This window comes from Nocardia abscessus (genome assembly GCF_015477775.1).
Lineage (GTDB): Bacteria > Actinomycetota > Actinomycetes > Mycobacteriales > Mycobacteriaceae > Nocardia > Nocardia abscessus_A.
This window is the reverse complement of the sequence record NZ_JADLQO010000006.1, coordinates 226201-341543: the sequence shown is the minus strand read 5'-3', so window position 1 is coordinate 341543 and position 115343 is coordinate 226201. Positions and strand designations below refer to the sequence as shown.

General features: G+C 69.1%; 101 protein-coding genes and 4 tRNA genes (2 of these 105 only partly in view). 44 read left to right on the top strand and 61 right to left on the bottom strand.

What is annotated here, in order from left to right:
• Window positions 1-328: the 3' portion of a TetR/AcrR family transcriptional regulator gene (locus tag IU450_RS18740; RefSeq protein ID WP_228781771.1), read on the top strand. 290 nt of this gene lie to the left of the window's left edge; only the last 328 of its 618 coding nucleotides appear in the window; the start codon falls outside the window, past its left edge; it ends in the stop codon at window positions 326-328.
• 8 nt (window positions 329-336) lie between these two features.
• Here the strand turns inward: IU450_RS18740 and IU450_RS18735 are convergent, their stop codons facing one another.
• Together IU450_RS18735 and IU450_RS18730 are read right to left on the bottom strand one after the other, a co-directional pair.
• Window positions 337-3378 (bottom strand): sacsin N-terminal ATP-binding-like domain-containing protein, encoded by a 3042-nt coding sequence (locus IU450_RS18735; protein ID WP_195151014.1) that lies wholly within the window; start codon window positions 3376-3378, stop codon window positions 337-339.
• Between the two features lie 44 nt (window positions 3379-3422).
• Complete coding sequence (locus IU450_RS18730; RefSeq protein ID WP_324197725.1) at window positions 3423-4850, bottom strand: DUF3027 domain-containing protein; 1428 nt, start codon at window positions 4848-4850, stop codon at window positions 3423-3425.
• Window positions 4851-4867: 17 nt separating this feature from the next.
• On the opposite strand from IU450_RS18730, the gene IU450_RS18725 reads away from it, so the two are divergent.
• The 3 genes from IU450_RS18725 to IU450_RS18715 all read left to right on the top strand — a co-directional run bounded on the left by IU450_RS18725 (window position 4868) and on the right by IU450_RS18715 (window position 8238).
• Window positions 4868-5641, top strand: a complete 774-nt coding sequence (locus IU450_RS18725) for a glutaminyl-peptide cyclotransferase (RefSeq protein WP_195151013.1) — start codon at window positions 4868-4870, stop codon at window positions 5639-5641.
• A 93-nt stretch (window positions 5642-5734) separates the two neighbouring features.
• Window positions 5735-7660, top strand: coding sequence for an MFS transporter (locus tag IU450_RS18720; RefSeq protein WP_195151012.1), 1926 nt, complete (start codon window positions 5735-5737; stop codon window positions 7658-7660).
• Entirely contained in the window at window positions 7657-8238 is a 582-nt protein-coding gene (locus IU450_RS18715) for a DUF2771 domain-containing protein (protein WP_195151011.1), read from the top strand. Before IU450_RS18720 ends, IU450_RS18715 begins: the two co-directional genes overlap by 4 nt.
• 62 nt (window positions 8239-8300) lie before the next feature.
• On the opposite strand, the gene IU450_RS18710 is transcribed toward IU450_RS18715, so the two are convergent.
• Window positions 8301-8897 carry a TetR family transcriptional regulator gene (locus IU450_RS18710; RefSeq protein ID WP_195151010.1) on the bottom strand — a complete coding sequence of 199 codons (597 nt, stop codon included), beginning with the start codon at window positions 8895-8897 and terminating at the stop codon, window positions 8301-8303.
• 111 nt (window positions 8898-9008) lie between these two features.
• Here IU450_RS18710 and IU450_RS18705 point away from each other — a divergent pair, with 111 nt between their 5' ends.
• Entirely contained in the window at window positions 9009-10541 is a 1533-nt protein-coding gene (locus IU450_RS18705; protein WP_195151009.1) for a sulfatase-like hydrolase/transferase, read from the top strand.
• 38 nt (window positions 10542-10579) lie between these two features.
• Here the strand turns inward: IU450_RS18705 and IU450_RS18700 are convergent, their stop codons facing one another.
• Entirely contained in the window at window positions 10580-10999 is a 420-nt protein-coding gene (locus IU450_RS18700; protein WP_195151094.1) for a cold-shock protein, read from the bottom strand.
• A 188-nt stretch (window positions 11000-11187) separates the two neighbouring features.
• Here IU450_RS18700 and IU450_RS18695 point away from each other — a divergent pair, with 188 nt between their 5' ends.
• Together IU450_RS18695 and IU450_RS18690 are read left to right on the top strand one after the other, a co-directional pair.
• Entirely contained in the window at window positions 11188-11430 is a 243-nt protein-coding gene (locus IU450_RS18695; RefSeq protein ID WP_324197724.1) for a hypothetical protein, read from the top strand.
• Between the two features lie 532 nt (window positions 11431-11962).
• A complete protein-coding gene (locus tag IU450_RS18690; RefSeq protein ID WP_195151008.1) occupies window positions 11963-12589 on the top strand; it encodes a resuscitation-promoting factor Rpf1 domain-containing protein in 627 nt (208 codons plus the stop codon).
• Window positions 12590-12672: 83 nt separating this feature from the next.
• Here the strand turns inward: IU450_RS18690 and IU450_RS18685 are convergent, their stop codons facing one another.
• Window positions 12673-12861, bottom strand: coding sequence for a hypothetical protein (locus tag IU450_RS18685; RefSeq protein ID WP_043686720.1), 189 nt, complete (start codon window positions 12859-12861; stop codon window positions 12673-12675).
• A gap of 127 nt (window positions 12862-12988) precedes the next feature.
• On the opposite strand from IU450_RS18685, the gene IU450_RS18680 reads away from it, so the two are divergent.
• Window positions 12989-15283, top strand: coding sequence for a helicase-associated domain-containing protein (locus tag IU450_RS18680; RefSeq protein WP_195151007.1), 2295 nt, complete (start codon window positions 12989-12991; stop codon window positions 15281-15283).
• Here IU450_RS18680 and IU450_RS18675 read toward each other — a convergent pair whose 3' ends face one another.
• Window positions 15284-15814, bottom strand: a complete 531-nt coding sequence (locus IU450_RS18675) for an LppU/SCO3897 family protein (protein ID WP_195151006.1) — start codon at window positions 15812-15814, stop codon at window positions 15284-15286. It lies immediately after the preceding gene.
• A gap of 294 nt (window positions 15815-16108) precedes the next feature.
• Here IU450_RS18675 and IU450_RS18670 point away from each other — a divergent pair, with 294 nt between their 5' ends.
• A complete protein-coding gene (locus tag IU450_RS18670) occupies window positions 16109-16927 on the top strand; it encodes a hypothetical protein (protein ID WP_195151005.1) in 819 nt (272 codons plus the stop codon).
• 4 nt (window positions 16928-16931) lie between these two features.
• Here IU450_RS18670 and IU450_RS18665 read toward each other — a convergent pair whose 3' ends face one another.
• The 5 genes from IU450_RS18665 to IU450_RS18645 form a co-directional block, all read right to left on the bottom strand.
• On the bottom strand, window positions 16932-18341 hold the full coding sequence (locus tag IU450_RS18665; RefSeq protein WP_195151004.1) for a M1 family metallopeptidase: 1410 nt from the start codon (window positions 18339-18341) through the stop codon (window positions 16932-16934).
• A gap of 72 nt (window positions 18342-18413) precedes the next feature.
• Window positions 18414-19052 carry a LysE family translocator gene (locus tag IU450_RS18660; protein ID WP_195151003.1) on the bottom strand — a complete coding sequence of 213 codons (639 nt, stop codon included), beginning with the start codon at window positions 19050-19052 and terminating at the stop codon, window positions 18414-18416.
• Window positions 19053-19104: 52 nt separating this feature from the next.
• Window positions 19105-19773 (bottom strand): DUF3239 domain-containing protein, encoded by a 669-nt coding sequence (locus IU450_RS18655; RefSeq protein ID WP_195151002.1) that lies wholly within the window; start codon window positions 19771-19773, stop codon window positions 19105-19107.
• A gap of 41 nt (window positions 19774-19814) precedes the next feature.
• Window positions 19815-21473, bottom strand: a complete 1659-nt coding sequence (locus IU450_RS18650) for a DNA repair helicase XPB (RefSeq protein WP_195151001.1) — start codon at window positions 21471-21473, stop codon at window positions 19815-19817.
• A gap of 146 nt (window positions 21474-21619) precedes the next feature.
• Window positions 21620-23779 carry an acyltransferase family protein gene (locus IU450_RS18645; RefSeq protein WP_195151000.1) on the bottom strand — a complete coding sequence of 720 codons (2160 nt, stop codon included), beginning with the start codon at window positions 23777-23779 and terminating at the stop codon, window positions 21620-21622.
• Window positions 23780-24246: 467 nt separating this feature from the next.
• On the opposite strand from IU450_RS18645, the gene IU450_RS18640 reads away from it, so the two are divergent.
• Window positions 24247-24891 carry a LysE family translocator gene (locus IU450_RS18640; RefSeq protein WP_195150999.1) on the top strand — a complete coding sequence of 215 codons (645 nt, stop codon included), beginning with the start codon at window positions 24247-24249 and terminating at the stop codon, window positions 24889-24891.
• 33 nt (window positions 24892-24924) lie between these two features.
• Here the strand turns inward: IU450_RS18640 and IU450_RS18635 are convergent, their stop codons facing one another.
• The 3 genes from IU450_RS18635 to IU450_RS18625 all read right to left on the bottom strand — a co-directional run bounded on the left by IU450_RS18635 (window position 24925) and on the right by IU450_RS18625 (window position 27923).
• A complete protein-coding gene (locus IU450_RS18635; RefSeq protein WP_195150998.1) occupies window positions 24925-25476 on the bottom strand; it encodes a dihydrofolate reductase family protein in 552 nt (183 codons plus the stop codon).
• Between the two features lie 51 nt (window positions 25477-25527).
• Window positions 25528-26694, bottom strand: a complete 1167-nt coding sequence (locus IU450_RS18630) for a pyridoxal phosphate-dependent aminotransferase (RefSeq protein WP_195150997.1) — start codon at window positions 26692-26694, stop codon at window positions 25528-25530.
• A 317-nt stretch (window positions 26695-27011) separates the two neighbouring features.
• Complete coding sequence (locus tag IU450_RS18625; RefSeq protein WP_195066723.1) at window positions 27012-27923, bottom strand: sigma-70 family RNA polymerase sigma factor; 912 nt, start codon at window positions 27921-27923, stop codon at window positions 27012-27014.
• A gap of 107 nt (window positions 27924-28030) precedes the next feature.
• On the opposite strand from IU450_RS18625, the gene IU450_RS18620 reads away from it, so the two are divergent.
• Window positions 28031-28642, top strand: coding sequence for a GNAT family N-acetyltransferase (locus IU450_RS18620; RefSeq protein WP_195150996.1), 612 nt, complete (start codon window positions 28031-28033; stop codon window positions 28640-28642).
• Window positions 28643-28651: 9 nt separating this feature from the next.
• Window positions 28652-29191, top strand: a complete 540-nt coding sequence (locus IU450_RS18615) for a class I SAM-dependent methyltransferase (protein ID WP_195150995.1) — start codon at window positions 28652-28654, stop codon at window positions 29189-29191.
• 112 nt (window positions 29192-29303) lie between these two features.
• On the opposite strand, the gene IU450_RS18610 is transcribed toward IU450_RS18615, so the two are convergent.
• From IU450_RS18610 to IU450_RS18600, 3 genes are all read right to left on the bottom strand, one after another.
• Window positions 29304-30395, bottom strand: a complete 1092-nt coding sequence (locus IU450_RS18610) for a 3-deoxy-7-phosphoheptulonate synthase (protein WP_195150994.1) — start codon at window positions 30393-30395, stop codon at window positions 29304-29306.
• Window positions 30396-30669: 274 nt separating this feature from the next.
• On the bottom strand, window positions 30670-31140 hold the full coding sequence (locus IU450_RS18605; RefSeq protein ID WP_181725479.1) for a carboxymuconolactone decarboxylase family protein: 471 nt from the start codon (window positions 31138-31140) through the stop codon (window positions 30670-30672).
• A 132-nt stretch (window positions 31141-31272) separates the two neighbouring features.
• Window positions 31273-32151, bottom strand: coding sequence for an oxidoreductase (locus IU450_RS18600; protein WP_195150993.1), 879 nt, complete (start codon window positions 32149-32151; stop codon window positions 31273-31275).
• A gap of 111 nt (window positions 32152-32262) precedes the next feature.
• Between IU450_RS18600 and IU450_RS18595 the strand changes: the two genes are divergently transcribed.
• Window positions 32263-33879 carry a (2,3-dihydroxybenzoyl)adenylate synthase gene (locus tag IU450_RS18595; RefSeq protein ID WP_195150992.1) on the top strand — a complete coding sequence of 539 codons (1617 nt, stop codon included), beginning with the start codon at window positions 32263-32265 and terminating at the stop codon, window positions 33877-33879.
• A 55-nt stretch (window positions 33880-33934) separates the two neighbouring features.
• Here the strand turns inward: IU450_RS18595 and nbtS are convergent, their stop codons facing one another.
• A complete protein-coding gene (gene nbtS / locus IU450_RS18590; RefSeq protein WP_195150991.1) occupies window positions 33935-35245 on the bottom strand; it encodes a nocobactin biosynthesis salicylate synthase NbtS in 1311 nt (436 codons plus the stop codon).
• 289 nt (window positions 35246-35534) lie between these two features.
• Here nbtS and IU450_RS18585 point away from each other — a divergent pair, with 289 nt between their 5' ends.
• The 3 genes from IU450_RS18585 to IU450_RS18575 all read left to right on the top strand — a co-directional run bounded on the left by IU450_RS18585 (window position 35535) and on the right by IU450_RS18575 (window position 40001).
• A complete protein-coding gene (locus IU450_RS18585) occupies window positions 35535-38024 on the top strand; it encodes a glycerol-3-phosphate 1-O-acyltransferase (RefSeq protein ID WP_195150990.1) in 2490 nt (829 codons plus the stop codon).
• Between the two features lie 39 nt (window positions 38025-38063).
• Window positions 38064-39467: an HAD-IB family hydrolase gene (locus tag IU450_RS18580; RefSeq protein ID WP_195150989.1), complete on the top strand. Its 1404-nt coding sequence runs from the start codon at window positions 38064-38066 to the stop codon at window positions 39465-39467.
• Window positions 39468-39572: 105 nt separating this feature from the next.
• A complete protein-coding gene (locus IU450_RS18575; protein ID WP_195150988.1) occupies window positions 39573-40001 on the top strand; it encodes a DUF6069 family protein in 429 nt (142 codons plus the stop codon).
• Window positions 40002-40052: 51 nt separating this feature from the next.
• Here IU450_RS18575 and IU450_RS18570 read toward each other — a convergent pair whose 3' ends face one another.
• From IU450_RS18570 to IU450_RS18540, 7 genes are all read right to left on the bottom strand, one after another.
• Window positions 40053-40772 (bottom strand): polyprenol monophosphomannose synthase, encoded by a 720-nt coding sequence (locus tag IU450_RS18570; protein ID WP_220136128.1) that lies wholly within the window; start codon window positions 40770-40772, stop codon window positions 40053-40055.
• Window positions 40773-40973: 201 nt separating this feature from the next.
• On the bottom strand, window positions 40974-41156 hold the full coding sequence (locus IU450_RS18565) for a hypothetical protein (RefSeq protein WP_159925130.1): 183 nt from the start codon (window positions 41154-41156) through the stop codon (window positions 40974-40976).
• 85 nt (window positions 41157-41241) lie between these two features.
• Window positions 41242-41919 carry a GAP family protein gene (locus IU450_RS18560; RefSeq protein ID WP_195150987.1) on the bottom strand — a complete coding sequence of 226 codons (678 nt, stop codon included), beginning with the start codon at window positions 41917-41919 and terminating at the stop codon, window positions 41242-41244.
• 213 nt (window positions 41920-42132) lie between these two features.
• Window positions 42133-42206 (bottom strand) — tRNA-Phe (locus IU450_RS18555).
• A 58-nt stretch (window positions 42207-42264) separates the two neighbouring features.
• Window positions 42265-42338 (bottom strand) — tRNA-Asp (locus IU450_RS18550).
• Window positions 42339-42367: 29 nt separating this feature from the next.
• A tRNA-Glu gene (locus IU450_RS18545) sits at window positions 42368-42440 on the bottom strand.
• Window positions 42441-42534: 94 nt separating this feature from the next.
• Window positions 42535-43200, bottom strand: a complete 666-nt coding sequence (locus IU450_RS18540) for a TetR/AcrR family transcriptional regulator (protein WP_043686652.1) — start codon at window positions 43198-43200, stop codon at window positions 42535-42537.
• An 856-nt stretch (window positions 43201-44056) separates the two neighbouring features.
• Between IU450_RS18540 and IU450_RS18535 the strand changes: the two genes are divergently transcribed.
• The 8 genes from IU450_RS18535 to IU450_RS18500 all read left to right on the top strand — a co-directional run bounded on the left by IU450_RS18535 (window position 44057) and on the right by IU450_RS18500 (window position 52894).
• Window positions 44057-44129: transfer RNA gene (locus IU450_RS18535), tRNA-Lys, on the top strand.
• Between the two features lie 763 nt (window positions 44130-44892).
• Entirely contained in the window at window positions 44893-45864 is a 972-nt protein-coding gene (locus tag IU450_RS18530) for an acyl-ACP desaturase (RefSeq protein WP_043686648.1), read from the top strand.
• A gap of 155 nt (window positions 45865-46019) precedes the next feature.
• Window positions 46020-47162, top strand: coding sequence for a tRNA dihydrouridine synthase DusB (gene dusB, locus IU450_RS18525; protein WP_195151092.1), 1143 nt, complete (start codon window positions 46020-46022; stop codon window positions 47160-47162).
• 161 nt (window positions 47163-47323) lie between these two features.
• Window positions 47324-49654, top strand: coding sequence for an LCP family protein (locus IU450_RS18520; protein ID WP_195150986.1), 2331 nt, complete (start codon window positions 47324-47326; stop codon window positions 49652-49654).
• Window positions 49655-49794: 140 nt separating this feature from the next.
• Complete coding sequence (locus IU450_RS18515) at window positions 49795-50022, top strand: hypothetical protein (protein WP_195150985.1); 228 nt, start codon at window positions 49795-49797, stop codon at window positions 50020-50022.
• A gap of 216 nt (window positions 50023-50238) precedes the next feature.
• Complete coding sequence (phoU, locus tag IU450_RS18510; protein WP_195150984.1) at window positions 50239-50901, top strand: phosphate signaling complex protein PhoU; 663 nt, start codon at window positions 50239-50241, stop codon at window positions 50899-50901.
• A gap of 119 nt (window positions 50902-51020) precedes the next feature.
• Window positions 51021-51314, top strand: coding sequence for a type VII secretion target (locus IU450_RS18505; RefSeq protein WP_195150983.1), 294 nt, complete (start codon window positions 51021-51023; stop codon window positions 51312-51314).
• Window positions 51311-52894 (top strand): hypothetical protein, encoded by a 1584-nt coding sequence (locus IU450_RS18500; protein ID WP_195150982.1) that lies wholly within the window; start codon window positions 51311-51313, stop codon window positions 52892-52894. Before IU450_RS18505 ends, IU450_RS18500 begins: the two co-directional genes overlap by 4 nt.
• Window positions 52895-52995: 101 nt before the next feature.
• Here the strand turns inward: IU450_RS18500 and pstB are convergent, their stop codons facing one another.
• The 6 genes from pstB to IU450_RS18470 form a co-directional block, all read right to left on the bottom strand.
• Window positions 52996-53772, bottom strand: coding sequence for a phosphate ABC transporter ATP-binding protein PstB (gene pstB, locus IU450_RS18495; RefSeq protein WP_195044385.1), 777 nt, complete (start codon window positions 53770-53772; stop codon window positions 52996-52998).
• A gap of 21 nt (window positions 53773-53793) precedes the next feature.
• Window positions 53794-54696 carry a phosphate ABC transporter permease PstA gene (gene pstA, locus IU450_RS18490; protein ID WP_195150981.1) on the bottom strand — a complete coding sequence of 301 codons (903 nt, stop codon included), beginning with the start codon at window positions 54694-54696 and terminating at the stop codon, window positions 53794-53796.
• Entirely contained in the window at window positions 54696-55667 is a 972-nt protein-coding gene (gene pstC / locus IU450_RS18485) for a phosphate ABC transporter permease subunit PstC (RefSeq protein ID WP_195150980.1), read from the bottom strand. The genes pstA and pstC overlap by 1 nt, the downstream gene beginning before the upstream one ends.
• 91 nt (window positions 55668-55758) lie before the next feature.
• Complete coding sequence (gene pstS / locus IU450_RS18480; protein WP_195150979.1) at window positions 55759-56871, bottom strand: phosphate ABC transporter substrate-binding protein PstS; 1113 nt, start codon at window positions 56869-56871, stop codon at window positions 55759-55761.
• A 242-nt stretch (window positions 56872-57113) separates the two neighbouring features.
• Window positions 57114-58034 (bottom strand): mycothiol synthase, encoded by a 921-nt coding sequence (gene mshD / locus IU450_RS18475; protein ID WP_195150978.1) that lies wholly within the window; start codon window positions 58032-58034, stop codon window positions 57114-57116.
• Between the two features lie 132 nt (window positions 58035-58166).
• On the bottom strand, window positions 58167-58931 hold the full coding sequence (locus IU450_RS18470) for a winged helix-turn-helix transcriptional regulator (RefSeq protein WP_195150977.1): 765 nt from the start codon (window positions 58929-58931) through the stop codon (window positions 58167-58169).
• Between the two features lie 293 nt (window positions 58932-59224).
• Here IU450_RS18470 and IU450_RS18465 point away from each other — a divergent pair, with 293 nt between their 5' ends.
• The 6 genes from IU450_RS18465 to IU450_RS18440 all read left to right on the top strand — a co-directional run bounded on the left by IU450_RS18465 (window position 59225) and on the right by IU450_RS18440 (window position 63320).
• Window positions 59225-60025: an LmeA family phospholipid-binding protein gene (locus tag IU450_RS18465; protein WP_195150976.1), complete on the top strand. Its 801-nt coding sequence runs from the start codon at window positions 59225-59227 to the stop codon at window positions 60023-60025.
• Entirely contained in the window at window positions 60022-60465 is a 444-nt protein-coding gene (locus IU450_RS18460; RefSeq protein ID WP_195150975.1) for a thioredoxin family protein, read from the top strand. Before IU450_RS18465 ends, IU450_RS18460 begins: the two co-directional genes overlap by 4 nt.
• Before the next feature lie 288 nt (window positions 60466-60753).
• The gene (locus tag IU450_RS18455; RefSeq protein ID WP_195150974.1) at window positions 60754-61248 is read left to right on the top strand and encodes a DUF4395 domain-containing protein; all 495 of its coding nucleotides are present in this window, start codon (window positions 60754-60756) and stop codon (window positions 61246-61248) included.
• 29 nt (window positions 61249-61277) lie between these two features.
• On the top strand, window positions 61278-62111 hold the full coding sequence (locus IU450_RS18450) for a sulfurtransferase (protein WP_043686604.1): 834 nt from the start codon (window positions 61278-61280) through the stop codon (window positions 62109-62111).
• A 5-nt stretch (window positions 62112-62116) separates the two neighbouring features.
• Window positions 62117-62422 (top strand): DUF1416 domain-containing protein, encoded by a 306-nt coding sequence (locus IU450_RS18445; RefSeq protein ID WP_043686601.1) that lies wholly within the window; start codon window positions 62117-62119, stop codon window positions 62420-62422.
• A 190-nt stretch (window positions 62423-62612) separates the two neighbouring features.
• Complete coding sequence (locus IU450_RS18440; RefSeq protein ID WP_195150973.1) at window positions 62613-63320, top strand: FABP family protein; 708 nt, start codon at window positions 62613-62615, stop codon at window positions 63318-63320.
• A gap of 675 nt (window positions 63321-63995) precedes the next feature.
• On the opposite strand, the gene IU450_RS18435 is transcribed toward IU450_RS18440, so the two are convergent.
• The 5 genes from IU450_RS18435 to IU450_RS18415 all read right to left on the bottom strand — a co-directional run bounded on the left by IU450_RS18435 (window position 63996) and on the right by IU450_RS18415 (window position 71892).
• Window positions 63996-65939, bottom strand: a complete 1944-nt coding sequence (locus IU450_RS18435) for an ATP-binding cassette domain-containing protein (RefSeq protein WP_416382885.1) — start codon at window positions 65937-65939, stop codon at window positions 63996-63998.
• Window positions 65940-66132: 193 nt separating this feature from the next.
• Window positions 66133-67941 carry a thiol reductant ABC exporter subunit CydD gene (cydD, locus tag IU450_RS18430; protein WP_195150972.1) on the bottom strand — a complete coding sequence of 603 codons (1809 nt, stop codon included), beginning with the start codon at window positions 67939-67941 and terminating at the stop codon, window positions 66133-66135.
• Between the two features lie 4 nt (window positions 67942-67945).
• Window positions 67946-68977: a cytochrome d ubiquinol oxidase subunit II gene (cydB, locus tag IU450_RS18425; protein WP_195150971.1), complete on the bottom strand. Its 1032-nt coding sequence runs from the start codon at window positions 68975-68977 to the stop codon at window positions 67946-67948.
• 9 nt (window positions 68978-68986) lie between these two features.
• Window positions 68987-70480: a cytochrome ubiquinol oxidase subunit I gene (locus IU450_RS18420; RefSeq protein WP_195150970.1), complete on the bottom strand. Its 1494-nt coding sequence runs from the start codon at window positions 70478-70480 to the stop codon at window positions 68987-68989.
• Window positions 70481-70971: 491 nt separating this feature from the next.
• On the bottom strand, window positions 70972-71892 hold the full coding sequence (locus IU450_RS18415; protein ID WP_195150969.1) for an aminodeoxychorismate lyase: 921 nt from the start codon (window positions 71890-71892) through the stop codon (window positions 70972-70974).
• Window positions 71893-72074: 182 nt separating this feature from the next.
• Here IU450_RS18415 and IU450_RS18410 point away from each other — a divergent pair, with 182 nt between their 5' ends.
• The 4 genes from IU450_RS18410 (at window position 72075) to IU450_RS18395 (ending at window position 75342) form a co-directional block, all read left to right on the top strand.
• Window positions 72075-73190, top strand: a complete 1116-nt coding sequence (locus IU450_RS18410; RefSeq protein WP_416382884.1) for a YgfZ/GcvT domain-containing protein — start codon at window positions 72075-72077, stop codon at window positions 73188-73190.
• 101 nt (window positions 73191-73291) lie between these two features.
• Complete coding sequence (locus IU450_RS18405) at window positions 73292-74008, top strand: MOSC domain-containing protein (RefSeq protein WP_195150967.1); 717 nt, start codon at window positions 73292-73294, stop codon at window positions 74006-74008.
• On the top strand, window positions 74005-74958 hold the full coding sequence (locus IU450_RS18400; RefSeq protein ID WP_195150966.1) for an asparaginase: 954 nt from the start codon (window positions 74005-74007) through the stop codon (window positions 74956-74958). The genes IU450_RS18405 and IU450_RS18400 overlap by 4 nt, the downstream gene beginning before the upstream one ends.
• A 174-nt stretch (window positions 74959-75132) precedes the next feature.
• Window positions 75133-75342, top strand: a complete 210-nt coding sequence (locus tag IU450_RS18395; protein WP_043686525.1) for a DUF3073 domain-containing protein — start codon at window positions 75133-75135, stop codon at window positions 75340-75342.
• Between the two features lie 147 nt (window positions 75343-75489).
• On the opposite strand, the gene purM is transcribed toward IU450_RS18395, so the two are convergent.
• The 6 genes from purM to purF form a co-directional block, all read right to left on the bottom strand.
• On the bottom strand, window positions 75490-76566 hold the full coding sequence (gene purM, locus IU450_RS18390) for a phosphoribosylformylglycinamidine cyclo-ligase (protein ID WP_195150965.1): 1077 nt from the start codon (window positions 76564-76566) through the stop codon (window positions 75490-75492).
• Window positions 76567-76697: 131 nt separating this feature from the next.
• Window positions 76698-78389: an ABC transporter ATP-binding protein gene (locus IU450_RS18385; protein ID WP_195150964.1), complete on the bottom strand. Its 1692-nt coding sequence runs from the start codon at window positions 78387-78389 to the stop codon at window positions 76698-76700.
• Window positions 78382-79425 carry an ABC transporter permease gene (locus IU450_RS18380; protein WP_416382883.1) on the bottom strand — a complete coding sequence of 348 codons (1044 nt, stop codon included), beginning with the start codon at window positions 79423-79425 and terminating at the stop codon, window positions 78382-78384. The genes IU450_RS18385 and IU450_RS18380 overlap by 8 nt, the downstream gene beginning before the upstream one ends.
• Window positions 79425-80435 carry an ABC transporter permease gene (locus IU450_RS18375; protein WP_228834796.1) on the bottom strand — a complete coding sequence of 337 codons (1011 nt, stop codon included), beginning with the start codon at window positions 80433-80435 and terminating at the stop codon, window positions 79425-79427. The genes IU450_RS18380 and IU450_RS18375 overlap by 1 nt, the downstream gene beginning before the upstream one ends.
• 125 nt (window positions 80436-80560) lie before the next feature.
• Entirely contained in the window at window positions 80561-82174 is a 1614-nt protein-coding gene (locus IU450_RS18370) for an ABC transporter substrate-binding protein (RefSeq protein WP_195150963.1), read from the bottom strand.
• Window positions 82175-82439: 265 nt separating this feature from the next.
• Window positions 82440-84029 carry an amidophosphoribosyltransferase gene (purF, locus tag IU450_RS18365; protein ID WP_195150962.1) on the bottom strand — a complete coding sequence of 530 codons (1590 nt, stop codon included), beginning with the start codon at window positions 84027-84029 and terminating at the stop codon, window positions 82440-82442.
• A gap of 215 nt (window positions 84030-84244) precedes the next feature.
• On the opposite strand from purF, the gene IU450_RS18360 reads away from it, so the two are divergent.
• Window positions 84245-85513: a YhgE/Pip domain-containing protein gene (locus IU450_RS18360; RefSeq protein WP_195151089.1), complete on the top strand. Its 1269-nt coding sequence runs from the start codon at window positions 84245-84247 to the stop codon at window positions 85511-85513.
• Window positions 85514-85558: 45 nt separating this feature from the next.
• Here the strand turns inward: IU450_RS18360 and IU450_RS18355 are convergent, their stop codons facing one another.
• From IU450_RS18355 to IU450_RS18340, 4 genes are all read right to left on the bottom strand, one after another.
• Window positions 85559-85954 (bottom strand): sterol carrier family protein, encoded by a 396-nt coding sequence (locus IU450_RS18355; RefSeq protein WP_408638804.1) that lies wholly within the window; start codon window positions 85952-85954, stop codon window positions 85559-85561.
• 107 nt (window positions 85955-86061) lie between these two features.
• Window positions 86062-87516 carry a serine hydrolase domain-containing protein gene (locus tag IU450_RS18350; protein WP_195150960.1) on the bottom strand — a complete coding sequence of 485 codons (1455 nt, stop codon included), beginning with the start codon at window positions 87514-87516 and terminating at the stop codon, window positions 86062-86064.
• A gap of 614 nt (window positions 87517-88130) precedes the next feature.
• The gene (locus IU450_RS18345) at window positions 88131-88811 is read right to left on the bottom strand and encodes a CPBP family intramembrane glutamic endopeptidase (protein WP_195150959.1); all 681 of its coding nucleotides are present in this window, start codon (window positions 88809-88811) and stop codon (window positions 88131-88133) included.
• Window positions 88808-90541, bottom strand: a complete 1734-nt coding sequence (locus IU450_RS18340; protein WP_195150958.1) for an alpha/beta hydrolase — start codon at window positions 90539-90541, stop codon at window positions 88808-88810. The genes IU450_RS18345 and IU450_RS18340 overlap by 4 nt, the downstream gene beginning before the upstream one ends.
• A 191-nt stretch (window positions 90542-90732) precedes the next feature.
• On the opposite strand from IU450_RS18340, the gene IU450_RS18335 reads away from it, so the two are divergent.
• On the top strand, window positions 90733-91023 hold the full coding sequence (locus IU450_RS18335) for a YiaA/YiaB family inner membrane protein (RefSeq protein WP_195150957.1): 291 nt from the start codon (window positions 90733-90735) through the stop codon (window positions 91021-91023).
• Window positions 91024-91085: 62 nt separating this feature from the next.
• Here IU450_RS18335 and purL read toward each other — a convergent pair whose 3' ends face one another.
• Window positions 91086-93374 carry a phosphoribosylformylglycinamidine synthase subunit PurL gene (purL, locus tag IU450_RS18330; protein WP_195150956.1) on the bottom strand — a complete coding sequence of 763 codons (2289 nt, stop codon included), beginning with the start codon at window positions 93372-93374 and terminating at the stop codon, window positions 91086-91088.
• Between the two features lie 127 nt (window positions 93375-93501).
• On the opposite strand from purL, the gene IU450_RS18325 reads away from it, so the two are divergent.
• Complete coding sequence (locus IU450_RS18325) at window positions 93502-94815, top strand: glycosyltransferase 87 family protein (protein ID WP_324197722.1); 1314 nt, start codon at window positions 93502-93504, stop codon at window positions 94813-94815.
• Here the strand turns inward: IU450_RS18325 and IU450_RS18320 are convergent.
• Together IU450_RS18320 and IU450_RS18315 are read right to left on the bottom strand one after the other, a co-directional pair.
• Window positions 94764-96062 carry a M18 family aminopeptidase gene (locus tag IU450_RS18320; protein ID WP_195150955.1) on the bottom strand — a complete coding sequence of 433 codons (1299 nt, stop codon included), beginning with the start codon at window positions 96060-96062 and terminating at the stop codon, window positions 94764-94766. The genes IU450_RS18325 and IU450_RS18320 overlap by 52 nt on opposite strands.
• A gap of 259 nt (window positions 96063-96321) precedes the next feature.
• Window positions 96322-96753 (bottom strand): MarR family winged helix-turn-helix transcriptional regulator, encoded by a 432-nt coding sequence (locus IU450_RS18315; protein ID WP_195150954.1) that lies wholly within the window; start codon window positions 96751-96753, stop codon window positions 96322-96324.
• Between the two features lie 49 nt (window positions 96754-96802).
• On the opposite strand from IU450_RS18315, the gene IU450_RS18310 reads away from it, so the two are divergent.
• The gene (locus IU450_RS18310; protein ID WP_195150953.1) at window positions 96803-97879 is read left to right on the top strand and encodes a substrate-binding domain-containing protein; all 1077 of its coding nucleotides are present in this window, start codon (window positions 96803-96805) and stop codon (window positions 97877-97879) included.
• Between the two features lie 54 nt (window positions 97880-97933).
• Here the strand turns inward: IU450_RS18310 and purQ are convergent, their stop codons facing one another.
• Both purQ and purS read right to left on the bottom strand, forming a co-directional pair.
• The gene (gene purQ / locus IU450_RS18305; protein ID WP_043686488.1) at window positions 97934-98611 is read right to left on the bottom strand and encodes a phosphoribosylformylglycinamidine synthase subunit PurQ; all 678 of its coding nucleotides are present in this window, start codon (window positions 98609-98611) and stop codon (window positions 97934-97936) included.
• Window positions 98608-98844 carry a phosphoribosylformylglycinamidine synthase subunit PurS gene (purS, locus tag IU450_RS18300; RefSeq protein ID WP_043686485.1) on the bottom strand — a complete coding sequence of 79 codons (237 nt, stop codon included), beginning with the start codon at window positions 98842-98844 and terminating at the stop codon, window positions 98608-98610. Before purS ends, purQ begins: the two co-directional genes overlap by 4 nt.
• A 131-nt stretch (window positions 98845-98975) precedes the next feature.
• Between purS and IU450_RS18295 the strand changes: the two genes are divergently transcribed.
• Window positions 98976-99620, top strand: a complete 645-nt coding sequence (locus tag IU450_RS18295; RefSeq protein ID WP_195150952.1) for an MBL fold metallo-hydrolase — start codon at window positions 98976-98978, stop codon at window positions 99618-99620.
• A gap of 17 nt (window positions 99621-99637) precedes the next feature.
• Here the strand turns inward: IU450_RS18295 and IU450_RS18290 are convergent, their stop codons facing one another.
• The gene (locus IU450_RS18290) at window positions 99638-100993 is read right to left on the bottom strand and encodes a dipeptidase (protein ID WP_195150951.1); all 1356 of its coding nucleotides are present in this window, start codon (window positions 100991-100993) and stop codon (window positions 99638-99640) included.
• A gap of 210 nt (window positions 100994-101203) precedes the next feature.
• Between IU450_RS18290 and IU450_RS18285 the strand changes: the two genes are divergently transcribed.
• Window positions 101204-102601 (top strand): glutamate decarboxylase, encoded by a 1398-nt coding sequence (locus tag IU450_RS18285; RefSeq protein WP_195150950.1) that lies wholly within the window; start codon window positions 101204-101206, stop codon window positions 102599-102601.
• A 115-nt stretch (window positions 102602-102716) separates the two neighbouring features.
• Here IU450_RS18285 and IU450_RS18280 read toward each other — a convergent pair whose 3' ends face one another.
• The 3 genes from IU450_RS18280 to IU450_RS18270 all read right to left on the bottom strand — a co-directional run bounded on the left by IU450_RS18280 (window position 102717) and on the right by IU450_RS18270 (window position 106145).
• Window positions 102717-103418 carry a DUF2334 domain-containing protein gene (locus tag IU450_RS18280; RefSeq protein ID WP_195150949.1) on the bottom strand — a complete coding sequence of 234 codons (702 nt, stop codon included), beginning with the start codon at window positions 103416-103418 and terminating at the stop codon, window positions 102717-102719.
• A gap of 154 nt (window positions 103419-103572) precedes the next feature.
• Window positions 103573-105744, bottom strand: a complete 2172-nt coding sequence (locus IU450_RS18275; protein WP_228834737.1) for a S9 family peptidase — start codon at window positions 105742-105744, stop codon at window positions 103573-103575.
• A 29-nt stretch (window positions 105745-105773) separates the two neighbouring features.
• The gene (locus IU450_RS18270) at window positions 105774-106145 is read right to left on the bottom strand and encodes a MerR family transcriptional regulator (RefSeq protein ID WP_195150948.1); all 372 of its coding nucleotides are present in this window, start codon (window positions 106143-106145) and stop codon (window positions 105774-105776) included.
• A 46-nt stretch (window positions 106146-106191) separates the two neighbouring features.
• On the opposite strand from IU450_RS18270, the gene IU450_RS18265 reads away from it, so the two are divergent.
• On the top strand, window positions 106192-107280 hold the full coding sequence (locus IU450_RS18265) for an alkene reductase (RefSeq protein WP_195150947.1): 1089 nt from the start codon (window positions 106192-106194) through the stop codon (window positions 107278-107280).
• A 256-nt stretch (window positions 107281-107536) separates the two neighbouring features.
• Here the strand turns inward: IU450_RS18265 and IU450_RS18260 are convergent, their stop codons facing one another.
• The 4 genes from IU450_RS18260 to IU450_RS18245 form a co-directional block, all read right to left on the bottom strand.
• Entirely contained in the window at window positions 107537-107959 is a 423-nt protein-coding gene (locus tag IU450_RS18260; RefSeq protein WP_195150946.1) for an HIT family protein, read from the bottom strand.
• A gap of 120 nt (window positions 107960-108079) precedes the next feature.
• Window positions 108080-109501: an adenylosuccinate lyase gene (gene purB, locus IU450_RS18255; protein ID WP_195150945.1), complete on the bottom strand. Its 1422-nt coding sequence runs from the start codon at window positions 109499-109501 to the stop codon at window positions 108080-108082.
• Window positions 109502-109507: 6 nt separating this feature from the next.
• Window positions 109508-110206: a TetR family transcriptional regulator gene (locus IU450_RS18250; protein WP_324197721.1), complete on the bottom strand. Its 699-nt coding sequence runs from the start codon at window positions 110204-110206 to the stop codon at window positions 109508-109510.
• Window positions 110207-110334: 128 nt separating this feature from the next.
• Window positions 110335-111504 (bottom strand): pyridoxal phosphate-dependent aminotransferase, encoded by a 1170-nt coding sequence (locus IU450_RS18245; protein WP_195150944.1) that lies wholly within the window; start codon window positions 111502-111504, stop codon window positions 110335-110337.
• 53 nt (window positions 111505-111557) lie between these two features.
• Here IU450_RS18245 and IU450_RS18240 point away from each other — a divergent pair, with 53 nt between their 5' ends.
• A complete protein-coding gene (locus IU450_RS18240; RefSeq protein WP_195150943.1) occupies window positions 111558-112541 on the top strand; it encodes a M23 family metallopeptidase in 984 nt (327 codons plus the stop codon).
• A gap of 101 nt (window positions 112542-112642) precedes the next feature.
• On the opposite strand, the gene purD is transcribed toward IU450_RS18240, so the two are convergent.
• A complete protein-coding gene (purD, locus tag IU450_RS18235; RefSeq protein ID WP_195150942.1) occupies window positions 112643-113914 on the bottom strand; it encodes a phosphoribosylamine--glycine ligase in 1272 nt (423 codons plus the stop codon).
• Between the two features lie 180 nt (window positions 113915-114094).
• Here purD and IU450_RS18230 point away from each other — a divergent pair, with 180 nt between their 5' ends.
• Together IU450_RS18230 and IU450_RS18225 are read left to right on the top strand one after the other, a co-directional pair.
• On the top strand, window positions 114095-114472 hold the full coding sequence (locus tag IU450_RS18230) for a PH domain-containing protein (RefSeq protein WP_043718981.1): 378 nt from the start codon (window positions 114095-114097) through the stop codon (window positions 114470-114472).
• A gap of 50 nt (window positions 114473-114522) precedes the next feature.
• Window positions 114523-114948, top strand: coding sequence for an HIT family protein (locus tag IU450_RS18225; protein ID WP_195066677.1), 426 nt, complete (start codon window positions 114523-114525; stop codon window positions 114946-114948).
• 92 nt (window positions 114949-115040) lie between these two features.
• Here IU450_RS18225 and IU450_RS18220 read toward each other — a convergent pair whose 3' ends face one another.
• Window positions 115041-115343 carry the final stretch of a glycoside hydrolase domain-containing protein gene (locus IU450_RS18220; RefSeq protein WP_195150941.1) on the bottom strand. It continues 1407 nt past the right edge of the window, so only the last 303 of its 1710 coding nucleotides appear in the window; its start codon lies off the right edge, out of view — the gene reads right to left on this strand; its stop codon occupies window positions 115041-115043.

Here is a 115343-nt window from a genome sequence, read left to right as displayed (position 1 = left end):
GCTCAACATTGAAGCCACTCCGGAACGGCAGCTGCTCACTTACGAAACGACCACTTACGCGCTACGGGAAGGCGAACAAACCCCGGCGAAACTGGCGATCGCGCGCGAACAGTACAACTTCAACGACTCCACCGTCGCCGACATCCTGGAGCACGCGCGCGACGCGACCGGCACCAACTGGTCGGTGCCGGTGCAGACGCTGAGCCGGTTCACGCTCAATGTCATCGACGGTGTGGTGCTGCGCTGGCTGGTGGACAACGACAGCGAGAGCGTGCGCGTGCAGCTGGATCTGTTGAGCGAGATGATCACCGGATACGCCGCGCACTAGCCTCGGGCTCAGCTGCGCGGTCGCGGCGCGCGGACGTGTACGGCCGCGCCGGTCCGCCACCAGGGCACCGCCACCGTCGCCTCGATCGCACCGCTCAGCCGCACCGTCAGCTCGTCGTGCACGATCAGCTCGCCCGCTTGCGTGGGCAAGCCGAATACCTGGCGCAGCACGACGCCCAGCGGCTCCGCCGCCCAGGTCGTGCGGCGGCCGGTCTCGACCACCTCGGCGGTGACGGCCTCGGACACCAGCGGCAGATCGAGCAGGGCCGCCAGGGCCGAGGCGGTTTCGGTATCGCCCACCACCACGCGGTCCGGTGGCACCGCCAAACCGAACCACGGTTGATCCAGGACGAACGCGTCGCCCGGATCGACCACGGCGCCGGAGAGCGCGCGCACACGATCGGGTGGTTGCAAGTTTTCGAGATCGAGCAGACCAGCGGCGACGGCGGCCGCCAAACGCGCATGCGTCTGCGAGACGACCTCCGGCGCAGGGGTTCTCGACGGATCGGCGAGCGCGTCCAGCAGCGCGGCGGCCAGCTCGTCGGTGATCGTCCCGGGGTCGGCCAGAACCGCGCGATAGGCGTCCGGGTCCACGCCGGCGACGGTGAACGCCGGTAGCAGCCCGTCGAACTCGGCATCGGCGGGATGACGGAACAGGCCCAGCGCGGTGCTGTCGATCCGCGCGTACGCGCGCAGCCACCACGCGGTGTAGCCGTCGGCGTCGGCGAGCAGGCGGCGGGTGCGCGGCGTCGCGGCCAGCTGCCGCAACGCTTCCGGCCAGGCGTGGTCGTCGACCAGGTCGAGGTCGCGGACGGCGATCAGCTCCGGCGGATCGTCCGCCAGCGTGGACCACCACTGTTCCTCGTCGGCCAGATCATGATCGGGGCCGGTCGGGTCGGCCTCGACGATCACACCGAAATCCCAGCCCACGCCGACCCCGCGCAACGCGTCCGCACCGTAGCGTTCGACCAACTGCGGGTCGAGCGTGCCGAACGGCGCGTCCGGCACGAGCAGTTCGCGCAGCGGGGCGCCGGGCAGCAGCAGTTCGTCGGCGGACCGCGGTTCACCATCGACGTCGGGCAATTCGAGCAGTCCGAGCCAGGACGGCAGCGACTGCGGGTCGGCGTGCGCGGCGAGACGCAGGACGGCGTCGGCGGTGTCGGGATCGCCCGGATGATCCTCCAAGTCGGCCCGCAACCCCGGGTCGTTCAGGAGATCCTCGGCGCCGGCCGACCGTGCGCCGAGCCGCGCCAGCAGCGGGTGCGCGGCTTCGGGGTGCGCCAGCCTGGCCCAGTGCACGGGGATCGCGACCTCGAGCTGATCGTCCAGCACCACGGTGCGCGGCCCGGTGACCAGTCGGCCGTCGGCCAGCGGAACCGCCAGCGCGCCCAGCTCCTCGGCCGTGAGCGGATCCACCACGAACGGTTCCAGCGCGGCGTAGAACTGCCGCCACCAACTCGGCGGACGCTCCAGTCCCCCCGACAATTCCGCGAGCCGGGCCAATCCGAGCCGGTGCACGTCCAGTACGCCCATGGCCTCGGCATGGGCCCGCCCGGAGAGGTCCGGGATCACCATGGGTCCGACCACGTCGTCCAGGAGTGCGGCCAACTCCGCGGTCAGACCGGTGAACACGTACGCGCGGGTGGGGACGGCGACGTCCTCGAGCGGTGGCCGTACGGCGGTGAACGGCGCTTCGGCGGAGGGAGAACCGGCGCCGGGCTCGTCGTACAGCGCGCCGACGGGGATCGATGGAGCGCTGGAATCGGCGGCCCGGACATGGCCTGGCTCAGCGCTGGGCGCGGATACGTGGGCCTCGGCGTCCTCCTGGCTACCGATCGAGGCCGACGCTGCGGCACCTATCCCGCCGAAATCGGCTGCTCTACTTGATGATTCGTCACGCCAAACCTGTTCGACGGGAGCGACGGATACGTCGTTGAAACCGAATTCATGGCCTGGCTCGGCGGCGCCGGAATCTTCCTGCGGAGCGCGCCGGGGGGTGGCCACGACCGGCAGCCACGGATGGGATCGCAGCTCGTGCAGCAGGGCTTCGCGCAGCAGACCGTCGGCCTCGCTGCGAGCGAAACCAGGCGCCGGGACCAGCACGAGACGGTCGCGCGGCGCGAGCGCACGGGCGAAATCGGCATAGCCCGCGGCCAATTCGGCGATCCGGGCGCCGGGCAACAACCTGCGACGATCCGGCTGCATGGGGATGTCGGCGATGAGCAGCGCGGGCAGCGACAGTTCCTCGTCGGAACGGGTGGGCGCTCGCAGCACGTCGGGAGCGGCGGCCACCGGCTTGCCGTCGCGCACCGGCAGCAGCCAGCGTGCGCGCGGTGTGCGGTACTGCCACCAGGTTCGCTGTTCGCTGCCCGGACCGTCGACATAGACCTCGTGCATGCCGCCGCCCATGTCCTCCGCACTGCCGACGAATTCGTCCGCTCCGATGCGGATGCGGTGCAGAGTGGGCAGTTCCAACAGCAGGTCGACGGCTTCGGCGCGCATCGCGGCCAAGAGCGCGTCGGCGTCGACATCCGCGCGCAGGCGCAGCACCACCTCGGTGTCGAGACCATCCGAGGGTCGCGCCCGGGTCGGCCAGGCCAACCGCAGCACCGGAGGGGCGAATTCGCCGGTTTCGACGGTGGGAATCCCGATCTGGTTGCGGCTCAAGTCTTCCAGGGTCCGCTCGCGGGAGAACCGCAGGGATCCGGAGGCGGACCGCAGCTCGATGTCATCGCTCACCGCGAGCACGGCGGTGAAACCGACGCCGAACCGGCCGACGGCGCCGTCGTCGGATTTCGCCGACGCACGCAGGGCGGTGAGCGCGTGCACGCCGGAGACGTCCAGCGGCGCACCGGTATTGCCGATGGACAGGACCCGGCCGTCGAGCCGGACGACGAGATCACCGGGCACGCCCGCCTTGCGCGCGGCGTCGGCGGCGTTCTGCGCCAGCTCGGTCAGCAACCGGTCGCGGTAGCCCGCGCGCACCAAGTCGTGCTCGGTCGCGGCGTCCTCGCGCAACCGCGTCGGCGAATCACGCCATGCGGCGAGCACTCCCGCCCGCAATGCCGCCGTGCCGAACGGATCGGCGGCCTCGGTCAGCTCCGCGGCGATGACTGGAACTCCGGCCGTGCCTCGGACCCCGGCTCGTCACCGACGGTGGAACCGGCCTGCGCACCCGCGTTCTCGGTTCCGGTCTGCTCGGCGACCGGCGTGCTCTCCGGGACGCCGGGCGCGTCGGCGGACGAAGCTTCCGCCTCGGACGCACTCGACCCGGCGCCGGACGGCTGGACGGAATCCGAACCGGCCGAGGGCTGCTCCACGTCGGTCACCGGGTCCGACTGCGTGTTCGCGGAACGCAGGTCACCGGTCACCGGGAGACCTGCGTCCTGTGTCTCGTCCACGCTCGTACCGGACAGGCCCGACGCGGCGGTCCGTGGCTCGGCGGGCTGGGACTCCGACGAGGTCTCGGCGACGTCATCCGCGCTCGGCGCCTCCCCGGCGGACGGCACGCTCGATTCGGCAGCCAAGGCAGCGGAATCGATTTCACCGACCCCGGCGGCACCGGGCTCGGTCACCTCAGCACCCGCAGTCGCCGTGCGGTCAGCGGACTGACGGGCGACCGCAAAGTCCTCCGCAACCGCTGCGTCCGCGCGGACCTCGGTGGTCCCCGTCGTGTCCTCCGGCTGCTCGGCGGCCGCGGGCGCACTGCTCGCCTCGGCCGCACCGCGCCGAGCACCGCCCGCGGGCGTGTCCGCCTCGGCGGCGCGCGCGCCTTCCGTTTCGAGCGGGATGACCTCGATGGCCGCGTCGTCGTAGGCCTCGTAGAGCGGGGAGCCGCCGCCGGTGGGGACCTCGGTGTCGGAGTGCGCGCCGCAGCCGTAGGCGACGTGGACGACGCGCCCGTCGGCGCCCATGGCGTTGCCGCAGACGCCGAACGCGGCGCGCAGGGCTCCGGCCAGTGGCAGGTAGAAGCCGCAGCTGCCGCAGGTGGCGGGCGCGGCCTTGGCCATCTCGGCGTCGGGGCCGTACTCGGCGTACCAGCGTTCGGCGGCCTCCGCGCGGCCTTCCCTGCTCATCACCTTGGTGCGGCCGAAGCCGACCTCATAGGCGACTTCGTCGACCGCCGGATCGCCGCTCGCGACGTAGCCCGGCACCAGGCGCGGGTCGTCGGCAAGTGGGGCGAGCAGGTCGCCGGGCGCGAGGTCCCCGGGGCGAACTCGCTGCTCCCAGGGCACGAACTCGGGCGCGACCAAGGCCTCGGGCCCGGGCAGCAACGCGGACTCGCTGACCGTCGCGTAATCGGCCTCCGGCGGGGCGGCCACCACGACCGCCCACTGCCACCCGCGATAGCCGGGCAGCGTGGCCTCGAATCGATGGGTCGCCGCGCTCTCGTCCTCGGCGATCACGCCGAGGTGCGCGCCGACACCCGACGGTTCCAACTCCAGGAGCGCACGGCGGGCCAAATCGACGGCATCGGCCAGAATCGGCCGCACGCCGGACTCCGAAACAGAAACTGCGCTCACGGCCTACATTTTGCCGTATGGAACGCAATCGGCGTTCGTTGGCCGTCGGTGTGCTGGTCGGTCTGCTCGTCACGAGCGGATGCGGCGCCGCCGAGGACACGACACCCAGGATGAACATCGAGGTGGTCGGCACCCGACCACACGACCCGAAGGCGTTCACCCAGGGCCTGGAAGTCGACGGCGAGGTCCTCTACGAGGGCACCGGTCTGTCGGGCGCGTCGAGCGTGCGCGCGTCCCGGCTGACGACCGGCGAGGAACTGGCCAGGACCGAGTTGCCCGCCCCCTACTTCGGCGAGGGCATCACCGTCGCAGGCGCCACGCTCTGGCAGCTGACCTGGCACGACGGCGTCGCCATCGCGCGGGACCCGGCCACCTTGGCCGAACGCCGCCGGGCGAGTTACGAGGGCGAAGGCTGGGGCCTGTGCGCCGGCGACGGGCGACTGATCATGAGCGACGGCACCGACCGGCTCACCTTCCGCGATCCGGTCACCTTCGCCCCGACCGGCTCGGTCGAGCTGACCAGCCACAACGGCGCGCGCCTCAACGAACTCGAGTGCGCGGCGGACGGGTCGGTCTACGCCAACGACTGGCCGACCGACACGATCCTGCGCATCGACCCCGGCTCCGGCGCCGTGCTGGCGTCCGCCGACGCCGCCGGTCTGCTCCCTGCGACCGCGCGGGCCGGGGCCGACGCCCTCAACGGCATCGCCCAACTGCCCGGCACCGACCGGTTCCTGATCACGGGCAAGAATTGGCCGACCATGTTCGAGGTCCGCTTCGTGCCCGCCTGAGCGGGTCCGGCGATTCGCGAGGATGGTCACTTTCCGCCGCCGCCACGGAGCGTGCGTGAACGCCCAGCACGGGAGTACGCCAGAATTGAGGTCGTGACTACTCCCCGCGAACCTTCCGGTCCCGACCGTGATCGGTGGGAAGGCGAGGAGTCCCCACCGTTCGATCGGCATCCCGGTTTCGACCGATACCCGCCGCCCAACCCGCCGCGACGCCGCGGGCCGCTGCCACCGCTCGGACGCGGACGCGCCCCCGAGCCTTACGATCAGCCGGGGTCACCACCGCCCGGCCCGCGACGCGAAGCGCCACGGCCCTCGCAACCTCCGCCGACCAAACCTTTCCCGCTCGGACCGGACACCGAGCAACCGAGTGCCTCCGACCGTGCGGCACGGCACGTCTTCCCGCACCGCCCGCAACCGCCTCGCCGCAGCGAACCACCAGCCGACGACTATCCCGACACTGCCGTGCAGGATGAGGTGCAATCACCGGGAAGCGCGGCCGCCTCCGGCGCGCAGCGGATGCCCCGCAAACTCACGGTCACCCGCGTGGCCGCCATGCGCGGCAGGCAGCTCACCGAAAAGGGCATCGCGACCTTCCAGCGCGCGGCCAAGGCCGACGGCGCGGACAAGTCGGGTCTGACGGCGCTCACCTACGCGACCATGGCGAATTTCGCCCTCGACGCCGCCATCGCGGTGGCGCTGGCCAACACCTTGTTCTTCGCCAGCGCCACCGCGGAGAGCAAGACGAATGTGGCGCTGTACCTGCTGATCACGATCGCGCCGTTCGCGGTGATCGCCCCGCTGATCGGCCCGATGCTCGATCGCCTGCAGCGTGGGCGCCGACTGGCGCTGGCGACGTCGTTCGCGGTGCGCGTGGTGGTCGCGGTGGTGCTGATCCTCCAGTTCGACACCTGGGCGCTGTATCCGCTCGCGCTGTGCATGATGATCGGCAGCAAATCGTTCTCCGTACTCAAGAGCGCGGTGACGCCCCGGGTGCTGCCGCCGGACATCGATCTGGTCCGCACCAACTCCCGTCTTACGGTGTTCGGCCTGGTCGGCGGCACCATCGGCGCGGGAGCGCTGGCCGGGCTGGCCGCGGCGATCGCGGGCTCCAACGGCGCGCTGATTTTCGCGGCGCTGATCGCCTGTGCCGGGGCCTATCTGAGCCTGCGCATCCCCTCCTGGGTCGAAGTGACCGAGGGCGAAGTGCCCGCGACGCTGAGCTATCACGGCACCGACGCGCACACCGAGGTGCTGGCCTCCGGCAAGGAGTCGTCGGTACCGCCGCGCAAACGCAGGCAGCCGCTCGGCCGCGCCGTGGTGACCGGCCTCTGGGGCAACAGCGCCATCCGGGTGCTGACCGGATTCCTCACCTTCTACGTCGCGTTCGTCGCCAAGGCGACCGAGCACCGGCCGGTGCAGCAGGCCCTCATGCTCGGCGCGGTCGGCGCGGCCGCGGCCATCGGCAACTTCGCGGGCAACGCGACCGGCGCCCGGCTCCAGCTCGGCAGGCCCGCACTGATCGTGCTGGGCTGCACGGCGGCCTGCGCGCTGGTGGCGCTGTTCGCCACGTTCGCGAACAATCTGCTCGGCGCGGCGGCCGCCGCCCTGGTCGCGGCCGCGACGAGCGCGCTGGCCAAGGTGTCGCTGGACGCCTCGATCCAGGACGACCTGCCGCCGGAGTCGATCGCCTCCGGCTTCGGTCGCTCGGAGACCGTGCTGCAGCTCAGCTGGGTCGTCGGCGGCGCGGCGGGCGTGCTGCTGCCGACCGACTACTGGAAGGGCTTCGCGGTGGTCACCGCGATACTCGTGCTCGGCTTGGTGCAGACTTTCCTCAGCTTCCGTGGTCACTCGTTGCTGCCCGGCCTCGGCGGCAACCGTCCGCAGCACGCGGAACAAGAGGTGCCGACACCCCGGCCGCACGGCCACCCGGGAAGCGCCCCCCGCGCGCAGGATCCGGCGGCGCGGCGCGGCGGCGACACCAAACGCATCCAACGAGGGCAAGGAGACCCGATCTGGTGAGCAAGCTCAACGCACGCACGATCGTCGCGCTGGTCGCGGCCGCCCTGCTCGTGCTCACCGTCGCCTTCGCGGGCGTTCTGGCGGTGCTGGTCCGCAACGCCGACGAACCCGACGTCACCCTCACCGCCTACGCGCACGGCAAGACGGTCACCGTGCGGCCGTTCAGTTACTGCGCGGTGACCATGCAGGACTGCCGCATCCTGCCCGAGGACGACGTGGCCGGCACGGTGTTCGAGACGTTGAACTGCGCCCCGGACGCGCCGGACTGCCACCGTGGCCGCACCGTCGAATTGGAAGTTCCCGCCGGTTACCCCCTGCAACTGTCGCTGCCTAAGAAGGTCGCCGACGCGCCCTGGCTCGCCCAGCTCGTCTACCTGCTGCCCAACGGCGAGAAGGTCGACCAGGTGATCAGCCGCAACGACTATCCCGACCGCGCCCTTGCGCTCACCATCGATTCGAAGCCCGAACCCGATCTGCGTCTGATCGGCGTCGAATTCCAGTTGCCGATCCTCGCCCGCGACGAAACGGGCCGGGAGTTCTACGTGCCGCACGCGACCTGGTCGATCAGCACGGCGTAGGCGGCATCGAGCGGCGGTCTCGGCGCTTCCGGCCGGGTCACCACGCCTGACGCGCCGGACGATCATGTCGGGGTGAGCGCGGCCCGCACCAAGCGGCCGACGGCGTCGATACGCTCCGAGCTGCCGCTCCCGCCGACCTGCACCACGGTGATGATCACCGCGGTGAAGACGGCCTCGAGCGCGATCGCGGTGTCCCGCGGATCGAGGTCTTCGGCGATGTCCCCGGACTGCTGACCGGCGCGCAGTCCTGCTTCGAGCACTTGCCGGATGCGCTGCGGCACAACACCGTCGACCAGTCGAACGAGCAGTCCCGGCTCCTGTCCGGCGAGCACTCGACGCACCAGCGGGTAGGCGTCGAGCCTGGTCACGAACCGGCTGACGACCTGCTGCCAGTACACGGCGTCCATCGAACCCGACTGGGGCAGCGCCGCGTCACAGAGCCGTGCGGCGTCGCGGTCGAACGCGGCGACGAACAGAGCCTCTTTGTCCGCGAAGTGGAAATACACCGCCGATGGCGCCAAACCCACCTCGCGGGCCACCGCCGCCACCGAGGTGTTGCGGAAACCTTGGTCGGCGAACCGGCGTGTGGCGACGTCGAGGATTGCCTGCCGCGTCTGCTCACCGCGTGCCGTAGCGGACGTCGTCTCGGTTCCTGACACCAGTGCACAGTATCGCGGCGACTCCACCAGCTAAAAAGTCTTACTGAATGATTTCGTCAATTCATCAGTTACAGTGGGGTGCCCGTTCCACCCGGTAGGAAGGCCTGTCCCGTGTCCGACTCCGATCAGTTCCTCGCGTGCGCCCGCCCGCCTGCACCGAGCCGACGTCAGGTCCTCGCGATGATGGCCGCCGCCTCCGTGCCCGCCCTGAGCGGCGCGCTCGCCGCGCGGGCCGGCGCGGCGCAGGCGGCGCGGCCGAACATCTTGGTGATCATGACCGACCAGGAGCGCGCGGATGTCGTCCTGCCCGCGGGCTTCGCACTGCCCGCCCGCGAGCGGGTGGCGGCCGCCGGGGTCCGGTTCGCCATGCATCATTCGCCGACGGCGCCGTGCTCGCCCGCGCGATCGGCGTTCTTCACCGGATCCCACGCACCGGTCACCGGCATGACCGACAACGTCCGCGGCAACGACCTCATGGGCGCGGTCCTCGGACCGCTGCACGCCTGGAGCCCGAATCTCGACACCACGATCCCGACCATCGGGACGGTGCTGAAGAACGCCGGCTATCGGACGGCCTACATCGGAAAATGGCACCTTTCCGAGCCGGTCGGCACCGAGAGCGCGGCGCTGTCGGCTTATGGATTCGACGAGGCCTACGACATCCTGTCCGGCGGCGGGCCGAACGAGGGCGCCCACGAAGACCCCGGCGTCGTCGAGAACGCCGTCGGCTGGCTGCGACGGCACGGCAGCGACCCTCAGCCATGGCTGTGCGTGGTCAGCATGGTGAACCCGCACGACATGATGTACTGCCCGCGCTTCTACCGGCTGGCGGACGTGCCCGATCACGGCGCCGACGTACCGCCGAACTTCGAGTCCGACCTGTCGACCAAACCGCGGGTACAGACGGTGTGGCGCACCATGAACGAGGCCGTCGGCGGTCTGATGCCGAACGACGTCGATTCGCCTCTCGGGCGCACCCGATGGCGGCAGTGGGGCAACTGGTATCTGGAATTGCTGCGCCGCACCGACGAATTGATGACCGAGGTCCTCGACGCGTTGGACCACAGTGGCGCCGCGGGCAACACCGTCGTGGTCCGGGTCGCCGACCACGGCGAACTCGGCGGCGCGCACGGACTGCGGCAGAAGGGCGCGATGATCTACCGCGAGAACAACCGGGTGCCGTTGGTCATCGCCGACCCCCGCAACCCCGCCACGCAGGGAACCAGCACTGCCGCACTGACTTCACACATCGACCTGGTACCGACCCTGGCCGCACTCGCCGGGATCGATGCCGCGGCAGGCCCACTCGTCGGTAAAGACCTCACGCCTTTGCTGACGCACCCAGCGAACTCCCTGCGCGACGCGCTCCTGCTCACCTCCGACGCCAAATCCAGCGGTGGTCAAGCAGCGGGCGTCGAATACTGCCTGCGGGGCGCGGTGACACCCCGCTACAGCTTCGCCCGCTACTCGACGCCCCGCGAAATCGCGGGGGCCCGCCACGAATTCGACTACGAGCTCTACGACCGGCAGGAGGATCCGCACGAGATGCACAACCTCGCCCACGACGGCGGCGCGGCCCACCTGGTCGAGGAGATGAACGATCTCGTCGACGACCTCGTCGCCCGAGAACTACGCGGTATCTGATGCCGAGCCCGCGGAGTTCGCCGCGGGCACGGCAACGACTATCGGTCCAGTTCGCGCGCGACCGCGCGGACGACCTCCGAGATGCGTTGCGCCGTCTTGCGATCCGGGTACTTGCCCTTGCGCAGATCCGGCTGCACCTTCGCCTCGAGCAGGGTGATCATGTCCTCGACCATGCCGTGCAGCTCGTCGGGGGTGTGGTTGCGCGCGACAGGTTCCTTGCGCGCGTTGCGTTCCTGGCCCTGCCGGACCGACGGCGGCGCCTCGAGCAGCTTGACGCTCAACGCCTGGGGACCGCGGCGACCCGCGGCCATGCCGAACTCGACGCGCTGGCCGGGCTTGAGGCCTTCGACGCCTTGGGGCAACGCGGACGAGCGGACGTAGACGTCCTCACCCTCGTCCTGGGAAAGGAAGCCGAAGCCCTTTTCGACGTCGTACCACTTCACCCTGCCGGTCGGCACTGCGCTCACCCGTTCGTCATCGAAAACTCGGACCCCTACGGCCCGAGCACATCTGTCCACCGGGCCGGTCGCACGACCGGCCCTTTTTCTGTGCGAAAAGAACGCGCCCAGCAGGATTGCAGGACGCGATTGCCATCGAGTCTACCCCGGTGCGAATAACGCAAGCACATCAGTTTTACCGTCGAGCCGTGACGAACCCTTCCGCTCCGAACCCTTCCGGCGGCGCCCCACGGCGGCGCGGCGATTGGTTGCTGCAGCTCGCGCTCTGCCTGTTCGCGCTGGGATTGCTGGCCATCGTCGTCATCTTCGCGATCCCCATCCTCAGCGACGGCGAGCCGGGACTGTGGCTCTACTTCGGCGCGATGCTCGCGCCGCTGGGGTTCGTACTCGCCCTGGTGTTCACGCTGCGCTCGGGCCGCAGATCCCGCTGAACCGGAGCGCGGGGCGGAACCGGAGCGCGGGGCGGAACCGGAGCGCGGGGCGGAACCGGAGCGCGGGGCGGAACCGGAGCGCGGGGCGGAACCGGAGCGCAGGGCTGAACCGGAGCGCAGGGCTGAACCGGAGCGCAGGGCTGCGATCGCCGCGAACTGGTTACCCGACGCGTTCGTTACCCACTCACACGTGTGATCCTCATCACATTACGAGGAGGTCACGGAGTGGTGTCGGCGGTCGAGATGAGCGGCCGTGGCTGCTCTAGCTGCGCGAAGACTTATTCCCCACCTGATATCGCGTCGAGACCCAGTGGTACACGCCGGTTACCAAATAGTGATTTTTCCCGCGGTTCGTCGTACCGTCTTATCCAGCCGGGACACCCCGGCGACCACCGGCCCGCCGCACCGAGCCTCGCCCCGCGGGTACCGGAACCCCAACGGAAACGTAGGGGCGAGGGCGGAACGGACGACCTCTCAGTCCGAACCAGAACCGAAGATGTCGCAGGTGCGTCGAGAGGAAGACGAACCCGATATGAGTGGACGCCATCGCAAGCCAAGCTCGACCGGCCGCACGGTAGCCAAGGTTGCCGTCACCGGGGCCATCATCGGCACCGCCGGTGTGGCATTCGCAGGCAACGCCAGCGCGGCACCCGACTCCGACTGGGATCGACTCGCTCAGTGCGAGGCCGGCGGCAACTGGGGCATCAACACCGGCAACGGTTTCCAAGGCGGGCTGCAGTTCTCGCCCAGCACCTGGCGCGCACACGGCGGCCAGGAGTACGCCGCCTCCGCCAACCAGGCCAGCCGCGAACAGCAGATCGCGGTCGCCGAGAAGGTGCTCGCCTCGCAGGGCTGGGGCGCTTGGCCCTCCTGCTCGTCCAAGCTGGGCCTGAGCAGCGCGCCCACCCCGCGCTCCGCGCCCGCCACCGAAGAGACACCGCGCTGGAACCCCGCGCCGCAGGCCGCCCAGGCCGCGCCGGCGGACACGCAGCAGATCTTCTCCGCTGTGGACCGCGCCCTCGAGGTCGTCCAGAGCCAGGGCGTGCAGGTGCCGAAGGAAGCTCTCGACTTCTTCAGCGCCGCCAAGTCCAGCGGAATCACCCTCGACCCCGCGGTCGTGAACTTCTACGAGGCGAACAAGGGCCTGCTGCCCTCCTGATCGCCACCCAGCTTCAAGAAGGGCCCCGCATCAACGTGGATGCGGGGCCCTTCTTCGTAGCCGAGAACGTTCCGGTCGCGCGCTCAGCGGTTGATCACCGTGTTCGGGTGCATGTAGGGCAACTGCTCGGCGGGAACCGGAAACTCGGTGTCCTCGCCGTAGGGCGACAGACCACCGGAGCGGGCCGAGGACAGTTCGGTGACCGCATGGTCGCCGTCTTCCACCTTCGGCCAGCCGTTGTCGACATAGGATTTCTTCGATTTGTTCACCACGGCCCCATGCTAGCGGTGCCGCCCTTCCGAGTATTCAGGCCGTACCAGTCGGGTGACACAAGGTTTGCGTTCGGGTCCCGCGTGACGGAATCCGATCGACCGGTCCCGGCGTCGTAGGGTGGATGGGATGACCGTGACCGACTCCCTCGCCGGATGGCTCGGTGCCCGCAGTGATGCCCAGCTCGTGACGCTGCTGCAGCTTCGGCCCGACCTGGCCGTGCCGCTGCCCTCCTCGATGGCCGTGCTCGCCGCGCGTACCGAACAGCGTGCGTCGGTGCTGCGCGCCACGGAGGATTTGAACACCCTGGAATTCGCCCTCCTGGAAACCCTTGCGGTGCACGGGGTGACGCGCCCCGACAGTCCTCCGCTCACCCGGGCCGAACTGCATGTGCAACTGAGCGAACGGGTGCAGGCCGCCGCGATCGACGCTGCGCTGGAGCGGCTGACGGCTCGGGCGCTGCTCTGGCTCGACGCCGAGCAGGGATTGCATCTGATTCCGGCGGCCGCCGAGGCGTTGCCGTGGCCGATCGGCACCGCGACCGAGCTCCCCGACGCCCTCACCGAACCCGAGGTGGTCGCGGCGCTCACCGAACTCGATCCCGCCGAACGGGCCCTGCTGGACAAGCTCGCGGCGACGGGCCCGCGTGGCCGCACCAGGGACGCCGCACCGGGCACTGCCCCCGATCGACCGATTCAGCGGCTGCTGGCGCGCAGGCTGCTGCACTGGATCGATGACGAGACCGTCGAGCTTCCGGTCACCGTCGGCCAGGTGTTGCGCCGGGAACCGGTCACCCACCCGCATGCGCTGACGCCGCCGCAACCGGACGCCGCCAAATACCCACCCGCCGAGGTGAACGCGGTCGCGGCGGGCGAGGTCGGCGAGTTGCTGCGGCACTGTGCCGCCGTACTCGAGGTGCTCGGCCAGGCGCCCGCTCCCGCACTGCGCGCGGGTGGCCTCGGCGTGCGGGAGCTGCGCCGCATCGCCAAGCAGGCCGGGGTCGACGAGCCGCGAGCCGGTTTGCTGGTCGAACTGCTGGCGGCCGCGAAATTGATCGAGAAGGGTTTGCCGGACCCGCCGCCGGACTTCGACTCGACCGACGATTTCTGGGCGCCGACGCCGCTGGTGGACGCCTGGCTGGAGTCTCCGCCCGCGCGGCGCTGGGCCGCGCTCGGGCAGACCTGGCTGGAAATGGATCGGACGCCGTGGATGATCGGCATGCGCGATGCCAACGACAAGCCGCTGGCCGCGCTGTCGCTGGAACTGCGCACCCCGAACGCGCCGCGCGAGCGCCACGCCGTCCTGGGCCTGCTCGCGGAGTATCCGTCCGGTACGGCGCCGGCCCCGGCGGACATCGGCCGGGTGCTGGCATGGCGGCAGCCGCGCAGGCGCAGGAACTTCCGTCCGGAGGTGGTCGAGCAGACCCTCGCCGAAGCGGCGGCGCTCGGCTTCGTCGGCCGCGGTGCGCTCGGCTCGGCGGCGCGGGCGCTGCTGCACGCGGCGCCGACCAGCGTGGCCGACGCCGAGGCGGAGATGGAGTCGGCGCTGCCGGAGCCGGTGGATCACGTGCTGGTGCAAGCGGACCTGACGGTGATCGCGCCGGGTCCGCTCACCACCGACCTGCAACACCGCGTCGCCCTGGCCGCCGACGTCGAATCCGCGGGCGCGGCGACGGTGTACCGGATCGGCGAGTCGTCGGTGCGGCGCGCCCTCGACGCCGGGTTGACGGCGGCCGAACTGCACGCCCTGTTCGCCAAGCATTCTCGGACGCCGATTCCGCAGGCGCTGACCTATCTGATCGATGACGTGGCCCGGCGGCACGGCCAGTTGCGCGCGGGCATGGCGCAGTCGTTCATTCGCAGCGACGATCCGGCGCTCCTGGCGCAGGTGCTCGCCGCACCGGTGGCGAGCGCGCTGGCGCTGCGGTCCATCGCCCCGACCGTCGCCATCGCCCAGGCGCCGCTGGGCGAACTGCTCGAGCAATTGCGCGCGGCCGGTTTCGCGCCCGCGGGTGAGGATTCGGCCGGCGCGATCGTGGATCTGCGTCCCCGTGGCGCGCGGATCTCGGTGCGGCCCGCCGCGCGGCAGCCGTATCGCCCGACACCGCCCAGCACCGAACAACTCGAGTTGCTCGTCACCGAGCTACGCGCGAGCGAACGTGCCGCCAGCGCTCGCTCGGGTCAGTCGGTGCGCCTGGACGGCACCAGGACCAACACCGCCGCGACCCTCGCCCTGCTCCAGCTCGCGGCGCGGGTGCGGCGGTCGGTGAACATCGGCTACGTCGACGCCCAAGGGGTCGCCACGCAGCGCGTGGTGGAACCGCTGAAGGTGGGCAACGGGCAGCTCGACGCGCTGGACCCGGTCACCGGCGCGGTCCGGCACTTCACGCTGCACCGGATCGCGTCGGTTGCCCTGCTGGAATGATCAGCCCTTCGGCTTGCCCGTGCAGAAGGTGACCTTGGGATCGGTTTCGATGAGGCGGAAGCCGTCGGCGTTCTCGTCGCACAGCAACTCGTCGGCCTGGCCGTCGATCCGCTTCAGCACCTTGAAGGTGGCGTCCGCGGACGCGCAGTCGACGTGCTTGTAGCCGGTCGTGCTGCTCTCGTTGTAGCAGCTGCCCTCCTTGAAGTTGGGCGCCAGGCACAGGAACGCGGTGGTTCCGCCGCCCAGGGTCTCCTCATAGGAGGTGTAGTCGGCGGCGCAGTCGGTCTTCTTGTCGTAGGACTGCGCGATCTTGTACACGGCCTTGTCCGACGAGCAGTCGACCGGCTCGGTCTTGGAATCGACCGCCGAGCCCTCGATGACGTTGATGCAGTCGCCGACCTCCGCCTTGGCGGTGTCCGACTTGCCCGCGTCCCCGATCATCGAACAGCCGGCCACCGTGACCACCACCGCGGCCACCGCGACGAGGGCGAGCACGACCCGTGCCAGCAGCCTCGCTCCTGGAAACTTCACCTGAAAACCTCTCTCACCGAACACGTTCACGGGGTCGTGAACGCGGTGAGGATACCCGCAGGACCAAGCGGCCGCATCAGCCAACCGGCTGAGCCCGAGCGGGCGGCGCGCTACATGTGCGTGCCGTAGAGCCCCATGAGCGTGTAACCGAGGATGCTGGGGAGCAGACGGCCGAGCAACAGGAACGCAGAGTAATTCACTAGCAACGCCTTTCGCGATTTTCATCCAACTGGACTCTTGTCCGGTATGCGGAGTGTGTCGTCGTCCGAGACCGGGTCGTTACGCTTGGTCGGTATGACGGTCGAGGACGTCGCGCACGACCTGTACGGGCTGGCGCCCGCCGAGTTCGTCGCGGCCCGCGCGGCCGCGGCCGAGCAGGCGGGCGACAAGCAGCTCGCCGCCGCCATCCGCAAGCTGCGCAAACCAACCCTGACCGCGTGGACGGCGAACCTACTGGCCCGCGCGGCGCCAGACGACGTGGCGGATCTGCTCCGGCTGGGCGCGGCCCTGGCCGCGGCTCAGCGCGAGCTCTCGGCCGAGCAGCTGCGCGGCCTCACCGCCCAGCGGCAGCAGCTGGTCAACGTGCTCGCCAAGAAGGCGGGCGCGCTCGCCGCCGAGCAAGGGCATCCGGTCGGCGAAGGTGTCGTGCGTGAGGTCGGCCAGACGTTGACGGCGGCACTCGCCGACCCGGAGGTGGCCGAACGGCTGCGCGCGGGAACCCTCGCCACGGCGGCGACCTACGAAGGCTTCGGTCCGAGCGGACCGAACCTGCTCGCGGTGCCCGAACCGGCCGCGTCGCCCCGGCGCGCGGCGGCGCGGCAGCAGGCGGACACCGCGCGCCGCGAGCTGGCCGACGCCGAGGAGGCGCTCGAATCCGCCCGCGCGGCAAAGGACTCGGCACAATCCGCGCTCGAGGAAGCGACCGAAGAACTGTCCGGTGCCGAAGAACGCGTCGCCGCGCTGCGCGACGAACTCGAGCACGCCGAGCAGCAGCGGCAATTCCGCAAGGCGGCCGAGCGGTCGGCCAAGGACGACCTGCACGCCGCGCAACGCCAGCTGGACCGGGCCGAACGCAGGGTGGCGAAGGCTCGGGAGCACGTCGGGAACGACTGACGATTCAGCTGCGCAGGGCGCCGGGGAACAAATACTCCTCCGGCGGCGGCGCGGTGGTATTCAGCCACGCATGAAAGAAACCGGTCAGATCCATGGGCGTTCTGGACTGCACGAAGGCGCGGAACTCCGGCATCGAGGCGTTGCCGTAGGCGTGCGCGGCCAGGAAGTCCCGGACGGTCGCGAAGAACACCTCCTCGCCGATCTGCTTGCGCAGCGCGTGCAGGAACAGCGGCCCGCGGTAGTAGACGGAGGTGAACTCTTTCCCGGCTCCGGGATTCTCCAGCGGGATGTCCCAGAACTTCTGCCTGTCGCGGTACTTGCTGATCGTCCTGCGGTAGTCGTCGTCGACGTTCTTGCCCTCCACGCGCTCCGGCCACAGGTAGTCGGCGGTGTAGCTGGCGAAGCACTCGTTCAGGCAGATGTCCGACCAGTTCCGCACCGACACCCAGTTGCCCCACCACTGGTGCGCGATCTCGTGGACCACCGTCTGCAGATCGATCCGTGGCGAGTAGATCGGCCGGGTCTGGGTCTCCAGCGAGAACGTGATGTCGGCGTCCAAGTAGATGCCGCCCGCGGCCTGGAACGGGTACGGGCCGTAGAGCTGTTCGGAGAAGTCCAGGATCTCCGGCAGGCGCTGTTCGAGCTCGCGGTGGCGACTGTCCGCATTCGGCGCGAACGCGCTGATCAGCGGAGTGCCGTCGGCCCTGCGCTGCTCGAGGTAGTCGAACTTGTCGATCGCGACGGTGGTCAGGTAGCCGAGCACCGGCTCGGCGCTGGCCCAACGGACCGTCCGCTTGTCGTCGCGCACCACGTTTTCGGTTCGCACACCGTTGGACACCACCTCCCACTCCGCGGGAACGGTGGCGTTCAGCGTGAACGTGGCTTTGTCCAGCGGGGTGTCGTTGAGCGGATACCAGCTGGTCGCCGAGTGCGGCTCGCCCGCGACGAAAGCGCCGCCGCTGGGCGCGAACGTCCATCCCTCGCCTTCGGTGTTCAAGGCCGGGCCCGCGTAGTCGACGGTGACCGTGAACGGCACCCCGGGCAGCAGGGGGAGCATCGGCGTCACCGTCAACTCGTGCTCGCCGTTGCGGTCGAATGCGGCAGGGAGGTGGTTCACGGACACCATCCGCACCTCCGGTCCCGCGAAGTCCAGGTTGAACACGCGCAGAGCCTGGGTGGCGGCGGCGGCGATCGTCGCAGTGCCCGCGAGCCGGCGGCTCGGCGGGTCGTAATCGATGGCGATGTCGTAGTGCCGGACGTCATAGCCGCCGTTGCCGTCCAGCGGGTAGTACGGATCGCCCAGGCCCGGCGCGCCGACGAGCGGGTCCGCGGGCGGTTCGGCGTTCGCGGGTGACCACGGCACCGCGACGAACACACACGCGACCGCGGCGCACATCCGGCCGGACAACCTCATGCGAACGACCACCCCTCTCCACCCCACCTCGTGCCGGTACCGGCGCACCGACCTCGCTGGATGGTAGCGGCTTCAGTCGCCGCTGCCGGTGAGCGCCACCGACGCGCCGACACCGAGGATCATCACCCCGCCCGCACCACCGACCGCCTCCAGCCTGCGCGGCGACTTGGCGAACCAGGACCTCGCCGAGGCGGCCAGCAGCGCCCACGCGCTGTCGGAGACCAGCGCGATCGCGAGGAAGACGGTGCCGAGCACCAGGAACTGCCAGGACAGGGAACCCGCCGCCGGCTCGGCGAAGTGCGGTAGTACCGCGGAGAAGAACACGATCGCTTTGGGGTTGGTGAGCCCAACGATCGCGCTCTGACGCAGCACACGCGCATGGGGCGTCGGCTCGACGGGGGCGCCGAGCGCCTCGCGCAACGCCGAGCGCTGGCGAATAGCTTGAATTCCCAGATACATCAGATACAGCGCGCCCGCGAACTTCACCACGGTGAGCGCCAGCGCCGACGTCGTGAGCAAGGCGCCCAGCCCGATCGCGACCAGGACCAAGGCGGCGTAGACGCCCGCGGCGTGCCCGAGCACCGAGAGCAATGCCGCGCGACGACCGAGGGTGAGCGCACGACCGACGGTGAACAGCACGCCGGGACCGGGCACGACGATGATGACTACCGCGGCTGCGACGAATGCCAGCAGGTTGGACGCTGGAACCATCCTTCGAGTGTAGGCGTGCGCGCGACCGGGAAGCGTGCGTTCGCAGCCGGATTCAGGTGCCGAGTTCGCCGGGCAACTGGTCCGGATCGAGCAGCAACCGCTTCGTGGTGGTGTGCCGCACCTTCTCCGCGAGCGCGAGATTGTCGGTGAGCAACCGCCACTCGGTCTCGCCGATCGCCGCGCGGGCGCGGGCGATGACCGAGCCGTCGGTGGTGCCCCAGGCGATCGGCATGGCACTCACCGATTGCCAGCGTTCGCCCACCGGCCGCGGCGCCCGGTCGGTACGCACCGCGACCGACGGCACTCGCTCCCCCACCTTGGCCTCGTGGACCGGGAGGACACCGACCTTCCGGGTCACCAAGGCATAGCGCCGGTCGCCCTCCTCCGGTGTGGAGACGTCGACCAGGGCGAGCAGCACCACACCGGACGGACGCACCTCCGAGACCACCGCGGGGACAAGCTCTCCGTCCGCGTACAGCTTCTCGATGCTGGAATGCCATGGCGTCCACAGGGCCACCCACAGCGCCGTCACCGCGCCGAGCGCGAAGGCAACCGCGAGCAGATACGCCCAGGTGTGGTTCAGCCAGATCAGGAACGCCGTTCCGGTCGCCGCGACGACCGCGGCGGCGATCGCCATGACACGCAGGCGGCGAAGATCGGCGAAGACTTCGTTCACCGCGTGGGCGTGTTCGCGGTCCACCGCGAATTCGAAGTGTCGCACGCCCTCATTCCTAGCACAGCTTGCGGAGGAAATGCCTCCGCTTATCCGATGGCGGGGCCGAGCAAGTCGTCGGCATCCGTGATGCGGTAGGCATACCCCTGTTCGGCGAGAAAACGCTGGCGATGAGCAGCGTATTCGGCGTCGAGGGTGTCGCGCGCGACCACGGAGTAGAAATGGGCCTGGCCCCCGTCCTGTTTCGGGCGCAGCAGCCGGCCGAGGCGCTGCGCCTCCTCCTGTCGAGAGCCGAAGGTACCCGAAACCTGCACGGCCACGGATGCTTCCGGCAAATCGATGGAGAAATTCGCCACCTTGCTCACCACCAGCACCGGGATCTCGCCGCGCCGAAACGCGTCGAAGAGTTCCTCGCGCTCCTTGGTCTTCGTCGAACCCTGGATCACCGGGGCGTCGAGCGCGGCCCCGAGTTCGTCCAACTGGTCGAGGTAGGCGCCGATGACCAGGGTGGGCGCGTCCTGGTGCTGGGCCAGAATCGACTCGACCACGGCGATTTTGGTGTGCGCGGTGGAACACAGCTTGTAGCGCTCCTCCGGCTCGGCGGTGGCATAGGTCATCCGCTCCGCATCGGTCAGCGTCACCCGGACCTCGATGCATTCGGCAGGGGCGATCCACCCCTGGGCCTCGATGTCCTTCCACGGCGCGTCGTAGCGCTTCGGGCCGATCAGGGAGAACACGTCGCCCTCGCGGCCGTCCTCGCGCACCAGCGTGGCGGTCAGGCCGAGCCTGCGCCGGGACTGCAGATCGGCGGTCATCCGGAAGACCGGGGCGGGCAGCAGGTGCACCTCGTCGTAGATGACCAGCCCCCAGTCGCGGCTGTCGAACAGCTCCAGGTGCTTGTACTCGCCTTTGGTGCGGCGGGTGATCACCTGGTAGGTGGCGATGGTGACCGGGCGGATCTCCTTGCGTTCTCCGGAGTACTCGCCGATCTCGTCTTCGGTGAGCGAGGTGCGCGCGAGCAGTTCGCGCCGCCACTGCCTGCCCGCCACCGTGTTGGTGACCAGGATCAGCGTGGTCGCCTTCGCCTTGGCCATCGCCGCGGCGCCGACCATCGTCTTGCCCGCGCCGCAGGGCAGCACCACCACCCCGGAGCCGCCCGCCCAGAACGAGTCGGCGGCCATCTGCTGGTAGTCGCGCAGATGCCAGCCGTCGGTCGCGTAGTCGAGCTCGATCGAGTGCGCCTCGCCGTCGACGTAGCCCGCGAGGTCCTCGGCCGGCCAGCCGATCTTCAGCAGCATCTGCTTGATCCGGCCGCGCTCGGACGGGTGCACCACCACCGTGTCGTCGTCGATGCGCGCGCCGAGCATCGGGGCGATCTTCTTGTGCCGGAGCACCTCCTCCAGCACCGCGCGATCCAGGCTGACCAGCGTCAACCCGTGCGCGGGATGCTTGACCAGCTGCAACCTGCCGTAGCGGGCCATGGTGTCCACCACGTCGACCAGCAACGGCTGCGGGACCGCGTACCGGGAGAAGCTGACCAGCGCGTCCACCACCTGCTCGGCATCGTGCCCGGCCGCCCGCGCGTTCCACAGCGCCAGCGGGGTCACCCGATAGGTGTGCACATGCTCGGGCGCCCGCTCCAGCTCGGCGAACGGCGCGATCGCCTGCCGCGCCGCGTCGGCCGACTCGTGGTCGACCTCCAGCAACAGCGTTTTGTCACTCTGCACGATCAGCGGACCGTCGTTCACAGTCCCTCCTCCGATAGATTCCCCGCCATTCTCCCCGACCCCTCCGACAACCCGCAGGTTACCGGGCCTTCCCGCAGGGCGCGGGCGCGACCGGGTGCAACGCCACAGGGGCGCGATGTCTTCCCACCGCCCCTGGACGGGCCGGCTCAGCCGTGGCTCAGCGCGCGTTCGGCGAGCGCGCCGATCACCGGCCCGAGGGTCTGCGCGTAACTGATCGTGAGGTGGTTGTCGTCACGGTAGACGAGGTTGTTCCCGACGATGACGGGGCAGCGAGCGGCGGTGCAGAACAGCGCCGTCAAGTCGGCGTACTGCCCGCCGCCTGCCGTCACCGCCGCATGCTCGGCCGCGATGCCCGCGTCGTCCACCGCGACCGAACGCGCGGGAGCGCAGGCCGAGGCGTCGCCGATATGCTCGGCCACGCACGCGGGCACGGTGGCATGGGGGTCGGGGATCCCGCCGAGCACGAGGACAGCCGACCCGGTCGCGCTCAGCTGGGCGACCAAGCGGTGCAGGCTGTCGATCCACGCCTGGTCGTAGGACACGAAGCCGAAGTCTCCGCCGTAGCGCCGCGACATACCCACCACGATCAGGCGGGGGCGCTCGTGCCGCAGCCGGGTCAGGATCTGTCCACGCCACCGCTCGCATTCGGTGTACGCGCGGCCCAGATAGGGACTGGTGATCGGCAGGTCGAACAGTGGACAGGTGACTTTCGCCATGGTCTCCAGCCGCCAGTGGCGCGATACGGCGATCTGCTCGAACGCCGGCTGCCACATCGCCGCGTGCGAATCGCCGACCAAGGCCACCGTGGTGGCCGAGTCCGGATCGCCGGAGGCGCACTCGGCCTGACCCACTTCGTGCCAGGACCGGACGCAACCGTTGTCGAACACCTCCGCCCGGTCGCCACGCGCATGGGCGAGCGAGGGAGTGAGGTTGACGGGAACGTCGCGAACTTCGGCGGAGGCGGCGACGGCCGACCGGGTTTGCGCCGTCAACTGCCGGATCACGTCGTCATAGGGGTCGGTGGCCGGGGTGGCCGGTGCCACCGGTGTGAGTGTGAGCCGCTGCGCCGCCGCGCCGCGGCCGACCGGGGCGGACACCACCGTGAGCAGCGCCAGCGCCACGCAGATCGCGATCGCGGTGCTCGCGCCGCCACAGGTGAGGCTGAGCCGGGCCGAACTTCGCAACCGGACGGCGAAGCGAACCGGATCCTCGACCAGCCGCTGGGTGAGCATGGCGAGTCCGCAGGCCATGGCGACCGCGCCCACTGCGCCGACCGACCCGAGCGGGCGGCCGAGCACGTGTGGCGCCAGCACCAGCACCGGCCAGTGCCAGAGGTACCAGGCGTAGGACACTCTGCCGATCGCCCGCAGCTCGGGCACCGCCAGAACGCGGCCGACACCGAATCGCGCGCGGGCGCAGCCGGATCCGATCACCAGGACCGTGCCCAGCACGGGCAGCAGCGCCGCGGTGCCCGGGTACGGCAGGTTCTCGTCGAAGTGAACGCAGGCCGCGAGGATCGAACCCAGCCCGGCCCATCCCGCGACGGCGGCTACGCCCTCCGGCAGCCGGGACCACACGACGGCGGTCAGCGCGACCACGCCACCTACCGCCAGCTCCCAAGCCCTGGCAGGGAGCGAGAAGAACGCCCACGGCGGCAGCGTCTGCGTCCAGATCAGCGAGACCGCGAAGGAGAGCGCGGCGACCACCCCGAGAACGACCAGGTACGGCAGCGGCCCGGTCGAACCGCCTCGTCGCCGCCGCACCAGCCAGGTCGTCGCGATCACCAGCGCGGGCCACACCAGATAGAACTGCTCCTCCACGCCGAGCGACCAGAAGTGCTGAAACGGCGAGGGCGGCGCATCGGCGGCCAGGTAGTCGGTGCCGTGCAGCGCGAAGCGGTAGTTCCCGGCATACAGCGCGCAGGCGATCCCGTCGACGAGGACTTCGCGAGCCTGCAACGGCGGCAACAACGCGGCCGCGGCGATCGCCGTGGCGACCAGTACGACCCCCGCCGCGGGCAGCAGCCGACGTGCACGCGCTCCGTAGAACCGCACCAGCCCGACGGTGCCGGTGGCCACCGCCGCACGGCAGAGTATTCCGGTGATGAGAAAGCCGGAAATAACGAAAAATACATCGACACCGACGAATCCACCCCCGACCCCCGGCACACCCGCATGAAAAAGCACGACAGCCGCTACGGCAACCGCCCGCATTCCCTCGATATCCGGCCGAAATCCCTCCTGATCCGACGCGCCGCCCACCCCGTCCGCCCGCCGATTTCGCAACCCGCCGACCGTAGCCGTCATAACCCGGCATTGTCATCCGTTTCATCACCCAAGTCCCGCCGACTCGCCGCCCACCACCCACCCTGGCCTGGGCTTTTCTACATCCGCCACGCTCGGGCCACCGAACCCCGCGACCGCCGACACGCCGCCGGAATGGGCGATCGAACAGTTCCCACTCGCGGACTCACGCCAGTAGAGTCACCCATTCGGCGCACCGACAATGATCGCCACATACGAATTTCGCAGTCACCGAGTAGCCGCGGATGTTTTCCCCGGAGACTCAGATATCTCATGTCCGCAGTATCGAATGCGAGCACTGCGACCGAGCACGCTCACCGGCCTCGTCGAGGGGATCGAGTCACGTCTCACGGACAACGACCTCAGCGACGGCACGCGGTAGCTGTCACTCGAGCGGATAGACCGCTCCCCGGCCAGCGGGTGTGAAGTGGACCGCGACAGGGGGCGGTGGGGCGGGTGAGGATCGGGGGGTGATCGAGATGGCGGCGGTGGCGGGGGTTGCGGTGGCGGCGTTGGGGATGGTTCTCACGCCGGGGCCGAACATGATGTATCTGGTGTCGCGGACGGTGTCGCAGGGGCGGCGGGCCGGGTTGGTGTCGCTGGCGGGGGTGGCGGCTGGGTTCGGGGTGTATCTGGCGGCGGCGACGGCGGGGATCACGGCCGTGTTCGCGGTGGTCCCCGGGCTGTATCTGGCGGTGAAGCTGGCGGGCGCCGCGTATCTCGGATGGCTGGCCTGGCAGGCGGTGCGGCCGGGCGGTGTCTCGGTGTTCACGCCCACGGCGCTGTCCGCGGATCCCACACGACGGCTGTTCACGATGGGGCTGGTCACCAATCTGCTGAATCCGAAGATCGCGATCATGTACATGGCGCTGATCCCGCAGTTCGTCACGCCGGAGCACGGCAAGGTCTGGTTGCAGAGTCTGTGCCTGGGCGCGGTGCAGATCGCGGTCGCGCTCACCGTGAACGGCCTGATCGTGCTCGGCGCGGGCGGGCTGGCGACATTGGTCACCGGCCGCCCGCTGTGGCTGCGCGTCCAGCGCTATCTCACCGGCACGATGCTCGGCGCGATCGCCGTCCTGCTGGCCACCGACCGCACCCGCCCCACACCGGCCTGAGCCGATGTGAGGCCGGTGCGGCGGCTGCTCGGCTCAGTGCGGGCCCGCGAGGCGATAGTGCAATTCGGCGAATTGACCGGCCTGCTCGACGCCGACGAGGCGCATCCGGGTGGACAGGATGCGCCGCGGCAGCAGCGGTGCGCCCGCGCCCAGGGTCACCGGCACGATGCTCACCATGACGTCGTCGAGCAACCCGGCGTCGGCGAATTGCCCGGCCAGGTCCCCGCCGCCGACGATCCAGATATTGCGGTCACCGGCCGCGCGCGCCATCTCCTGGTGCACCGACTCGACCGTCCCCGACACGAACCGGAGATTCGCACCGGGTATCGCGGGCAACTCCCGGTGGGTGAACACCCAGCACGGTAGGTCGCCGTAGTAGGTGTGCCAGTTCTCCGGCGAATCGTTGGCCACCATCCACTCGTAGGTGGTCGCCCCCATGCACAGGGCGCCGACCCGGGCGAGGAAGCCCGCCGTGCTCGCCTGCGCCTCGTCCGCGCCGTCCACCTCGAACAGCCAGGTCAGTGAGTTGTCCGGATCGGCGAGGTATCCGTCCAGACTGGTTGCGGTGTAGTACTGGGTAGCCATGCCAGGCAAGGTTGCCACCGAAACCTGACAGTTCACGGCAAGGTTTGCGAATCAGCCGTGACGCAACCGGCGCACGCCCTCGTCCAGCGTCTCGTCCCGCTTGCAGAAGGTGAAACGCACCAGGTGGTTCCACGCGGCGGTGTCGTCGGCGAACACGCTGACCGGCACCGCCGCCACCCCGAGACGCTTCGGCAGTTCCCGGCAGAACGTCAGTCCGTCGGCGGCGCCGAGCGGGGTGATGTCGGCGACGACGAAGTAGCCGCCCGCGCTCGGATACACCCGCAGACCGGTGTCGCTGAGTGCCGCGGAAAGACGGAGCCGCTTCTCGGACAACGCGTTCCGCAGCTCGCCGACCCAGCCCAGCTCGTGGTCGATCGCGTGCGCCACGGCCGGCTGGAACGGCCCGCCCGCCACGAACGTCATGAACTGCTTGGCCGCGAGCACGCCATCGATCAAATTCGCGGGCCCGCAGGCCCACCCGGTCTTCCACCCGGTGACGCTGAACGTCTTCGCGGCACTGGACACCACGATCGTGCGCTCGGCCATGCCGGGCAGGGTAGCCAGACCGATGTGTTCGGCACCGTCGTAGACCAGGTGCTCGTAGACCTCGTCGGTGAGCACCAGAAGATCGTGCTCGCAGGCGATCTCGGCGATCGCCAGCAGGTCCGGGCGCCCCAGCACCGTGCCGGTCGGATTGTGCGGGGAGTTGACGACGAGCATCCGGGTGGCCGGAGTGATCGCGGCGCGCAGGCTGTCCAGGTCCAGCACGAAGCGGTCTCCGTCGGCCACCAGCCGAGCCGTGCGCCGCCGAGCGCCTGCCAGCGCCACCGCCGCGGCATACGAGTCGTAGTACGGCTCGATCAGCACGACCTCCTCGCCGGGCTCGACCAGGCCCAGCACCGCCGCGCTGATCGCCTCGGTCGCCCCCACCGTCACCAGCACCTGTGTGTCCGGGTCGTACTCGGTCCCGTAGCGCCGGGCGCGGTCGGCGGCGACGGCTCGGCGCAGCACCGGCATGCCACGCCCGGGCGGGTACTGGTTGAGACCGTCCGCGATGGCGCGCCGCGCTACTTCGAGCATGCTCGCGGGCCCGTCGGTGTCGGGGAACCCCTGCCCCAAGTTGACCGCGTCGTGCCGGACGGCGAGCTCGGTCATCTCGGCGAAGATCGTGGAGGCGAAGGGACGCAGGCGGGCAACGGTCTGATGTCGCGAGGGCATAACCGGAGACTAGCTCAGCCCACCTTCGCGTGTTCTCCCGCACAAACCCGCTGGTAGCGGGTTCCTCGGCAGGGGCGTTCATAGCCTCCCATCTCGATCCGATCGCGCGAAGCCCCCGCCACATCGGAGGTCGCCGGACACGCATCGAAATGCTGCGGCAGGTGCCGCACGACTCGATCGCAGGCACCCGATTCGACTCCTGGACACCGGAGCGGGGCGTTGGCTCGTCCCCTGGCCGGGAGCCGGGGCGTCCACGGGAACCGGCCGGGTCCGTCAGCGTCCCGGCCGATCCCCACCGGGCGGCGGCCTGGTGCGGCTCAACCCAGACGAATCCCGCCCAGTTTGGCTGGATTCGCGAGATCGTAAGTACCCCAAACCAGTCCGTCACGCACCGTGAAGCCGACTACACGCGCGGGATAACCGCTCCGGCCTTCCTGCGCCGGCCGCGCCTGGACCGCGAGTCCCAATTGCCCGTTGACCGAGACGATTTCGAAGTCCGGCGACGCGTCCTCGAAGCCGTACTTACGCACCAAGCCCAGGTAGAACCGGGCGATGCGATCCGCGCCGTGCAGCACGTTGATCGCGGTGGCGGTGGTGCCGTTGGCATCACCGATCATCACCGCGTCCGGATGCAGCGCCGCCGCGACGGCGGCCACGTCACCGGAACTCAGCGCGGTGAGGAAACGCACGACGGCGGCCTCGTGCTCGGCATCCGGCACCGGCTGCGGCGTCTGCGTGACCGCCTTGCGAGCACGCACCGCCAGCTGTCGCGCCGCGTCGGCCGAAACGCCGAGGATGTCGGCGATCTCGTCGAACGGCACCGACAGCCCGTCGTGCAGTACGAAGGCCACGCGTTGCGGCGGCGTCAGGGTGTCCAGCACGATCAGCGCCGCGAACCGGCACTCCTGCTTGCGCACCACCGCTTCCAGCGGGTCGGGGGCGCTCGACGGCGTGCGCGCGGTGACCACGGGTTCCGGCAGCCACTGACCCACGTAGCTTTCCCGCCGCGCCGCCGCGCTTCGCAGACGGTCCAGGCAGATGCGGGTCACCACGGTGGTGAGCCAAGCCCGCAGATCTTCGATCTCGGACTGGTGGGCGCCCGCCAAGCGCAACCAGCTCTCCTGGACCGCGTCCTCGGCATCGCCGACGCTGCCCGTCAGCCGGTAGGCGACCGAGAGCAGATGCGCCCGATGTGACTCGAACAGGTCGGAAAGCAGCGCGGCAACCATCGAGGGGAAGTCTACGGTCCGGGTCCGGAACGTTCCCGCGCGGCATATACCGGTTTGCGCGAGATAACCGGATGATCCGCCGGACCCTTCCGTGGCAGCATGACCCGATGGACCAGCAAGTGCTGTCGAACGGAACGATCTGGCTGTCGCCCCCGACGACGGACGATATCGACACCATCACCGAGTGCTGCCAGGATCCGGATATCGCCGAGTGGGTGACCATCCCGGTGCCGTACGTGCGAGACAGCGCGGTGACCTTCATCGAGGAGATGGTGGGCCCGGGTTGGGCGGCCCGCAGCCCCACCTGGGCGATCCGGTTGCGCGCCGACGGGCCGGTCGTCGGCATGATCGGTCTCGGCGAACGCGACGAGAGCGCGGCCGAGATCGGCTTCTGGCTCGTCCCGTCGCAGCGGTCACGCGGCCTGATGGCCCAGGCGGTCGATCTGGTGTGCGAGTTCGGGTTCCGTGCCGACGGCCTGGCCCTGGAGCGGGTCGCCTGGCGCGCGTTCGTCGGCAACTACGCCTCGGCCGCGGTCGCGCGCCGCGCCGGATTCCGGTACGAGGGTCTGTCCCGGCTGGGCAGCATCCAGCGCGGACGACGCCGCGACCACTGGTTCGCCGCCCGGCTGCGCACCGACCCGCCCGGCCTGGCGGACGACTGGCCCGCCGAGTTCACTCGTGGCCGGATGCCGATCGCGCAGACGCCCGGCCCGGCGTAGGACACGCCGATGACAGCCGACCCGCGATTCGCCTGGATCGTACGAACCATGGCGGTACGCCCCGCCGATCGAGTGCTGGAAATCGGTCCCGGTTCCAGCGATTCGATCGCCTTCCTCGCCGAGCAGGCGATCGACGGCACGGTCGTCGGCGTGGAACGCTCCGCCACGGCGGTCTCCCGCGCGGGCGAACGGCATGCCGCGCGGCTCGCGTCGGGCCGGGTCCACCTGGTGCACGCCGAGCTCGCGGACCTGGACCCGGACCGGCTGCTGCGCGAGACCGGGCTGGGCGCGGCGGGTTTCGACAAAGTCCTGGCGGTGAACGTCAACCTGTTCTGGACCAAGCGCCCCACCGCCGAACTCGCCCTGATCCGGCAGTTGCTGGCGCCCGGAGGAACGCTGGGCCTCTTCTACGGCTACGGCCGGCCCGACGCTGCGGACCCGACCAGCCCGAAGCCGCCGCTACCCCGGCTGACCGAACACCTGACCGACGCGGGTTTCGATGTCCGCGCCATCTCGTCCGGCGACCTACTGGGTGTGCTCTGCCGCTGACGGTGCTCGACCGACGGCCGTCCGCACGCCGGCGTGAGCGCGTGCGCCTTCGCCGCGACCCATACCGGTCGTGCCGCGCGGCACCGTCGGCTCGAGCGGCCCGTCGGACGGATCAGCGCTCGCGGCGCTGCCCCACCGCTTCGGCCAGACGGTCCAGCTGGCTCGCGGTGGTCTCCCAGTCCAGGCAGGCGTCGGTGATGGACTGTCCGTAGGTGAGCTCGTCGGCACGGCCGAGGGTGAGGTCCTGGCGTCCCGCGACCAGGAAGCTCTCCAGCATGACGCCGACGACTGCCGCCTCGCCCGCCGCCAGCCGCCGCGCGATATCGGTGACCACGTCGACCTGCTTGTTGTGGTCCTTGTTGCTGTTGCCGTGGCTGGCGTCCACCACGATCCGCTGCGGCAGGGACGCTTTCTCCAGCCGCAGGCACGCCTCGGCGACCGACGCCGCGTCGTAGTTCGGGCCGTTGCTGCCGCCGCGCAGGATCACGTGGCAATCCGGATTGCCGGTGGTACGGATGAGCGCGGAGCGGCCGTCGAGGTCGGTGCCGGGGAACACGTGGCTGGCCGCCGCGGCGCGCACACCGTCCACCGCCACCTGGACGTCGCCGTCGGTGCCGTTCTTGATTCCGACCGGCATCGACAGCGCGCTGCTGAGCTGGCGGTGCACCTGGCTGGCCGCGGTGCGCGCGCCGATCGCGCCGTAGGCCACCAGGTCCGCGATGTACTGCGGAGTGATGGGGTCCAGGAACTCACAGGCCACCGGGAGACCGAGCGCGGTGATGTCGACCAGCAGCTTGCGTCCGAAGCCCAGTCCGGTGTTGACGTCGAACGAGCCGTCCAGGTGCGGGTCGTTGATCAGGCCCTTCCAGCCCAGGCTGGTACGCGGCTTCTCGAAGTAGACCCGCATCACCACGTGCAGCCGGTCGTCGAGTTCGGCGGCCTTCGCCGCGAGGCGGCGCGCGTAGTCCAGCGCGGCGGCGGGGTCGTGCACGGAGCACGGGCCGACGATCACCATCAGGCGATCGTCCGCGCCGTTCAGCACGTCGACGGTGGCTTTGCGCCCCGCACGGACAGTGTCGGCGAGTGCATCGGTGATCGGGTGCACGCGACGCACCTCAGCCGGCGAACGCAGCGGGCTGATGTTGAGGGTGCGTTGATCGTCCAGATCGGAATGCCGCGCGTCGACGTCGGCTGCGGTTGTCATGTCGTGGGTTTCCTTTTCTCGAGGCCGACCCACGGAGGAGAAATCCCGTCGAGCCGGTCATCGTCCGGCTCGGGGTGGAAGTCAGTCAGCGCACGCGGTTGCCGCAGACCAGCCCACCCAGGGCCGGCTTGCTAAACCAGAAATACACGCGCTGCACGTCGGGGACAGTACCAGCCCGCAACCGATCGGTGAACGACTCTGTTAGATACGCCACGCCTTGGCGCGGCGTGTCGCGGCTCTCTCGAGGCTCGCGGTCGGGCCTGGAGATTCGGGCTCACCCCCACTGGCCGGGCACGTAACTACCCGCCGGGGTGCGGGCGATGACGTTCATCCGGTTCCAGGCGTTGATCATCGCGATGGCGGCGATGAGGGCAGCGATCTGGTCGTCGTCGTAGTGCTTGCGCACTTCCTGCCACACCGCGTCGCTGACCGCGCGGCCGTCGCCGATCCGGGTGGCCTCCTCGGTGAGCGCCAGCGCGGCGCGCTCGGCCTCGGTGAAGACGGTGGCCTCGTGCCACGCGGCGATCAGGTTGAGCCGCACGGAGGTCTCGCCCGCGTGCGCGGCGTCCTTGGTGTGCATGTCGGTGCAGTAGCCGCAGCCGTTGATCTGGCTGGCGCGGATCTTCACCAATTCATACGTCGCGGCGGGCAGGGTGGAATCGTTGATCACCTTCGAGGCCATCGTCAGTCGCTTGACGAAGCTGCCGCCGACCGGGTTGGTGAAGAGTTCGAAGCGCTGTTCCATGATGTCCGTCCTTTGTCGTTCCCTGTGGGTTCATCAGGAGGACGACGCGGTACGCCGGAGTGTGACAGCGGACCGTGAGACGTGGATCACAGTGCCAGAGAGGTGAAGTGGCGCTTATTTCGTGAAGGCCGCTTATTCGGTGAAGGTGTAAGTGACGCCGGTCAGCTTCTCCGACAGCTCCCACAGATCCGCCGCGACCTTCTCGTCCCTGGACGCTTTCGACGATCCGGACGGCCCGGGGTAGCCGCGCATGCCGCCGAGTCCGGTCGGCCCGTAGTAGCCGCCGGGCTGCACGTCGGCGGTCGCGGCGTACAGCGTCGGCAGCGCACCCATCGCGGCGTTCTGCGCGAACACCCGGTTGCCCAACCACATCACCTGGTCCAGGAAAGACTCGGTGTGCGACTGCAATTCGGTGGACGCGTAACCGGGATGCGCGGCGACCGAGACCTTCGCCGAGCCCGCGGCGGTCAACCGGCGCTGCAACTCACGAGCGAACATCAGGTTGGCCAGCTTGGCCTGCCCATAGGCGGCCCACCGCTGGTACTTGCGCCGCTCCCAGTTCAGATCGTCCAGGTCGATCTTGCCGACCTGGTGCGCACCGCTGGACACGGTGACGATCCGGTCGGAGATCTTGTCCAGCAGCAGCCCGGTGAGCGCGAAGTGACCGAGATGGTTGGTGCCGATCTGTTTTTCGAAGCCGTCGGCGGTGCGCCCCTCCGGCACGGCCATCACGCCCGCGTTGTTGATCAGTACGTCGGCCCCGTCGACGCCCTCGGCGAACGCGCGGACCGAGGCGAGATCGGCCAGATCCAGCTCGCGCACCTGGGCCCGGTCGCCGAGTCCGGCGGCCACCCGCTCCCCTTTGGCCACGTTCCGGCAGGCCAGCACCACCTCGCCTCCCGCCGCGGTCAGCGCGCGCACCGTTTCGGCGCCCAAGCCACTGTTGGCCCCTGTGACGATGAACTTCCGACCGCTCTGGTCGGGAATGTTCGAGGTGTCCCACCTGGTCATGACGAAAAGTCTAGTGCGCTACAGCTCCGGGCGGCAGGTTCGGACACGCCGAACAGTAGGGTTGCCTAACCTATATAAGGCAAACTTGGCTTGACATCTGTGAGGCAGACCGTGACTTCCACACCGACCGAGTCCGCGCATCGCGACGGCTACGTACCTTTCCCCGCGCACACGGCCGCGGAATATCGAGCCGCCGGATATTGGGCCGGGCGCCCGCTGGGAGACCTGCTGCGCGCGACCGCACTCCGGCAGCCCCAGCGCCCCGCGCTGCTCGACACGCAGGGCCCGCGCAGTTACGCCGACATCGACGCCGCCGCGGACCGGATGGCGCACGGGCTGCTCGCGCTGGGCATCGCTCCCGGCGATCGGGTGGTGGTCCAGCTCCCGAACGTGCCCGAGTTCCTGACCGTGCTGTTCGGCCTGTTGCGCGCCGGAATCATTCCCGTATTGAGCCTGCCCGCGCATCGACGGGCCGAAATCGAGCACTTGACCCGGCTTTCCGAAGCGGTCGGCTACATCGTCGCGGACCGGGCGGGCGACTTCGACTATCGCGAAATGGCGGCGACCGTGCGCGACGCGGTGCCTTCGCTGCGCCACGTCCTGGTGCTCGGCGATCCCGGGCCGTTCACCGACCTCACCTCGATCCCGCGTGAGGGTGGTGAACTACCCGAGATCGATCCGGGTGACATCGCCCTGATGCTGGTCTCCGGCGGCACCACCGGCCTGCCGAAACTGATCGCGCGCACGCACGACGACTACGCCTACAACGCCACCGCCAGCGCTGAGGTCTGCGAACTGACCGAGCAGGACGTCTACCTCGCGACATTGCCCGCCGCACACAACTTTCCGCTGGCCTGCCCGGGAATCCTCGGCACCGTCGCGGTGGGCGGGGCGGTCGCCTTCGTGGGCGACCCGAGCCCGGAGAGCGCGTTCGCCGCGATCGAGCGGCACCGGGTGACGGTCACCGCCGTCGTGCCGCCGCTGGCCCAACTCTGGTGCGCGGCCACCGAATGGGAAGAGGCCGACCTGAGTTCGCTGCGTCTGCTCCAGGTCGGCGGCGCGCGACTGGCCGAGGTCAACGCCAAGGAAGTGACCCCGGCGCTCGGGGCCACCCTGCAACAGGTGTTCGGCATGGCCGAGGGCCTGCTCAACTACACCCGGCTCGATGATCCGGCCGACCTGGTGCACACCACCCAGGGCAGGCCGCTCTCGCCCGCCGACGAGGTCCGCGTGGTGGACGCCGACGGCGACGAGGTGGCGCCGGGCGCGGAGGGCGAGCTGCTGACCAGAGGGCCGTACACGATTCGCGGCTACTACCGCGCACCCGAGCACAACTCGCGCGCGTTCACGCCGGACGGCTTCTATCGCAGCGGTGACCTGGTGCGCCGTCTGCCCAGCGGACATCTGGTGGTGTCCGGACGGATCAAGGACGTGATCAACCGCGGCGGCGAGAACGTCTCCTGCGACGAACTCGAGGAACACCTGCTCGCCCACCCCGCCGTCCGGCACGCCGCCGCCGTGGGGCTGCCGGATGCGGCGCTGGGCGAAAAAGTCTGCGCCGTCTTGGTCGTCGACGGCGAGATGCCGACGCTGGCCGAGATCAAGACCTTCCTCGCCGCCCGCGGGCTGGCCACCTACAAGCTGCCGGACGTGCTGCGCCGCAGCGACAAGCTGCCGATCACCGCGGTCGGCAAGATCGACAAGAAAGCGCTGCGCGCCGAGCAGTAGTACGGCCGAATCCGGCGAGCAGCGCATCCTCGGCGCGCTGCCCGCCGGCCTTTCGCTAGGCCTTCACCACATAGGGCGCGATGCTGCCCAATTTCTCGCAGGTCTCCTCGAACTCGCGTTCCGGCCGGGACTGGCCGACGATGCCCGCGCCCGCGCGCAGCCAGGCCCCTTCGGTGTTCTGGTACACCGCGCGCAACACGAGGGTCGCCTCCAGCGCGCCGGTCGGGGAAACGGTCACCACCGCGCCGGAATACAGCCCGCGCGGGTCGTGGTCGAGCCGGAACACCGAGTCGACGCCCGCCCGCTTGGGAATCCCCGAGGCGGTCACCGACGGGAACAGCACCTCCAGCGCGTCCCAGCTGGATCGGTCGGCGGCCAGCCGCCCCCGCACGGTGGACGCCAGATGCTGCACACTGCCACGCTCACGCACGGCCATGAAGTCCGACACCGCGGGTGTGCCGGGATCGGCGACGGCCGCGATCTCCGCGAACGAGGTCTGTACCGAAATCGCGTGTTCCACGATCTCCTTCGGGTCGGTGATCAGGTCGGCCTTGGCGGCGAGATCGGCCGCCGAGCCGCGACCGAAGGCACGGGTGCCCGCCAGCGGCTCGGTGGTCACCACCCGCTCGTCGTCCACGGACGCGACCAGTTCGGGGCTGAAGCCCGCCGCCTCCAAGCCGCCGAGCCGCAGCAGGAACGACCGCGCCGGAGTGTTGTGCGCGCGCCCGAGCCGATAAGTGGCCGGAATGTCCACCGCGAAGGGCAGTTCGACCTTCCTGGACAGGATGACCTTCTGGTAGCGGCCTGCTCGGATCTCCCCGACCGCCTCGGCGACCCGGTCCCGGTACCCGGTGGGGTCGACCCGGATGTCGGCCGGATGTGCCTGCGGCAGTTCGGTGTTCTGCGACTGTGCGATCAGATCGTGGATGTCCCCGGTCTCCGCGGGCGTCGCACCCGCCACCTGAACGCCGAATTCGCTCACCCTGACCTCGATGCGGGGGATCATCAGGTGCGCGAGCGCGGTGCGCGGGTCCACGTGACCGGTGGCGTCGAGGGCCCACGCGCAGAATTCGAATCCGATCCAGCCGTAGGCGTTTCGCCCGTCGAGGAGCAGCGTGCCGAGCGCACGGTCGATCACGCCCGCCGGATTGCCTTCCCATCCGCTGGTCGTGGTCTGTCCCTCCCAGGTGACGCGCAGTTCCCGCGCATCCAGTTCGACACTGCCGATCGGATCGGCGGCGAAGACCCATTCCCCCGGACGCTCGTACATCACGTACTCGCCGAACCGATCCGCCCCTGCCAGCCGGGACATCGCTGCCGCCGGATCGGTCACATACTCAACCCGCAGGCGTTCCGTGGTCGACAACGATCCTCCAAAGGTTACCCTGGCCTAACTTGTGGAGGTAAGGTTAGCATTACCTGCTCTACTGTGCGGGGTGTGCTCGCGGCCACAACGCCGCCGCCGAGCGATCGATCCGAGCGGCAAGCGATCTCCATCCGGCCAGCACTTTCGGCCGCACCCGTGCCGCCACTCCGGTGCAGCGATCGCGCCACCCGTGCCGCCCGAACCGAACTCGCCACGCCGACTGCCTGCGCGGAGGAGACCCGCCGGGATTGAATAGTGGAGAGCGTCACCTGCGGAGGGAAGAACATCGATGATCGATCACCGCGGCGATTCACCCGCGACAGCCCGGCCCGGGACCGCACCGCAATCGGTGGTGGCCCTGATCGACGCCGCATCGGGGGTGGAGCGCGAACTCGTCGGCAAGTGGCTGGCCGACGGCGGGATCAGCACCGAGTTCGGCACCGACGCACCGGTCACCCAGCTGGACCTGGACGCGGGCGCCGTCGCGACCAGGCTGGTCGGCAGGCGCGACGATCCGCTGGTGGTGCCGATCCGCGTGCTGTGGCTGCCGCCGGAACGCGACGGCGTCCGCCGCGTCACCTTCGCCGACCTGGCCCTGATGACCAACCCGCGCAAGCCCAACCGGCTGGCGCAGCGCAGGCTGCTGTCCAAGTCACCGGACCGGCACGTGGTGCTGACCGGCGCGCCCGCTCGGCTCAGCGAGTTGCGTGCGAACAACCCGGAGGCCACGGCGCTGTTCGACAAGGGCACCGCCGAGCCGTTCGCCCGCGCCGTCGTGCGCGCCGCGGTGGTGGCGCTGGAACGCGCCGAACGCACCATCATCGGCGACCGGTACAAGGTGCCCAAGCTGGTCGCCGAGGAGATCCTCGACTCCCCCGACTTCCTGCGCAGGCTGGAGCTGATCGCCGATCAGATCGGGGCGAGCCCGCACGAGGTGTATCGCCGTGCGGAGAAAGGGCTCAACGAACTCGTCGCCGCCCAGAGCAGGCTGGTCTCCGACCTGTTCACCCAGGCCATGCGACCGGTGCACGCCTCCACCTGGAAGGTCGACCCCGACGAGTCCGGCTTGACCGGGTTGCGCGACCTCAACCGCCGCTATCCGCTGGTGTTCCTGCCCTCGCACCGTTCCTACGTCGACGCGTTCGTACTGGGAGACGTGCTGGCCCGCAACGACTTCCCGCCGAACCACGTGATCGGCGGCGCGAACCTCAGCTTCTGGCCGATGGGCCCGATCGCGCGGCGCACCGGAACCGTGTTCATCCGGCGCAGTTTCGGCGACGACGAGGTCTACAAGGCCGCCGTCGAGGAATACTTCGCTTACCTGCTGGCCAAGCGCTTCAACCTGGAGTGGTACTTCGAAGGCGGTCGCACCCGCACCGGGAAGCTGCGGCCGCCGCGCTACGGACTGCTGAACTACCTTGCCGCCGCAGTCCGTTCGAACCGCATCGACGACGTCATGCTGGTTCCGGTCTCGATCACCTACGAGCGGCTCAACGAACTCGGCGCCATCACCACCGAGCAGGAGGGCGGCAAGAAGAAACCCGAGGGGCTGACCTGGCTGGCGCGCTACATCCGCAGCCAGCAGCACTCCGCCGGGCACGTGTACGTCCGCTTCGGCGAGCCGCTGTCGGCCCGTGATCGGCTCGCCGCGCACGGCGATCCGCTGACGACGCCGCCGCTGACCATCCCGTTGCACCATACGGAGCCGCTTCCGCCACCGCGCACCGAAGCCGGGGTCGTCGACAGCGACCCGCCGGAGATCGCCGAGCTGGAACGGAAGGCCGTGCAGCGGCTGGCGTTCGAGGTCGCGGTCGGGATCAACGCGGTGACGCCGATCACGGTCAACGCGCTGGTCACCCTGACGTTGCTGGGTGTCGACGGGCGCGCGCTCACCCTCGGCGAGGTGCGCACGGTGCTGGCGCCGGTGCTCGGCTACATCGACAAGCGCGAGCTGCCGCGCGGCGAACTCGACGCGCTCCGGGACGAGCAGGGCTTGGCCGTCGTGCTGGAACAGCTCTCGCTGGCCAAGGTGGTCACGGTGTATCGCGGCGGGATCGAGCCGGTGTACTCGATCGAGTCCGGCGCCCATCTGGAGGCCGCCTTCTACCGCAACAGCGCCGTGCACTGGTTCGTCAACCGCGCCATCCTCGAGCTGTCCATCCTGGCGGCGGTCGACAACGGCGACGCCGACGCCCTCAAAACCGGCTGGGACGAGGCCTTCCGGCTGCGCGACCTGCTGAAGTTCGACTTCTTCTTTCCCGATCGCGGCGAGTTCGCCGACCAGATGGTCGCGGAAATGCTCTTGGTGGATCCGGACTGGTACACCCACACCCGCCACGACACCCTCGGCTCGGACATCCTGGCGAAGCTCACCGCATCCGGCTTCACGATGGCCCACCGCGTGCTGCGCTCGTTCGTCGACGCGCAGTTGGTGGTGGCCGAGCGGCTGGCCGCCCGCGACGCGGGCGACGAGATCGACCGCAAGGAGCTCATCACCGAATGCGTCGCGGTCGGCAAGCAGATGATGTTGCAGCAACGGTTGCACAGCCCCGAGTCGGTCTCCACTGAGTTGTTCACCAGCGCGCTGAAACTCGCCGACAACTACGGTCTGCTGGAAACGGCGCCCGATGACGATTCGCCCGAGCATCCCACCGAAGCGACCCGGCGCCGCGCGGAGCTGCTGCAACGCAGAACCGAATTCGCCGAGCGCCTGCGCACGATCGGCGCCCGCATCGCGCAGGCCGCCGCGCTCGACCCGTCCAACCGGGAGGCGTGGTGAGCGATCGACGCGCTACCACCTCGGCGCACAGGAGGTCCGATGACCGGCGCACGCGCTGACCTGGACGCCGCGATCGCCGCCATCCGCTCCGGGCCACAAGGCCGCGCGGTCGCGGCTGTCTTCGATTTCGGGGCGGTCGTCGACGGCCCGGTACCGCGCCGTCGCCGCAAGCCCGCCGCCGTGCTGCTCCGCGGCCTCCGCAAGCACATGACCGACGGCGAGTACAGCCGGTGGCTCCGCGAGCTGTCCGAGGCGCTGGCCGGACGGTCCGAACAGGAGCTGACCGAGCTGGGCAGGCGACTGTTCAAGCGCACCCTCTACGGGTACCTGTATCCCGAAGCGTGGCAGCTGATCCGGACCCACCAGGCGGCCGGGCACACCGTCGTGCTGGTCAGTTCGCTGACCGAGTTCCAGGTGGCGCCCGCGGCAGCACAGCTGGGCATCGAGCACGTGCTGTATACGCCCATGGTCACCCGGGACGGTGTGCTCACCGGGTATCCCGACGGGAAGCCGCTGTGGCGCAACGGCAAGGCCGAGGCGGTCGCCGAGTTCGCTGCCGCGCACGAGGTGGATCTCGAACGCGGTTACGCCTACGCCGGCACGAGCGCCGACCTGCCGATGCTGTCGCAGACCGGGCATCCGGTGGCGGTGAACCCCGACGACGCGCTGACCGAGGTCGCCGACCGGCAGCAGTGGGGCAGGCTCACGTTCCGCCCGCGCCGCCCTCCGCGCGCGAGCGATTACGCGCGCACCGCCGCGGGATTCGCCGGGCTGCTCGGCGGCGCGCTGTTCGGTGTCGCGTCGAAGGCGCCCACCAAGGACCGCCAGCAGATGGCCGACGCGCTGATGGCGCACGCGGCGCGCAATACGCTGCGCATCGCGGGAGTGCAGGTGCGGGTCACGGGAGCCGAGAACGCGAAATCACCCCGGCCCGCGGTCTTCCTGTTCAACCACCAGAGCCAGTTCGACATCATCATCGTGCCCGAGGTGCTCGGCGGCGGCGTCACGGCCATCGGCAAGAAAGAGCTCACCAAGAATCCGGTCTTCGGGCCGCTGATGCGCTTCGTCGGCGTGACGTTCATCGATCGGTCGAACAGCGCGCGGGCCAGGGCGGCACTGCGACCGGTGGTCGAGACGCTGCGCGGTGGGTTGTCGGTCGCGGTGTCACCGGAGGGAACTCGCTCCTACACCCCCGAGGTCGGGCTGTTCAAGAAAGGCGCGTTCCACATCGCCATGCAGGCCGGGGTGCCGGTGATCCCGGTGGTCATCCGGAACGCGGGCGAGGTCTGCTGGCGCAACGCGATGGTCGCCCGGCCCGGCACGGTCGACGTGGCGATCCTGGACCCGATCGACGTCAGCAAATGGGACCCCGCCGATCTGGACGAAAATGTGGCGCGGGTGCGCCAGTTGTTCATCGACACGCTCTTGGATTGGCCCCGCTGATCAGCGGGTGTGCGCCGCGTCACCAACACCGAGGTTGACCTCAATAATTCTTGAGGTTCCACGATGGTCTCAGCCGAAGTGAACACTTCAGATGAGGAGACCACCATGTCGACCACCACAGCACCCACCCTGCGCATTCCCGCCGTCAACCGGCCGGTCGCGATACTCGGCAGCGTCGCCGTCTCGGTGACGATCAACCTGGTCGTGTGGCTGGTCGGCCTGGCGGCAGGCGGCTCGTTCGAGACGACCGACGCAGGCAAGACCTCCGAGGTCACGGCGAGCGGCGTGATCGTCTCCGCCGCCGTACCGCTGCTGATCGGCATGACCCTGGCCGCGCTGCTGTCCTACCTGTGGGTCGGCGTGCTGCGGGTGGCCCAGGTGGTCGGCGCGACGCTGGCGGTGGCGACCATCGGCCTGACCGTCGCGGCGGACTTCGACCTCGTCAGCACTATCGCCCTCTCGGCCATGCACGTGGTGCTGGCTCCGGTGCTCGTCGGGGGCCTGGAGATGATGCGCAACCGGCTCCTCCGCTGATCGCCGGCGCGCCGGGTCCGCTTCCCCGGAAGCGAGACCCGGTGGCGTGGCTCAGACCGCGCGGCCGAACAGCAACTTCCACGGCATCAGCGCCGACTCGAGCTGCACCTTGAGGCTCATCTTGGAGGCGCCGAGCGTCCGCTCCTCGAACCGGATCGGCACCTCGGCGATCGAGATCCCCTTCTTGATGGTGCGGTAGTTCATCTCGACCTGGAAGGAATACCCGTTGCTGCGGATCGAGGCCACCTCGATGGCGCGCAGGGTGTCGCCCTTCCATGCCTTGAAGCCCGCGGTGGCGTCCTTGACGCCCAATCGCAGAATCAGGTTCACATAGAAGTTGGCCCAGGCCGACAGCGCCTTGCGGTACCACTTCCACTCGGCGGCGGTCGAGCCGCCCGGGACGTAACGGGAACCGAGCACGACACCCGCGTCGGTGGTCGTCAGCTTCTCCAGCATGGCGGGGATGACTTCGGCCGGGTGCGACAGGTCGGCGTCCATCTGGATCACCACGTCCGCGCCCTCGTCCAGCGCCCGCGTGATGCCCGCGATGTACGCGCGCCCGAGCCCGTCCTTCTCCGTCCGGTGCAGCACACCCACCACGTTCGGCAGCTCGGCGGCGAGTTTGTCGGCCACCTCGCCGGTGCCGTCCGGCGAGCTGTCGTCCACCACGAGGACGTGCAGGTCGGGCACCGGCAGCGCGGTCAGCCGCTCCACCGCAACCGGCAGATTCTCCCGCTCGTTGTAGGTCGGCACAACAACGGTAACCCTCAAGGGTCGCCCTCCCTGCTGATCCTGGTTTTCCGCTCGCAGCCCACGCCAGGACCACCGAGCATTCGTCGAGTTCTGGAGAACCGTACTCGATACGCCTGACCGGGAGCCGAGCGGCCGCACCCGGGGCGACGCCATCCGGGCCCGCGACCTGCGGCTCAAGATCAACTTCACCGCACGGGGGAAGGGCCGCCCCCTACTGTTTCAGTCCCCGTCCCGCCAGGCTCGGTCACGGGCATCTTCCCGCTCGTTGCGCGCATGTGCGATCTCGAGCGCCCGCTCCGCCGTCGCCTTGTCCGGGTACGGTCCCATCCGGTCGCGGAACCAGCACTGCCGCCCTTGCTCGGCCCGATTGTGCTTCAAGCAGTAATACCAGCGCTCAGCCATACCTCCAGCATCCCACCGAACACCGCCGTTCAACCCTCTTTCCCAGCGCCGATGCGGCGCTCCGGCGAACGCAATTCACCGCGGCCTACCAAAGGCTGCGGTAATGAACGAGCGCGTCGCATAGGAGAGCCGCGCCGAAGATCGCAAAGAGTATGCGGACCGAAGTCGGGCCGTGTGTGGTGATAATGCGAACAATGTTTCGATACATCCGTCGCGCGCCGGTCGTGCGCCGCATCGCGAGGGCGAGTATCACCAACGGCGGCAGCAATGCGAGCGCGCAATAGGCGACCACGATCAGCGGCCAGAACGTCGGTAGCGGATTTCGCGCGGAGATCATCGCGAGTCCGGCGAGATACGGGACCGCCGTCGGCGCCTGAGCGATACCGATCGCCACGCCGATGCCTGCGAGCATCCATGGTCGGCGGCGCAATGTGGGCGCGCGCCGCGGGGCCGCAGTTCCGGTCATCCGAATGCTCGCGAGAGCGATCAGCACCACCCCGGCGGCCAGTTCGCCCCAGTACCGCACCGCCGGAGTGATCCGGAAGTCGATCAGTTCGGTCACGAAACCGATCCCCAGGATCGTGCAGATTCCGAAGGCGGTGGTGACGGCGAAGACGCCCGCCAGCAGGCTCAGACCACCCACCAGCGGCGAGCGGCGGCTCAACCTGCTGTCGTAGACCACAGCCGTGGTGACGCCGATCAGCAGCAGGTCGAGCGAGTCGAGGAAGGCGAACCCCGCGAGCGCGAGGAGAAGGGTCGACATGGCCGCGTCAGCCTACCCGCGGCCCGCGAACCGGCCGCGCACCCAGTCGCGAACCACTCTGCACGACTATGGGATTCGCCACATCCACCCGCCGACCGCGGCCACGATCCCAGGGCGCGGCCCGCCGGGCGGGGCGTGGGGTAACACCCCAAAACATGACGAAACGAGAAACGGCCCACGCTCTGCGTGAGCATGGGCCGTCTATGAGTGGAGTGGCCAGGGCCGGGATCGAACCGGCGACCTTCCGCTTTTCAGGCGGACGCTCGTACCAACTGAGCTACCTGGCCGCAGGCACCCGAAGTGAATGCCATACGCGAAACGCCGGATATCTCCGGCGCTTACTTGCGACCCTGACGGGACTCGAACCCGCGACCTCCGCCGTGACAGGGCGGCGCGCTAACCAACTGCGCCACAGGGCCATGCTCTGCTACCAACGATCCGAAGATCGTACCCCCTACGGGATTCGAACCCGCGCTACCGCCTTGAAAGGGCGGCGTCCTAGGCCGCTAGACGAAGGGGGCTCGTCCCGGATTTCTCCGGACCGGCTTTCAACGGCTGTCCGTTGGGAGCTGGGATAGCTTATGACAGACCGGACTCGAATCCCAAACCGGCTGGTCAGAGGCTCAAACCGAGCTCCTCCAAACGAGCCTGCGCGCGCCAGCCGTCGCTGCGGAACTTCTCCAGCCATTCCCCGGTGGCCATCGCCTCGACCACGACCTCGAGCGCCTCCTCGAACCGCGCCCGCAGATCGACCTGGCCGCCGAGCAGGTCCACCATGTACCGCTGACCGGCCAGCGCGGCGGCGAGCGTGCGCGTGAACCGGTCGGGGTCCGCGTTCGCGCGCAGCTGCCCGTGGTCGATGGCGCGGACGGTGAGCACCCTGGTGGTGCGGCCCAGGATGCGGCCGCCACCCGCCTGCACGTCACGGTAGAAGTCCGGTTCGATGATCAGGCGGTACTCGGCCTGCACGATGATGTCGTGCTCCAGCCGTAGCGCGATCTCGTCGACCACGCCGTGCAGGATGTCCAGCGGGCTGAGATCCGTTCGGGCCAGCCAGCGCTCGGCGGAGGCGCGGTAGCGCTCCACCGCGGTCTCCAGCACCGCGCGTGCCAGGTCTTCCTTCGAGTCGAAATGGAAGTACATGGCGCCCTTGGTGGCACGCGACCCTTCCAGTATGCGGTTGAGCGATGCAGCGGCATAGCCGCTCTTCCCGAACTCAACGGCGGCGGACCTGATAATCGCCGCCCGTGTCCGGCGGGCCCGCTCTTGCTGCCGTGCCATGCTCGAAACGCCTCCGAAGCCTACTCGCCGCCAATCAGCCACCCCCAAAGGAACGGACCCTCGGCGCGAATTCATTAGTTTTATCAATACTTCAAACCCGGTTTTCGAGCGATTTCAAACCTTCGGTACGAAAACTCGGGAAAAACCTGAAACACACCAGCTGGTATAGTTTGCCTGCCCGGGTGCGCCGCAGGGGGTGCGCATCCGGGCATTTCTTCGTCTCGAACGTGCCTCCTCCTGCGGCATCGAGTTCCGCCGAGCCGTGGCCGGCCGGACCGACCGCGACCCCTTCGGATACAGCAACGACAATCCGAATTCCGCGGCGCCGACCGAGTCGGCGATTCTTTCGGAATTCACCAAGGCGTCACCGTACCCGGAATCCCGATCCGACACGCGGCAAACTGACGAGTCAGGTAGCCATCCGATTCCGTTTTCTGTTACGGCAAATCTTTGGCAACCCATCCGGCTCATCCCGCGAGTGTATGAATTCACCAGCAGCCCAGCATCGTTCACCCGAGCCGATCGGCAGGCCGGACATCCGGCCGCCGCTCACGCCTCGCCCGCCAACCCATCCCACGAGCCTTCCCCGGCTCGGGCCGTTCACCCCCTGCAAATCCAAACTCATTGTCAGCCAACATGTTTGAATGATATCCAGATCGGGCTGAAATGAACAAAGCTGGGTACCAAATGTTTACCGCCTGCATCGACCCCTGCGCGCACCGTGTTACCTTCCCCCGCGCCGCCACGCGACGCACCCGGGCCGCCACGCCGACACCACCCATCCATCCCTCCCGCCGACACGAACTCCCCCGATTGGGGCATCGGCCGCCGCTCGCACTACACTGTTCCTCCGCGCGCCCCTATAGCTCAGTTGGTAGAGCTACGGACTTTTAATCCGCAGGTCGTAGGTTCGAGCCCTACTGGGGGCACACGCGTCGGGCGCCCGGGTCACTCCGGGCGCCCGTTCTGTTTCCCCGAGTTCTCGAGCGTGGCGATACCGGCGTGGACGTGCCGCCAGTCGGCGGGCAAGCTGTTCGGCGCTCCGTTTCATTGTGCTCGGGCTCAGCGAAGGTGGATATAGAGGCCTGCCGTGATGTGCGCCAGCCGGGACACGGCGCCTTTGCCGACGGATTCCGGCCGAGTCGCGACGGCAGCGCCATAGGCCCGAATGGGCGAGCACCAGAGTGGACACCGGTCGGATTGTGAGGAAGGGCACAAAACGCCCCGCGGGGGCGGATGTCGATCGAGGGAGCGCGACGAAAACGGACTCCCGATGCCGTCGCACTCTCCCCGTGACCCGGTCCGAGCGGAACCCCGAACCACCGTCGCCAGGTCACATCGGCGAGTCGCCGAACGAAACTCCGTCAGCGTGGCTCGAGCTCGGCGCTCCGACACGCTCCAGCGCCGGTCGATCGCCGCATGCCGCCTCGCGAGCGGGGATTGTGCAGCCCAGCACGTTCTGCTAACGCTTCGCACCCCGCGTCGATAGTCCCCTCGCCACGGGTAGAACCCATACACTCGGGTAGATCACCGAACGGCGAAGGCGTCGTATGAGGTGGATCACCAGGGCATCGATCGTCTAACGGATGCGTTTCGCATCACACCTACGGTGCCGTAAGGTATGGCCGCATCAGTATCGGTCTACCTTGGGATGACCTGCACGACCGGAAGCACACACTGAAGGGTTCATACATGGCAAGGGATCTGACTCAACTCGAGCTTCTGACGGAGTTGGAGCCGGTTGCCGAAGAAAACGTCAACCGGCACCTCTCCATGGCAAAGGAATGGCATCCGCACGACTACGTCCCGTGGGACGACGGCCGCAATTTCGCGGCACTCGGCGGGGTGGATTGGGACCCGGAGCAGTCTCGGCTCAATGAGGTCGCGAAGGCGGCCATGATCACGAACCTGCTCACCGAGGACAACCTCCCCTCCTACCACCGGGAAATCGCCGAGAACTTCTCTCAGGACGGCGCATGGGGGACCTGGGTGGGCCGCTGGACCGCCGAGGAGAACCGCCACGGCATCGTCATGCGCGACTACCTGGTCGTCACCCGCGGCGTCGACCCGGTCGCCCTCGAAGAGGCCCGCATGGTCCACATGACCAACGGCTTCGCCTCCCCTGCCGAAGCCGATGCCGGGTTCCTGCATTCCGTCGCGTACGTCACCTTCCAGGAACTCGCCACGCGCGTCAGCCACCGCAACACCGGCAAGGTCTGTGACGACCCGATCGCCGACCGCATGCTTCAGCGCGTCGCCGCCGACGAGAACCTGCACATGATCTTCTACCGCAATATGTGCGGCGCCGCCCTCGACCTGGCTCCCGACCAGGCCATCGAGGCGATCACCCTGATCCTGGAGAACTTCCAGATGCCCGGCGCGGGCATGCCCAACTTCCGCCGCAACGGCGTGCTGATGGCCAAGCACGGCATCTACGACCTGCGCCAGCACCTGGAAGAGGTCGTCCAGCCGGTGCTGAAGAAGTGGAACGTCTTCGAGCGCACCGACTTCACCGCCCGTGGCGAAGCAGTCCGCGAGCGGCTCGGCCTGTTCCTGGACAAGCTGGCCAAGGACGTCATCAAGTTCGAGGATCAGCGCGACCGGATGCTCGCTCGCGAAGCCGCCAAGCGCGACCGCCAGATGGCGGGCAGCTCCGTAGGCTGACCGCTGCGGCTACAGCGCACCGCCGCCGTCCGGAACACGGGCGGCGGCGCGGTATGAACGGATCGGTGTAGCGACCACATGGCGACATGCCTGCTGGGCGAACGACCCGCTCCGGCCGACTCACGTGCGGAAATGAGACACTGGTCGGCGTGACGATGACTACCGAGGCGACGGCCGAGCTGCGGATCGGGCCGTATCCGGTCGATCCGCCGGTCGTGCTCGCGCCGATGGCGGGCATCACGAACCTGGCGTTCCGCAAGTTGTGCCGGGAATTCGGCAGCCCGACCTCGATCTACGTCTGCGAGATGATCACCGCCCGCGCGGTGGTCGAGCGCAACGAGAAGACGCTGCACATGATGGCCTTCGACGCCGACGAGCATCCGCGCTCGATGCAGCTCTACGGCGTGGACCCGGCCACCCTCGGCGAAGCGGTGCGGATCATCGTCGGCGAGGGCTGGGCCGACCACATCGACCTGAATCTCGGTTGCCCCGTCCCCAAGGTCACCCGCCTCGGCGGCGGCGCCGCCCTGCCGTACAAGCGGACGCTGTTCCGGCGCATCGTGCGCGCCATGGTGAGCGCGGCGGAACCTGCGGGCGTGCCGGTCACCGTGAAGTTCCGCATCGGCATCGATGACGACCATCTCACCTATCTGGACGCGGGGCGCATCGCGGAAGCCGAGGGCGCCCGTGCGGTCGCGCTGCACGCGCGTACGGCCGCGCAGCGTTACTCCGGCCAGGCCGACTGGACCGCGATCGCCCGGCTGAAGGAGACCGTCACCTCGATCCCGGTCCTCGGCAACGGCGACATCTTCTCCGCCGACGACGCGGTCCGCATGATGGACGAGACCGGCTGCGACGGCGTCGTCGTCGGTCGCGGTTGCCTGGGCAGGCCGTGGCTGTTCGCCGAGTTGCAGGCGGCCCTGCGCGGCGAGCCGCTGCCCGCCGCTCCCGATCTGGGCCGGGTCGGCGCGGTGCTGTACCGGCACGGCGCGTTGCTGGCCGAGCATCTCGGCGAGGACAAGGCCATGCGTGATCTGCGAAAGCACATGGCCTGGTATCTGATGGGCTTCCCGGTGGGCGCGGACCTGCGGCGCGCGTTCGCCACCGTGGGTAGCCTCGCTCAGCTGGAAGACCTTGTCGGACAGCTCGATCCGACCGCGCCCTTCCCGAAGGACGCGGAGGGCCCGCGCGGTCGCCAGGGCTCACCGGGCAAGGTCGCGCTGCCGCACGGGTGGCTCGACGACCCGGACGATCCAGCGGTGCCGCAGGCCGCCGATGTGATGCACAGCGGCGGGTGATCGGGCAACCGTATAGCGAACGACAGCGCCGAACACTGCTGTGACCTGTTCGATTTCGCCGTGGGGTGGCCTGCTGTGGCGGAATCGTTATCATTGCGGGATCGGTGCCGCCGATCCGGTTCGACCGAGGCGGAAAGCAAGACGAAAAGCGAGGTTCGTTGGTGGGTGACGATCGGCACGGGCGTACGCCACGGCCCGGAGGTCGCGCCCCGTGGGAGCGGTATCCTGCGGAGGACTACCCCGAAGAAGACGCCGCACGCACGTCTCGCCGTTCCCGCCATACCGACGCCACTCCCGACCAGGGTTCCGCGCCCCTGACGGTCCAGGATCTCGTCCAGCGGGTCGACAACGAACGCAGCGGCCGGCGAAGCCGACGCGCCGATCCCCCGCCACCGGATCCGGGCGCCGCGCCGGGCCGAGGACGCCGCGGCGAACCCGCCCCGCCCGACCCCGCCGCCGCGCCGGGCAGAGGACGCCGTGCCGAGCCCGTGCCGCCGGGTGCGGGCGCCCCGCCGAACCGGGCGCGCCGGCCGGAGCCGGGACCGCCGCAGGCAGGCCAACCACCACAACGGGGCAACCGCGCCGAGCCACGGCAGGAAGCTCCCCGGCGCCCTGGCGACCCGGCCGCAAACCGTGCCCCGGAGCCGGCCAACGGCCGCGGCGCCGCGGCAGGTCCCCGGCGCGCACCCGACGCCCCGCCGCTACGCCAGACCGGCAGCTCACCGGTGGTCCAGGACATCACAGGCGCCACACCAGCCGCCCGCGCCGCGAGCCGCCGCACCGCCGAGCGGCCGTCGGCCGCCGCACCGGTAGCGCGTCCGGAGCCGGAGCAGGCGGAAGAGGTCACCGACGTCCTTCCGCCGCTCGAAGAGCAGACGCGCGCCAAGCGCAAGGGGGTGGGCTGGCCGACCAAGGAGGGCAAGGACGCCAAGCCGAAGGCCGTCGGTAGCCCCGCGCAGACCCGGCTGGAAGCCTCCCGGGAGCGCCGCAACAAGCGGCTGCGAGCCACAGGGCGGGCCGGGATGACCGTGTGCGCCGTCCTCGTTCTGCTGACCACCGGCGGCGGCTGGAGCTACATGCAGTCGACCACCAACAACTTCACCCAGGTCTCCGCGCTCGACGAGAACTCCGAAGACGTCATCGATTCCAACGCCCAGCTCGGCGACGAGAACTATCTGCTCGTCGGCACCGACACCCGCGCAGGCGCCAACGGCAAGCTCGGTGCGGGCACTCTGGACGACGCCGAAGGGTCCCGCGCGGACACCACCATGCTCGTGCACCTCCCCAAGGACCGGAGTCGGGTCGTCATCATGTCCTTCCCCCGCGACCTGGACGTGACCAGACCGCAGTGCAACGGATGGGACGGCAACAAGTCCTACACCAAGGAAAAGTTCCCCTCCGCCATCGGCGACAAGCTCAATGCCGTCTACAACCTCGGCGGCCCGATGTGCCTCGTCTCCACGATCCAGCGCCTGACCGGCGCGTCGATCAATCACTTCATCGCCATCGACTTCGCCGGCTTCGAGACAATGGTCGACAAGATCGATGGCGTCGAGGTCTGCGCGACCAAACCGCTGGTCGACGATGTACTCGGCACCATCCTCGAGCGGCCGGGCAAGCAGCGCATCACCGGCGAGACCGCTCTGAACTACGTGCGGGCCAGGCACGTCCACGGTGAGGAGCGCAGCGACTACGACCGCATCAACCGACAGCAGCGCTTCCTCGCTTCGCTGCTGCGCGGTGCCCTGGCGAGCAAGGTGCTCTTCGATCTGGGCAAACTGAACGGTTTCATCAAAGAGTTCACCGAGCACACCTTGGTCGACGAAAAGACCAGGCCCGAGGACCTGCTGAGGCTGGGCCGCTCGCTGCAGAATCTCGACGCGGGCACGGTCACCTTCCTCACCGTCCCGACCGCGGGCACCACCTCCTACGGCAACGAGATTCCCCGCGAATCCGACATCAAGGCGATCTTCAAGGCGATCCGCGACGACCAGCCGCTGCCGGGCGAGAAGCCGTCCGTCCATGACGACGCACCCGCCCCCGCTCCCGCCGCACCGACGCCGTCGAAGTACACGGCGGTGGATCCCTCCACTGTTTCGCTGCTGGTCTCCAACGGCTCCGGATTGGAAGGCCTGGCGCGCACGGCCGCTACCAAGCTCGGCAACCAGGGCTTCACGATCTACAACGCCGATAATTACGCCAACGGCAAATCCGCGACGACGAAGGTGCGCTACGCCGCGGGCCTGGAAGCCGAAGCCGCCACCGTGGCAACGGCGATCCCCGGCGCGACCATCGAGGCCGCCGACGATCTCGGCGGCATCGTCGAAGTCGTCATCGGAACCGATTCGGCGAACGGCGTCACCGTGAAAACCCCGACCCCGGTCGGCGACGAGATCACCAACGTTGTGACGAGCACCCCGACGGACTCGAAGCCGGTCGAACTGCCCTCGGATCTGGAACACGTCAACGCAGCCGACGAGATCTGCAAATAGGCGACCACACGCCGAACCTTCCAGCCGCCCCGACTGATCCACATCGAATCACGTTTGATCACAGCACTTTTCGGTTCGGATCTCATCGGCCCTCTGCTATGGTCGCTTTTGTAGGTGATCACCAAGGGAGGGATTTTTCAGTGGTACGCAAATTGATCCTCGGGGCAACCGCAGCGGCGGCCGCCCTGGCATTGTTCGCAGGTCATGCTCAAGCAGTCGGGACGCAGCAGTTCTCCACGGAACGAGAATGCGAGAAGACCCGGGCGTGGTACATCAAGCAGGGAAGCCGCGTGAGCGGCAAATGTGAGTTCATCCCCAACGGCAGTACATTCGGCGGCGACGCCTGGCGGTTCTACATCTACGGCTAGTTCGCCCGAACTCCGGTGGTGACCGAGCGCTCGCTCGGTCACCATCGGAGTTCATCCGGGTGACTCCGGTCACCCCGCCGTAGGTCAAGAGTAGGTTGCTGCGGCTGTGAACCCGGCCATTTGTCCCCCAGCGGCAACCGGCACGCTAACGGTGCACACCGGCCATTCACTCGGTGTTCGTGACTTGGTCAGCGCGGCGAACTAGTGTCAGCTTTTATGCGTGTCATCTACAACGAGCAAATGGCCGAACTCGCCCACCTGCTGGGTGAGATGGCCGGCCTGGCCGGCTCGGCCATGGAGCGGGCTACCCAGTCGCTGCTCCAAGCGGACCTCGCCCTGGCGGAGCAGGTGATCAGTGAGTCCGACCGGATCGCCGAGCTGATCCAGGACGCCGAGGAGAAGGCCTTCGCTTTGCTCGCGCTGCAGGCGCCGGTGGCCGGCGATTTGCGGCAGGTGGTCAGCACCATCCAGATCGTCGGCGACGTGAACCGTATGGGAGCGCTCGCACTGCACGTGGCCAAGGTCGCCCGCCGACGCCATCCGAACCACGCGCTACCCGAGGCCGTCAACGGCTACTTCGCCGAGATGGGTCGCATCGCGGTGAACATGGGTTCCGGCGCCCGCGAGGTGCTCGAGACCCGCGACCCCGAGCGTGCCGCGCAGCTGAACGAGGACGACGAGGCGATGGACGATCTGCACCGCCACCTCTTCACGTTGCTCATGGACCGGGACTGGAAGTACGGCGTGGCCGCCGCGGTCGACGTCACGCTGCTCGGCCGCTACTACGAGCGCTTCGCCGATCACGCGGTCGAGATCGGCCGCCGGGTCATCTTCCTGGTGACCGGCGTCCTCCCCCCTGACCCGGATGCGGAGGCGTAACCGAAAGGGTTGCTGGGCTTGACGTTTCGCGGGCGGCAAATGATAGATTGAGCCGCACGGGGCGGGATTGCTCTGGTATAGCGTTACGCCGGAGGGGATCCGGTATGAAGGGGGGCGTTATGAACGTCGATCCAGCAGAACTGCGCGCACTAGCCGCGTCGATGGACAAAATCGGCGGCGAAATCGGCGCTTTGACGGTACGCGCCACCACAGACGCGCTCGGTGGCGCGCTGTCGGGTTCGGCGCTGAGCGAAGTGTGCTCGACGGCAGGTGCGAACGTCGAAGATGCCTGGCAGCGAATGGCCATGCGCTGCAAGCGTGTCTCGAACATCGCGAAAGGCGGCGCCGCGAATTACGAGGTGTCCGACCAGGAGTTTCGCGACGGACTCGACGCGATGGGCGCGCACCTGTGAGGACTACGAACGCGACGCCCACCCTGAGCCAGGTGCGGTCGGAATGGCAGCCGTGGAAATTGAGCGAAGCCGGGACGGAAATACGCACCCGCAACGGTGAATTCGTCACGCTGATCGATGAGACGGTGACGCAGATCCGAGCCGCGGGTGCACATTGGAGCGGCGACGCCTATTACGCGGCTTACGACCGGATAGCCGGCGATCGCGACGCGGCGAACAAGGTGGCGCTCGATACCGAGGAACTCGCGCAGACGTTGATCGACAGCGGGACCAGCCTGGCAGGTTTCCGCCAGGCGTTGCTGGACAAGGTCGACCAGGCCGTAGCGGCCGGATTCACCGTCTCCGAGGACTGGCAGGTCACTGCGGGGCCGGGCGGCTCGGACGAGGACGGCGATTCGCAGTACTCGCATCAGACCGCCATCACCACCGCCCTGAACGAGCTGCTCGGCACCCAATCGGACATCGCCGCCAAGATCGAAACGGCCGGCGGGGACGTCCGTGCCCGTAGTGAGCAGCTCGGCGACGGCGACCCGCTCGACAGCGGGCAGACGCCGGAGGGCGATCCGATCCTTGCGGTGTACAGCCAACCCTCCGACACCACCGACGAGCCCGCGAGTCGATCCGAGCAGAACGATCAGGATCCTTCCACCACGCCTGCGGGCACGCCGCAAGCGAGCCCGATCGCGGACCAGCAACCCGCGAGTAAAGACGGAGCCGATCAGTCCGGGAAACAGGACGGAGCCGATCAGTCGGGGAAGCAAGACGGAGCCGATCAATCCGGGAAGAAGGACGACAGTAAAACCGGTGACGGCGCGGACAAGAGCAAGACGGACCAACCCGCACAGTCACCCGCTTCCACCGGCGCGGCCAGCGATCCGAATTCGTGGAAGCCGTCGGATGTGACGAGTTTGATCACCGCGGTGAGCGGGATCACCGGAAATGTACCCACGCTGATCGAATCCGTCAGCAAGCTCGACGACAATTTCGCCGACATCATCAAAGCGGGCGGCGAGGCGGGCAAGGGCCTCATCGACTCCGCCGGTACGGCCGCGGAGAAGTTCGCGAATGCGGCTGACACGGTGATCACCAGCACCGATCGTGCGGCGGATGGCACGCCCGCAGCTGCGCCTTCTACCGGCGACCCGGCCAAGACCGAAACGCCGACGCCTGCCCAGCCGGGCACCGATCCCACGACAGGGCAACCCGCCACCGATCCGAACCCGAAAGCCACCGATTCGAAGGCGGACAATTCGGCGGCGGACAATTCGGCGAAAACCGACGAGAGCAAGGCCGACAAATCGAAGACGGACAACTCGGCAGGCACCGATAACAGCAAAGCCGACAAACCGAATTCCGCGCAGCCCGCGGAATCCAAACCAGCCTCCGTCTCGACGGCGAGCTACTCCGGCACCGACTCCACCGGTCCCAGTACTCCCGCGACCAATTCCCCGTCGACCGCTCCGGCGAGCACCGGTCTGCTGGGCGCACCGGGGGCAAGCAGGCAGTCGGATTCGGAGCACACACGTCGAGTGCAAGCAACGCCGACGCCGCTGTTCGAGACTCCGCACGTCAACGAATAGCGGAGCCTTATCCCGAAGAGCGGCGAAGGCCCTGGGCAGCGAATCGCTACCCAGGGCCTTCGTATCGCTCAGCCGCTTGTGGAAAGCGGTCGACGCGGAGATCAGCCGAAGCGGCCGGAGATGTAGTCCTCCGTGGCCTTCTGCGACGGGTTGGAGAAGATCTTCTCGGTGTCGTCGATCTCGATCAGCTTGCCCGGCTTACCCTGGGCCTCCAGGTTGAAGAAACCGGTCTGGTCACTCACACGCGCGGCCTGCTGCATGTTGTGCGTGACGATGACGATGGTGAATTCCTTCTTCAGCTCGGTGATCAGGTCCTCGATCGCCAGGGTGGAGATCGGGTCCAGTGCCGAACAGGGCTCGTCCATCAGCAGTACGTCGGGCGACACGGCGATGGCGCGGGCGATGCACAGACGCTGCTGCTGACCGCCGGAGAGGCCGCCGCCCGGCTTGTCCAGGCGGTCCTTCACCTCGTTCCACAGGTTCGCGCCGCGCAGCGAGCGCTCGGCGACCTCGTCGAGTTCCCTCTTGTTGCGCACGCCCTGCAGCTTCAGACCCGCGACCACGTTGTCCTTGATGGACATGGTGGGGAACGGGTTCGGCCGCTGGAACACCATGCCGATGGTGCGGCGCACGCCCACCGGGTCGACCTGGGTGCCGTAGATGTCCTCGCCGTCCAGCAGCACCGCGCCCTCGACCCTGGCGTTCGGGGTTACCTCGTGCATGCGGTTGAGCGAACGCAGCACGGTGGACTTGCCACAGCCCGACGGACCGATGAAGGCGGTCACGCTGCGCGGCAGCACGGTCAGCGAGACATCGGACACGGCATGGAACTTGCCGTAGTAGATGTTCAGATCTTTGACGTCGATCCGCTTGGCCATTTTCGGTAATCCGTTCCGCTTCTATCGGTTCCGGGTGAGCAGCCGGTTGAGGACCGCAGCCGCCAGGTACAGGAAGGCGATGATGATGATGAGGGTCAAAGCCGCGCCCCAGACCCGCTCGCGTCCGGCAGCTTCGGGGTTGGCCAGCTCCTGGTAGATCAGCAGCGGCAGCGACGCCATATTGCCGTCGAAGATGTTCGTGTTGATCGACTTGCTGTAGCCGACCAGCACCAGCACGGGAGCGGTCTCACCCATCACCCTGGCGATGGCCAGCAGGATGCCGCTGATCATGCCGGGCAGCGCGGTCGGCACCACGATCCGAAGGATGGTCTTCCACTTCGGGATGCCGAGCGCGTAGGACGCTTCGCGTAGCTCGTCGGGCACCAGTTTGAGCATTTCCTCGGTGCTGCGGACGACGACCGGCAACATCAACAACACCAAGGCCAGCGACACCGCGAGCGAACTCTGCGGGAAGCCGAGCGTCGCGATCCACAGCGCGAAGATGAACAGCGCCGCGACGATCGACGGCACGCCCGCCAGGATGTCGACCATGAAGGTCGTGGTCTTGGCCAGCACGCCGCGGCCGTACTCGACCAGATACACCGCGGCCATGATGCCCAGCGGCACGGCGATCACCGTCGCGACCAGCGACTGCACGATGGTGCCGTAGATGGCGTGGTAGACGCCGCCCGCGACCTGATTGGGCAGCACGCCCTTGAGCGAGTTCTGCCACCAGGCCGCCCGGACCACGGCGCTGAAACCCTTGGTGATCACCATGAGCAGCACCCAGGCCAGCGGCACGAGCGCGATGCCGAACGCCAGCCAGACCAAGCCGGTCGCGAGGTTGTTGCGCACCTTGCGCGACAGGCTCACATCCCGGAAGGTGGGCGGCTTGATCGGCCGGTCCAGAGTCGAGGAGGTCATCACCCGTTCACCCTTCCGCCTGCGGCGAGTCGAGCCAGCGCATTCACGACGAAGGTCAGCGCGAACAGCACGAAGCCTGCCGCGATGTACGCGCCGGTCGGCAGCGGATCACTGAATTCCGCCGCGGCCGAGGCGATTTTCGAGGCGAAGGTGTAGCCGCCGTCGAACACCGACCACTGTCCCGGCTGAGCGGCCGTCTTCAGCACGATGAGCACGGCGATCGTCTCGCCGAGCGCGCGTCCGAGACCGAGCATGGCGCCGGCGATCATGCCGCTGCGGCCGTACGGCAGCACCGTCATACGCACGACTTCCCATTTCGTCGCGCCGAGCGCCTGCGCCGCCTCGATGTGCGCGCGGGGAGTGAGGTTGAACACCTCACGGCTGACCGAGGTGATGATCGGCAGGATCATCACCGCGAGCACGACGCCCGCGGTGAAGATCGTGCCGCCGCTGGCCAGCGGGATGTTGCCGTTCGAGAACAGGAACAGCCATCCGAGGTTGTCGTTCAGGAAGTTCTGGATCGGCTCCAATTGCGGAGCCAGCACCAGGATTCCCCACAGACCGAACACGATCGAAGGCACCGCGGCGAGTAGATCGACGATCACCGAGAACGGCCGCGCCAGCGTCTTCGGCGCGTAGTGCGTCAGAAACAGCGCGATGCCGATGCCGATCGGAACGGCGAGCATCAGAGCGAAGATCGAACTCAGCACCGTCACCATGAACAGATCCCGGATGCCGAACCTGAGGTGGTTGGCGTCCGAGGTGTTGAAGTCGGTACTGGTGAAGAAGTTCGCCTCGTTCGCCAGCACCGACGGCACCGCTCGGATCAGCAGGAACAGTGCGATCAGCGCGATAGCCGCGACGATGATCGCTCCCGCCGCCGTCGCCAGCGAACGGAAGATGATCTCCGCTCGCGGGCTGTGCGGGCGGCCGCTCTTGGCGGCCGGTTCGTTGCTCGGCTTGCTCGGCATGAGCGCAGTATCTCCGCCTGCTCGCTGGTCGGTCGAATCCGACTGACCAGCGGCGGCAACTTCGTCGTGCACGGTCATGTGGGGGCTGCTATCAGGAGATGGCGTTGATGGCGGTGGTCAGCTTGGTCTTGAACTGCTCCGGGATCGGGACGTACCCGGCCTCGTCCAAGCCCTGCTGGCCGTTGGTGACCGCCGAGGTGAGGAAGGCCTTCACCGCTTTGGCCGTGGCAGCGTCGGCGTACTTCGAGCACACGATCTCGTAGGTCGGCATGACGATCGGGTATGCCCCCGCCGCCGCGGGCTTGTAGAAGGAGGAGGTGTCGATGACCAGGTCGTTGCCCTGGCCGGAGATCTTCGCCGACTCGATCGCCTTACCCGCCGACTCGACGCTCAGCGTCACCGGGTCCTTGCTCGCCGAGGTGATGATGCGTGCGATCGACAGGTTCTGCGCCTTCGCGAAGGACCACTCGTTGTAGGTGATCGCGTTCTTGGTGCTCTTCACCGCGGCCGAGGTGCCCTCGTTGCCCTTCGAGCCCGCGCCGACGCCACCGTTGAAGGCCTTGCCCGCACCCTTGCCCCAGGCGCCGTCGGAGGCGGCGTCCAGGTAGAGCTGGAAGTTGTCCGTGGTGCCCGACTCGTCGCTGCGGAAGATCACCGCGATCGGCTCGGACGGCAGCTTGGCGTTCGGGTTCAGCGCCTTGATCTCGGGAGCGTCCCAAGTGGTCACGGCGCCGTTGAAGATCTTGGCGGCGGTCGGGCCGTCCAGCGCGAGGTCGGTCACGCCGTCGATGTTGTAGGTGACCGCGACCGGGCCGAACACGGTGGGCAGGTTCCACGCCGGCGAGGCGCAGCGGTCGGCGGCCTTCTTCGGCTCGTCCTTCTTCGAGCTCAGCGGCGAGTCGGAGCCGCCGAAATCGGTCTGTGCGCCGATGAATTCGCTCACACCGGCGCCCGAGCCGCTGGAGGTGTAGTTCAGGGTGGCGCCGTCGCAGTTCTTCTCGTAGGCGGCGATGAATCGCTCCATCGCGTTCTTCTGCGCCGAGGAGCCACTGGCCTTGAGGGCCTCCTTGCCGCCGCACGCCACGTCGACCTTGGCCACGTTGCCCGTGTCGGAAGAGGTGTTGTCGTCGCTGCCACAGGCGGCGAGCGTCATCGCGCCGACGGCGAGCACACCGACCAGGGCGCTGCTGCGCTTGAAATTCACTTATTCCTCCGGAATCGCGTCCTACTCGTCCAGTCCCTCACCGGCCTGGACGGGTGTTGTGGTGCTGTTCGCGGGGAACTTGCGCACCAGGCAGCAGTGTGCTGCCCTCACACAACCTAAGGTCACGTGGTTGACAGTTGGACCGACCTGAGTGAACGGAGAGTGAACAGCCCGGCGCGATTGCACCCGGTAAATGTGACGTTTGCCCTAGTTTTACTCCACGATACCCGGTCTGCCGCTTGCTATTCAGTCTCGGCCGTGGCGTAGGCGACGTCGACGTGTGCGGGCGCGAAGCCGAGACGGGTATAAGTGCGCACCGCGGCGACGTTGTCCGCCTCGGTGTAGAGCAACACCTCGGTCAATCCGCGATCGCGCAGGTGGCGCAGACCGGCCAGGGTGAGCAGACGACCGAGGCCACGCCCCTGCGCAGCGGGGTCGATGCCGACCACGTAGACCTCGCCGAGCGACGGATCCTCCGCGTAATGCACTTTGGTCCAGTGAAATCCGAGCAGCCGGTCGGGGACGGCGGGGTCGAACGCCAGGAAAAGGCCCGCCGGATCGAACCACGACTCGGCCCGGCGGACCTCGATGTCACGCTCGGTCCAGCCACCCTGTTCGGGATGCCAGGCGAAGGCCGCGCCGTTCACCCGTAACAATTCAGCGTCATCGGCGGGACCGGCATAGGTGCGCACCGTGATGTCCTCGGGTACCGCCAATTCCGGTAGCTCAGGGGTTGCCAGAGACCGCCGCATCTGCCACAACTCGCGCGCCGTTCGCAACCCGAGCCGTGCCGCGACGGCTTTGGCCGCAGGCCGGTCACCGTGCGCCCAGACCCGCGCGCCAGGGCCTCCCGCGGCCAGGGCGGCCGTCACCAGATCGGTCCCTACCCCATGGCCGCGCTGGGACGGGTCGACCGCCACCTCGGCCATCGCGGGGTGTTCGCCATGGGCCGGAGCCAGATTCGCGTAACCGGCGATCACGCCGTCGCGCCGCGCGACCAGATGGCGCGCTCCGGCGCCGTCGGCCGCGGTCAGCGAGAGCACCGCTTGTTCGGAGATCGGGGCGACTCCGTCGGCCGCGGCGGCCCGCGCCAGCAGATCGGTGATCGCCTGCGCCGTGTCCGCGTCGGGACGGTCGGTCCACTGTGTCGTCGCGCCGCTCATCGGCCTCCGTTCGTCGAGCCGGCGGACCCCACCGGGCCCGCTTCTGGCAACACCGCGGGCGCATGCGGCATTTCGGCCGCGGCGGAGAACGATGCCCGTCCTACCGGAATTGCGGCCGTCACCCGCGGGAAATCACTGTACGGAGCCGTTGACCGGCGTGAGCGGGGAGTCGTCGGTGCCCTCGTTGTCGTCGTCCGGAAAGTTCACCGGCTCACCCTTGGCGGCCGCGCGCGACGGGCGCACGGCCTTGTAACCGACATTGCGCACGGTGCCGATCAGCGACTCGTACTCGCTGCCGAGTTTGGCGCGCAACCGCCGTACGTGCACGTCGACGGTGCGGGTGCCGCCGAAGAAGTCGTAGCCCCACACCTCCTGCAGCAGCTGAGCGCGGGTGAACACCCGGCCCGCGTGCTGCGCGAGGTACTTCAGCAGCTCGAACTCCTTGTAGGTGAGGTCGAGCGGGCGGCCGCGCAACCGCGCCGTGTAGGTGCCCTCGTCGATCACCAGCTCGCCGAGAGTGATCTTCCCGGTGTTCTCCGGGCTGGCCACGCCGCCGTTGCGCCCGACCAGCAGCCGCAGCCTGGCGTCGAGTTCGGCGGGGCCGGTGCCGGGCAGCAGGATGTCGTCGAGTCCCCAGTCGGCGTTCACCGCGACCAGGCCCCCCTCGGTGAGCACCGCGACGACCGGAACGGAGGACCCGGTGCTGCCCAGCAGGCGGCACAGGCCGCGCGCGGCGGCCAGATCGGTCCGCGCGTCCACCAAGGCGACGTCCGCGGTGCCTGCCTCGAGCAGTGAGGCCACCTCGGTTGGCGCGGGCCGCACGTTGTGGGCCAGCAACGCCAGCGAGGGCAACACCGACTCGGGGTTGGGGTCGGAGGTAAGCAGGAGCAGCTCCACAGGCCCTCCTCCCATCTCGTAGCCACGCGGATACGGCAGCACCGCCGCGGCCGCGTCGCTAATCACAGGTAATCGGATGCAAGATTAGCGCGTAACAAGGCATGACCACGCATTCCGGGTCCGCAGCCCCACTCGCGGACACCCGGGAGCCCGGCTCGAGCCAACCGATATGGTGCCTACATGGGTTACGTATCGGGCAGGCCCGCCATCAGCCGGGCGCCCGGCGCGGCACCTGGACGTGCGCCGCGCGGCTCCCGACCGCCGCGGCCGGAGGCCCGGAGGGACGGGGGAGCATGCGCAAGCTGATCATCGGCCTGCTGTGTCTGGCGGGGTTCGCCGTCGTCGCCGACTTCAGCACCGCTGCCTATTCGGAGTACCGCGTGTCCCGAGCGCTGCGCGAAGGCGCCGATCTCACCGCCGATCCCGAGGTGACGATTCACGGTTTCCCGTTCTTCGGCCAGGCGTGGGACAGCCGCTACGACCGCGTGGAGATCAGGGCGCGCGCCAAGCGCGCGGACATTCCCGGCGAGACCGCGCTGGAGGCGACGCTGACCGGGGTCCGGTTGCCGGTCGGCGAGCTGGTCGACGGCAGCCTGCGCGCCGTCCCCGTGGAGCGGGTGGACAGCAGGTTGCGCGTGGAGCCCACCGAGCTGGGCCGGTTGTTCACCATTCCCGATCTGCAGGTGCATTCGCGGCCCGCGGACAAGTCCGACGGGACCGGCGGATCGGGCGGCTCCGGCATGACCACCACCGGCGCACTGGTGCTCACCGGCACCCTGCCGGAGACCCCCGGCGCGCAGTACGGCGGTGAGAAGGTCAGTGTGCAAGCCGATCTGCTGCTCGACGGCGACCAGGTGAAGATCGTGGCGACCGGCTTCTATCGCGGGGGCCCCGGCACCGAGACCATGCCTGTGGCGGTGATCACCGAGGCCGATCGCCCAGCGGTGCTCGCCCGGTTCACCCGTACCATCGACACCAAGGAGTTGCCGTTCGGTGTCCGGCCCACCAAGGTCTCCGCCCAGGGCGGTCAGATCGTCGTGGAGGGCAAGGGCGTGAACGTCACGATCGACCTCGACCGATTGCAGCGACCATGATCCAGATCACCATCCTGGCAGTTGCACTGCTCGTCGCTTTGGCGGTGGGCATTCTGCTGCGCAGGCATGACGGCAAGGTCCGCGCGGGCGCGGGCATCGACGTGTCCGAGTCGGCCCGCGCCGAACTGCTGGCAGCCGTCGGCGTGACCGGCGCCGGTCCCGCGGTGCTGCATTTCTCCGCCGAGTGGTGTGGGCCGTGCGCCGCGGTTCGCCGAGTAGTTGCCAATGTCACAGGGCAGCTCGCGGAATCACCGCAGCCGCCGCAGGACATCGAGGTGGACATCGATGCCGAGCCCGCGCTCGCACGGGAGTTGAACGTGCTCTCGCTGCCCACCACGTTCGTCTTCGACACCGAGGGCAGGGAACGGTTCCGGATCTCCGGCGTGCCGAAGGACTCGGATCTGCACTCCGCGCTCGAGCCGCTCACCGCAGCGGCCTGAGCTGCGACGACAAGGCCCCTGGACGGATGTGATCCACCCCGGGTCCAATTCTCCCGCCGAATTGGGTAAACTGCTTGGCGTGCTTTCCAACCACGAGCTGATGCTCACCCGACGCCGCACAGTGGATCTGTGTCGGCTCGGTGGTTGTTGCTGCCTGTGCCGCTGATCGGTCGGCTTCCCCGGATTTCCTGACGCCGACCTCTGTCCGCCGCGCGAGTGATCTCACGATCCCCCGGCGAATTGGCAAATCTTCAGTCATCGGACTAATTCAGCGCAGGAGTACGCACAATGTCCACCGAGACCCGTAACAGTTCCGGAACCCTCCCTTCTTCCACCGACCAGGTCGACGTACGCGGTCCACGCTTCGTCGCCTGGGTGACCACCGGCGTGCTCGTTCTCGTCCTGATCGCCGCCGCGCTCTCGCCGGTCGCCGCGGCGGTTCTGATCGCCCTGCAGGCGGTCGTCTTCGCGCTCGGCGCCGCCCTCGGCCCGCGCCGCCATCCGTACGGGCGGATTTACGCGGCCTTCGTCGCGCCGCGTATCGCACCGGCCAGTGAGACCGAGCCGACGGCTCCGCTGCGATTCGCGCAGCTGCTCGGTTTCGTCTTCGCGGCCGTCAGCCTGCTGGGCTTCGCGCTCGGCTCCACAGTCGTCGGCGCGGTATTCGCCGGCTTCGCCCTGTTCGCGGCGTTCCTGAACGCGGCGTTCGGGATCTGCCTGGGTTGCCGGATCTATCCGCTGGCAGCCCGCCTCCGCCGGAGCCCGTCACCGGCATCGAACTGACCCTGCACGTCATCTCTGAAAGGAAAACAATGGCTCGCTCCGATGTCCTGGTCTCCGTTGACTGGGCCGAAGAGAACCTCAACGCCCCCGGCGTCGTCTTCGTCGAGGTCGACGAGGACACCTCCGCCTACGACGGTGGTCACATCGAGGGTGCCGTCCGGCTCGACTGGAAGAAGGACCTGCAGGATCAGGTTCGTCGCGACTTCGTGAACCAGGAGCAGTTCTCCGATCTGCTCTCGGCTCGCGGCATCTCGAACGACGACGAGGTCATCCTGTACGGCGGCAACAACAACTGGTTCGCCGCGTACGCCTACTGGTACTTCAAGCTGTACGGCCACAACAACGTCAAGCTGCTCGACGGTGGCCGCAAGAAGTGGGAGCTGGACGGCCGTCCGCTGTCCACCGAGCCGGTGAACCGCCCCGCCACCCAGTACAAGGCCTCGGCGCCGGACCTGTCCATCCGTGCCTTCCGCGACGAGGTCATCGCGGCCATCGGCACGAAGAACCTGGTCGACGTGCGTTCGCCTGACGAGTTCACCGGCAAGATCCTGGCGCCCGCCCACCTGCCGCAGGAGCAGAGCCAGCGTCCGGGCCACATCCCCGGCGCCATCAACGTGCCGTGGAGCAAGGCCGCGAACGAGGACGGCACCTTCAGGTCCGACGCCGAGCTGACCGAGATCTACAAGGAAGCCGGCCTGGACGGCGAGAAGGAGACCATCGCGTACTGCCGCATCGGCGAGCGCTCCTCGCACACCTGGTTCGTGCTGCAGGAACTGCTCGGCCACCAGAACGTCAAGAACTACGACGGGAGCTGGACCGAGTACGGCTCCCTCGTCGGCGCTCCGATCGAGTTGGGAGAGTAATCGACATGTGTGCAGCACCTACTCAGGGTCAGGCCATCCCGGCCGGAGTCGACGTGGAGAAGGAGACGGTCATCACCGGCCGTGTCCTGAGCACCGACGGCCAGCCGGTGGGCGGGGCGTTCGTGCGCCTGCTCGACGGCAATGGTGATTTCACCGCCGAGGTCGTCGCGTCGGGCACCGGTGACTTCCGGTTCTTCGCGGCTCCCGGCTCGTGGACCGTCCGCGCGCTGTCCTCGGCGGGCAACGGCTCCGCCGAGGTGCGCCCCGAAGGGGCGGGCATCCACTCGGTGGACGTCGCGGTCGCCAAGTAAGCCACCGCACCAGAGCCGACGGCCCCGGTCGCTCTCCGCTCCGCGGAAGCACCGGGGCCGTTTGCGTGCCGTCGCAAGGGGGTCGTTAGACTCCGAACGTGGTCCTCTTCTTCGAGATTCTGCTGGTGGCCGTGGCCGTGCTGATCGGCTGGTTCGGCCTCTACGTCTTCTACCGGCTGTTCACCGAATCATGAGCGAACTCGCGAGCGAAGGTTCCAACCCGGCCGAGCGAGCGAGTGAACAACTGAACGGCAACGCTCCGGTCGACTCCGCCGGTCGCCGTAGCGGTGACGAGGCCGTAGCCGACGCTGCCGAACGGGCGAAATCGACCGGTGCCCGCAACATCCCGGTCCTGCCGGATCTTCCGCTGCCCGAAGACACCGCCAACCTGCGGCTCGGCCCGGATCTGAGCGCCTCGATGCTCGCACTGCTTCCCCTGGTGGGCGTGTGGCGCGGCGAAGGCGAGGGCAACGATCCGGAGCGCGGCGACTACCGGTTCGGTCAGCAGATCGTCGTCTCGCACGACGGCGGCGACTATCTGGCCTGGGAATCCCGGTCCTGGGTCATCGACGCCGAGGGCGGCTACGGCGGCCCCGACCTGCGCGAGAGCGGCTTCTGGCGGGTCGGTATCGACGGCAACGACGAGGTCATCGAATTGCTGCTGGCGCACAGCGGCGGCATCGTGGAGCTGTTCTACGGGCAGGCGCTGACCCAGTCGTCCTGGGAACTGGCCACCGACGTGGTGATCCGCAGCCAGTCCGGCGTCGTCGTCGGCGGCGCCAAGCGCCTCTACGGCATCGTCGAAGGCGGCGACCTGGCCTACGTCGAGGAGCGCGTGGTGGCCGACGGCCCCCTCGAACCCCGCCTCTCCGCCCGCCTCCGGCGCTACATCGGCTGAACCGGGCGCCCTTCCTCGCCCACCCCGGCCGAGACATACCTCCGCGAGCTCCAACTCCCTCTCGCAGGCTCCCTCCCCGAGGCTCCCTGTCGCCAGCGCGACACCTGCTCTCGCTGGCTCCCTACAGGCGCAATACCCCCTGCTCCCGCCAGGCTCCTACCGCCACAACCTCTGCTCCCTGCCAGTTCCGCCTGACGCAACCCCTGCTCCCGCCCAACGGAACCCCTGGCTTCGCCAGTACCCGCTTGACGCAACCCCTGGCCTCGCCAGTACCCGTCAGACAAAAACCCTGCCCTCACCAACTCCCTACCAACCGCAACACCTGATCTCGCAGGTACATGGGTAACTCACCGGGTACGCCCAAAACCCACCCCCACCCCAACGCAAGACCTGTGACCACCCCGCACCCCACCCCACCGGTACGGCCTGAATACCCGGAGAGGCGGAACGGAACAGAACAGCCCCCGAGCCTTACCGGTGCTTCTTGCGTCGCACGGGTCCGGTCGGACAGACCGGGGCTCGGGGGCCGGGTGACTGCCTGGAATTCGCTCAGCGCTCGCGCGGGCGAAATCCACCTGCAGCGGTGGCGCTAGCGGACAGCCACCTCACGTGTCCTATGAATATCCATTCCTCGAACCACCTCCTTCCTCGTGTACGAACGAATCTAGCGATGCGTCAGTAACTCGGCAACGGAATTTCTCGGTGGGCGGAATCGGCGGTGCGCCGCGGTGCTGCCCCAACCGCGAAATCCGTTGTGACCTCGCCTGATGCGGTGATCCGGAGCACCGCATCGGCCTGATGGTCTTCTGGCAGTTGATGCGTGACGACGAGCACGACACGATCGGGCGCGACGAGGCCGCTGCCGATGTCCAGCAGGTCGCGCAGCAGCTGCACCCCGGCCTCGGCCTCCAGGTGCTCGGTCGGCTCGTCGAGCAGCAGCACCCGCGCCGGTGATACCAGTGCGCGTGCGAGCAGGATCCGGCGTCGCTGGCCGCCCGACACGGCGGCCGCTCCCCCGGCCAGGTCGGTGTGCACTCCGTCCGGCAGTCCGTCCAGCCAGTCGCCGAGACCGACTGTCCGCAACGCCTTCTCGGCCTCTTCCGCGGTCAGATCGCCGCGCGCGACCCGCAGATTCTCCAGCACGGAAGTGCCGAACAAGTGCGCGTCCTCGGCGAAGAAGGTGACGTCGGGCCGAGGTGTGTCGAACAACCCGGCCCACTTCATCAGCAGAGTCGTCTTGCCCGCGCCGCTGGGACCGACCACCGCGATCCGCCGACCCCGAGGCATTTCCGGCACGCGCGCGTCGAGTGGCCGGGCCGCGCCGGAGGCGGCATCGGACCGCCGCGGAACGACTTCACCGTCGACGCCTCGGTCCGAAACCTCCTGAGCCTCCTGGGGCGCCACACCGCTGCCGCGATGTGAGCCGGAGGCAGTCCCACCGGGCGCGGCGGGACCAGCCCGACCGGCGGAAAAGACCGGGACGGCCGCTCGGCCATCCCCGGCCCGAGCGACCTCCTCAACGTCGCTGCTGAGCGGAGTATCCATCCGGGCCCAGGGGTCCGCCGACGCGCATTCGGGTTCGAACCCGTCCAGACGATGCAGCGCCGCACGGGCGGTCGTCAGGGCCTGCGCCGCTGCGGCCAGTGGGCCGACCGCTTCGAAGGCCGACAGAGGCAGCAGAACCAGGATCACCAGTGCCATGGGCGTCATCGCGCCCGCCGTGCCGCCGTCGGGGCCGTAGAGGGTGATGCCGATCAGCAGGGCGCCGAGCACGGCGGCTCCGATCGACAGCGGCGCGGCGGCGGCCGACCACGCGCTGCGCGCGGCGGCCCGATCCTCCGCCGCGACCGCCCGGCGGGAGGCTGCCCCGGCGGCGGCGAGGGCGGCGTCGAGCCGGCCTGCCACGCGCAACTCGGCGGCGTGGTCGAGCACCGTGAGGGCCTGCGCGGTGAACTCCGCCCGGTCGGCGCGCACGGCGCGTTCCGCCTCGGACGCCGCCTTCGCCGACAACCACGGCGCGACGATGCCGGACAGCGCCAGCGCACCCGCCAGGATCGCGGCCGCGGACGGCGAGATCGTGGCCAGGAGCGCGACCGCCGCGATCGAGAGGACGACCGCGACGGCGACCGGCACGAACACGCGGACCACCACGGCACCCAGGTCATCGATATCGCTGCCGATCCGGACCAGGAGATCACCGCGGCGCGGCGGCTTCGTTGCCCCGCGCCGGTCGTCACCGCTGCGCGATACCTCTGGTCGGCGCAGCCAGAAATCCGACCGGGCCAGCGTCCGGTAGACCGTGGTTCGCGCCGTGGTCATGGCTCGCAGGGCGACGTCGTGCGTGGCGAGACGTTCCAGGTACCGGCAGAGGCCGCGCGAGATGCCGAGGGCGCGCACCGTCACGACGGCGATGCTGAGGTCGAGCACCGGCGGCATCTGCCAGGCGCGCGCGATCAGCCACGCCGCCAGCGCCGCGAGCCCGAGCCCGCTGCCAAGCGCCAGCACGCCCCAGCCGATCGCCATCGCGACGCGCAGGCGGGACAACTCCAGCAGCGCCCACATCCGGCGCAGGTCGCCGAACACCGTGGAGCCGGTGTCGCGTGTGACGGCCCGCGTCATCGCGATCGCTCCTCTCGCCCGACCCTCGTCTCGGCTCGCGAACCTCGGCCGCCCGGCCGGTCTTCGGGCGCGCCGCAGGTACGCGTAGCGAACAACGCGGCCGCGTCGGCGCGTCGAATCGGTCGAGCCATCATCGACCACCGGCTGCCGCCGGTCGCTCCGCGCGAGGTCGTGCGCCCGCACATTCCCGCGCTCACCGCAAAACCTCCGCTCGGTCGGCACGGACCTGGACGACGTGGTCGGCGGCGGCCAGGACGGTGGGGCGATGGCCGATGACGACGACCGTCGCGCCTGCGCGGGCGCGGACCTGGAGGGCGGCCAGCACGGTGGCTTCGGCGGCGGCGTCGAGGTGCGCGGTCGGCTCGTCGAGCAGCAGGATCGGGCGGTCGGCGGCCAGCACTCTGGTCAGCGCGAGGCGCTGGCGCTGGCCGAGCGACAGGCCGATGCCGCCGGGGCCGACCACGGTGTCCCAGCGCTCGGGCAGATCATCGAGTACGGCGTCGAAACCCGTGGCCAGACACGCGGCTTCGAGATCGTCGACGACGCGGACCGGGCCGCGTGCGGCGTGGTGCACCGTTCGCGCACCGAGCAGTTCGAGGTTGTCCCGCAACGTGCCCGGCACCAGCACCGGCCGCTGCGGCAGCCAGGCCACGCGCGCCCACCATCGGTCCGGGTCCAGTGCGCGGACGTCGATACCGTCGACGGTCACGGTGCCTCGGTCGGGCGTGATCAAACCCAGGACGGCCTGCACCGCGGTCGATTTGCCGCTTCCGTTGGGTCCGGCGAGCACCGTGAGGGAGCCGGGCCGCAAGGTCGCCGACAGATCCGCGGGCGCGAACCCGTCCCGCGCCCGAACCGAGAGACCGCGCACTTCGACCGTTCCGGGCGCGGCCAGGTCGCGGCGCACCGGTGCCGGAGAGCGATCGGTCGCATGGACACGCGACGACTCGAACGGGCCGGACCCCGCACCGGCCTGCTCGCCGGGCGCCGACTCGAGCACCGCGAACGCCTTGTCCGCGGCCGCCATTCCGTCCTGAGCGGCATGGAACCGTTCGCCGACCATGCGCAGCGGCAGGTACACCTCGGGCGCGAGCACCAAGGCCACCAAGCCCGCGTAGAGGCTCATCTCGCCGAACACCAACCGCAACCCGATGGACACCGCGATCAGGGCCACGCTCAGCGTGGCGAGCATCTCCAGCACCATCGAGGACAAGAAGGCCATGCGGAGAGCGCGCATGGTGCGCTGCCGCAACGCGTCACCGAGATCGCGCACGCGGTGCTGCATGGTGCGCGCGTGCCCGGCGCCACCGCTGTGCGACGGGACTTCCGGCTCCGCGACGCCCGTCTCCCGACCGAGCGCACGCAACGTCGGCATGCCCGCGAACAGGTCGAGCAATTGGTCCGACAGCCGGGTGGTCGCCGCGAGCGTGGCCTCGGCCCGCCCCTGGGTCAGCAGACCGATGAGGATCATGAAGATCGGGATGAGCGGCAACGTGATCACCACGATCACGCCGGAGGTGAGATCGTGCGCCGCGATGACGGCGAGCACGATCGGCGGCACCAGCACCGCCAGCAGCAGTGCGGGCACGTAGCCGACGAGATAGCCGCGCAGCCCCGACAGTCCCGTGCCGACGACGACCGCCAATTCCGTTCGGCGCGTGTCCAGTTCGCGGGGGGACAGCCGCGCGCCCGCACCGAGCACCGCGCTCTCCAGTTCCGCCACCACGCTCGCGCCCGCCCGGTGGGCCAGCCGGGACTGCGACCAGGTGGCGAGCACCCGGCCCGCGATCGCGAGCGTGAGCACGACCAGTTCGACCGTCCACGCGCCGAGGGACCGCAGAGCCGGGTCGGTGACCACCCCGGCCAGCACCCGTCCGATCGTCACCGCCGCCACCACGATCGCGGCGGTGACGACCAGCGACAGCGCGACGCTCAGCGCGAGGTAGCTGCGCGCCGAGCGGGCGTACCGCCACAGGCGCGGATCGATCGGCGGACGGGCCATGGCATCAATCCTGCCCGTGCCGCAGCGGCAGCCCAACCGGGGCCGGAATCTGCTCGACGGTGATCCGCTTGCGGAACACCCAGTACGTCCAGCCTTGGTACACCAGCACGACCGGCGTGACCAGCGCCGCGGCCCAGCTCATCACCTTCAGCGTGTACGGCGTGGAGGACGCGTTGTGGATCGTCAGGTCGAATGCCGCATCGATGGTCGAGGGAAGCACGTTGGGGAACAGCGACCCGAACAGCAGCGCGGTGGCCGCCGCGACGGTCAGCGTGGTGCCGGTGAACGCCCACCCGTCGCGGTGCGCGAAATCGGCCGCTGTCGCGACGACGAGCCCCGCCACGGCCAGCGCCAACGGGAACCAGGTCCAGCCGGTCCCGTAGGACAGCTGGGTCCACAATCCGAATCCGCCGACCACGAGCACGGTCGGGACCAGCAGCAGCCGGGCGGTGCGCCGGGCGTCGTCGCGCACCTCGCCCGCGGTCTTGAGCACCAGGAACATCGCCCCGTGCAGCGCGAACAGCAGTCCGGTCGCCAACCCGCCGAGCACCGCGTACGGTCCGAACAGGTCCGCCACCGAGCCCGCGAACTGCTTCTTCTCGTTCAGCGGAACCCCGTGCACCACGTTGGCGAACACCCAGCCCCAAGCCAGCGCCGGAACCCAGGAACCGATGCCGATGCCGATGTCGCAGCGGGCCCGCCAGCGCGGGTCGTCGATCTTGCCGCGGTACTCGATGGCGCAGATCCGCAGGATGAGCGCGACGAGCACCAGCAGCAACGCCAGATAGAAGCCGGAGAACAAGCTGGCGTACCACTCCGGGAACGCGGCGAACATCGCGGCGCCCGCGGTGATCAGCCAGACCTCGTTGGCGTCCCACACCGGCCCGATCGTGTTGAGCACCGCTCGCCTGCGCGCGTCCGATCCCTTGCCGAGGATCGGCATGAGCATGCCGACGCCGAAGTCGAAGCCTTCCAGCACGAAGTAGCCGGTGAACAGGACGCCGATGACGACGAACCAGATCTCTTGCAGACTCATCGCCGGCTCCTAGTAGGCGAACGAAAGTTGGTCGACGGCGGGTTCTTCGGTGCGGCGCCCGCCCGAGGACGCGTCCGTGTCGTGCGGCTCGGTCGCCGCGGGCGCCGCCGGATCGGGTCCGTGGATCACGTACCGGCGCATCAGGTAGAACCACACGATCGCGAGCGCGCCGTACAGCAGCGTGAAGACGATCAGCGAGAACAGCACCACGCCCGGCGAGTGGTTCGACACGCCCTGCTGCACGGTGAGGCGCAGGTTCGGGTCGCCGGTGGGATTGGGCACGACGACCCAGGGTTGGCGTCCCATCTCGGTGAACACCCATCCGGCGCTGTTGGCCAGGAACGGCGTCGGGATGACCAGCAGGCTCAGCCACGAGAACCAGCGCTGGTCCGGTACCCGGCCGCGGCGGGTCAGCCACAGCCCGGCCAGCGCGAGCAGCGCCGAACCCGCCGACAGGCCGATCATGGCGCGGAACGACCAGTAGGTGACGAACAGGTTCGGCCGGTAGTCGCCGACGCCGAACTTCTCGTTGTAGGCCTTCTGCAGGTCGACGACCCCGTCCAGCGTCACACCGGTGAACTGGCCCTCGGCCAGCCAGGGCAGCACGTAAGGCACTTCGAGCACGTGCGTCACGCTGTCGCAGTTGTTGTGCGTGCCGACGGTGAGCACGGAGAAGTCCGGGTTGAGCGCGGTGTGGCACAGCGATTCCGCCGATGCCATCTTCATCGGCTGCTGCTCGAACATCAGCTTGCCCTGCACGTCACCGGTGTAGACCAGCCCCGCCAGCGAGACGATCATCACGACGATGCCCGCCCGCGCGGCAGGCCGCCACATCGCCCGCGCCTCGGCGAGTTTCGTCTCGTCGCCGCCGCGGGCGTTGCGCACCATCCACCAACCCGCGATGCCCGCGACGAAAGTGCCTGCCGTGAGGAAGGACCCGGCGACCACGTGCGGGAAGGCCGCCAGCAATGTGTTGTTGGTGAGCACCTCCACGATGCTCTCCAGCTCCGCGCGACCGGTTTCCGGGTTGTAGCGGGCGCCGACCGGATGCTGCATGAACGAGTTGGCCGCGACGATGAAGTACGCCGAGGCGTTCACGCCGATCGCGACCATCCAGATCGCGCCGAGGTGCAGCAGTTTCGGCAATCGGGTCCAGCCGAAGATCCACAGTCCGAGGAAGGTCGATTCCATGAAGAAGGCGATCAGGCCTTCCAGCGCGAGCGGGGCGCCGAAGACGTCACCGACGAACCGGGAGTACTCGCTCCAATTCATGCCGAACTGGAACTCCTGCACGATGCCGGTCGCCACGCCGAGCGCGAAGTTGATCAGGAACAGCTTGCCGAAGAACTTGGTCAGCCGCAGCCAGTGCTGCTTGCCGGTGATGACCCATGCCGTCTGCATGGCCGCAACCAGCGGCGCGAGACCGATGGTCAGCGGCACCAAGAGGAAGTGATACACCGTCGTGATGCCGAACTGCCATCGGGAGATGTCCAAGGCGTTCAAGCCGACCTCCTGTGTCTACGACGTTTCGTAGTAAGACTAACGCCGGAGGCACCCCGCGAAAATGAGTCCTGGAACACGGCAACCCGGACATCCCCGCCCTCACCAGCCGTTTCCCGTGCTCACCGCCACCCTCCCCGCCGACTGGGACGGAGATCACGGACAGCAGCGATCAGCAGGAGTCATAGCCATCGGCCCAGCGCCGACACGGACACGGACACGGACACCAGCCCGTCAACACCGCCGCACGCCTGAACCGCAACGCGGCAACTGATCTCGCCGACAACTGACCCGCCCGACACCGCCGCACGCCTCCCCAACGCGACAACTAGCCCGCCGATACCGCCTCCCGAACGCGACAACTGATCTCGCGAGCACATGGGTAACTCACCGGGCACGCCCAGAACCCACCCCGCCCCCAACGCAGGACCTGAACGCAAATCCCCCGCTACTCAACCGGTACGGCATGAATACCCGGAGAGCCGGACCAACGTTCACCAGTCGCCGATGGCGCCTGCCCGCTCGATGCCGCGATCGACCAGCTCGATGATCTCCGCGGCGTTGTCCGGCGCCGACATGCGCAGCCCGTCCAGCGAATTGACCCGCGCCGCCAGCGAAATGCTCGACAGCATCCAGATGCTGTCGCAGGTGAGCAGGTCGGCGGTGAACAGCGAGTCGTAGCGGCACTGCCAGCCCGCCTTCTCCGCCTCGGCGAACAGCGCGCGCTGGGTGACGCCGGGCAGCACCCCGTTCTTCGCGGGCGGGGTGATCAACTGCTTGTCGCGCGCGATCACCACGCTGGACCGCGGACCTTCCAGCACCCGGTTCTCCGTACTGGTGAAGATCACGTCGTCCGCGCCCATCCGCGCGGCGAACCGCAGGGCGGCCATGTTGGTGGCGTAGGACAGCGTCTTGGCCCCGAGCAGCTGCCACGGCGCCGCCTGCGCGAGGTCGATCGAGATGCCGCGCGACAGGGTCACCACGGCGACGCCTTCGGTGCGGGCCTTCTCCACACGCTCGGGCACCGGTGCGACCAGCACGAAGGCCGTGGGCACCGGCACGGCGGCGGCGAGATCGCCGGTCTTGACCTTGTCGGGTGTGCCGGCCAGCTCGGAGTCGCGACCGCGGGTCAGCACCAGCCGCAGCACCCCTTCGCGCTCGCTGCCCCACTCCTTGGCCGCGGTCTCCACCGCCTCGCGCCATTTGCCCAGCTCCGGCTCGGGTAGATCGAGCGCCTGCGCGGAGCGGCGCAGTCTGCCTAGATGAAATTCGATCGCGCACGCGACTCCCGCGCGCACGAGCACCGTTTCGAAAACACCGTCGCCGCGCAATACGCCGATATCGTCCGCGAACAACAACGGCGCATCCGCATCCCGCACCGCGCCGTCGAGAGTTACCAGAACTCGATCCACCATGCGACGAGCGTAGGCGGTAGGAGCGGACAATGCCTATGTCACGGCCGCTTTCGCAAGACCTTTTGTCAAGGTTCACCGCAGCGCCGGTCGCAATGCTCGCACAATGCCGATCCGCTATGCCGGACTCGGGCGTGGCAGCCCGGTTCGCGCACCGCGCGGCGGCCCCGCCTAGAGTGGGAGATGTGTCCGTGGTCGTAGCGCCCAGCCCCCTGCTCAATGTGTCGGGAGCCGTCGCGGGAGCGCCTGGTTCACCAGACGCCGCCGTCGCCTGGCACTACGGCGATCCGTTCGGCGAACAGCGCGCCGCGGTGGACCGCGCCGCGATCGTCGACCGTTCGCATCGCTTCGTCCTGCGCATCACCGGCGCGGAGCGGCTCACCTGGCTGCACACCATCTCCAGTCAGCACGTCGCCGCTCTCGGCGACCGGCAGTCCGCGGAGAACCTCGACCTCGATCTGAACGGCCGGGTGCAGCATCACTTCGTGCTCACCGAACTCGACGGCACCGTCTGGATCGATACCGAGGCCGAGCGCGGACCCGACCTGCTGGCCTTCCTGCAGAAGATGGTCTTCTGGGCCGACGCCGAACCGGTCGGCGCCGCGGATCACGCGGTGCTGAGCCTGCTGGGACCGGGCGTCGCCGGCCTGACCGAAACGCTCGGCATCGCCGCCCTGCCCGGCGTGTACGAGGCGGCGCCGCTGCCCGGCGGCGGTTTCCTGCGCCGGATGCCATGGCCGACGGCTGACTCCTTCGACCTGATCATCCCCCGCGATCAACTGACCGATCTGTGGACCCGGCTCACCGCGGCGGGCGCCGTACCCGCCGGGATGTGGGCGTTCGAGGCGCTGCGCGTGGCGGCCGTTCGCCCGCGGATCGGTCTGGACACCGACGAGCGGACCATCCCGCACGAGGCCCACTGGATCGGTGGCGTGACCGAACACGGTGCGGTGCACCTGGACAAGGGTTGCTATCGCGGCCAGGAGACCGTGGCCAGGGTGCACAATCTCGGCAAACCTCCGCGGCACCTGGTGTTGCTGCACCTGGACGGCTCGGCGGACGAACGCCCCGCCACCGGCGACGACGTCACCGCGGGCGGCCGCACGGTGGGCAGGCTCGGCACGGTCATCGACCACTACGAACTCGGCCCGATCGCCCTCGCGCTGGTCAAGCGCGCGGTTCCGGCCGACACCGCGCTGGCCGCGGGCCCGGTCGCGGCGGCCATCGATCCCGACTCGGTGCCCGCCGACGACGAGCCGCAGGCAGGCCGGATCGCGGTCGACCGGCTGCGCGGGCGCTGACCTGTTGACGAACCACCATCCGGCATGGGACGTTCCGGAGCCGAGATCCCTGCCCTTGCTCAGCGCCGAGCTCCCCATTCGTGACGAGAGGAGCGCTGCCCGTGCGTGTCGGTGATTCCGGCGAGGTCCTCGCCACGTGCGTCGTGCACGCCGACCTCGAGGTGCCGGGACGGGTCGGCCGCACCGCCATCGACAAGAGGCCGGTACCGGGGCGGGTCGCGGTGCGCGCACTCGGTTTGGCCGGCGACCACGTCTGCGACACCAAGCACCACGGTGGCGTGCACCAGGCCGTCTATGTCTACGCCGACGAGGACGCCCGCCGCTGGGGCACGGAACTCGGCCGCGAACTGCCCGCCGGGTGGTTCGGCGAAAACCTGCGCGTCAGTGGGCTTCCGGTCAGCGACTCGGTGATCGGCGCGCGCTGGTCGATCGGCGACACCTTGCTCGAGGTCAGCGCACCGCGCGTGCCGTGCGCGACGTTTCAGCACTGGAGCGGTGAGCGCCAGTGGGTGAAGCGGTTCGCGCTGCGCAGCGACACCGGCACCTACCTGAGGGTGCTCACCGAGGGAACGATCGGGGCGGGCGACCGGATCTCGGTGGTGCACGTCCCCGAGCACGGCGTCACCGTTCGCGACGTGTTCACCGGCACCGATCTCGACCTGTTGGCCATCCTGCTCGCCGACGAGCCGACCGTTTCCGACGACGTGCGCATGCAGGTCGCACGGCACGCGCGCCGACATGCCAACGCGGCGCGCACCGCCGCGGACCGGGACGCGACGGCGGACACCGACGACCTCGGCACGGGAGCGCGACTGTGAGTGTGGAACTGGTCGAAGTCGTCCGCTCGGGCTTCCGCGAATGCGTGCACCGCGGCTCGGTGGTGGTGCTGGACGCCGCGGGCGAGCCCACCCGCGAGCTCGGCGAAGTGCACCTGCCGATCTTCCCGCGCTCGACGAACAAGCCGATGCAGGCGATCACTCTGCTGCGCAACGGTTTCGAGCCCCTCGACGACGCCGAACTGGCTGTCGCCACCGCCTCGCACTACGGCGAACCGGACCACATTGCCCTGGTGCGCAGGTTGCTGGACCGCTTCGGGTTCGCCGACTCGGCCCTCGCGTGCCCGGCCGATCTGCCCCACGACGAGCGCGCCCGCGCCGAGCTGCTCGCGGGCGGCCTGCCACCGCACCCGCTCTACATGAACTGCTCGGGCAAGCACGCGGCGATGCTCGCGACCTGCGCGGTCAACGGCTGGCCCACCGAGGGCTACCAAGATCAGGCGCATCCGCTACAGCGCGCGGTGATCGCCACGGTGGCCGATCTGACCGGTGAGCCGGAAGCCGATCTCGGCATCGACGGCTGTGGACTGCCGATCATCCCGGTCTCGTTGATCAATCTCGCGCGGGTGTTCTCGACGATGGCGACGGCTGCGCCCGGCACACCCGAACGCCGGGTCGCCGACGCGATCCGCGCCCATCCGCGAGTGATTTCCGGCACGAACGCCCCCGATCTGCTCGTCATGCATGCCACCCCCGGCCTGGTGTGCAAGATCGGCGCGGACGGCGTGCACGCCGGTGCCCTGCCGGACGGATCGGCTTTCGCGTACAAGATCGATGACGGCCACGATCGTGCGCGAATGCCGCTGACGCTGGCGATTCTGCATCGGATGGGGATCGAGTGGACCGATGCGCACGCGGAGCTGGCAGCCCCCGCGGTGCTCGGCGGCGGCGCTCGAGTCGGTGTGATTCGCGCGATACCCGGGGTCGTATAGCTATTCCACGGCGGGGCGACAAGCGGGCAAACGGCCCAGTTCCGGAGTTCTTCACCCACTCCTGGAAGCGAGACCGCCGGACACACGCTAAAGTGTCTGTCAGGAAGAGTATTAATTCGAACGGGGCCGCCACCAAACCCCAGGCCGCCCCGCTGTGACGCGAGGGGGTCAGCCATGGGCCGTGGCCGGGCTAAGGCAAAGCAGACCAAGGTCGCACGCGAGCTCAAGTACAGCTCGCCGTCGACCGACTTCGCGAGCCTTCAGCGCGAGCTTTCGGGAAGCCCCAACTCCCAGCGGAGTGGTGGTGTGCTGTCCGATGAGCACGACGCGGACGACTCCTTGTCCCGCTGGGACGAGGACGACTACGACGACTGGCGCCGCTGACTCGGATCACGTCTGAAGGGGGAGGCCGACGGGCCTCCCCCTTCGATCGTTGTCGCGGGTTGACGTCACAGGCGCCGAAAAGGCTTGCAACACACCAGAGTCCCGCATCGAATGAGGATGCGGGACTCTGACGTGTCTTCGCCGCGGTCAGAACCGCGGATGGTCACCGACCAGCACGGCGCGCACGGCGTCGGCGTCCTTGGCCTTCTTGACCGTGCCCAGCGTCCAGCACTCGATGTGCCGCGCGGTCAGCACCGCCAGCGCCCGGTCCACGTCCTCCGGAGCGACGACGGCGACCATGCCGACGCCCATGTTGAACGTCTTCTCCATCTCGGCCCGCTCCACTCGACCGCGCTGGGCGATCATCTTGAACACCGGCGCCGGGTTCCAGGTGCCGCGATCCAGCTCGGCCACCATGCCCGCGGGCAACACCCGGGCCAGGTTGGCGGCCAGGCCACCACCGGTGACGTGGGCGAAGGTGCGCACGTCGGTCTCGGCGATCAGCGCAAGGCAGTCCTTGGCGTAGATGCGGGTCGGCTCGAGCAGTTCCTCGCCCAGGGTGCGGCCGAATTCCTCGACGTGGCCGGTGAGCGACATGCGGTCGATGTCGAGCAGCACCTTGCGGGCCAGGCTGTAGCCGTTGGAGTGCAGACCGGAGGACCCCATGGCGATCACCACGTCGCCGGGACGGACCCGGTCGGGCCCGAGCACCGCGTCGGCCTCGACCACGCCGACGCCGGTCGCGGACAGGTCGTAGTCGTCGGGGTCCATCAATCCGGGATGCTCGGCGGTCTCGCCGCCGAGCAGCGCGCAACCGGCGCGCACGCAGCCCTCCGCGATACCGGAGACCAGTTCGGCGACCTTCTCCGGGACGACCTTGCCGATGGCGATGTAGTCCTGCAGGAACAACGGCTCGGCGCCGCAGACCACGAGATCGTCCACCACCATGGCGACCAGGTCGAGCCCGACGGTGTCGTGCTTGTCCATCGCCTGCGCCACCGCGATCTTGGTGCCGACGCCGTCGGTGGAGGCCGCCAGCAGCGGTTCCCGGTAGCCGCCCTTCAACGCGAACAGCCCGGCGAAACCGCCGAGGCCGCCCTGGACCTCGGGCCGGGTCGCCTTCTTCGCCAATGGCCCGAACAACTCGACTGCGCGGTCACCTGCCTCGATGTCCACGCCTGCCGCGGCGTACGAGGCACCACCACTGGGGGTCTGTTCAGTCATCTTCGGGGAAAGCTCCAAACCGAATCGGCGGATAGATGCCTGCTCACGCTACCGGAGCCGGATAACGACCCCGCACCGGTGTTGGCTCGCCCTCTTGACAATAGGGCAGCGCGAGCCGTACAGGGGGACCATCAGTCCTTCTCGTTCCCGTCGAACAACCCGGCCGTCCGGGCCCGGCGGTGGCGTTGCCGCACCGGGTCGGGCACCGGCACCGCCGCGACCAGGCGCCGCGTGTACTCCTCCCGCGGCGCGCGCAGGATGCGATCACGATCACCCTGTTCCACCACCGCACCGTCGCGCAACACCATGATGCGGTCGGCGAGCTGGTCGACCACCGCCAGGTCGTGGCTGATGAACAGGCACGCCCAGCCGCACTCGCGCTGTAGCTGACCGAACAGCTCCAGCACCGCCGCCTGTACCGAGACGTCCAGCGCGCTGGTCGGCTCGTCGGCGACCAGCAGGTCCGGGTCGAGCACCAGGGCGCGAGCCAGGCTGGCGCGCTGACGCTGCCCGCCGGACAGCTCGTGCGGGTACCGGCGTTCGGCGCCCGCGGGCAAACGCACGTCGTCGAGCAGCCGGCGCACTCTGGCGCGGATCTGCGCGGAACTTCCGGCCTTGTGCACGATGAGCGGTTCGGCCACGCACTCGCCCACGGTGAGCCGGGGGTTCAGCGAACTGGCCGGGTCCTGGAAGACGAAGCCGAAGCGCCGCCGGATCGGCCGCAGCTTGCGCGGGGACAGCCCCGCGATGTCCTGGCCACGCACCCGTACGACCCCCGAGGTCGGCCGTTGCAGCGCCGCGACGCAGCGGCCGATGGTGGACTTGCCCGATCCGGACTCGCCGACCAGACCGAGGGTCTCGCCGCGCCCGATGCGCAGGCTCACTTCGTCCACCGCACGCAACCGCGGCCGGCCGAACGGGCCGGGGAATTCGACCACCAGGTCGCAGACCTCCAGCACCGGATCGCCCTCGGTGCCTGCGCTGTCGGACGGGCCGTGCTCGAGCTGCTCGGTGCCCAGATGCGGCACCGCGGCCAGCAGTGCACGGGTGTAGTCCGCGGTGGGCCGCGCGAACAGTTCGTCCACCGGCGCCTGCTCGACCACCGCGCCTTCGCGCATCACCACCACGCGGTCGGCGATATCGGCGACCACGCCCATGTTGTGGGTGATCAGCACGATCGCGCTGCCGGTGCGGTCGCGCAGGTCCCGCAGCAGGGCGAGGATCTCGGCCTGCACGGTGACGTCCAGCGCCGTGGTCGGCTCGTCGGCGATGATCACCTTCGGCTCGCAGGCGATGGCGATGGCGATCACCACGCGTTGTTTCTGCCCGCCGGAGAGCTGGTGCGGGTAGTAGTCCACCCGATGCTCCGGATCGGGCAGCCCGACCAGCCGCAACAGTTCCACCGCGCGGGCCTTCGTGGCCTTCTTGCTCAGGTTCGTGTGTGCCCGCAGCGCCTCGCCGATCTGGAAGCCGACGGTGAACAGCGGGTCGAGCGCCAGGCCGGGTTCCTGGAACACCATCGAGATCGCGCCGCCGCGCAGTGCGGTGAGCTGCTTCTCGCTCATCGCGGTGACCTGCTCGGCACCCAGGGTGACCAGGCCGCGCACCGTCGCGGTCTGCGGCAGCAATCCCATCGCCGTGCGGGAACTCACCGACTTGCCCGAGCCGGATTCCCCGACGATGGCCAGCACCTCCCCGGGATAGACCTCGTAGGAGACGTCGGTGACCGCGTGCACGGGCCCGCCGTCGGTGGCGAATGTGACCGACAGCGATTCGATGGACAGGGCGGGGCGAGGACGATCTGTCGCGGTCGGCTCAAACATCGGTGGTGTCCTTCCGGTCGGTGTCCACGGCGTCCCGCCCTCCCGGAACGACTTCGGTGACGGCGGCCGCCGGGACCGCCACCGCCGCCGCACGGCGAGTGCGCAGGATCGGGTTGAGCACTTCGTTGAGGCTCTCGCCGACCAGGGTCATGCCGAGCACCACGAGCACGATGGCGACGCCGGGGAAGACGCCGGTCCACCAGATGCCGTTGGAGACGTCCGACAGCGCTTTGTTCAGGTCGAAACCCCACTCCGCGGCCTGGGTCGGTTCGATGCCGAAACCGAGGAACCCGAGGCCGGCCAGGGTGAGGATGGCCTCCGACCCGTTGAGCGTGACGATCACCGGTAGCGACTGGGTGACGTTGGCCAGGATGTGCCGGAACAGGATCCGCGTGGTGGACGCGCCGGTCACGCGGGCGGCGTCCACGTACGGCTCCTGCTTCACCGCCACGGTCGCGTTGCGCACCACCCGGAAGTACTGCGGCACGAACACCGCCGTGATGGCCACCGCCGCGGACAGCACACCGCCCAGGCTGGTCGAGCGCCCGCCCGCGACCACGATGGACACCACGATCGCCAGCAGCAGCGTCGGGAACGCGTACATCGCGTCCATGAACAGCACGAGCATTCGGTCCGGCCATCGACCGAGATAGCCGGACAGCAGCCCGAGCGGCACCCCGATCAACAGCGAGAGCACAAGCGAGATCGCGATCACCCACAGCGCGGTCCGCGCACCGTAGATCACCCGGGAGAACACGTCTTCCCCCCGCACCGAGGTGCCGAACCAGTGCTCAGCCGACGGCGCCTGATGCCGGACGAAATCGACTCCGTCGGCGGCGCTCTGGGCGAATCCGTACGGCGCGATGAGCGGGGCGAAGACGGCGGCGACGACGAAGACGCCGACCAGTCCGAGCCCGAGGATCAGCGTCGCGCGCTGCAAACCCGCGGTCATGGCGAACAGCCGAAGGCCCGGCACACCCCGGCGCGCGACAGGTGGCGTGACCAGCGGTTCGTTCAGCAGTTCCGGAGCGGTCATCAGAACCTCACCCTCGGATCGATCAGCGCCACCAGCACGTCCACCACGAAGCTCAGCACCGCCACGATGAGCGCGATGAACGCGACGATGCCCTGCACGGCGATGAAGTCGCGAGCCGAAAGGTACTGCGCGAACTGGTAGCCGAGGCCCTTCCACTCGAAGGTGGTCTCGGTGAGCACCGAGGCGCCGAGCATCATGGCGATCTGCATGCCCATCACCGTGACGATCGGGATCATCGCGTTGCGGAAGGCATGCCGCCCGGTCACCACGCGCCGGGACAGGCCGCGCGCCCGTGCCGCGTCCACGTAGTCGGCGCGGAGGGTCTGGATCAGGTTGATCCGCACCAGCCGCAGGAAGATGCCCGCGGTGAGCAGGCCGAGCGCGATGGCCGGAAGCACCGCGTGTTTCAGCACGTCGAGCAGATATCCGGTGTCGCCGTAGAGAATCGCGTCGATCACCATGATGTTCGTCTTCGGCGAGACGTGCTGCAATCGCAGTTCCACATTGGTGCTCGCCCGACCCGCGACCGGCAGCCAGCCCAGTTGCACGGCGAAAACCAGCTTCAACAGCAATCCGACGAAGAACACCGGCGCGGCGTAGAACAGGATGGCCAGCAGCCGCAACGTGGTGTCGGCGGCCGAATCCCGGTGGGTCGCGGCGTATCTGCCCAGCGGGACGCCGATCGCGAACGCGACGACCAACGCCCAGCACACCAGCTCCAGCGAAGCCGCGCCGTAGGTGAGCACCACCTCGCTGATCTCGCGGTTGTCCTGCGAGCGCCCGAGGTCTCCGCGCAGCAGTCCGGAGAGGTAGTCCCAGTACTGGGCCAGGATCGGCCGGTTGAGCCCGGCCGCCTCCTTTCGCGCCTCGATCTGTTCCTGGGTCATGCGCCCGCCCATGGCCGCGCTGATCGGGTCGCCGACCACACGCATCAGGAAGAACACGACCGTCACCAGGATCAACGCGGTCACCGGTATCAGCAGCAGGCGAACGCCCAGGTAGCGCAGCAGCGCCCGGTAACGCGAATCGTCGCCGCCCTTGCCCCGTCGCGGCAGCCCGAACCGCCGGGCCGGGACCGGCGTGCGCACGTTCCCCTGCGCAGTGGTCGTCCCGGCACCGGCTGCGTCGCCGGAACTCACTTGCTCAGCACCGTATAGCGGAACTTGAACGACGAATCCAGCGTCTGCTGCACGCCTTGCACGCCCGTGGCAGCGACCGCGATCTGCTTGCCGGACAGCAGCGGGACGATCGGCAGGAAGTTCTGCGCGAGGTCACGCTGCACCTGACCGATCTGGGCGAGCCGCTTGTCCTTGTCCGGCTGCGTCGCCTGGGCGATCAACTGCGCGGAGATGCCGGAGTCCTCGAAATGCGACTGCAGGAAGTTGTTCGGACCGAAGAACGGCGAGAGGTAGTTGTCCGGGTCCGGGAAGTCCGGGAACCAGCCGAACTGGTAGACCGGGTACGCGTCGCGCGCTCGTTCCCGCTGGTAGGTCACCCATTCGGTGGATTGCAGGTCGACTCGGAACAAACCCGTGGCCTCCAGCTGCGACTTGATCGCCGCGTACTCCTCGGAGCTGCTGGAACCGTAGTGATCGGGGTTGTACTGGAGTTTCAGCTCGACCGGCGTCGTCACCCCGGCGTCGGCGAGGAACTTCGCCGCCTGATCCTTGTTCGGCTGGGCTCCGTAGATGTCCTTGAACGGCTCCGCCGCGCCCGGCATGCCCTGCGGCACGGACGAATACGCGGGCAGATACGTCTTCTTGTAGACGCTGTCGGCCAGCGCGGCCCGATCGACGGTGGACGCGACCGCCTTGCGCACGGCCAGTTTCTGTTCCGGTGTGCCGCCCGGCATGGTGTTCAGGTTGAACACGATGTAACGCAGTTCGCCACCGGGCCCCTCGTGCACGGCGACTCTGCCGTCGTGGCGCAGCGATTCGATGTCGGTGGGCGTGAACGACCGGTACCCGACATCGAGCGACCCGTTCTGCAGGTCCAGCTTCATATTGTCGGTGGTGGCGTAGTACTTCGTCGACACCGTCTTGGTCTTCGGGGTGCCGAGGATGCCGTTGTAGTCGGCGAACGCCTGGTACTCGACCAGCTTGTTCTTGTCGTAAGCGGCGATGGTGTACGGACCGGAGTAGCCCTTGGCCCGCACCACGTCCTCGTCCGGCATCACCTTGTCCGGCGCGTAGACCTTCTCGTCGACGATCGGACCCGCCTGGGTGGGCAGGATCGCGGGGAAGGTCTGGTCGTCGGCCACCTTCAACGTGAACGCGACGGTGCGCGCGTCCACCACATCGGTCTTCTGCAGGTTGCCCAGCAGCGACGCGGGCCCGTTCGGGTCGTTGATCCGCAGCATCCGGTCGAAGGAGAACTTCACGCTGGTTGCGGTGAGCGGGTTGCCGTTGGCGAACTTCAGGCCGTCCTTCAACGTGCAGGTGTACACCGTCGGCGCGGTGAACTCGCACTTCTGCGCCGCGTCCGGCCGAGGCGTCGGGTCGCCGGGCGCGAAGTTGAGCAGGTATTGGTAGATCTGCGTCTCGGCGACCAGCGACCCGTTGTCGTAAGCGGCCGCTGGATCGAGCGAGAAGATCTTGTCGGTGGTGCCCGCCACCAGTCCGGCGCCGTCACCTCCCTCCCCGGTTCGTCCGGAACCGCAGCCCGCCAGCACCGACGCCGCCAGCGCCAGTAAGCCGACGGTGGCGATGGTTCGCGTCCCGGCACGTCGGCCAACCCTCGAATTCCTCATCACGGCCCCACTTCTCGAGCGCCGCACCGCGTTCTCCTGGCCCGGTGCGGACACGGGTGAACTTCCGATCTGATCGGCACCGTACCTACGAAGCATTTTCGGCACGTTACGTTTCCGAAGAAATTCCGCGGCGTCGTCAGCAGGTGTTATGCGCAACGCCTCCGACGCCGGGAAAACCGGTCATACGTCCAGAATTGGCGGTTGTGATGGCTCGAGCACGCCAGATCACGGTGCGCGACACCGGATGGCGGCATTCGCAAAAGGGTTACGGACGGCTCAGCGCGCTCGCATTCGCGTTCTTACCCAACAGCTCTGCTTCGGACTGGCCGGTGAGCATGCCCTCGAGCACGTTCTTCCCGATGGCGGCCTCGGTGGGCAGCGGGATCGGATAGTTGCCGTCGAAGCACGCGGCGCACAGCCGCGAGCGCGGCTGCTCGGTCGCGGCGATCATGCCGTCCAAGGAGATGTAGCCGAGCGTGTCGGCGCCGATCGAACGGCGCACGCCCTCGACCATGTCGGCGACGTCGCCTTCGGTCCCCGCGCCGTTGGCGATCAGCTCCGCCCGCGAGGCGAAGTCGATGCCGTAGAAGCACGGCCACTTCACCGGCGGCGAGGCGATCCGCACGTGGATCTCCAACGCGCCCGCCTCGCGCAGCATCCGGATCAGCGCGCGCTGGGTGTTGCCGCGCACGATCGAGTCGTCCACGACGATCAGGCGCTTGCCCCGGATGACCTCGCGCAGCGGATTGAGCTTGAGCCGGATGCCCAGCTGCCGGATGGTCTGGCTCGGCTGGATGAACGTGCGCCCGACGTAGGCGTTCTTCATCAGGCCCTGGCCGTAGGGCACCCCCGAACCCTGCGCGTAGCCGACGGCGGCGGGCGTGCCGGACTCGGGCACCGGGATCACCAAGTCGGCCTCGACCGGATGCTCCTTCGCCAGGCGACGGCCGATCTCCACCCGGGTGGCGTGCACCGACCGCCCGGCGATGGTGCTGTCCGGCCGGGCCAGGTACACGTACTCGAAGACACAACCCTTGGGCTCGGGGTTGGCGAAGCGCATCGAGCGCACGCCGTCGGCGTCGATCGCCAGCAGTTCGCCGGGCTCGATCTCACGGACGAACGCCGCGCCGACGATGTCCAGCGCTGCGGTCTCGCTGGCAACGACCCAGCCACGCTCCAGCCTGCCCAGGCACAGCGGGCGCACCCCGTGCGGGTCGCGCGCGGCGTAGAGGGTGTGCTCGTCCATGAAGGTCAGGCAGAACGCGCCCTTCAAAGTGGGCAGCAGCTGCATCGCGGCCTGCTCGATGCTGGAATCGGCGGCGGCGTGCGCGAGCAGCGCGGTGACGACGTCGGAGTCGGAGGTGGCCGCGGCGGGCTGCGGGCGTCCGCCGCGAACGGAGGCGAGCAAGCCGAGTTCGCGTGCGCGGCCTGCCAATTCGGCGGTATTGACCAGATTGCCGTTGTGCCCCAGGGCAAGTCCGGAACCGACGGCGGTGGTGCGGAAGATGGGCTGGGCGTTCTCCCAGGTCACCCCACCCGTCGTGGAGTAACGACAGTGACCGACGGCGATGTGACCCGGCATGGCCGCCAGCGTCTGCTCGTCGAACACCTGGCTGACCAGACCCAGATCCTTGAAGACGAGGATTTGCGATCCGTCCGACACCGCGATGCCCGCCGCCTCCTGCCCGCGGTGTTGCAAGGCATAGAGCCCGTAATACGTGAGCTTCGCCACTTCTTCACTCGGCGCCCAGACTCCGAACACTCCGCACTCCTCGCGCGGCTCGTTCTCATCGACGTCCGGGGCGGGACAAGAGGGGGCGGAAATGCTGTCGACCGGCAGTTCGGCGTTGGTCACCGTTTGCTCCCTGTTCGGGCGGGCTGGGGGCAGAATTCATTCTACGGGTGGACGGCGGCGCACTCGCACGCCGCCGCATCCGGGCAGCAATCCAGGGTGACCGAACCGGACTATTTCCGGCGCCCGCAACTGTTACGGTGCGCACCGTGACGACTACGGACGACGCGAGCAAGACCGAGCCGGGAGCGGGCGCGGGGCGCAGGCCATGGTCGCGGATGGTGCTCTTTCCGCTGGCGGTGCTGAGCCTGCTCACCGCGCTGCTGGGCATCATGTACCTCGACTATGTCGTCGATCCGGAGAAGAACCTGCACGATTTCCCGATCGCCCTGGTCAACCAGGACGTCGGCGACACCATCGGCAGCGGGGACAGCAAGCAGCAGGTCAATTTCGGCAATCAGATCACCGAAGCGCTGGCCTCGGGAGTGCCATCGGACAAGGTCGACCTGCGCGTGCTCGGTATCAGTGAGTCCGAGCGCCAGATGCAGTCCGGACAGGTCTACGGCGCGATCGTCATCCCGGGTGATTTCAGCAAGCGGCTCGGCAATCTGGGTGTGGGCAGTGTCATACCGGGCGATATCCAGCGGCCGACCATCACGCTGCAGACCAACCCGCGCACCGGCGCGTTCGGCACCCAGATCGTGCTCCGAGTCGGCGACGAGGCGCTGACCGAGGTGAACAAGCAGGTCGGCAAGCAGTTGCTCGACCAGGTGAACGCGCAGCTCGCCCCGCGCCCCGGCGGCCCGCCCGCGCCCGAGCTGACCGGCGCGACCAAGGTCGCGCTGGCATCGCCGATCGAGGTGGTCGAGCAGCAGTACCACCCACTGCCGCACGGTAGCGGCCAAGGCCTGACCGCGTTCTTCTACGCCCTGCTGCTGCTGTTGGCCGGTGTGGTCGGCGCTATGGTCATCCACACGATGATCGATGCGCAGCTCGGCTTCGTGCCCACCGAATACGGGCCGTGGTACGTGCACTATCCGCCCACGCCGATCTCGCGGTTCAAGACGCTGCTGATCAAGTGGGGCGTGTTCGTGCTGGCGGCGAACATCGTCGCCGTGGTGTTCCTGGTCGTCGGCAAGCTGCTGGACATGCCGATCGGCAATCCGCTCGCGCTGTACCTCTACAGTGCGCTCGCGCTGACCGCTGTGGGCGTGACCGGGCTGTCCATGCTGGCGGCCATCGGCTCGGCGGGCCTGCTGGTGAACCTGATCCTGTTCGTCATCCTGGGTTTGCCGTCCTCCGGCGGCACCGTGCCGATCGAGGCGACGCCGCGGTATTTCGGTTGGCTGGCCTCCTTCGAACCGATGCACCAGGTGTTCCTCGGTGTGCGGGCGATCCTGTACTTCGACGCGAAGTTCGAGGCGGGACTCACCCGAGGCGTGTGGATGGCGGTGCTCGGGCTCGCGATCGGGCTGGTCTTCGGCGCGGCGGTCACCCGCTTCTACGACCGCAAGGGCCTCGAGCGCCGCAACATCGTCCAGGTGTGAGTCGTCCGCCCGCCGGAACGGCGGGGCACCAGGTTGCGCGCGAGGTCAGTCGGTCGTCGCCCGGGCGATCGGTAGCCAATGGGCGATCTCGGCCGCGCGGGTGCCGGAGGCGCTGACCGCGCCGGAGGCGAGGGCGGCGTCGAACTCGAGCAGGCCGGTGGCCAGCAGCAGCCAGGTGCGGGCGTCGGTCTCGACGACGTTGGGCGGGGTTCCCCTGGTGTGCCGCGGACCTTCGATGCACTGCACCGCGACGAACGGGGGCACCCGGACCTCGACCGAATGCCCGGGCGCGGAGGCTGCCAACGACCGCGCCGTCGTCCGCACCGCCGCCGCGAGCTCGGGACGCGCAGGGGCATCGACCGACTCGTCACGCAACCACTCGCTCACCACCGCCACCGCCGCCCGCATCTGCGCCGGGTCGACCGTCCCTCGTCCTGCCACGGTCCCGACCCTACTTCCCCACTCGTTCCGCTCAGCCCGGCTGCCCGGCGCCTCACCTCCTTCGAAAAGGTGCGGAGAACCGGGCAACTGGGAGAGGTGGACCGAGGTCATACCTTCGGTGTGGCGCGCATGCCGACGTAGCAGCACTCGGTGCCGTCGGCGAGGGTGGCGAAGACGACCGGCATGTAGTCCTCGCTGAAGGACGGGCCCGCGCCGGAGGCGGCGAACACGGTGGGACCGACCGGGGTCAGGTCCATGCTCAGTGCGGGTGACATGCCTGCCATTCCGTCGACGAACTCGTAGAGCATGTGGCCGGTGCCGTCGTCCCGCTTGGTGACGGTGATGACCACGCCCGCGCGCCGGTAGGTGCCGACGAACGGAGCGATGTCCACCGCGACCGGCGGGTCGGCCGGGCCGAACGCGTCCGGCACCCGAACGTCCGCCAATTCGGCGAGCAGTTCCCCGAACAGCGCCGAGCAGAGCGGACGCGCGCCGCCGCCGTTGGTGAGCAGCGCCACCGCGACTCCCGCTCCGGGCACCGCCCGCAGGTACGCGTACTGACCGATGGCCGCGCCGTCGTGGCCGAATCCCTTGACGCCGTCCCAGTCGTAGAGGGTCCATCCCAGACCCCAGCCGTCGGCGCTGACCGTCCATTTGTCCGGGACGTCGACCTCGCGCCGCTGCATCGCGGCGACCGATGCGGCCGACAGCACCTCGGAGCCGTCCGCGGCCCGCCCGCCGTCGAGATGCATGCGGGCGAAGCGGACCATGTCGCCCGCCGACGTGATCACCCGGGCCGCCGGAGCGACACTGCGCGGCATCACATCCCACTCCGGCGCGGGGTCCGGATCGACGCCCGCCGCCCCGAGGTGGCTCATCGCGACCCGGAATTTCAGCGCCTGCTCGGGCAGTGTCACGAGCCGGTCGAGTCCGAGCGGAACGGCGAGCATGTCGTGCACCGCTTGGTCCCAGGTCTTCCCGGTGAGCACTTCCACGACCCGACCGAGCACCACGTAGCCGAGGCTGCCGTAGGACATCGCCGTGCCGGGCGCGCAATCCAGCGCCACGTCCCGTGCCGCCTCGACGTATGCGGCGAGGCAGTCGTCGCCGCGGCCGGTGTCGTGGTTGAAATCGTTTGTGACACCGCCGGTGTGGCTGAGCAGCTGCCTGATGGTGATCGTCGCCGTCGCCCGCTCGTCAGGGGTGGCGAACTCCGGCAGGACGTCCGCCACCGGAGCGTCGAGGTCGAGCTCGCCCGCGTCGACGAGCCGCATGATCAGCGTCGCGGTGTACACCTTGGCGATCGAGCCGCAGAGGAACACCGAGTCGGTGGTGACCGGCACTCCCGTCCCCCGGTGCAGGACGCCGCCGGCGATCTCGTAGACCTGTCCGTCCACCAGCACGGCCAGCGCCGCACCCGGCACATGGTGCTCGGCGAGCAGCCTGTCCAACCTCGCCTGCCAGCGCGCGACGGAGAACCGGCGTCCGGCCGAATCCGTGCTGCCCCAATCTCCGCGCACCTGCCACGCGCCCGTCTCGTCCCAGTTCATCGTGTTCGTCATCGCTTCGCTCCCATCATTGTGCGCACAGTGTGCGCTCCATGCGCACACTGTACCCATATAGGAACGGTGTGCGCAACCGTCTGAGTGTGCCTTGGATCCGAGCGAGCGCGTCCGCCTCGACGAGGCCCGAACGAACGCGAGGCAAGCGGGCTATCCGTGCGTGACCATCGGCGTCGTCACCGGCTGCGCCGGAACGACACTCAGCCGCCGCTCGTGCATCGCCTAGCCCTTGACCTGCGCAAAGAGCGGCCGGGGTGGTGCAACCGAGCGACCTGGTGGCGGTGACTCGGAGGTCTCGCCCCTCCGGATCTGGTCACACCTCTGTGGTGCGCACGCGGGATCACGTACCGGGTTGCGCCTCAACGTGTTCGGGGTGTGAAACTGCCGATGTCCGGCTCGAGCCAGCAGTGGAGTTCGAGTTTCTTCCCACCCATTCCGAACACCGTGGTGCCGTCCACAGCCGGTCTGCGCCATCGTTCAGCAAGCACCGGGTCAGGCACGGACCATTCTGCGGCGAGGTAAGTCGTCAGCGTAGGGGCCGAGTTCGATCAGCGCCGGTGGTCGACTGTCGCTCTCAGGCCGTGGCACGTGCTCCGGAAAGCCGGGCTGTGGAACTATGCACAGCTGTCCCCAGTGCACCGCGCGCTCCGGTATTCGCGCACGGAAACCTCGAAACGGCGGGCGAGGCGTGGCGCGATCGCTCCACCGGCGTTCATGGCCAGGTGCAGGAGCGCGGAAGCGGCCACGCCCCCGGTGCGGCGGCGCAACCCACCGAACACCAGGCCGCCGGCCGTGGTCACCGCAACTGTGGCGGAAACACTGTCGCCAACGGCCCGCGCGGGTGCGATATGCCAGATGCCGAAGGTCACCGCGCCGAGCAATACCCCCGCTCGCGTGCCGAAAATCTTGTCCAGCAGCGGATCCAGCGTGCCACGGAAGACGAGTTCCTCGCTGTAGACGGTTCCGACGGGGATGTGCACCGCGATCCATTCCGCCGTCGACACCTCGGGCCCTCGGTCGGCGAGTTCGGCCAGTTGCCACCGCAGCGACGGAACGGCAAGGGCCACTCCGTATCCGGCCGCGACGACCGAGGCCGCGAGCAGCCCGCAGCGCACGCCGCGCACCGAGCATCGGACCGGCTCGTCGCGCAGCGCGAGCGCGTACGCGGTGGCGAAACCGGCGTTGGCGGCGGTCCGCCCGCGCACGCCGAGACCGAGCCGGGGCAACGCCGCATTGCTCCAGATCAGCGGAAGCGCAACGGCCGCAATCGTTCTCGCGGTGCCGCCTGGGCTCACTTGGTCGTCCGCTCGTAATCCTCCGCGGTCTCCACTTCCAGGCGGATCCGTTCGGAGCGCTCCGCGGTCCAGTCCGGTGGCGCCGCGATGGCCGCCCAGCCGTCCAGCACCAGGCTGCCGTAGCGGTGCCCGTGCCCGTCGGTGACGGCTTGCGCGTTGGTCAGGTCGGCGGCCACCTGCCAGAAAGTGACGAACGGCCACCAGCGCATCTGGGAGGAGACGTCCGAGCCGCGCGACTCGGACAGCCAATCCGGTTGGGAGAAGACCAGATCCGGCGACCACCAGACGATCGGGTCGGACGCGTGCTGCAGATAGGCGATGCGCGGCGGCCGCCACTCCGTCGAGGGTCGCGCCAGGTCGGCGCTGTCGGAGGCGAACCGGACCACCAGCCCGTCCGCGTACAGCGGCTCGACCTCACGCGAACCCGGATCGCGGCGCGCGACGAACTGCTGCCACAGCCGGTTGGAGTTGGGCGGGCCGACCCACAGCGCGCCGTCGACCTTGGCCCGCAGGTCGGCGAGACCGTCGAACGCCGCCTCGGACCCCTGCGAGCCGAGGCTCTCCCCGTACACGAGCAGCTTGGGTCGCGCCTGCGGCGGGCGCGCGGTCCAATGCTCGTGCACCGCGTCGAACAGGTCCCTGCCCGCCGCGGCGGCCTTGTTGCGGTCGGCCAGGAACGACAGCACGCTCGGCAGATAGGAGTACTGCGTGGCGACGATCGCGGTGTCGCCGTCGTACATGTACTCGATCGCGCTCGCGGCCAGCGAGTTCACCCATCCGGTCCCGGTGGTGGTGACCACGACGATGGCCTTGCGGTCGAACGCTCCCGTGCGCTCCAGCTCCGACACCGCCAGCTCGGCCGGTTCCTCGTCGCCCTCGACCGATTCCAAGCCGACGTAGGCCCGGATGGGCTCCTTGGCCGGGCGGCCGGTGACCGCGGTGATCCGGCTCGCCGTGGGGCCGTGCGAGACGAACCAGCGCCCCTCGAACCCGAGGGTCTCCCATTTCGCCATCGACGTGGGGCTGCCGGAGCGCTCCGGTTGCTGCGGCTGGACCGCGTTCACCGAGGTGTGGTCGTTGCGCACGCTGAAGGCCGAATTGGCCACGGCGAAGAACGCCCGCGTGGCGACGCCGTTGAAGATCGTCACCGCCAGCACCACCAGCACCAGGAACCCGGCGGCCGGCGCCAGCTCGCGCGGCACGCGCACCCATCGGTTGAGCAGGCGGGCCAGGAACAGGATGATCTCCCGCACCGTCCGGTACACCGCGACCGCCGCGGCGCCGACCGCCAGGCTGAGCAGACCGGTGCGCAGATAGGCGGGCGTGGTGGTGCCCTCCATGCCCATCAACGCCGTGATCTCCCGCTGCCAGCGCGCCGACTGCACCAGCATCAGCGCGGCGCTCAGCGCGGCCGTGAACAGCACGGCGGACTTGACCACGTAACGCACCCAGGTGGGCGGGGAAGCGATCTTCAGCCGCGGCCGCACCCAGAGCCGGAACAGCCACTCCAGCAGGCAGCCGACGCCGTACCCGAGCGCGGCGTTGATCCCGCTGATCAACCCCTGGAACAGCCAGTCGCGCGGCAGCAGTGACGGCGTCACCGACAGGGCGAAGAACACTGTCGCGACCACCAAGCCGACGTAGTTGAGGTCGATGACGTCCTCGGCGCGCCGGATCACCGCGACCGCGCGCGTGCGCAGCCGCCGCATGGCTCCGGCGGACTTCAGCATCCGATCAGTATGGCGGTCGCCTCCGACGATCCGGCGCGTCGCCCGGCGTGACGCGGGCGCGGTCGACGCGGATCACACCGCAGGCGCCGACGGTCCGGTAATCGAACGCCCGTCGCGAATGGCAACTACCCATTCCGCTCGAGTAGTTGTACCGGGGTGCTCGGGCCGCGCCGCCCGGAAACTTCTTGTCCATGAGCACATCGACCACGCGCCCGAAGGCCACCGGCGCTTACGTCGCGCAGGCCGCGATCGCCTTCGGCATCAGCTTCGTCGGAGTGGGCATCGGGATCTGCGCACTTCCGCTGGACATCTGGCAGCGCGGGTTCCTCGGGATGTCCGTGCTCTTCCTGGTCACGAGCACGTTCACGCTCGCGAAGGTGGTTCGCGACCAGCACGAGGCGGCGACCATCCACGGTCGCATCGACCAGGCGCGGATGGACAAGTTGCTCGCCGAGCACGATCCGTTCAATTCCGTCGCCTGATCACGCTCACCTGGGCGGGCCCGGCAACGAGGGGTCCAGGCCCGCCCAGGTGGGCGTTCGTCTCAGACGGCGCCGAACAGCCTCGGCAGCGTGCCCTCGTGCGCTGCGCGCAACTCGTCCATCGGGATCGAGAACTGGCCCTGCACCTCGACCGAATCCGAGCCCTGGTCGACCACGCCGATGCGCACCCACGGCAGTTCGCGGGCGGTGCACATGCGGGTGAACCTGGTCTCCTCCGAGCGCGGAACGGCGACCAGCACCCGGCCCGCCGACTCGGAGAACAGCGTGACGAACGGGTCGGCGTCCTCGGGAAGCAGGATGCGGCAACCGGTCTCACCGGCGAGCACCGCTTCGACGACGGCCTGCGCGAGACCGCCTTCGGAGAGGTCGTGCGCGGCGCTGATCATGCCGTCGCGCGAACCGGCGGTCAGCACCTCGGCGAGCAACTGCTCGCGGGCGAAGTCGACCTTCGGCGGGACGCCGCCGAGATGGTCGTGCGCCACCTGGGACCAGATCGAACCGCCGAACTCGTCGCGGGTCTCGCCGAGCAGGATCAGTGTCTCGCCCGGTTCCAGGCCGATTCCGGTCGGGATGCGGCGGTGCACGTCGTCGATCACGCCGAGCACGCCGACCACCGGGGTGGGCAGGATCGCGGTCTGGCCGGTCTGGTTGTAGAAGCTGACGTTGCCGCCGGTGACCGGGATACCCAGCGCCACGCAGCCGTCCGCCAGTCCACGCACCGCCTGCTGGAACTGCCACATCACACCGGGATCCTCCGGCGAACCGAAGTTCAGGCAGTTGGTGACCGCCTTCGGCGTCGCGCCGGTGGTGGCCACATTGCGGAAGGCCTCGGCCAGCGCCAGTTGCGCACCGGCGTAGGGGTCCAGCTTGGTGTAGCGGCCGGACGCGTCGGTGGCCAGCGCGATGCCGCGGCCGGTCGCCTCATCGATCCGGATGACGCCGGCGTCGGCCTGGTCGGCGAGCACGGTGTTGCCGCGCACGTAGCGGTCGTACTGCTCGGTGATCCACTTGCGGCTGCACAGTTGCGGGCTGGAGATCATCTGCAGCAGCGTGGCGCGCAGCTCGTCCGCGGTCTTCGGCCGGGTCAGCCGGTCCGGGGTGTCCGCGATCAGCGCGTCCTGCTCGTCGGGGCGCGCGACCGGGCGCTCGTAGACCGGGCCCTCGTGCGCGACGGTGCGCGGCGGCACGTCCACCACGGTGTCGCCGTGCCAGGTGACCACCAGCCGGTCACCGTCGGTGACCTCGCCGATCACCGTGGCCAGCACGTCCCACCTGCGGCACACGGCCATGAAGGCGTCCACGTTCTCGGGGGTGACCACCGCGCACATGCGCTCCTGCGACTCGCTGGAGAGCACCTCCGCGGGGGTCATGTTGGCCGCGCGCAGCGGCACCTTGTCCAGCTCGATGTGCATGCCGCCGTCGCCGGCCGCCGCGAGTTCGGAAGTGGCGCAGGACAATCCGGCGCCGCCGAGGTCCTGGATGCCCACCACCAGCTTCGCCGCGTACAGCTCGAGACAGCACTCGATGAGCACCTTCTCGGTGAACGGGTCGCCGACCTGCACCGAGGGCAGCTTCTTGCGGCCCGCGCCGGACTCGTCACCGGAGAAGGTGTCCGAGGCGAGCACCGAGACGCCGCCGATGCCGTCGAGACCGGTGCGCGCGCCGAACAGCACGATCTTGTTGCCGGTGCCGGAGGCGAAGGCCAGATGCAGGTCCTCCACCCGCATCACGCCGGCGCACAGCGCGTTCACCAGCGGGTTGCCCTGGTAGGAGGCGTCGAACACGGTCTCGCCGCCGACGTTCGGCAGGCCGAGCGAGTTGCCGTACCCGCCGACGCCGCGCACCACGCCGTCCACCACGCGACGGGTGTCGGCCGCGTCGGCCGCGCCGAAGCGCAACTGGTCCATCACCGCGATCGGGCGCGCGCCCATCGCCATGATGTCGCGCACGATGCCGCCGACACCGGTGGCCGCGCCCTGGTACGGCTCGACGTAGGAGGGGTGGTTGTGGCTTTCGACCTTGAAGGTGACCGCCCAGCCGTCGCCGACGTCCACGACGCCCGCGTTCTCGCCGATGCCCGCCAGCATGGACTCGCGCATCTCGTCGGTGGTGGTCTGGCCGAAGTAGCGCAGGTGCACCTTCGAGGACTTGTAGGAGCAGTGCTCGCTCCACATCACCGAGTACATCGCCAGCTCGGCATCGGTCGGCCTGCGCCCGAGGATCTCCTTGATGCGGGCGTACTCGTCGTCTTTGAGGCCGAGTTCTTTATAGGGTTGCGGAACGTCGGGGTTTGCTGCGGCTGCGCTGACGGTGTCGACCTGCGGAGTCACGGAGTACCAGGGTCCTTTCGGCCGGGCATTGTGAAGCGACGAGCGTTGTCACTGGGTGGCGGCGAGAAGCCTGGTGCAAGTCTAGAGGCAGTGGGTACGGGCCCCACGCACCGGCTACTCTGAGCCGGTGAACGAAGGATCGGGAGCCGCGAATCCGGGTGGGAGATCGATCACCACGGATACCGCGTCGGCCCGGATGGGGGAGCCGGGAACCGCGCCCGGTCCCGCGGCGCCGAACCCGCGGGCGCCGCAAGTGCGCTGGCTGATTGCTGCGATCGCGTTGTTCGCGGTGTCGGCACTCGTTTCGCTGCTGGCGCACTGGTGGCACGGCTACATCGATCTGCAGGTCTATCGCAACGGCGCCCGAGTGTGGTTGAACGGCGGCGATCTGTACGGTCCGATGCCACCGGTCGAGGGAATCGGGCTGCCGTTCACCTATCCGCCGTTGGCCGCGTTGTTCTTCGCGCCGCTGGCGTTGCTGCCGCTGCCGCTCGCCGAGGTGCTGGTGGTCGTCACCTCCGTGGCGAGCCTGGGCATCTCGCTGTGGCTGGTGCTGGCGCGCCTGCGTCCCGAACTGTCCCGCACTGCCGTGCTCCCCCTGGTCATCGGCGCTGTCGCGGTGGCGCAGTTCTTCGAACCGATCCGCCAGACCTTCGGCTTCGGCCAGATCAATCTGGTGCTGATGGCCGCGATCACCCTGGACTGCCTGGTGCGCAAGCCGTTCTGGCCGCGCGGCATGCTGATCGGCATCGCCGTCTCGGTGAAGCTGATTCCGGCCGGATACCTGCTGTACTTCGTGCTGCGCAAGGACTGGAAGGCCGCGGGCACGCTGGTGGTCTCCGCGATCGCGGCGGTGGGGCTCGGATTCCTGCTGTTCCCCGCTGATTCCGTGGACTATTGGTTCCACACGCTTGCCGACACCGGCCGCATCGGACCGCCGTACTTCGCGGGCAACCAGTCCATCAAGGGCATGACATTCCGCTTGGGCGTCGACGACACGGTGGCGACGCTGCTGTGGATCACGCTGTCGGTGCTGGCCGTGGCGCTGGCCGCGGTGTGGATGCGCAGGCTGATCGACGCGGGAGCGACCGTGGCGGCGCTGCTGGTGAACGCCGCGGCGGTGCTGCTGGTCTCGCCGGTGTCCTGGTCGCATCACTGGGTGTGGATCGCGCCCGTGCTGGTGGTGACCGCCGACCTGATGGTGCGCGGCGCGCGCAGCCCGCGCGTGATCGGCGCGGTCGCGGCGGGCTGCGTGCTGTTCCTGATCGGCCCGCACTGGCTGCTGCCGCACTCACGCGACCGCGAGCTGGACTGGGCCTGGTGGCAGCAGATCATCGGAAGCAGTTACGTGCTGGTCACTCTCGCCGTGTTCGTCGTGGCGGTGGTCACCTACCGCCCGGTGGGCTCGGGTGTGAGGAAGGCCGCCAGCGCCGCCGCGTAGGCCGGAACGTCGAGCGCGCCCATCAACTCGCGCGCCGAATGCATCGCCAGCTGCGGCGCGCCCACGTCGACGGTCGGCATGCCGGTGCGCGCCGCGGTCATCGGCCCGATCGTGGAGCCGCAGGGCAGGTCGGCGCGATGCACGTAGCGCTGCAACGCGACTCCGGCCTGCGCGCAGGCCAGCGCGAATGCCCCCGCGCCGGTGGCGTCGGTCGCGTAGCGCAGATTCTGGTTGACCTTCAGCACCGGTCCGCCGTTCACCTCGATCCGGTGCGCGGGCTCGTGCCGCTCCGGATAGTTCGGGTGCGTGGCGTGCGCCATGTCACCGGACGCGCACACCGAACCGGCCAGTGCGGCAAGGTAATCGGCTCGGCCGCCGCCGCGCGCGAGCACGATGCGTTCCAGCACCGCGGGCAGCAGATCCGACTGCGCGCCACGATCGGACTGACTGCCGACCTCCTCGTGGTCGAACATGGCCAGCACCGGGGTGGCCGCGCCGGGCTCGTCGAGCGCGGCGAGGAACGCCTGCAGGCCCGCGTAGCAGGTTCCTTGGTTGTCCAGGCGCGGCGCGCTGACCAGATCCTGGTCGCGCCCGATCAGCCTGCTCGGCGTCAGGTCGTGGGTCATCAGCTCCCAGCCGAGCACGTCGCCGGGATCGACCTCGGCCCGATCGGCCACGAAATCGACGAACGCGCCCGCCTCGTACCCCACACCCCAGACCGCGTTGACGTGCCGCTGCGGATCCAGGGTGACGCCCCTGCGGTCCTCGGACAGGTGGATGGCCAGCTGCGGCACCCGCAGGATCGGCTCATCTATGCGAACCACGTGCTCGCGCACCGCGTTTCCGTCGCGCACGCTCAGGCGCCCGGAGATGCCGAGTTCTCGGTCCAGCCAGGAGTTCAGCCACGCGCCGCCGTATGGCTCCAAGCCGACCAACTGCCACCCCGCCGATGTCAGGTCCGGGTGCTGCTTCACCCGCAAGTTGGGGCTGTCGGTGTGCGCTCCGACGACGCGGAACGGAGTCGCGCTCGCGGTCTCCCCGGTGGCCCAGGCGACCAGCGATCCCCCGCGGATCACGTAGTGCCTGCCCGCGCCGCCCGCGGGCCAGGGCTCCGGCTCGGCGAGCCGGGTGAATCCGCGCGCGTCCAGTTCCGCGGCGACCGTGCGGCAGACGTGAAACGGTGACGGAGACGCATCGATGAACGCGCACAGCCCGGCGGCGGTGGCTGCGGTGGTGGAGACGGGCATGACTGCGATCCTAGGCAAGCCGGCCGCGACCGCCCTGTCGCGGTCGGGTAGCCACGCGTGGCGAATATCGGCCGGGACGGTGTGGCCGATACCGTAATCGCCGAGAATCCACCCGCCGAGATCCGTGCGTGGCGCCCGCCGATTCCCGTCGGGACATAACGCCGAGAATGGTTTGCCGACCGATCACGAATCGGACGTTCGCGACATTCATCGGATGAATGTCCGGTACTTCGGAGTATTTACCCGGTACTTCGGAGTATTACTCCGAGGCGATGGAAACCAGGTCGAGCAATCGCATGAGTTCGGTATATCGGCGCGCTCCCATGCGTCCGCGCAACTCCTGCTCGGCGCGGGCCTCCTCCGCGCGCACCTCGGCGACCAGGTCCGCCCCGAGCCTGCTGAGCCCGATCAGGATGCGGCGCCGATCGTCCTGCGCCGCGAGCCGGAAGATCAGGCCGCGCTCGGCCAGATAGTCGGCGTGCCTGGTGGCCGAGGACGGCGCCAGCTGCGACCTGGCCGCCAGATCGGTCATCGTGATTCCCGCGTCGCCACACAGGTTCGACAGCATCGACCACTGGTCCGGCGAGAGTTGCCTGGCGCACAGCGCCGCGTCCAAGTGCCGCACCCAACCGCGCTCCGCGGCACGCAGCGCGCCATGCAGCGTCGAATTTCCGCTTACAATGGACGTCATTATTTCCCGCCTGCCGTCAATTCCACTCGACCGAGAAGAAGAGTACCGAATGTCGACGTCGATCGAGAGCCCCGACGACACGATCGAGGTCCTCAACATAGTTCCGCGGCAGGGTCCGGGCGGCATCGTCGCGCCGTCCTGCGATGCGGCGATAACGCTCGCGGTCGATGAAATCAACAGCGGTACCGGAATTCTGGGGCGGGAAATTCGTACCACGAATATCGACGGCGGACGTCCGCCGCAGGAAGTCGCCGCCGAAGTCTCCGCGCTGCTGTCCACCGGCATGGTGCACGCCATCACCGGGTGGCACACCTCCGCGGTCCGCCGGGCCGTGGCGCGCGCCTGCGCCGGCCGGGTGCCGTACCTGTACGCCACCAGCCACGAGGGCTTGACCGACGAACTGCCCGGCGTGCTGATGATCGGCGAGCATCCGGCAGGGCAGACCGTGCCCGCCGTGCACTGGCTCGAACGCGAGTACGGCGTGCGGCGCTGGGCCGTCATCGGCAACGACTACATCTGGCCGCGCCAATCCGCCAAGGCGATTCGCGCGAGCCTGTCCGATCCGGCCGCGATCGTGCTGGAACAGTTCGTCCCGCTGGGATGCGCGGATTTCTCCGGCTTCCTCACCCATCCGGCACTCGACCTGGTCGACGGAGTGGTGATCCTGATGGTCGGCGCCGACGTCGCGCGCTTCAACCGGCAGTACGCGGCCAGCGGCCGCGCGGCTAGCCAGCTGCGGGTCAGTCCGGCCGCCGACGAGAACGTGCTGCTGGCGGCGGGCCCGGACGCCAACCACGACTTCTTCGTGGCGTCCAGCTTCTTCCTCGACGGCCGCACCGCCGACGGACGCGACCGCCTGACCCGCTACCGCGCGCGGCACGGCGCGTTCGCCCCCGCCTTGACCAGCTTCAGCAATGCCACCTACGAAGCCGTCCACACGCTGGGCGCGCTCGCACGGACGGTCGGCTCACTGGGCGTGCCCGAGATCCTCGACGCCCTCGATCACGGCTCGGCCCTCGAAACACCTTCCGGCATCCGGGGTTTCCGAGGCAACCAGGCGATCCAGCACGGCTACCTCGCCCGCGCGCACGGCGTGGACTTCGACATCGTCGACCGCATCAGCTGAACCGACGCCGCCTACGTGACCGACTCGCGTTCGAGTTCGCGGCCGGCTGGAAGATCAGACGCCTACCAGCGTGTCCAGCACCGAGAGGAACAGGCCGAGCCCGTCGTCACTGGGGCCGGTCAGCGGCTCGGTGGCGTGTTCGGGGTGCGGCATCAAGCCGACGACGCGACCGTTGGCCGAGGCGATGCCCGCGATACGCCGCTGCGAGCCGTTCGGGTTGCCACTCGCGTAGCGGAAGACCACCCGGCCCTCGCCCTCCAGTTCGTCCAGCACGGCTTCCGACGCCTGGTAGCGCCCCTCACCGGACTTGAGCGGGATGAGGATCTGAGCGCCCGGCTCGAAGCGGGAGGTCCACGCCGTCGACACCGAATCCACGGTGAGCCACTCGTCCCGGCAGATGAAGTGCAGTCCCTCGTTGCGGGTCAGCGCGCCGGGCAGCAGCCCGGCTTCGCACAGCACTTGAAAGCCGTTGCAGATGCCCAGCACCGGCAGTCCGGCGCCCGCCGCGCGCACGACCTCGCCCATCACCGGGGCGAACCGGGCGATGGCCCCGGCACGCAGGTAGTCGCCGTAGGAGAAGCCGCCGGGCACGATCACCGCGTCGACGCTCTTCAGGTCGGCGTCGGCGTGCCACAGGGTGACCGCCTCCGCGCCTGCCAGGCGCACCGCCCTGGCCGCGTCCACGTCGTCGAGCGTGCCGGGAAACGTGATGACCCCGATCCGCGCGGTCATGAGACGCGAACCACCTTCCACTCCTCGATCACCGTGTTGCACAGCAGCGATTCGGCGATCCGCTCGAGCGCGGCGTCGTCGACGCTGTCGTCGACGTCGAGTTCGAATCGCTTGCCCTGCCGCACGTCCGAGACGCCCTCGAATCCCAGGCGCGGAAGCGCGCCGACGATGGCCTGCCCCTGCGGATCCAGGATCTCGGCCTTCGGCATCACCTCGACCACGACTCGTGCCACGCGTTGCTCCTCATGTGGTTGTGGGGTTACCTCAGCAGCGTAGTTGTGCTGGTCGGACGCGGCATCCGCGGGGTCGGCCAAGACATCCGCGTTGTCGCGGAGAACACACCGCGCGTGGCTAGCATGGCGGCATGCGCATAGCCCACTTCGGTCACTCCTGCCTCCTCGTCGAGTTGCACGGCAAGAAGATCCTGTTCGACCCGGGCACCTTCTCGCACGGCTTCGAGGGCCTCACCGGCCTGGACGCGATCGCGGTCACCCATCAGCATCCCGACCACATCGACCCGAACCGGATCGAGGCGCTCATCGACGCGAATCCCGGCGCACGGTTGCTGTCGGATCCACAGACCGCCCAGCAGCGCGGCGAGCCGTGGGAGGCGGTGCGCGCGGGCAACGTACTCACCCTCGGCGGTCTCCAGATCATCGGCGGCGGGGGCAGGCACGCCGTCATCCACCCGGAGATTCCCGTGATCGACAACACCGTCTTCCAGCTGGGCACCCCGGCCGACCCGGCTCAGCTGGTGCACCCCGGTGACTCGCTGTGGGTGCCGCCGGTCCCGGTCGGCGTGCTGGCCACTCCGGCCGCGGCTCCTTGGATGCGGATCAGTGAGGCGGTCGATTACCTGCGCGCGGTCGCCCCGCGGGTCGCGCTGCCGATCCATTTCGGCATCATCCAGCGCGAAGCGCAGGGCATCTATTTCGGACGCCTCAGCGAGATGGCCCCCGCCGGAACCGAATTCCGGGTGCTCCAGCCGGAGGACGCCACCGAACTGTAGGGCTGCCCGACTGTGGACTACCCGGTATAGGTCGCGAGGAAAAGCGCCTCGGCCAGTGCCATGTGCTCGATCTCTTTCGGATCGACGCTCTCGTTGGGCGCGTGGATGAGGGATTTCGGTTCCTCGACCCCGAGCAACATGATCTCCGCGTCCGGGTAGGTGGTCGCGAAGACGTTGCACAGCGGGATCGATCCCCCCTGCCCCTGGGTGGTCGCCGGGCGGCCGTAGGACGCGGCCAGGGCCGCCTCCATCGCGGCGCGCGCCGGTCCGCCGGTCGGGGACCGGAAGGGTGCGCCGGTGCCTTCCAGTTCGACGGTCAGCGCGGCATGCCACGGCGTGTGCGCCTCCAGGTGCGCGACCAGCGCCCGATGCGCCTGCTCCGGGTCGGTGCCCGGCGGGATGCGCAGGTTGAGGCGAGCCCGCGCGATCGGCGGGATCGCGGCGGCGGATCCGACCACGGGGGGCGCGTCGATGCCGAGCACCGTCAGCGCCGGTCGCGCCCAGAGCATGTCGGCGACGGTGCCGTCACCGATGAGGTCGACGCCGCGCAGGACGCGCGCGTCGGCGTGGAACTGCTCGCTCGGATACTGCACACCGGTCCACACCTGATCGTTGGGCAGCCCGTCGATCGTGGTGTTGCCGCGCTCGTCGCGCAGCGAGGCCAGCAGCCGGATCAGCGCGGCGAGGGCGTCGGGGGCCGGGCCGCCGAACATCCCGGAATGCAGTGGACCCGCGAGGGTTTCGACGGTGACCAGCACGTTCACCCCGCCGCGCAACGTTTGCGTCAGGGTCGGCACGCCCGCGGCGAAGTTGCCGCAGTCGCCGATCACGATCGCGTCCGCGCGCAGCAGATCCGGATTGGCTTCGACGAAGCGCTCCAGCCCCCCGGTGCTCTGCTCCTCGGAGCCCTCCGCGACGACGGTGACGCCCAGCGGCAGGTCCGGACCCAGCGCCCGCAGCGCCGTCAGGTGCATGACGATGTTGCCCTTGCAGTCCGCGCTGCCGCGTCCGTACCAGCGCCCGTCCCGCTCCGTCAGCTGCCACGGCGGGGTGCGCCAAGCCGCCTCGTCCATCGGCGGCTGGACGTCGTAGTGACAGTAGAGCAACACCGTAGGCGCGCCATCGGGCGCCGGCCGTGACGCGACGACGGCTTTGGTGCCGTCCGGCGTTTCGTGCAAACCGACCGCAGTCAGTCCGGCGGCGACGAACGCGTCGGCCACCCACTGCGCGGCCATATCGCACTCCTCGATCGAATACTGCCGCGGATCGGCCACCGAACGAAACGAAACAAGTTGCGCCAGGTCTCTTTTCGCCTCGTCCATCAACCCCGCCACAGCACCGCGCAATTCCGCCACCCGCACATCCTCCGCCATTCCCTCACCCTATCGCCCGCGCCACGAGCGAAGTTCGCACCGCCGGTCGGGTCTTCGCGCCCGCACTGCCCGCAGCGTGTAATCCGAGGTATGCGCGAAGTGCGTCCGGCGGCCGTAAGGGTGTGCCAAGCTGGAAATCGAGAGTGCTGGCAAACTACTGGCATTCTCCGCAGGCGCAGCCGCACACCAGCCGAACCGGAGGCCGTTCTCATGTCCGAAGGAGCCGATGACCTGTTCGCCCTGCCGGGACTCAGCCGGTCCGCGCCGCGGGCCGGATTTCCGGCGCACGAGATGTTTCCCCAGGTCGCTTACGAGATCGTGCACGACGAGTTGATGCTCGACGGCGTGTCCAGAATGAACCTGGCCACCTTCTGCACCACGTGGGTGGACGACCAGGCCCGCAGGCTGATGTCCGAATGCCTGGACAAGAACATCGTCGACAAGGACGAGTACCCGCAGACGGCCGAATTCGAGCGCCGCGCCGTCCGGATGATCGCCGACCTGTGGCACGCGCCGGACCCGGCCACCACACACGGCACCTCGACCATCGGGTCCAGCGAGGCGGCCATGCTCGGCGGCCTCGCGGCAAAGTTCCGCTGGCGCAAGCGCGGCGGCGCCGGGACGCCCAATTTCGTCTGCGGTCCCGTACAGGTGTGCTGGGAGAAATTCGCGCGCTACTTCGATGTGGAGATCCGGCAGATCCCGCTGCGCGGCGACCGGCTCACCATGCACCCCGACGATCTCGCGGAGCATTGCGATGCGAACACCATGATGGTCGTCCCCACGTTCGGCCAGACCTACACCGGACTGTTCGAAGACGTCGCCGGCGTCAGCGCGGCGCTGGACGCGTTGCAGCGCGAGAAAGGCTGGGACATACCGATCCACGTCGACGCGGCCAGCGGCGGTTTCCTCGCCCCCTTCGCCGCACCGGATCTGGTCTGGGACTTCCGCCTGCCCCGGGTGAAGTCGATCAACGCCTCGGGTCACAAGACCGGGCTGGCGCCGCTCGGCGCGGGTTGGGCGATCTGGCGCGACGCCGCCGACCTGCCCCAGGAGTTGATCTTCGACGTCGACTACCTCGGCGGCAGCATGGCCACCTTCAACCTGAACTTCTCCCGGCCCGGCGGACAGGCGATCACCCAGTACTACGAATTCATCCGGTTGGGGCGCGCCGGCTACGCGAGGGTGCAGTCCGCGATCTATCGGGTGGCGCAGCACCTGGCCGCGGGATTGCGCGGGCTCGAAGTCTTCGAACTGATCCACGACGGTGATCCACAGCGGGGCATCACGGCGGTGTGCTGGCGGCTGACCGGGGATCCCGGCTTCAACCTCTACGACCTGTCCGACCGGCTGCGCTCCCGGGGGTGGCTGATCGCGGCGTATCCGCTGCCCGCCGACCGAGGCGACGAGACGGTCATGCGCGCGGTACTGCGCCACGGCTTCACCATCGACATGGCCGACCTGCTGCTCGCCGATCTCGCCCGCTGCATGCGACAGCTGCGGCAACGACCGTTCGCCACCTCGCTCACGCGCGAGGAGGCGGGCGGCTTCACACACACCGCCTCACCTGCCGTAGCGCAGACGACGATCGCCGCGTCCCGGTCGTGACAGCGCCGCCGCCCGGCTACGCCATTCGCGGGCGGCGGCGCCGATCGGTCGCGCGAAAGCGGTCCCGACCGGCCGCGGGCGACGGTGCCGACCACACCGTGCGCCGCGGCGTCAGTCATGCGGCTCGAACGACGGGGAAGGGCTCCCACCGGTAGGTCGTGCCTGCCGCCCCGTGGTACTGCGCGAGGTCGACGGCGTCGAGCATGGCCTGCCTCGGGCCGGAACGCGCCAGCTGGGCGGCGGATACGGCCAGCCGCAGCACCCCGCCGCGGCGGGCGGTGCGCGCGGCGCCCATGACCAGGGCCCGGCACCACCACGGCTCCGCGCGGAATCCTTCGCCGATGCCGTACACCCTGGTCTTCTGCGCCACATTGCGCTCCAGGTCGATGATCGAGGTGAGACCGAGCGCCAGCCGGAAACCGGCCTCGGGCAGCGCGGCGAGAGCGCCCGCCGAGGCGTCCCAGCGCGGGGCGGCGAACAGCCGGGTGCGCAGGTCGACCTGTTCCAGCACCCGGTCCGCCGCGGTCAACCGCAGCTTCGCCTCGTGCCTGGGCAGCGCGGCGAACTCGGCGCGCCGCCGCTTGGTGGCCGCCTGGTCGTAGCCGTGCAGCACGATCGCGTCGCCGCGAGCCCGCCGCCCGCGCAGCCAGGCCTGCGTCGCCGGGTCGTCGAGCAGCCGGTACTTGCCCTTCAGCCGCGGCGCGACCAGCAGCGAGAGCGGCACGCCACGCCGATCCATCTGTTCGGCGAACTCCATCGCCGTGTCCCGGGTGGTGTCCTTGATCCCGGAAATCGATACGATCAGCTCAGCGTTCATGAACCTACGGTGCCAGCCGCACATGTCCTCGACATGCAGGCCGCGTGACCAGGTGGCGAACACTCCGTCACGCCTGTGTCGAGCCTTCGCCCCGCCCGCGGCGCGCCGCCGCTACCCGCCCGCCACCGGTTCGACCGGCGGCGATCCCGATGCGCTACGCGTCGGCGAGACCGAGCGTGTCGAGCACCCAGGCGTGCTCGAAGGCCACTTCCCGCCACTTCTCGTAGCGTCCGCTGACCCCGCCGTGACCCGCGCTCATCTCGGTCTTCAGCAGCAGCGGCGCGTCGCCGGTCGCGGTGGCGCGCAGCTTGGCGATCCACTTCGCGGGCTCGACGTAGAGCACGCGAGTGTCGTTGAGGCTGGTGATGGCCAGGATCGCCGGGTAGTCCTTGGCCGCGACGTTCTCGTACGGCGAGTAGGACTTCATGTACTCGTAGACGTCCTTGTCCGCCAGCGGGTTGCCCCACTCGTCCCACTCGATGACGGTCAGCGGGAGCGACGGGTCCAGGATCGAGGTGAGCGGATCGACGAACGGCACGTTGGCCAGGATGCCCGCGAACAGCTCGGGGGCCAGGTTCGCCACCGCGCCGACCAGCAAGCCGCCCGCACTGCCGCCGTCGGCGATCATCCGGTCCGCGGCGGTGGCCCCGGTGGCGATCAGATGCCGTGCGGCGGCCACGAAGTCGGTGAAGGTGTTCTTCTTGGTGAGCGTCTTGCCGTGCTCGTACCAGAGCCTGCCCATCTCGCCGCCGCCGCGCACGTGCGCGACCGCGAAGACCATGCCGCGATCCAGCAGCGACAGGCGGGCGACCGAGAAGGACGGGTCGATGCTCGCCTCGTAGGACCCGTAGCCGTAGAGCAGCAACGGCTTCGGCTCGTCGGCGGCCGTCGTCTTCTTCCGCACCAGCGAGATCGGAATCCGGGTGCCGTCCTCGGCGACCGCCCAGTCCCGCTGCTGTTCGTAGTCGTTCGCGTCGTAACCGCCGAGCACGGGCTGTTCCTTGCGCAACAGCAGCTCACCGGTGGCCGGGACGTAGTCGAACACCTGCATCGGCGTGATGAACGAGGTCAGCCCGATGCGCAAGGTCGGCTGGGCCCACTCCGGATTGGAGCCGACGCCGACCGAGAAGAGTTCCAGATCGATGTCGAGTTCGCGCCGCTCTCCGTAGCCCGACTCGGTCAGCGGCCACACCGCGATCCGGGTGAGCGCCTCGCGCCGGTAGCTGAGCACCAGGTGGTCGCGGAACGCGTCGATGTCCTCGAGGCGCACGTCGTCGCGGTGCCCGATCAGCTGCGTCAGGTTCGACGGATCGTCGACCGGCGCCTCGGCGAGCACGAAGTTCTCCGCCTTGACGCCGTCCACCACATCGTTGTGCAGGATCAGGAACCGGTCCGCGCCGCCGATCACCGCGTGCTCGGCGGAGTACTCGACGCCCTCGCGGCGGGGCAGCAGGACGCGGAACTCGCCCTCGGGATCGTCGGATTCCAGCACCCAGCCCTCGCTGGTGATCTTGGAACCGACCCAGATCATCAGGTATTTCTCCGAGCGGGTCGCACCGATGCTCACCCAATAGCGCTCGTCCGGCTCGTGGAACACCTTGACGTCGGGATCGGTGCTGCCGAGCCGGTGCCGCCACACCGTGTCGGGCCGCCAAGACTCGTCGACGGTCTGATAGAAGACGTGGCTGCCGTCCAGCGACCAGGTCGCGCCAGGAGCGGTGCCCGCGATCTCGTCGCCGAGCAGATCCCCGGTGCGCAAGTCCTTGAAGCGCAGTACGTACCGCTCGTCGCCGACGTTGTCCACCGAGTAGGCGAGCAGGTTGCCGTCATGGCTGATCGAGAACGCGCCGAGCGCGAAGAAGTCGTGGCCCTCGGCCAGCTCGTTGCTGTCCAGCAGCACTTCCTCGCCCGGGACCTCGGTCTCGGCGTCGAGCTGCGGCGGGGTCCAGGCGTCGATGCCCTCGGCGCCCGCGGCGATCGGGCACCGGCAGTGCACGCCGTACTGCTTGCCCTCGAAGCTGCGCGAGTAGTACCAGTAGTCGCCGAGCCGGGTGGGCACCGAGAGGTCGGTCTCCTGGGTGCGCGCCTTGATCTCGTCGAAGATCGTCTCGCGCAACGTGCCGAGGTGCTCGGTCTGCGCCTCGGTGTAGGCGTTCTCCGCCTCCAGGTAGGCGATGACGTCGGGATTCTCCTTCTCCCGCAGCCACTCGTACTCGTCGACGAAGACGTCGCCGTGGTGCACCCGCTCGCTGGGCACCGTCTTGGCGACCGGCGGCGCCACCGCGCCGCTACCGGGTTCGGAGATCGTTGAGCTGTCGAGAGCCATGGCGTCCACCCTACTGTTCGGTGGCGGACCTACTGTTCGGTGGCGGAGCCGCCCGCCGCTCGGATGATGCCGTCGAGCACGTCACCGGTCCGGCGCAGATCGCGCATCGCCTGATCGATCCTGGCACGCTCCTCGGTGAGCTTTTCCACCAGGAACGGCGTCGCGCGGGCGTTGGGGGTGCCATCGACGTCGTGGATGCACGGCAGCAGTTCGCCGATCGTGTCGCTGTGCAGGCCCGCGGCGAACATCTCCTGGATGCGCCTGACCCGGTCGATCGCCGCCTCCGGGTACTCCCGCTGGCCGCCGGATGTCCGCTGCGCGGCCAGCAGCCCCTTTGCCTCGTAGTACCGCAGCGACCGGACGCTCACGCCGGTTCGCTCGGCCAGTTCACCGATCCGCACATTCGCTCCTTGACCTAACATCAATGTCAGGTTTTACGGTACAGCCATGCTGCTTTTGACCGAATACCGCAACCACCCGCTCGACCTGCCCAACCGGATCGTCATGTCCCCGATGACCCGGTTGCGCTCACTTCCCGACGGCTCGCCGACCAGTGATGTCGCCGACTACTACGCCCAGCGTGCGACGGCCGGACTCATCGTCACCGAGGGCATCTGGCCGCATTCGACCGGGCAGAGCGAAGCGTGGGTGCCCGGATTGCAGACGCCCGCGCACGTCGAGGCCTGGCGCCGGGTCACCGAGGCCGTGCACGCGCGCGGCGGCCGGATCTTCGCGCAGCTCATGCACGGCGGGCGCAAGGGCCACCCGCTCGCGCGGATAGACGGGTCGTGGCCCGCCGGACCGTCGGCGGTGCTGGACGAGGACCCGGTGCATCTCATCGAAGGCGGCAAGGCCGATCCGATCACGCCCGCCGCGCTCGACCACGCCGGTATCGCCGCCGCCGTGCGGCATTACGCCGCCGCCGCGCGCAATGCCGTGGCCGCCGGCTTCGCCGGAGTCGAGATCCACGCCGCCAACAGCTATCTCCCGCACCAGTTCCTCGCCGACAACACCAACCTGCGCGACGACGAGTACGGCGGTTCGATCGTCAACCGCATGCGGCTGCCCCTGGAGGTGGTGGACGCGGTGACCGAGGCGATCGGCGCCGACCGCACCGCCATCCGGCTCTCGCCGGGCAACCCGCAGTTCAACATGTCCGAGGCCGATCCGGCCCCGCTCTACCGCGCACTCGTCACCGAGCTCGACCGGCGCGGCCTGGCCTACCTGCACCTCACCGACAACGACCACTACCCGGCGCTGCACGACCTGCGACCGCGCTGGCACGGCACGCTGATCGCGAACATCGGCGAGAACCGCGAGCCGACCACGGCGGCGGGCGCGGAGCAGGTGCTGCGAGCCGGGCTCGCCGACCTGGTCTCCTTCGGCAGGTCGTTCATCGCCAATCCCGATCTCGTGCACCGCATCCGCCACGACCTGCCGTTGGCGCCCATCCGCGAAGAGCTGCTGTACGGCCGCACCGCCGAAGGTTACAGCGACTACCCGAACTGGACGGCGGCCGAATTGGTGCGCGACTGAGTAGTCGCCGCTCCGCGATCTCCGCACCGTCTCCGTGGGTGACGAGGTGCGCGTGGCCCGGATCGGCGCGGATTCGTCGCCGCGCTGAGGCGCGCCCAGGACAGCTCGATCGTCCCCGGGCCGGGTGCTCGGCTTCCCGGGTCCCCGGCCCCGGCGGTTCGCCGCCGCTATTCGCCAGTTGCGGTGCGCCGCGAGCCAGGCCGGCAGACATGCCGCTCGCCCGTGCGAATACGGTGCGGAACGCAGCGATACGGGCTCAATCCTTCAGCGCGCCCCGGATTGATCCGGCGAGATAGTCCAGATCCTCCCGCCGCGGACTGGTCGGACGGCCGCGCAGCCCGAACCCATCGCCCGGAGTACGCGGGATGACGTGCAGATGCACGTGGAAGACCTCTTGCCCGGCCGTCACCCCGTCCGCCAGAAAGAAATTGACCCCGTCACACCCCACCTCACTGGTGCGCAGCGCCGCCGCCAGTCGCTGCCCCACCTGGAACAATTTCCCGCCGACGACCGGATCGAGCTCGGCGAGACTGCGCGCCGCCACCTTCGGCACCACCAGCAGATGCCCCGGCGTCATGGGCCGAATGTCCATGAACGCCAGCACATCGTCGTCCTCGTAGACCTTGCTCGACGGCGCCCGCCCGGCAACGATATCGGCGAAAATCGTGTAGGGATTCACCCTCGCAGCTTAGGTGCTCATGCGGCGCCCTCGAAGCGGCTCCGGGGACCAGCCGGGACGAGCGGACCCGGCTCCTCCCCGGACGGTGGGCAATGAATTTCCGCGAAAGGCCCGGTGCCGCTAGAGAATCGGCGACGGTGTGTAGCGTGCGGCGTCCGGGTGGCGGTCGACGAGTTTCTGCACCTGGCCGATGACGTCGGCGACCTGGGCTTCGGCGGCGCCGACGAAGGCGGACTTGTCGGCCAGCGCCGTGTCGAGGGCGGCGCGATCGAGCGGAAGGCGCGCGTCGGCGGCGAGACGGTCCAACAGGTCGGGTTCGCGGCCCTGCTCGCGCATGGCCAGCGCGACCGCCACGGCGTGCTCCTTGATGACCTCGTGCGCGGTCTCCCGTCCGACGCCGGCGCGCACGGCCGCCATGAGGATGCGGGTGGTGGCGAGGAAGGGCAGGTACCGGTCCAGTTCGCGGGCGATGACGGCCGGGTAGGCGCCGAACTCGGCCAGGACGGTGAGGAAGGTCTCCATCATCCCGTCGATGGCGAAGAACGCGTCCGGCAGTGCGACGCGGCGGACCACCGAGCAGAACACGTCGCCCTCGTTCCACTGCGCACCCGCCAGCTCCGCCGCCATCGAGGCGTAACCGCGCAGCACCACCTGCAAGCCGTTGACCCGTTCGCAGGAGCGGGTGTTCATCTTGTGCGGCATCGCCGAGCTGCCCACCTGCCCGGGCTGGAAGCCCTCGGTGACCAGCTCGTGCCCGGCCATCAGCCGAATGGTGTGCGCGAACGAGGACGGGCCCGCGCCCACCTGCACCAGAGCGGAGAGCACGTCGTGGTCGAGCGAGCGCGGATAGACCTGGCCGACGCTGGTGAGCACGGTCGCGAATCCCAGATGCCTGGCCACCTGCTGCTCCAGCCGGGCGAGCTTGGCCGGGTCGCCGCCGAGCAGGTCGAGCATGTCCTGCGCGGTGCCCATCGGGCCCTTGATCCCGCGCAGCGGGTAACGGTCGATGAGTTCGCGCAGCCGCGACAGCGCGATCAGCAGTTCGTCGGCCGCGGAGGCGAACCGCTTGCCGAGCGTAGTGGCCTGCGCCGCGACGTTGTGCGAGCGGCCCGCCATCACGAGCGCCTGGTACTCGGCGGCGCGTTCGGCCAGCCGCGCGGCGATCGCGACGCCGTGCGCGTGCACGTGCTCGAGCGAGAGCCGGATCTGCAACTGCTCCACGTTCTCGGTGAGGTCGCGGCTGGTCATGCCCTTGTGCACGTGCTCGTGCCCGGCCAGCGCGTTGAATTCCTCGATCCGCGCCTTCACGTCGTGCCGGGTGACCCGCTCGCGTTCGGCGATCGAAGCGAGGTCGACCTCGTCGAGTACCCGCTCGTAGTCCGCGACCACCCCGTCGGGCACCGCTACGCCCAGCTCCGCCTGCGCCCGCAACACCTCCAGCCACAGTCGCCGCTCGAGCACGACCTTGTGCTCCGGCGACCACAGGTGCACCAGCTCCGGGCTGGCGTAACGGGTGGCGAGGACATTGGGGACAAGACTCACGTCGGGTCAGTCTAGTGCCCGGTAGCGATCCACTTGCCCAGGCGTGGCGCGCACGGGGCCGTCCGTGGTCACGTACGCCGCCGTCTCGGGGGCCGACCCCCGTGCGGGCGGCGCGACGATGTCGATCACCTCGAGCAGCGCGCCCCGGGCCATCCGCCGCGGTTCCGGGTCCATCTCGGTGAGCGCGGCGACCACCGCTCCGTCCACCACGGCGACCAGCCTGCGCAGTTGTTCGGGCCGAACCATCCGGTCCGACCGGCGCAGCACGTCGGCCAGCAGTTCGTCCAGCTGGGCGCGCAGACGTAGCTGCACTTCGCGCAATTCCGGGTGCCGCGCCGAGGCGACCGAACGCTCGTAGCGGGCGATCAGCTGCCCGCGCGCGCCTTCGTCGGCGACGTCGGCCCCCACCAGCAGGTCGAGTACCAGCTCGACGGTGGCCTCCGCGCCGCGGCGACGGTGGCTCACCTCGCCGACCCGCCTGCGCATCGCGTCCAGCTCGGCGTTGCCGCTGAACTCGACCGCCCGCGCGATCAGGTCGTCGAGGGATTCGAAGTAGTAGGTGGTCGACGCCAGGGGCAGATCAGCGCGCGTCGCAACCGAACGATGCCGCACCGCCTCGAACCCGCCTTCGAGCAGGAGTTCGGCAGCGGCGGCTATCAAAGCCTGGCGACGCCGTTCGCCTTTCGGGGTCGTCGCGGTGATCACCGTGCCATCGTGCCAGTCGTCATCAGTTCTTCCAGGGGAAATCAGCGAGGAAAAGCAACCATCGTTGTTTTACCGCATCCGCGCGGCCAGGGTGCCGAACTGCGGAAAGTTCTTGCCCGACAGGGCTTTCATACACCTAGATAGTGCCCTAGACGCAGCAGCGCCGCCTCGATGTCGGCGGTGGCTCCGGCGAAGGAGAAACGAACCGTACGGTGTCCGTTGACGGTGTCGAAATCCACCCCCGGCGCGAGCGCGACGCCCGTGTGGTTCAGCACGTCGGCGCACCAGGCCCGGGAGTCGTCGGTGAGGTGACCGATGTCCGCATAGGCGTAGAACGCGCCGTCGGCCGGGGCGAGGTCGCTGATGCCCAGCTTCGGCAGCCCGTCGAGCAGCAACCGCCGGTTCACCGCGTACCGCCGGACGTGCCCGTCGAGTTCTTCCTTGGCCTCCGCCCCGAACGCGTGCAGCGCGGCGTACTGCGAAATGGCGGGCGGGCACACCGTCAGGTTCGAGGCCAATCGTTGCAGCGCAGGCCGCAGCCCCGTCGGCACCAGCATCCAGCCCAGCCGCCAGCCGGTCATGGAGAAGTACTTGGAGACCGAGCCGATCACCACCGATTCCCGCGAGGTCTCCCACGCCGAGGAGGTCGCGCTGTCGGCGCCCGCGCTGTCATAGGTGATGCCGTGATAGATCTCGTCGGAGATCAGCAGGGTGCCGTGCTCCTCGCACCAGCGAGCCAGTGCGGCGAGCTCGTCCGGGGCGATCATGGTGCCGGTGGGGTTGGCCGGGCTGGCCACGACCAGACCTGCGGGCGGCTCGGGGAGCGCGTCGAGCATCGCGACGGTGGGCTGGAACCTGGTCGCAGCGCCGCAGTCCAGCTCGAGCACCCGGCAGCCGAGCGCGGCGAGGGTGTTGCGATAGGCCGGATAACCGGGGCGCGCGACCACGACGGTGTCGCCCGGGTCGAACGCGGCGAGGAAGATCAGCGAGAACGCGCCGGACGAGCCGGTCGTCACCACCACGTCGTCCGGTGCGACGTGGTAACCGTAGGTTTCCCGATGGTGTTCGGCGATCGCTTCCCGGATCGCCAGGATGCCGAAAGTCTCCGTGTAACCGAGCAATTCGGACTCGATGGCCAGCCGGGTCGCGCGCAGGACCGGCGCGGGCGCGGGCGTCGACGGCTGCCCCGCAGCGAGAACGAGCACATCACCGTGGGTCCGGGCGCGTTCCGCGGCGGCTTTCCATACATCCATCACGTAGAAAGGTGGAATGGTCGACCGGCGGGATTCTCTGGACACTCGACAGACGGTAGAGCACGCGCAACCGCACAGTCGCGGTTATGGTCTGCCTGATGCTCGATAAGTCTCGACGAGACGGGCTCGACCGAGTGCGCGGAGTTGGCGGCATCGGCGTCATTCCGCGCGATTGGCGCGCGCGCTCGCCGCGACGGACGAAAAAGCAGCTGTTCGGGCGCGGCGGCAGACTCGATCCGCGCGCCCTGCGGGCACGCCGCCGCGAGCTGCGGGCCTGGTGGGGGCGCAGACCGGACGCCCGCGAGCTGTGGCGGCGCAAACCCACCGGCGACGAGTTGCTGGCACTGGCGCGCAAGCACAAGGTGCTCTTGGCCGGGCTCACCGCGGCCGCGGTGTTCGCCGCGGGCGACACGTCCTTCGCCGGGACGGTCACCGATCGCACTCCGGCTCCGGATCGCGCCCAGCGCGTCGCCGTCGCGTATCCGCTCCAGATGCAGAACACCCCGCCCTCGGTGACCCGGTTGCTGAACGCGATCGCCAATGGTGAACGGCTGCGCGAACAGGCGGTGGTCGCGGCCGCCGCGCGCGCGACGCTGGAACGCGCCAAGGCCGAGGCTGCCGCCGCCGTCGCGGGCGAGCGACAGCCGTGGATGACCGGAACCGTGCCGGTGCAGCCGGGGACCATCCCGGGCACCACCGGCTTCGCCCTGCCCGCCCGCGGCATCTTCACCTCCGGCTTCGGGTCGCGGTGGGGCACGTTCCACAACGGCATCGACATCGCGGGCCCGCTCGGCACCCCGATCTACGCGGTCGCCGACGGCACGGTCATCGACGCGGGACCGGCGCAAGGCTTCGGGCTGTGGGTGCGGATCCGCCACGACGACGGCAGCGTCACCGTCTACGGGCACATGTACGACTTCTTCGTCTCGGTCGGCGAGCGGGTGCCCGCGGGAATGCAGATCGCCCGCATGGGCAACCGCGGCGACTCGACCGGCCCGCACCTGCACTTCGAGGTGATCGTCGGCGGACAGCACGTAGACCCGCAGCAGTGGCTGGCGCTGCGCGGACTCACTTTCGGCTGAGCCGGAACGCACGCGGCGGCTCCCGGAGCTTCGGGAACCCCGTGCGGCATGAGGATCGCATCGACGGGCGTGCTGAGCCGCCGGGCGGCCCGCCCCGGCGCTCAGACCTTGATGCGGTCCTCGACGGCGGCCAAGCCGATGTCGGTGCGGTAGTGGCTGCCCGGCAGTTTGATCGCGGCGATGCGATCGTAGGCGCGCGTGCGCGCCTCGACGAGGTCGGCGCCGACGCCGACCACGTTCAGCACCCGTCCGCCCGTGGAGACCAGGGCGCCGTCTTCGCGCTGCGCGGTGCCTGCGTGCAGGACCGTCGCGTTCTCGTCGAACGCTCCCTCGCCCGCACCGGAGATGGCGTCGCCGAGCCGCGGGCGGCCGGGGTAGTTCTCCGCGGCGAGCACCACGGTGATCGCCGAGCCGTCGCGCCAGCGCGGCGGGGCGACCTGGGCCAGCGTGCCGGTGGCGGTGGCGTGCAGCAGCTCGCCGATCGGGCTGTCCAGCAGCGCGAGCACCGCTTGGGTCTCGGGATCGCCGAAACGGCAATTGAATTCGACCACTGCGGGACCGGCCGCGCCGATCGCCAGCCCGGCGTAGAGCAGGCCGGAGAATCCGCTGCCGCGCCGCACCAGTTCGGCGGCAACGGGTTTCACCACGTCCTCGACGATCGCGGTGACGGTCGATTCGGGCAGCCAGGGCAGCGGGGTGTAGGCGCCCATGCCGCCGGTGTTGGGTCCGGTGTCGCCGTCACCGACGCGCTTGTGGTCCTGCGCGGGCAGCAGCGGAACCACCGTCTCGCCGTCCACCAGGCAGAACAGCGACACTTCGGGTCCGTCCAGGAACGATTCCAGCAGCACCGGGTGGCCCTGCTCGAGCAGCTCGGCGCCGTGCTCGCGCGCGGCGGAGCGGTCGGCGGTCACCACCACACCCTTGCCCGCGGCGAGTCCGTCGTCCTTCACCACCCAGGTGGGACCGAACCGCTCGAGCGCGTCGTCCAGCTCGGCGGGGTTGTCCACGACCTCGCTGTGCGCGGTGCGCACACCCGCGGCGGACATCACGTCCTTGGCGAAGGCCTTGGAGCCCTCGATCCGGGCGGCCGCGGCCGACGGGCCGAAACAGGCGATGCCCGCCACGCGCACCGCGTCGGCGACGCCGAGCACCAGCGGGACTTCGGGGCCGATCACCACCAGGTCGGCGTCCACCTCGGTGACCAGCGCGACGACGTCCTCGGCGTCGCACGGGTCGACCGGCCGCACCTGCGCGTGCTGGGCGATCCCGGCGTTGCCGGGGGCGGCGAAGAGCGCGGTCACCGCGGGGTCCCGGCGCAGCGCCAGGACGAGGGCATGTTCACGGGCTCCGGAACCGATGACGAGTACACGCACGGCAGACAGCCTAAACGAGCCGTTGTCCGTCTTCGCCGCTGCCGGTGCGCGGAAAGGGGATGATGAATGGGGACAACGGGTGTGGGCGCATCGGGCCCGCACCCGACCACTGTGTCCTTTCCGGCATGCGCGGGGGCGTGACCGCTCCGGCCACTGGAGCACCGAAGGAAGTGCTGACAAATGGGTCTGATCGACGGACTGATGGGCAACGCCGGCCGGATCGATCCGGGGCAGGCGCAACAGGAGTACGCCAAACTCCTCGGCAACGGCGAACAGGTCTACGCGGCGTACCTGCTGGTCCGCGACGCGATGCTGTTCACGAACCGCCGCCTGATCCTGATCGACAAGCAGGGCGTCACCGGCCGCAAGGTGAGCTACCACAGCGTTCCCTATCGCGCGATCACCCATTTCTCGGTGGAGACCGCGGGCACCTTCGATCTGGACGCCGAGCTGGCCATCTGGATCGCGGGCACCGCCGAGCCCCTGTTGAAGCGGTTCAACCGGCAGGTGGACATCTACGAGGTGCAGGGCATTCTGTCGCACTTCGTCGCGGTGTAGCGCGGGCCGGTCCGGCGCCTCGGCGCACCGGCCGGTCTACGCTGCGGAACATGGCTTCTGTCTTCAGCGCGATCATCGCCGGTCAGCTTCCGGGCCGTTTCGTCTGGGAGGACGACGAGTTCGTCGGTTTCCTCACCATCGCCCCGGTCACCCCTGGTCACACGCTCGTGGTGCCTCGCAAGGAGATCGACCACTGGCAGGACGTCGACGGCGACACCTTCGCCAGACTGACCGCCGTCGCCCAGAAGATCGGCCAGGCCGTGCGCGCGGCATGGGACGCCCCGCGGGCCGGTCTGCTGATCGCGGGACTGGAAGTGCCGCACCTGCACGTGCACGTGTTCCCGGCCTTCTCGCTCGGCGACTTCGACATCTCCGGCGCCGACCCGAATCCGAGCCCCGAGTCCCTGGACGAGGCCCAGGCCAAGATCAAGCAGGCGCTGCGCGAACTCGGCCACGGCGCCAACGTTCCCGACTAGCCCACCTCTCCGAGTCTTCGGGCCGTACCGGTCACGTTCCGGTAAGGGTCGCCGCTCGTCGCGGTCGACCCTTACTTCTCTTTCTGTCGCGGTCAGCTCGCCACGTCGCGCAGGGGTGTATCGACTCCGCCGACCGCGACCGTGGCCAAAGTCTGGCTCGGGGTCCAGTAGATCCGGCCGTGCTCGAAATCCTGATAGGCGCCCGTGTCCCAGGGGATCTCGTCACTCATCGGCCAGCCCAGCGGCCCGGTCTGGTAACCCGAGCGGTTCCAGCGGTCGCGGATCGCGCCGTGCACCCAGTACACGTCGGCGCTGGATTGCCGCCGGTAGAGCGCGCCGCCCTGGAAGCCTTGCACCTCACCCGCCGCCTGGCCGTTCTCGGACAGGACGGCGCG

What these genes read in the sequence shown, in the direction of transcription:
- IU450_RS18725 (WP_195151013.1), top strand. Translation starts at nt 4,868, where the DNA reads ATGGAACGCAATCGGCGTTCGTTGGCCGTCGGTGTGCTGGTCGGTCTG.
- IU450_RS18690 (WP_195151008.1), top strand. Translation starts at nt 11,963, where the DNA reads ATGAGTGGACGCCATCGCAAGCCAAGCTCGACCGGCCGCACGGTAGCC.
- IU450_RS18680 (WP_195151007.1), top strand. Translation starts at nt 12,989, where the DNA reads ATGACCGTGACCGACTCCCTCGCCGGATGGCTCGGTGCCCGCAGTGAT.
- IU450_RS18670 (WP_195151005.1), top strand. Translation starts at nt 16,109, where the DNA reads ATGACGGTCGAGGACGTCGCGCACGACCTGTACGGGCTGGCGCCCGCC.
- IU450_RS18665 (WP_195151004.1), bottom strand. Translation starts at nt 18,341, where the DNA reads ATGAGGTTGTCCGGCCGGATGTGCGCCGCGGTCGCGTGTGTGTTCGTC.
- IU450_RS18660 (WP_195151003.1), bottom strand. Translation starts at nt 19,052, where the DNA reads ATGGTTCCAGCGTCCAACCTGCTGGCATTCGTCGCAGCCGCGGTAGTC.
- IU450_RS18645 (WP_195151000.1), bottom strand. Translation starts at nt 23,779, where the DNA reads ATGACGGCTACGGTCGGCGGGTTGCGAAATCGGCGGGCGGACGGGGTG.
- IU450_RS18635 (WP_195150998.1), bottom strand. Translation starts at nt 25,476, where the DNA reads ATGGCTACCCAGTACTACACCGCAACCAGTCTGGACGGATACCTCGCC.
- IU450_RS18630 (WP_195150997.1), bottom strand. Translation starts at nt 26,694, where the DNA reads ATGCCCTCGCGACATCAGACCGTTGCCCGCCTGCGTCCCTTCGCCTCC.
- IU450_RS18625 (WP_195066723.1), bottom strand. Translation starts at nt 27,923, where the DNA reads ATGGTTGCCGCGCTGCTTTCCGACCTGTTCGAGTCACATCGGGCGCAT.
- IU450_RS18620 (WP_195150996.1), top strand. Translation starts at nt 28,031, where the DNA reads ATGGACCAGCAAGTGCTGTCGAACGGAACGATCTGGCTGTCGCCCCCG.
- IU450_RS18615 (WP_195150995.1), top strand. Translation starts at nt 28,652, where the DNA reads ATGACAGCCGACCCGCGATTCGCCTGGATCGTACGAACCATGGCGGTA.
- IU450_RS18610 (WP_195150994.1), bottom strand. Translation starts at nt 30,395, where the DNA reads ATGACAACCGCAGCCGACGTCGACGCGCGGCATTCCGATCTGGACGAT.
- IU450_RS18605 (WP_181725479.1), bottom strand. Translation starts at nt 31,140, where the DNA reads ATGGAACAGCGCTTCGAACTCTTCACCAACCCGGTCGGCGGCAGCTTC.
- IU450_RS18600 (WP_195150993.1), bottom strand. Translation starts at nt 32,151, where the DNA reads ATGACCAGGTGGGACACCTCGAACATTCCCGACCAGAGCGGTCGGAAG.
- IU450_RS18585 (WP_195150990.1), top strand. Translation starts at nt 35,535, where the DNA reads ATGATCGATCACCGCGGCGATTCACCCGCGACAGCCCGGCCCGGGACC.
- IU450_RS18580 (WP_195150989.1), top strand. Translation starts at nt 38,064, where the DNA reads ATGACCGGCGCACGCGCTGACCTGGACGCCGCGATCGCCGCCATCCGC.
- IU450_RS18575 (WP_195150988.1), top strand. Translation starts at nt 39,573, where the DNA reads ATGTCGACCACCACAGCACCCACCCTGCGCATTCCCGCCGTCAACCGG.
- IU450_RS18565 (WP_159925130.1), bottom strand. Translation starts at nt 41,156, where the DNA reads ATGGCTGAGCGCTGGTATTACTGCTTGAAGCACAATCGGGCCGAGCAA.
- IU450_RS18560 (WP_195150987.1), bottom strand. Translation starts at nt 41,919, where the DNA reads ATGTCGACCCTTCTCCTCGCGCTCGCGGGGTTCGCCTTCCTCGACTCG.
- IU450_RS18540 (WP_043686652.1), bottom strand. Translation starts at nt 43,200, where the DNA reads ATGGCACGGCAGCAAGAGCGGGCCCGCCGGACACGGGCGGCGATTATC.
- IU450_RS18530 (WP_043686648.1), top strand. Translation starts at nt 44,893, where the DNA reads ATGGCAAGGGATCTGACTCAACTCGAGCTTCTGACGGAGTTGGAGCCG.
- dusB (WP_195151092.1), top strand. Translation starts at nt 46,020, where the DNA reads ATGACTACCGAGGCGACGGCCGAGCTGCGGATCGGGCCGTATCCGGTC.
- phoU (WP_195150984.1), top strand. Translation starts at nt 50,239, where the DNA reads ATGCGTGTCATCTACAACGAGCAAATGGCCGAACTCGCCCACCTGCTG.
- IU450_RS18505 (WP_195150983.1), top strand. Translation starts at nt 51,021, where the DNA reads ATGAACGTCGATCCAGCAGAACTGCGCGCACTAGCCGCGTCGATGGAC.
- pstB (WP_195044385.1), bottom strand. Translation starts at nt 53,772, where the DNA reads ATGGCCAAGCGGATCGACGTCAAAGATCTGAACATCTACTACGGCAAG.
- pstA (WP_195150981.1), bottom strand. Translation starts at nt 54,696, where the DNA reads ATGACCTCCTCGACTCTGGACCGGCCGATCAAGCCGCCCACCTTCCGG.
- pstC (WP_195150980.1), bottom strand. Translation starts at nt 55,667, where the DNA reads ATGCCGAGCAAGCCGAGCAACGAACCGGCCGCCAAGAGCGGCCGCCCG.
- mshD (WP_195150978.1), bottom strand. Translation starts at nt 58,034, where the DNA reads ATGAGCGGCGCGACGACACAGTGGACCGACCGTCCCGACGCGGACACG.
- IU450_RS18465 (WP_195150976.1), top strand. Translation starts at nt 59,225, where the DNA reads ATGCGCAAGCTGATCATCGGCCTGCTGTGTCTGGCGGGGTTCGCCGTC.
- IU450_RS18460 (WP_195150975.1), top strand. Translation starts at nt 60,022, where the DNA reads ATGATCCAGATCACCATCCTGGCAGTTGCACTGCTCGTCGCTTTGGCG.
- IU450_RS18455 (WP_195150974.1), top strand. Translation starts at nt 60,754, where the DNA reads ATGTCCACCGAGACCCGTAACAGTTCCGGAACCCTCCCTTCTTCCACC.
- IU450_RS18450 (WP_043686604.1), top strand. Translation starts at nt 61,278, where the DNA reads ATGGCTCGCTCCGATGTCCTGGTCTCCGTTGACTGGGCCGAAGAGAAC.
- IU450_RS18445 (WP_043686601.1), top strand. Translation starts at nt 62,117, where the DNA reads ATGTGTGCAGCACCTACTCAGGGTCAGGCCATCCCGGCCGGAGTCGAC.
- IU450_RS18440 (WP_195150973.1), top strand. Translation starts at nt 62,613, where the DNA reads ATGAGCGAACTCGCGAGCGAAGGTTCCAACCCGGCCGAGCGAGCGAGT.
- IU450_RS18435 (WP_416382885.1), bottom strand. Translation starts at nt 65,939, where the DNA reads ATGACGCGGGCCGTCACACGCGACACCGGCTCCACGGTGTTCGGCGAC.
- cydD (WP_195150972.1), bottom strand. Translation starts at nt 67,941, where the DNA reads ATGGCCCGTCCGCCGATCGATCCGCGCCTGTGGCGGTACGCCCGCTCG.
- cydB (WP_195150971.1), bottom strand. Translation starts at nt 68,977, where the DNA reads ATGAGTCTGCAAGAGATCTGGTTCGTCGTCATCGGCGTCCTGTTCACC.
- IU450_RS18415 (WP_195150969.1), bottom strand. Translation starts at nt 71,892, where the DNA reads ATGGTGGATCGAGTTCTGGTAACTCTCGACGGCGCGGTGCGGGATGCG.
- IU450_RS18395 (WP_043686525.1), top strand. Translation starts at nt 75,133, where the DNA reads ATGGGCCGTGGCCGGGCTAAGGCAAAGCAGACCAAGGTCGCACGCGAG.
- purM (WP_195150965.1), bottom strand. Translation starts at nt 76,566, where the DNA reads ATGACTGAACAGACCCCCAGTGGTGGTGCCTCGTACGCCGCGGCAGGC.
- IU450_RS18385 (WP_195150964.1), bottom strand. Translation starts at nt 78,389, where the DNA reads ATGTTTGAGCCGACCGCGACAGATCGTCCTCGCCCCGCCCTGTCCATC.
- IU450_RS18380 (WP_416382883.1), bottom strand. Translation starts at nt 79,425, where the DNA reads ATGACCGCTCCGGAACTGCTGAACGAACCGCTGGTCACGCCACCTGTC.
- IU450_RS18370 (WP_195150963.1), bottom strand. Translation starts at nt 82,174, where the DNA reads ATGAGGAATTCGAGGGTTGGCCGACGTGCCGGGACGCGAACCATCGCC.
- IU450_RS18360 (WP_195151089.1), top strand. Translation starts at nt 84,245, where the DNA reads ATGGTGCTCTTTCCGCTGGCGGTGCTGAGCCTGCTCACCGCGCTGCTG.
- IU450_RS18350 (WP_195150960.1), bottom strand. Translation starts at nt 87,516, where the DNA reads ATGACGAACACGATGAACTGGGACGAGACGGGCGCGTGGCAGGTGCGC.
- IU450_RS18340 (WP_195150958.1), bottom strand. Translation starts at nt 90,541, where the DNA reads ATGCTGAAGTCCGCCGGAGCCATGCGGCGGCTGCGCACGCGCGCGGTC.
- IU450_RS18335 (WP_195150957.1), top strand. Translation starts at nt 90,733, where the DNA reads ATGAGCACATCGACCACGCGCCCGAAGGCCACCGGCGCTTACGTCGCG.
- IU450_RS18320 (WP_195150955.1), bottom strand. Translation starts at nt 96,062, where the DNA reads ATGCCCGTCTCCACCACCGCAGCCACCGCCGCCGGGCTGTGCGCGTTC.
- IU450_RS18315 (WP_195150954.1), bottom strand. Translation starts at nt 96,753, where the DNA reads ATGACGTCCATTGTAAGCGGAAATTCGACGCTGCATGGCGCGCTGCGT.
- IU450_RS18310 (WP_195150953.1), top strand. Translation starts at nt 96,803, where the DNA reads ATGTCGACGTCGATCGAGAGCCCCGACGACACGATCGAGGTCCTCAAC.
- purQ (WP_043686488.1), bottom strand. Translation starts at nt 98,611, where the DNA reads ATGACCGCGCGGATCGGGGTCATCACGTTTCCCGGCACGCTCGACGAC.
- IU450_RS18295 (WP_195150952.1), top strand. Translation starts at nt 98,976, where the DNA reads ATGCGCATAGCCCACTTCGGTCACTCCTGCCTCCTCGTCGAGTTGCAC.
- IU450_RS18290 (WP_195150951.1), bottom strand. Translation starts at nt 100,993, where the DNA reads ATGGCGGAGGATGTGCGGGTGGCGGAATTGCGCGGTGCTGTGGCGGGG.
- IU450_RS18285 (WP_195150950.1), top strand. Translation starts at nt 101,204, where the DNA reads ATGTCCGAAGGAGCCGATGACCTGTTCGCCCTGCCGGGACTCAGCCGG.
- IU450_RS18280 (WP_195150949.1), bottom strand. Translation starts at nt 103,418, where the DNA reads ATGAACGCTGAGCTGATCGTATCGATTTCCGGGATCAAGGACACCACC.
- IU450_RS18275 (WP_228834737.1), bottom strand. Translation starts at nt 105,744, where the DNA reads ATGGCTCTCGACAGCTCAACGATCTCCGAACCCGGTAGCGGCGCGGTG.
- IU450_RS18265 (WP_195150947.1), top strand. Translation starts at nt 106,192, where the DNA reads ATGCTGCTTTTGACCGAATACCGCAACCACCCGCTCGACCTGCCCAAC.
- IU450_RS18240 (WP_195150943.1), top strand. Translation starts at nt 111,558, where the DNA reads ATGCTCGATAAGTCTCGACGAGACGGGCTCGACCGAGTGCGCGGAGTT.
- IU450_RS18230 (WP_043718981.1), top strand. Translation starts at nt 114,095, where the DNA reads ATGGGTCTGATCGACGGACTGATGGGCAACGCCGGCCGGATCGATCCG.
- IU450_RS18225 (WP_195066677.1), top strand. Translation starts at nt 114,523, where the DNA reads ATGGCTTCTGTCTTCAGCGCGATCATCGCCGGTCAGCTTCCGGGCCGT.